The sequence below is a fragment of the Thioclava sp. L04-15 genome (genome assembly GCF_002020275.1).
Lineage (GTDB): Bacteria > Pseudomonadota > Alphaproteobacteria > Rhodobacterales > Rhodobacteraceae > Thioclava > Thioclava marina.
In genome coordinates this window covers 113297-224622 of record NZ_MPZW01000004.1, presented here as the reverse complement: position 1 = coordinate 224622, position 111326 = coordinate 113297, and the positions used below count along the sequence as shown (strand labels likewise).

Sequence of the window (111326 nt, the reverse complement as noted above, 5' to 3'; positions counted from 1 at the left end):
CAACATCGCCCAAAATTCCCAACAACGTCAGTGTCCTCGCGTCGGTCAGCCTGTAGATTATCGCCTTTCCGTCGCGCCGACTGGTGACAAGGCCAGCGCGCCGCAATTGCTGCAAATGCTGCGAACAATTCGCGACAGTGAGCCCGGTTTTTTCCGCAAGCGCCTCTACCCTGCGCTCGCTCTGGGCGAGCTGTTCAAGAAGCATAAGGCGTGCGGGGGCCGACAAGGCCCGCGCGACAAGGGCGTATTCTTCGAGAAGGGCCATCTTCGGGCTAATTGACATGGGCTGCCTCGGAATATTACATCATTCAATCGAATAATTGAATGATAGCGAATCCAGCCCGCGCCACAAGAGCAAAGCCGAACGCATGACCGAAACGATCCTCTCTGCCGAGCCGACGATCCGACTTGCCGCTTTCTTGGGCGTGTTGGCGGCGATGGCGTTGTGGGAGGTCGCGGCCCCCCGGCGGCGCAGAGAGATACCGCGCTTGATCCGTTGGACGAACAATATTGCCATGGTCTTTATAGATACGGTGATCCTGCGCCTGGCATTCCCGATCCTCGCAGTCGGATTGGCCGTCATGGCCGAGGACCGTGGCTGGGGGCTGTTCAACAATCTGGAGTGGCCGACTTGGGCGGCCATCCTTGTTTCGATGCTGGTGCTCGATTTGGCGATCTACCTTCAGCATGTCATGTTCCACGCGGTTCCCGGACTTTGGCGCCTGCATAGGATGCACCATGCCGATCTCGACTTCGACGCAACGACGGGCCTGCGGTTCCATCCGCTGGAAATCCTGATCTCGATGGGGATCAAGCTGGCGGTGGTCGCGGCGCTCGGGCCGCCTGCGGTCGCGGTGCTGCTGTTCGAGGTGATCCTGAATGCGACCGCGCTTTTCAACCACGCTAATGTCGATCTGCCGCGCCCGGTTGATAGAGTGCTGCGCCTAATCGTGGTCACCCCGGACATGCATCGCGTCCACCATTCCGTCGATCCGCGTGAGACCAATTCGAACTACGGCTTCAACCTGCCCTGGTGGGATCGGCTCTTAGGCACCTATGTCGCGCAACCGGCAAAGGGGCATCAGGACATGGAGATCGGGATAGAACAGTTCCGCACGCGTCGTGATCTTTGGATCGATAGAATGCTGGTCCAGCCCCTGCGTGGCCCGGCTTCGGGCCATGCTCTCGACCCACGCATCGCGGTGGAGGAAGAGGAATGACTTACACCCTCGGCACCCCCGAGAATCCGCGCCCCTTTCCTGAACAGGTCTTGCAGGTGCTCTTTTTCGGCTGTCCGGAGGCCCGTTTATCCCTGGAAACGCACTCCGCTTAAATCCCGCCTCCGATCAGAAAGATACAGATGCTTGAAATCATAACGCGACGCCTTGGCTTTGCGACGATCCTTCTGGGCCTTGTGTCCCTTGCGCTTCTTGCTTTGTCCGTCTGGGGGTATCGTGCGGGCGGATGGCCTTGGCCCCAAGCCTATAACATCGCCGGTTGGGGTGTCTGGGCGGCGTTAGTGGGGGTCGTCGCAGCGCTCGTGACCTTGGCGGGGGCTATCCGCAAGAGCCGCGGTGCCAGCATTGCGCTGATTGGTCTTATCCTGTCATTGCCCGTTGTAGGCCTCGGAGCGGCTTTCGAAATCGCCGCTTGGACGACACCGCCGATAAACGACATCTCGACCGATACCGAAGACCCGCCGGTCTACTGGTTCACCGCGACCCCAACGGACTACCCGGCGCAGAATGCCGAGCCACAACGCTCCGCCTATCCTGACGTGCGCCCGCTGGACCTTCCGATCCCGGTCGAGGATGCATTCTCAGAGGCGTTGACCCTTGTCGAAACGCGTGGCTGGGAGGTGCTCTCGGCCGATCCTGCGGAAAACCAGATCGAAGCCATCGCCCGAAGCCGCGTCTTCGGCTTCGAGGACGAGGTGGCAGTTCGGGTCACCGACATCGAGACAGGCAGCCGCATCGACATGCGATCACGCTCGCGCCTTGGGCAGATCGACCGCGGCGCCAATGCCCGACGCATCGAGGCGTTCCTTACGGAACTGCAAGCACAAGTCACCGAATAAGATCGAAAACCAAGGAACACCCAGATGAAACTGTCTCACGTTCTTGGCGCGGCCACTGTCGCGCTTTGCCTTCATTCCACCCCCATTTTGGCGCAGGACGCGGCCATCGAGGCGATGCAGGAATACATGATGTTTTCGGAGTATGAGGCCGGCATCATACTGCCGCAACAGATCGACCAGGCCGTCTTTGAAACGGCGCTTTTCGTCGACACACGCGACGCAGAGCAGTTCGACGCTGCCACGATTCCCGGTTCCATCAATATCGAATGGCGCGAAGTGCTGGACCGGATTGACGAGATTCCCAAGGATCGAATGACAGTCCTTTTCTGCAACACCGGCAGCCTGTCCGCCCAAGCGGCATTTGCCCTGCGGGTTGCAGGTCGAACGAACGTCGTAGTTCTGCAAACCGGTTTCGCCGGTTGGGAAAAAGACGCGGTCTACAAGCCTTGATCTAAACCGTTCGTGATGGCTCCGGGCCATGGCGTTGGCCCGAACTGACCGTCGATCGAACTACTTTGAGAGAAGTCTCCGAAGCGGTGGGGTCAACAGTATTGTCGGCTCTGCACAGTCGGGCTAACAGCCGTTCGTTATCCTTCCTTGTTCAGTCATTTATCGATGGCGCAGCGAATGACCGGTTTCCGCCCATTCCGCCATTTCACTGCAGCGGCGGACGGTTCTCGCGGGCAACGAGACCGTCGATCAACTTGATCACCGCGCGCAGGTCCCACCCTGGTTGAGCACCTGCAAGCATGTCTGCCAGCGCGTCGACAGTATCAGCTGGTAATCCACGCGCTGCCGCTTCCCGTAGCGCGAAATATGCGAGATGCGCGCCCGAGAGCTGCGGGATGCATATTACGCGACACCGGCTCAGTAGCGGCGCAGGCACAGTGCGGCGATTGTTCGACGTCAGAACCCACGTGATCCAGCGCATATCGAACCGCACCCGGTAATAGGGGCAGTTCCAGGTCCGGGCACTGAGGGGTTCGAGCAGCGGCAAAAGGGCATTGCTCAGCGCAAAGCTGAAGCCTCGATCTGAACGCACATCGCCGACCTTACAGGATGGAGGACCCGTCGGCGTCATGAACATCACTCGCTGCCGTTCGAGTTTGTTTTTCGCACGAGCGATTTCGTATTTCGCTCGCCTCGATCAGCGCAGTTGGCTTGAGTTGCTAGGCGCGCGGCACGCCGAAGGTGCCGTTAGCATCGGAAACTTGCGGTGCGACATCGAACGTGCTTTGCCTCGGAAGTGCGGTCTCCTTGGGGCGCTCTGCTCGCAACGGGGCAAAATGGTTGGGTTTGCGCACTTTTGAGGCTGTCGTTTGGAGTTGAATTCTAGAAAACTGACGGAAATCGAACGTGAAAATGTGCATTGGTGGAGCCTGGAGAGGCGATTGCCCGTCGAAGGCGTCGAACGGTATTTTTGCTCCGGCAAAGATCGGCGTGAACGCTTCATCAAAGTTCGCTGGCCCGACGGTCCAAATTGCGTCAAATGCGGCTCGGACGACCTGGGCATGGTCGAAACGCGGGCGGTCTTTCAGTGCAAAGTATGTCGACATCAGTTCTCGCCCACAGCTGGCAGCATCTTGCATCGGTCCAGGGTCGATCTCGCAATTTGGTTTCGTGCGGCGGAAATGATCATTCGCGAAGGGGATGCGGGATTTTCTGAATATTCGCGGCGATTTCGCGTCCCATCGCAAACACTCGCGGACCGTCTGGATATCGAATATGTGGCCGCGCATCGATTGCGGAAAATTCTCCTCGCCGACATGGGGCGAGGTGGCGCGGGGCTCATGAGTGAAGTCATTTGCATCGTCCCATCAGAAATTCCGGCCGGTATTGTTCCCGGCTCCCTGGCGCACTTTGACTGGCTCTTTTCTGAGCGTTCTCCACCCTCGACCGATGAGGATATCCTCAGGACGCTAATGGGATGACCTTAGCGTCAAATCGATAGCCATCTTAAACGGCCATCACTCGAGCATCGCCGCGTTTGATGAGTTAACAATACAGAGTCTCCACAGGTTTCCTCTGCGCTGGCCTATTCACACGCGGCCGGACGAGATAAAGTCAGAGGACAAGTTCGAAACCTCCGGAAATGACAAGACGGACGGCAGGGCGTGGCGCGTGAGGCGTCATGCTCAACGAGAAGGCATGTCTGAACCGGATCAGGGTAGGAGAGTGATCTGTGCGAAAAAAATTCCTCTAACATGCTGAAAAATATAGATATTGACTCATTTTTGGCTTTGTGGAATCTCGCGGCCCGGGATCGGGAAGCAGAGGGGGCGCCGGTGTTCGAGGGCGGTCAAGCACGAGGTAAGAAAAAGAAAACGCGCGCTACATGCGTAACGCGCGGTGAGAGTTGGGACGAAGATCGCCCGTATTTCACTTGCATCGATAGAGCCCCCAAAGGGGTCATGCAAGACGCGATCTTCCCCAGACGACGGAAGTGACGGCAGATGCCGAGCCGACAAGGAGATCCGATGATGAACTACGTCATCGATCATGACGAATGGAACCACTCGCCGCGAAAACTGCCGCGGGCGAGTAAAATTGAATTGCCCCCAATCCATGGTGTGTTGTCGTTTGAAGGGGCACGCAGTCCGTCTTCGCGCAGTGCCGCGTCTCAGAAAGTGTTTCTAACTTATCGAACTGAAGCAGACAACTGGAAGCCGCGGATCGGCATCTGTGAAAGTGCAGCCGAGGCGGCTGTCGCCATTGAGTTGCTCTTATCCCCAAATGTTTTTGACCTGAAGTTTCAGCCGGCGCAGGTCAGATTTTTCGATGAAGAAGACGGAAAACATCATAAGTATACGCACGATCTGCTCGTGGAATTTTGCACTGGTGAACGACGCCTCATCTTCGTGCGCAATGCAGCCAGCTTGAAGAAGCCGCGGACTCAGCGCCAGATTCAGTTGATTGCGCAGGCTTCTCGGAGGGAGCGGCTCGCCCACGATATGGTGGTTGCGAATGCCACTGACTACACGCGCCAGCGTCGCGATAACCTGTTTCGTATGTTCCTCTACGTTTCAGACCCGGACCCGGAGGCAGACGAGATTGTTCTCGCTGCCGCGAGGCGACTTAAGACCCTATGGCACATGCAAGACATCTTCCCGCATGTCGGCATCCACCAGAGCCGCGCCTTCGCCGCTTGCTACCGGCTGGTTGCCCGAAAACAACTTTGGGCAGATCTGGATCATGTTCTCTGGGAGTGGTCGCGGATCGAGGTAGCGGCATGACTTTGGTGCCACGCTATGAACTGCCGATCGGGTCCGAGGTGACACTTTTCCAGCGGAAGCTTGTGGTCTTGGGGCAAAGCGATAAGGGCTATGAGTTTTCGGATCCAGAAACCGGAGTGCCTTACTCGATTCCTTTTCAAAAGTTTGTCGACTACCTCAAGCTACCTGGGACGCGATTCCATGGCGGGATTACCCCTGGCGCGAATTTAGTGAGTGAACGGCTTGGCGGCTATAAAACGTCGAAAGCGCTCTCCAAGGAGCAGCAAGAAATCGCGAAATTCAACACTTCGATTTGCAAAGCGATCGATCTGCTGATTGCGGCGCGCCGAGAAGAAAACGGAAATCCAAAGTTGAAAATAACGGCTCGGTTTCTGGATCAGGGGTCAAACCGAAAGTTTCTTCGTGAGATTGTCACCACGCTTTTTGGTCAAACGGTATATCTGAAGCTCGAACACGGCGGCCGGAGTGCGCGATGGATCCTGTATAAAGGTCGAACCCTCCTCAAATATTATCGTGTCTACGAAGCGCTCCCGTCGGATGTGAGCCCTCTCGATGCACTCGTCACATTAGATCACTTGAAAGGAAATCGGACGCCGAGGCTCTGCTACGAACTTGAACGCTTAATGTTCAACGCTTGGAATGAGTTCGGGTTAGACAAGAAAGGTTATTCCATTGCGAATGTGAGGCAGCATCTCGAGGGTTTGGTCGGCGCGGCAAATGCGGAGCGGATGCGCAATCGAATTCCCGCGCTGATAATGCCGTCAAATTCTAGCCTCAAGGCATTTCGTGATCGGCTGATTTCGCCGACAGAGCTCGCAGTGGCTGTGAAGGGAGAGCGCGAAGCGCGAAATCTTAGAGGGCGTGGAAGCACCGATATTCGCGCGTTGTTAGTCGGCGAATATGTTGAAATGGACGAGTGCAAGGCTTCCCTCGTGATTTCGGCCAAGATGAAGGGCATTTGGTATCAACTATCAAACGAGCAGAAAGAAACACTTAAAAAAATCGATGAGGAGATACGCACGCGACTGACAATCCTCGTGATGATCGATGTGGCATCGCGTATGCCCCTGGCGTGGGTAATCAGCGATCAGCCGAAGGCGCAGGCGACGCTCGAACTCCTGCGAATGGCAACCCGCGACAAGTTCCGCGAACAACGGAAATATGGTTGCTCCGGCGAGCCGGCGCGGGCGACGGGTCTTGGACATGTCAAAAATGACAACGGGCCTGGGCTTAGAAACAGTCAGACCATTGCTGCGCTCATGGGTTGCGCATCCATGAATACCATCGCGCGCGCATACGCATCCACCGACAAGCCTTATATTGAGAGGATGTTTGGGACGGTGGAGTCAGTTCTGCTGAAACTGATCATGGGATACACCGGCCGGAAACCAGGTGAACTTCCGGGCTACGACGCGAAAGCAGATGGTGTGCTGAATGTCGAAGAACTTTACGCAATCCTGACGCGCTTTTTTATCGACGAATATCCTTCGCTTCCGCATTTCGGTGTCGGAATGGGTGGGCGGCGGCCCGCCGATGTATATCGGGAAATCAATGATCTGCGAGGGCAAGTGCGACCGATGGATTCGAACTGGCGACGAATCCACCTCGGATGGGAAGAAAGCGTCACCCCCACGGACGAGGGCGTGCGTGTATTTGGCGGTATTTTCTTCAATTCTGACGAGCTTCAAAAGCAACGGGATGAACTCAGGATTACCGGAAAGGTCAAAGTGTTCGTCGATCCTGATGACATGAATCTCGCGACCGTTGTTCTGCCCAAATCCCAAGAGATCCTGGAGGTGCAGCTTCAGATCACGGCGTTTGCCGATATGACATTGCCGGAGATCCTCGATTTGATGGCGGTGTGGAGGAAGGAAGACCCAGTCTCCAAACAGATCCACGAAGACCGTCTGGTCGAGACCCGCCGCCAAAGACGCGACATGCTCGCAGCGATCAGTGCGGACCGGAAGATACTACGGAGTTACAGCACTATTGAAGAGTGTCGGAAGATGGCTCGCGCGGTTTTCGCTGGCGCGAGGGTCGCGCCCGTGAAGCAGCTTTCGAACACGGTCGAACCCGGGCGTCTTGCAGATCTCGATCATTGCGAACGGATCGTTCTCGCCGATGACGGGGGCTTGCTCGATGCCGAGTCGATTGCGCGGCAAGAGGGCATTGGGCGTGAGGAATTGGTCGCAAGTTCAAATTCAGGCGAAGAAACGCCTGAATTGTCGCCTCGGAAGGCAACGAAAAAAGAATCGAGGGGTGCCAGAGCCTCGGAGAAAAGCCACGGCGTTCTCGGGCGCCCTGAGAAAGTGAAAGGGCTTAAATAATGTCTTTTGTAGATATGGAGGCAGTTGCTGCGATCGCGCCGCTGAAGGAAGCCAGTTACCCATTCGCGCGTGCGGAACAGCTGCATCAAGCATTGCGCTGGTGCATCACTGATTACTACGCAAAGGCCTCTTTAGGAAAGGATTTTGAGGCGCGCGGTTTGATGGTTACTGGCCAATCGAGGCTGGGCAAGACCCATGAAATCAAGAAAATGCTGACGTCATTCCACGCAGAAAATATCGTGATGCCGAGCGGGCAGCCAGCTCGGATTATCACGATCCTGCTTTCTCGCAGGATGACCTGGAAAGACCTCGGGCTCGCGGTTCTGGAGGCTCTGGACTACCCGCTAAATGGCCGACGTAGCCAAAACTACATTTGGGCGAGAGTGATCGATGAGGCAAAAAGACTCGGCGTGATCGGCATCTATTTCGATGAGTGTCAGCACGTCTTCAGCAAGGACAACCATAAAACGAACCGCAACTTTCTCGACAGCTTCAAGACCCTGATGAAAGACGCGCGATGGCCGATAATGCTCATTCTGTCAGGCGTGCCTGAACTCGCGGGCTATGTGCGGTCTGAGGAGCAGCTCGCAAGATTGCTCCGGCCGGTCGAGTTCGACGAGATACGGCTGCCCCGTGACCTGGAGGAAATGAATAATCTCGCTTACAGCTTCGCTGACAAAGCAGAGCTCTGCTTTGATGAGCTGTCGACCAAGGACTTCTTGAAGAGGTTGAGCTTTGCATGCGCGAACCGCTGGGGGCTGGTCATCGAACTAATGATTGAGGCGTTTGCGCTGTGCAGGTGTGCTGGTGAAACGAACTGCACGATCGATCATTTCTCTCAATCGTTTTCGCGGATGTATGGACTGCCGGTGGGGTTGTCGCCGTTTGATGTCGACGACTATGAAGTCGCGTTCGATCCGATCGTTCTACTGAAACAGCTCGAAGACGAAGACTGACAAGCTTATACAGTCCTGCCTTCTCAAGGTCCGCATTTTGCGGGCCTTTTTCTTTTCCAAGCCAGTCGTGAGAAAGCTGCATGCTTATGCCGTCGGACAGTATGCTTATGCTCATCTTGCGAATCGGAACTGTCGTAGTCTATTGAATTCAAAGCGGTTTTTTGGTCCTGTTTGGCGGTGGTTGGTGTGAGGCGTGCAAGGTTATGCTTCATTGGCAACAGGCGCGAGCAGGCATATCCGCCCGCGCCCGCCGTGTTCAGGCCCGAGCCGTAACCTGCTCGGCGATGATGCAGAGCAGCTCAAACATCACCGTCGCGCCGAGATAGGCCGTGCCCCCCGCGGAGTCGAAGGGCGGAGAGACCTCGACGAGATCGGCCCCGACGACCTTCACCCCCTTCAGTTCGCGCACCACCTGCAAGGCCTGATAGGAGTTCGGCCCGCCGATCTCGGGCGTGCCGGTTCCCGGCGCGAAAGCGGGGTCGATGAAGTCGATGTCATAGGAGATATAGGTCTCGCCCTGCCCGACGATCTCACGCGCCTCCGCCATCACGTCTTCGACGCCGCGAGCGTGGAATTCCTCGATCGGGATCACGCGGATGCCGACAGAGCGGGCGAAATCACGATCCTCCTGATCGTAGGTCGAGCCGCGAATGCCGATTTGGCAGACCCGCTTGGGATCGAGCAGGCCTTCCTCGACCGCGCGGCGGAAGGGCGTGCCATGGGTGTACATCATCCCGTTGAAGTAGGAATGGAAGAGGTCGGTATGGCTGTCGAAATGGATCATGCCCACCGGCGCATTTTCCGCCACCGCGCGCAGAACCGGCAGTGAGGTCAGGTGATCTCCGCCTGCCGTCAGCGGCACGATTCCGGCCTCGAGAACGCGCGTGTAAAACCGCGTGATCCGGCCCATCGCATCCTGAATATCGGCGGGATTGGGCGAGACATCCCCGAGATCTGCGCAGTTCGCCAACTCGAAGGGGCGCACGCGGGTCGCTCCGTTCTCGGCGCGCAACATCGAGGACATGTCACGAAGCTGGCGCGGCCCGTGACGCGGGCCGGGACGGTTCGTGGTGCCGCTATCCCACGGCACGCCGATCAGGCCGACCTGCACCTCGGAGAGGCGCGCGTCGTCGAGCCCGACATGGGGCAGGCGCATGAAGGTCGGGATACCGGCGTAACGCGGCATCTCCATTGCGGAAACGGGGAGGAAGAAGGGATCGTTCATCGTGGGTCCTCAGGTCATCGCGCTGCCGCCATTCACGCCGAAGACCTGCCCGGTGATGAACCCGGCGCCGGGTCCGGCGAGAAAGACCGCCATCGCAGCTATTTCCTCGGGCGTTCCAAAGCGTCCGAGTGGGGTGTCGAGATCCTTGGCCAAGGCCTCGGGGCTCATGTTCTCGGGGCTCGTCATGTCGGTCACGGTCGAGCCCGGTGCGATCGCGTTCACGAGGATCGCGGGCGCAAGCTCGCGCGCGAGCGAGCGGGTCAGGCTGACCACGCCCCCCTTGGAGGCGGCGTAGGCCGAGAGCCCCTCGCGGCCCAGATACGCCAGATCCGAGGCGATGGTGATGATCCGCCCGGCCTTGGTCTTGGCCGCGCTCATCCGGCGCGCCGCCTCGCGCGTGGTCAGGAAACTGCCGCGCAGGTTCACCGCGATCACCCGGTCAAACTGCTCGACCGGCATCTCGGTGATCGGGGCTTCGCGCAAGATACCCGCATTGGCCACGACGATATCGGGGGAACCAAGGCGTTCCTCCACCGCATCGAAAAACGCGACCACATCGGCCTCGACAGACACATCGGCCGTGAAGGCAAAGGCAGGTCCGAGGGCTGAAAGCTCGGCCTCGGCGCGGCCCGCACGCGGATCGCCCGGATGGCAGATCGCCACGCGCGCGCCCTCGGCCGCGAGCGCCTTGGCGATCGCAAAACCGATGCCGCGCGTGCCCCCGGTGACGAGAGCGGTCTTTCCCGAGAGCGTCATTGCAGGATCTCTCCGCGGTCGATGGAAATGGCTTGCCCGGTGATATTGGCCGCCGCGTCCGAAGCAAGGAAGAGATAAAGCCCCGCGACGTCCTTGGGCTCCATCAGTCCGCCGATGGATTGCGCCGCCATCACTTCGCCCAGAAGCTCGAACTCGGGTCGGCCGGTCGATCGCGACATCGCAGCAAGCGAGGCCATCGCCGCATCGGTTTTCACCCAGCCCGGGCAGACCGCGTTCACCGTGATCTCGCGCGGGCCAAGCTCGCGCGCCCAGGTGCGCGCCAGCCCGATCATCGCGTGTTTCGAGGCGGCATAGGCGGAAAACTCCGGCACCGAGGTCTTGCCCCAGATCGAGGAGGTCAGGATCACCCGCCCCCTGTCGCGGATGCGTGAGACCAGAGCGCGCGTCACGTTCTGCGTGCCGGTGACATTGACCGAGATTACCCGCTCGAAAGTCTCGTCGGTCGCGGGTGTGGGACCGTTGAGCGGCGTCGGGCGTTCCATCCCGGCATTGTTCACCAGCACGTCGAGGCTCTCGATACCCAAGAGCGCATCGGCCAGCGCGGCTCGATCGGAGATGTCGCACAGGATCGGGGTCGCGCCGAGCGCGCTGGCCGCCGCGAAGACCTCTTCACTCTCGGCCAGGATCGTCAGATCGGCCCCAGCTTTCGCGAAGCCTTCTGCGATGCCGTAGCCAATGCCTCGGCTCGCCCCGGTGACCAGCACGCGCGTGCCGCTGTAATCGAAAGAGGCGCGCATCAGCCGAGCTCGTAGAATTCGTGTTTCACGGCGGCCGAGATGTCGCGCAGATATTGCGCGGCGATCAGCGCGCCTTTCTCGGGGCTGGCGCCCTTGGCCGAGATCAGCGAGCCCTCTTTCGCGACCCATTCGCGACGCGGCGGCCAGGTGTCGTAGCAGGGCGCATCGGCGGGTGCGTTGTCGGGCACCTTGTCGAAGAGCACCAGATCGGGGCGGTAATGCATCATCAGCGAGGTCTCGAGCACGGCGGCATGTTCCAGCTCGATCCCCGGATAGCCGTCGGGGAAAACCTGCCCGAGCGTCTCTTCGGTCAGGAACTCCCAGTGTTGGAGACACATCACCCGCACGCCCTTGTCACCGACCTCGCGCATCGCGAGGTCGATCCCCTCGTTGAGGAACCAGAGGTTCTCGTAATTGCCGTCGAGTACGCAGATCCGGCGTGCGCCATGGCGCACGAGTTCGCGGATGATATCGCGGATGATGCTGCTCAGCGTCTGCCCGTCGAGCCCGGTCGAGCCGGGAAAGAACGGCCCGCCCGCCGAGCGCGTCATCGACTTGTAGCCATAGGTGACGGGCGCCGCGACCACGCCGCCCACCGCCTCGGCCACATCCTTCGCGATCGCGGAGGGCACGAGATAGTCGAGCCCCATCGGCAAATGCGGCCCGTGCTGCTCGAGCGCGCCAGTGGGAATGAAGACGACCGGGTTCGATTTCAACGCCTCGGCATATTCGGGCCAGGTCATTTCCGGCATCACATGGGTGCGCATCGTCTTGCTCATTCGTGTTGTCCTTCTTCGCGCATCAGGCGCATGATCTTGCGTTCCAGCTCGGCATAGCCGGGCGTCTGAACCAGCTCTTCCTTGGAGCGGATACGGCCACCGGATTTGAAGGCGGGAACGATCTCTTCCTTCACCCGGCCGGGATGGGCGGAGAGAAAGACGATCTTGTCGGCAAGGAAGATCGCCTCCTCGATGTCATGGGTGACGATGATCATGCCGGTCTGGGCCTGTTCGGCCACGTCGATCATCAGTTCCTGCATCTGCCAGCGGGTCTCGGCATCGAGAGCGCCGAAGGGCTCGTCCATCAGCAGAAGTTCGGGCCCGTTGGCGAGCGTACGCGCAATGGCAACGCGCTGGCGCATTCCGCCCGAGAGCTGGGAGGGATAGGCGTCGAGGAATTTCGACAGGCCCACGAGACGGATGAAATGCTCCGCCCGCTCGCGCCGTTCGGCGGCGGGCACGCCGTTGATCTTCATGCCGAACTCGACATTGCGGCGCACCGAAAGCCAGTCGAAGGAGGTATAGGCCTGAAAGACCATCCCGCGGTCGCGCCCGGGGCCGGTGACCGGCGTCTCTCCCAGGGTGATCGCGCCACCCGTCGGCGTCTCAAGCCCCGCGATCATCCGCAGCACCGTCGATTTGCCGCAGCCCGAGGGACCGAGCAGGACCACGATCGAATTGCGCTCGACCTCGAAGGAGACCTTGTCGACGGCGGTCAGTTCCCGCCCCTTCGCAAGCGCGAAGGTCTTGGAGACCTCATCGAGATGAAGAACAGCCGAGCTCATCAGCGTTTCTCCTGAAGATAGGGGAAGAGCCAGCGATGCGCGGCCTTGAAGAGCAGGTCGAACAGAAGACCCAGCGCCCCGATGACGATGATCCCCGAGAGGATCTCGTCTGTCTTCAGGAAGCGCCGCGCACGCATCATCATCGCACCGATACCGGTGGTCGAGGCGACGATCTCGGCAATCACGAGATAGGTCCAGGTCATCGCCAGCATCTGTCGCATTGCGGTGACGATCTCGGGCAGGACGGCGGGCAGCACCACGTCAAGCACCGTCACCTTGCGGTTCGCGCCCAGCGTCAGCGCGGTCTCGATCAGCTCTTTGCGCACGGTCTTCGTGTGATCCATCACCAGCGTGATCAGGAAGAACACCACCCCGAGGAACAGGAGCGCCAGTTTCGGCGCCTCGCCCGTGCCGAACCACATCAAGAGGATCGGGATGAAAGAGGGCGCGGGCAGGTAGCGCCAGGCCGAGACGAAGGGCGCGAAGATCGCCTCGATGGCGGGAAAGGTTCCCATCATCACGCCCAGCGGGACCGAGAGCGCGCTCGCCATCGCGAAGGCCAGCACCACGCGCCAGACCGAGATTCCGATATCGCCGATGAAGCCGCGATCGACGAAGAGGTTCCAGGTGGTCTCGAAGACCTGCACCGGCGAGGGCACGAGCAGCGGGTTCACCATGCCGCTCTCCGAGGCGATCAGCCAGATGCCGAAGAACAGCACCCAGATGGCGATGGCCGAGAGCACGGCCTGTCGGCGCGAAACGGGGCGCCGAACTTCGAGAAAACGCGGTTTACGCGGGCTGGGGTGACGCATGTCAGAGCCTGTCTTGATCAGATACGGACGCCGCCCTTGGTGGGGATGGGCGGCGTCCGCAGGGGTTTACTCGTTCGGACCGAAGGACTGGCGGTAGCCAGAGGCCACGAGGTCCCCCATCAGCGAGCAGTCGATGGCCGAGGTCACGTCGACCTTGTTGGTCATCAACCCGAGCTTGATCCACCAGTCATTGGTGAGTGCGGCCGCCTCCGGCATGAAGCCGTTCTTCAGGCCAAGCGGCATGTCACCCTCGAGCACGCCACAGGCTTTCGCGGATTCGTCGAAGTCGAACATGTAGATGCCGCCCTCGAAGCTCTTGCCGTTGGTACCGATGACATACCCGATATCCTCGGCCGGCCATTGCAGGAAATCGGCCAGCATCTGGTTGGTTTCCTCGACATGGTCGTGCCAGTAGCCCAGACCCTCCCAGCGCGCCTTGAGCACTGCAAGCGCCGCATCGCGGTCCCTCGCGATGAAGTTCTTGTTCATGTAGAGCGCATCCATGAAGATCCCGGTTTGCAGGACCTCGGGCTTGGACGTGTCGGTGACGCTTTTCGCGCCCGGGCTCGCCTCGAGAACTTTCGAGATCCAGGGCTCGTACATGTAGGCCGCCGAAAGATCGCCCGAGAGCATCGGTCCCACTGCCTCATCGGCATTGAGGTTGACCCATTCGACATCACCCGGCGCGATCCCTTCCCCGTCGAGCCAGACACCCATCAGAAGCTGGCCGATATAGGCCTGCGGGGCGGCGACCTTCTTGCCATTGAGATCGGCAGCGGTCACATCGGGGGCAAGAATCACGTGATCCACCCCGTAAGAGGGGTTGAGCAGCGCGACATTGACGACGTCGGTCCCGCGATCGGCCACCAGCGGCGTATAATCCGCGGTGCAACCGTAGACATCGACCTGCCCCGCCGCGAGAGCCGCATGGCCGCCGAGCGGGTCTTCGAAGATCGTGATGTTCAAGTCGTAATCGGGGATGAGGTCTTTCTGTTTGGCAACCTCAAGCATCGCGTAGCCCGGCCAAGAGACGCAGACGCCGACATTGACGGTTTCTTTTGCGAAGGCGGCGGTGGTGCTCAATGCTGCGGCGAGCGTCGCGGCCGGAAGGAGGAGCGGAAGAGTACGCATGATTCGATCCTCTGTGCGTGATGGCTTCTGTCACAATCTTTGTCTCGAAAAAGTTTTTAGGCAATAAAAAATTTTTCTGGCTTAATCTTTCTTGTCCCTTCAAGCTGGACGCGTTAGTCAAGGCTGAATTCAAGGAGGCTCCCTCGTGTCCGGGTTGAGAGAAAAGCAGAAGGCAGATCGCCGCCGCCGAATCCTCGAAGCGGCGCGCAAGCTCTTTGCCAAGGCCGGTCCCGACGCGACCACGATCGAGGCGATCGCCGACGCGGCCGGGGTCTCGGGCGTGACCGTGCACAATTACTACGGAACGAAATCCGGCGTGTTGCTGGCCCTTGTGGCCGAGAGCGACCGGGAGCTCCTGGAAAAGATGGCGCGTGAATTGCCCGGGCAAAGCGACGATGTGATCGACCTCGCACGCCGCTTCGCCGCGATCATCCGCGACCACGCGATCACCTTCCTCGACAAGGAGATCTGGCGGCAGGTCTTCGCCGCCTCCATCGCCGAGGCGAATTCGCGCTTCGGCAAATCCTATCACTCGCTCGACCATCAACTCGCGCTGGTACTGGTGCGCGAGATCGAGGTGCTTCAGGCGCGGGGCGCGGTCTCTCCGGACGTTTCGGCCTATGATCTCGGCAAGGCGATCTTCAGCCTTCAGAACATGCGTTTCGTGAATTTCATCTCTTTCGACGAGATGACAGATGTCGAAAGCGATGCGGCCTTTCTGCGTGACTTGCGCTCGATCTTCGGCGCCCTGCCCCCTGACCGGCGCTGACCACGCGCCATCGGCCGAAACGATCCCGCCAGTTCAAAGTTCGGGCGTCATCTCGCCGCAGAGTGCGCGACCGAGACGCGCCTGTTGAGCGTGCCGATCAGGACTGAAGGACAGCGCGTGGTTAAGCTTGGCGAAGGCGGCCTCGACGGTCATGTCGCGCCCGTCGATCACGCCGTGATCGCGCAGGACCGCGCCAGCTGCATAGGTTCCAAGCGCGATCCCACCCTCAGGACACTGGCTGACCGCGATCACCGGAATGGCGCGCGCTTGCGCGGTGGCGAGCGCCTGACGCAATCCAGCGGTATCTGGTGCGGTGCCCGAGCCGTAGCAGCGCAACACGAGCCCGTCGCAGACCTGCGCGGCATGCTCGAAAAGGCTCTCTTCCATTCCCGGCGCCACGGCGAGAACGGCAATCCGCGCCGGAGCGATCGCGTGACGCCGGAGCGCAGCGCCCGGCTGGCGGGGCGGGATCTCCGAAGGGTCGGCATTGAAAGCATCGAAAGCACGCGAATGGCTCTTGCGGACCCGCGCGCCATGCAGAAGGCGGCCTGCGAATTGCACCCAGACGCCGGGCTCGGCCGAGCGTGCAGCGTCGAGCGCATCAAGCAGGTTGCGTCCGCCATCCGAGCCCTCGACCGTCAGCGGCAACATCGCCCCCGTCACGATCACAGGCTTGCCCAAGCCCTCAAGCGCGAAGCACAGCGCGCCTGCGGTGTAGGCCAGAGTATCGGTGCCATGCGTCACGACGAACCCGTCGAAAGCGTCGTAATGGGTGGCGATCTCGCGGGCGATCCGGTCCCAGTCGGCAGGTGTTGCGTTCGCGCTGTCGATAAGCGGTGCGAAGGCGCGGATCTCCACGCCTTCGGACGCATCCGCGTGATCTGCGAGGAACCCCTCGATCACGCCGGACGCGGGCGCAAAGCCTTCAGGCGTGGCGATCATGCCGATCGTACCGCCGGTATGGATCAGCAGGATCGCCACCGTGCTCAGGCGCGCGAGAGCACGCTCGAGGGGCGCGCCTTGGCCAGAGCCGAGGTCAGCGCACCGGCGACCGCTGCCTTGATCAGGTCACCGGGGATGAAGACGAGCATCAGCGAGGTGCTCTCGGTCAGGCTCTTGCCAAGCGCGAGCGACAGACCCACGATCCCCATCGCATAGGACAGCACGATCCCGCCGAGGATCGAGGCCACGAAGACCGACACGGCGAGCGGCGGCTGGCGCCATTTCTCGACGATGAACCCGATGAGCCAGGCCGCGACCGGCCAGCTGAAGAGGAACCCGCCCGTCGGGCCGAAGAAGACGCCCAGACCGCCCCGGCCACCGGCCAGAAGCGGCAGGCCCACGGCCACGAGCAGAAGGAACAGCAGAACCGCCAACGCCCCGCGCTTCGAGCCCAGCACCGCGCCGGCCAGCATGATCCCGAGGCTCTGCGCCGTGATCGGCACGCCAAAGCCCAGCGTGATCTTGGGGATCAGCCCCAGAACGGCGATCAGCGCCGCAAAAAGCGCGATCAGCGCGACATTCTTTTCCATCTAATTCTCCCTTTCAGATGTGAGCCCTCCCCGGGCCCGAAGCGCATCGCCGACATGGTCGGCGTCGTCAAGCGCAAGAAGCGTGAAGGGCAGCACCAGCCGCCAGCTCGGCCGCCGTGTTGCCCGCGCACGCCAGCTCTCGGTCAGCCGCGTGCCCTTTCCCATGAGCACCGGCACCATCCGGATCACCAGCGCGATCGCGATCTCCAGCACCTGCGTCGGCATCCCGAGTTTGCGCAGCGGCGTGCTCAGCCAGCTTACCACCGCGATCATGTCGCTCAGCCGCGTCGTCATCGACACCAGATTGGCCAGCGCCACCGCCGAGATCATCCGCATCACGATCATCAGCCCGTCGGCGATCTCTCCGATCACCACCTGCCAGATGCCGACGATCACGATGAAGGGCCAGAGCACCTTGAGCGCGCGCAGCCCCGAGCGCAGAAACGCCCGCCCCGGTGCGGCATAGGCGGCGAGGATCGTCAGAAGGATCGCCAGATGCGCGTAGGGGCGGGTGATGTAGAACAGCCCCAGCGTGCTCGCGCAGAGCCCCGCGAGCTTCAGGCCTGCGGGCCATTCATGCGCGCGGGTCTTAACCGGAGAGGTCAGCGATATCATCGGCCTCTCCCTGTCGCGTCATCTCTTCGATATAGGCAGGCAGGACCTCGCCCACGGCGCCGTGCATCCGCAAGCGCCCCTGATCGAGCCAGAGGACCTCGTCATAGGTCTCGACCTCGCGCGGATCATGGGTGATCTGGATCAGCGTGCCGCGATAGAGCCCCAGATAACGCGCGAGCTGCGCCTTGGTCGGAATGTCGAGACCCGAGAAGGGTTCGTCGAGGATCAAAAGTCTCGGCGCCATCGCGCTCACCGCCATCAGGCACAGAAGCTGCTTCTGGCCCTGGCTGAGCGTCGTCACATAAGCATCGCGCCAGCCCTCTTTGTCGAAGCGTGTCAGCGTCTCGTGCGCCTGCGCTTCTGCGGCGCGCTTCGAGGCCCCTTGCTGGCGCAGCCCGAAGGCGATCTCCTCGAGAACGGTCGGGAAGATGATCTGGTGATCGGGGTTCTGGAACAGGATGCCCACTTCGCGCAGCGCCGCCTTGCGGTCGGTGGCAAGGTCGTAACCGTTGATCCGCAAACTCCCCTGCGTCGGTGCGATCAGCCCCGCGAGCAGCCGCGCCAGCGTCGATTTTCCCGAACCGTTGCGCCCGACGATCCCGATCCGGCGCGCCCGCGTCTCGACGGAAATATCTTGCAAAACCACGCGCCCTTCGAGCTCGTGGCCCAGAGCATCAAGCCGGAGATGACTCGCGGCGGGGATCGGATCAGTTCCGGACATGCGCGCGTGCTTACACGCAGCCGCGCGCGCTTTCCAGATGGCATTGGTCGTAGAGAAAGAACCTATGGCAGCCAGCCCCGGAACGAACACGCGCGAGGCATCCCTGCCCCGCGCGCTTTCCCCTCAACTGAGCGATGCTCAGCGCGGTTCGCTGCGCAGTCCCTTGAAGATCGCCCAGCACATCACCAGGAGGACGAGCGTGAAGGGCAGCCCGGTCGAGATGACCATTGCCTGCAAAGCGCTCAGCCCGCCGCCGACAAGCAGCACGATCGCGACCGCGCCCTCGAACGTCGCCCAGAACACACGCTGCGGCACCGGTGCATCGACCTTGCCGCCCGCGGTGATCGTGTCGATCACGAGCGAGCCCGAGTCCGACGAGGTCACAAAGAACACGATGACCAGAACGATCGCGATAACCGAGGTGATCGAGCTCAGCGGCAGCCCTTCGAGCATCGCGAACAGCGACAGCGGCGGGTTGTAGCTGTCGATCACGTTCGCCTTCACCAGCGAGCCTGCCGGATCCGAGATCACCTGATCGATCGCCACGCCGCCGAATACGGCCATCCAGAGCACGCAGACCAGCGAGGGGATCAGCAGCACGCAGATTATGAACTCGCGCACGGTGCGGCCACGCGAGACGCGGGCGATGAACATTCCGACGAAGGGCGACCAGGAGATCCACCACGCCCAGTAGAACGCGGTCCAGCCGTCGCGATAGGCGTCATCCGTGCGTCCGACCGGGTTCGAAAGGGGTATGAAGTCCTTCGCATAGGCCAGAAGTCCTTTTCCGAAATCGGTGAAGATCGCCAGTGTCGGTCCGGCGAGGAGCACGAAGACCAGAAGCAGCGCAGCAATCCCCATGTTGATCTCCGACAGCAGCTTCACCCCGCCATCGAGACCCCGCAGAACCGAGAACAGCGCGATACCGGTGATGATCGTGATCAGGACGATCTGCACCGTGGTATTGATCGGCACGCCGAAGACGTGGTTCAGACCCGCATTGGCCTGCTGCGCGCCGAAGCCGAGCGAGGTCGCCAGACCGAAGAGCGTGGCAAACACCGCGAGGATGTCGATCACGTGGCCGGTCCAGCCCCAGATCTTCTCGCCGAAGATCGGGTAGAACGCCGAGCGGATCGTCAACGGCAGCCCCTTGTTATAGGAGAAGAGCGCGAGTGCCAGCGCCACCACCGCATAGATCGCCCAGGGGTGCAGACCCCAGTGGTAGATCGTGGCCGCGAGGCCCATCTCCTTGGCCCGCTCGACATTGGCCGGGATCAGGTTGCCATCGGCGTCAAAGGGCGAAGGCGTGCCCAACGGCTGAGAGATCGCCATGTGGTAGACCGGCTCGAGCACACCGAAGAACATCAGGCCAATGCCCATGCCGGCGGCGAAGAGCATCGCGAACCAGCCGATATAAGTGTAATCGGGCTCGGCATCCGTGCCGCCCAGGCGGACCGCGCCGTAGGGGCTCACGATCAGCGCGAGGCAGAAGATCACGAAGATGTCCGCGGCGCTCAGGAAAAACCAGTCGAAGGTCGAGGTCAGCCAGGGGCGCATCGCCCCGAAGACCGCGCTCGCCTGCTCGGGCAGGGCCAGCGCGTAGAAGACGAAGGCCACGATGGTCAGTGCGGAGACCAGAAAGACCGGGTTGTGAACGTCGAAACCGAAGGGACCGAGCTGCCTCTCCAGATTGTCCTGACCGATTTCGTAATCGGTGTCGATGATTTGGGTTTCCCCCTCCGGGGCAGGTATTCCCTGAATGTCCTCAGGTTCGGCCATATGCCGTCCTCCTGTCCTTGTGTTTTGATTCTTGGTGCGCGTTCAGCCGCGCACGAGAAAGACCGAAGCCTGCGCATGGGCCGCGAGATGACCACCATGCGACGCCCAGACATAATCCGCGACATTGGGCAGATGCGTCGCCATCACGACGAGATCCGTTCCCAAGGTCTTGCTTGCTTCGAGCAAGTGCTTGTCGAGGTCGATCGCAGGGTCGTGCGCAACGATCATATGCGCGGCGGTTCGATAGCCCTTTTCTGCGGCCTTGGAGGACGCGAATTCCTTCAGACGCGCCTCGTATTCCTTCGGATTGTGCCCGAGCGCATTCGGCTCCGGGCTGGTGACGCCCACGAAGATCACGTCGGCATCATGCGTGGTTGCGAGTTCCGCTACGATGCTCAGCGCCTTGCCCATCTTTTCGACATGACGCAGATCCACCGGAACCATGATTTTATTGAACATTTTAATCCCTCACGTTTCCGTAGCTCCCGGCGAGAGCATGCGGGGAACCTATCCGACCAACGGGTGCCCTGGGGTCGGGTTCCAAAAAACGTGAATAAAATCATATGAAATGACACAGGAACCGGGCGCGAGCGTATCGCTCCCGAGCAGTTTGCAGCCGCCGTTCCGAAAAGCTTCGCGGGCGCTTCGCGACACGGAATAGCAAAACGCCCCGGCCTTGCGGTCGGGGCGCTTCGTTTTTCACCAGAACCGTTTGGCTCAGGCTTTTTCTTCGATGATCGCCACGAGGTGCGGGATCTTCGCGACCATGCCACGCACGGCCGGGGTGTCTTCCAGCTCGCGGGTGCGGTTCATCTTGTTCAGACCCAGACCTTTCAGCGTCTCACGCTGGATGGCGGGGCGACGGATCGGCGAACCGATCTGCTTGACGACGATGGTAGCCATTGATCGCTCTCCTTACGCTTCCGAAGCTTCGGCGGTCGCCTCAGCCTCGGGCTTCTTCAGGATGTCGGCCACTTTCTTGCCACGGCGCGCTGCCACCTGACGGGGGCTCGCTTCCTTGGTCAGACCGTTCAGCGTGGCGCGGATCATGTTGTAGGGGTTCTGCGAGCCCAGCGACTTCGACACGACGTCCTTGACGCCGAGCATTTCGAAGACAGCACGCATCGGACCACCTGCGATGATACCGGTACCTTCCGGGGCGGTGCGCATCACAACACGACCGGCGCCGTGACGGCCCTCGATGTCGTGGTGCAGGGTGCGGCCGTCACGCAGCGGCACGCGAACCATCTGGCGCTTCGCCTGTTCGGTCGCCTTGCGGATCGCTTCCGGAACTTCCTTGGCCTTGCCCTTGCCGAAGCCGACACGGCCGCGCTGGTCGCCGACGACCACGAGGGCTGCGAAGCCGAAGCGCTTACCACCCTTCACGGTTTTCGACACACGGTTGATCGCAACAAGGCGATCGGCGAATTCCGGGGTTTCTTCGCGCTCTTCGCGGCGGCCCCGACGGTTGTCACGTTCTGCCATAAGGCATTCCTTCTCGTGATGGCGTGGTAACACGCCGTTTCATCCAATCCAAGTGAGCGCCCCATCGCGGGGACGCTCCCGGATCATCGGGGTGGCGTTGCCGCCACCCTCCGGTTCTTAGAACTTCAGACCGCCTTCGCGGGCTGCATCGGCAAGCGCCTTGATCTTCCCGTGGAACAGGAAGCCGCCGCGATCGAAGTAGCAGGTTTCGACACCGGCTTTCTTCGCACGCTCGGCGATCGCAGCACCTACTTTCGCCGCCGCTTCGACGTTGTTCTTGCCGACGACGCCGAGATCTTTCTCGAGCGACGAGGCCGAAGCCAGCGTCACGCCGTTGACGTCGTCGATCAGCTGAACGCTGATGTTCTTCGACGAGCGGTGAACCGAAAGACGGGCGCGACCAGCGGCCATCTTGCGAAGTTTGTTCCGGACGCGCAGGCGGCGCTTGAGGAACAGATCCCGTTTGCTGTTTGCCATTTTCGCGTTCCTTACTTCTTCTTACCTTCTTTGCGGAAGATATACTCGCCCTTGTAGCGGATGCCCTTGCCCTTGTAGGGCTCCGGCGCACGCCACTCGCGGATGTTGGCCGCAACCTGGCCCACCTGCTGCTGGTCGATACCTTCCACAACGATCTCGGTCTGCTTCGGAGCCGTCACGGTCACGCCGTTCGGGACTTCGAAGTTCACCTCGTGCGAGTAGCCGAGCGACAGCTTCAGGACGTTGCCCTGCATCTGGGCGCGGTAACCGACACCCTGGATCTCGAGCTCTTTCTTGAAGCCCTCGGTCACGCCGGTGACGAGGTTGGCGACCTGCGAGCGCACCATGCCCCATTGCTGGCGGGCGCGCTTCGACTGGCCACGCGGGGTGACCTTGACGGCGTTGTCTTCGACCGCGAGGGTCACGTCGTCGGTGGCGGTGAAGGTGCGGGTGCCTTTCGGCCCCTTCACCTCGATGGTCTGGCCCGACAGAGACGCCGAAACGCCGCTGGGAAGCTCGACCGGTTTCTTACCAATACGAGACATTGAGCCCTCCTTAGAACACGGTGCAGAGCACTTCACCGCCAACATTGGCAGTGCGCGCGCTTGCATCCGACATCACGCCCTTCGAGGTCGAGACGATGGAAACGCCCAGGCCCTGACGGACCGACGGCACGTCCTTGGCAGCCATGTACACACGACGGCCGGGGGTCGAAACGCGCTTGAGTTCGCGGATGACCGGGGTGCCTTCGTAGTACTTGAGGCTGATTTCGAGCTCCGGATGACCTTTCGAGTCAGCGGTTTTCTCGTAGCCACGGATGTAGCCCTCGTCCTTGAGCACGTCGAGCACCCAGGCGCGCAGCTTCGAAGCCGGCGTACGGACGGTGGATTTGCCACGCATTTGAGCGTTGCGGATGCGGGTCAGCATATCGCCGAGAGGATCGTTCACAGACATGTCGCCCTCCTTACCAGCTCGACTTCACCATGCCGGGGATCTGGCCATAGGAGGCCAGGTCGCGCAGCATGATCCGCGAGAGTTTGAGCTTACGGTAGTAAGCATGGGGACGACCGGTGAGCTGGCAACGATTGTGCAGCCGGGTCGCCGACGAGTTGCGGGGCAGTTCCGCGAGTTTCAGAGACGCCTTGAAGCGGTCTTCCATCGGGCGGTCCTGATCCGCGATGATTTCCTTGAGCGCGGCCCGTTTCGCAGCGTACTTGTTCACAAGACGCTGGCGCTTAACTTCGCGCGCAACCATGGATTTCTTAGCCATTGATTGAGTTCCTCCGCGATCAGGCGTTGAAAGGCATGTTGAAAGCTTTCAACAGCGCCTTCGCTTCGGCATCCACGTCAGACGTGGTCACCATGATGATGTCCATGCCGAGAACCTCGTCGACCTTGTCGAAGTCGATTTCCGGGAACACGATGTGTTCCTTGAGGCCCATGGCGAAGTTGCCGCGGCCGTCGAAGGACGGTTTCACGCCGCGGAAGTCACGGACGCGCGGCATGGCGACGTTAATCAGACGGTCGAGGAATTCGTACATCCGGTCGCCGCGCAGGGTGACTTTGCAGCCCAGCGGCATTTCTTCACGGACGCGGAAGCCTGCGATCGACTTCTTCGCCTTGGTCATCACAGCCTTCTGACCGGCGATGAGCGAGAGCTCCTCGGCAGCCTGCTTGACCTTCTTGGTGTCCTTGACGGCTTCACCAACGCCCATGTTGAGAACGATCTTCTCAAGGCGCGGGATCTGCATGTCGTTCTTGTAGCCGAACTCTTCTTTCAGCGCCGCACGGATCTGGTCCTTGTAGAGCGCTTTCAGACGCGGAGTGTAGGTCGCTTGATCGAGCATCAGATCGCCTCCCCGGTGGTCTTGGCGAAACGCACCTTCTTGCCGTCTTCCTCACGGAAGCCGACGCGGGTGGCTTTGCCGTTGGCATCCATCAGAGCCAGGTTCGACAGGTCGATCGGCATCGCCTTCGGCTGACGGCCACCCTGGGTGGCCTGGGTCTGACGCTGGTGACGGATCGCGACGTTCACGCCATCCACGACAGCCTTGCCGGCTTTCGGGTCAACCGAGGTGATCTCACCTTGCTTGCCCTTGTCCTTGCCGGCGAGCACGACGACCTTGTCGCCTTTACGGAGTTTAGCAGCCATCACAGCACCTCCGGAGCAAGCGAGATGATCTTCATGAAGTTCTTGGCGCGCAGCTCGCGCACGACCGGCCCGAAGATACGGGTGCCGACCGGCTCGCCCGCGTTGTTCAGGATGACGGCGGCGTTGCGGTCGAAACGGATGGCGGTGCCATCTTCACGACGAACTTCCTTGGCGGTGCGCACGACGACGGCCTTGCGGACGTCACCTTTCTTCACGCGGCCGCGCGGGATCGCTTCCTTGACCGACACCACAATGATGTCGCCCACGGATGCGTAACGGCGGTGCGAGCCGCCGAGGACCTTGATGCACTGAACTCGGCGAGCGCCGGAGTTGTCAGCGACATCCAGATTGGTCTGCATCTGGATCATGGGGTTACTCCCGACCTTTGGGGACGCCTATGCAGTGAGGGCCCCAGGGTTTCGAATACTGGCGATATGGCCCCGGCTTACGCCGAAACCACGACCCGCCAGCGCTTGGTCTTCGAGATCGGCGCGCATTCTTCGATGCGAACAATGTCACCGGTCTTGAACTGGTTTTCCGCGTCATGGGCGCGGTATTTCTTCGATTTCCGGATCGTCTTCTTGAGAACCGGATGCGTGAAGCGGCGCTCGACCGAAACGGTGATGGTCTGGTCGTTCTTGTCCGACGTCACGGTGCCTTGCAGGATGCGTTTGGGCATAGGAAGCTCTCCTTACTTCGCGGCTTCAGCGGCTTTGGCGTTCAGCACGGTCTTGATCCGCGCAACGTCACGACGAACGGTGCGCATGCGCGCGGTGTTCTCGAGCTGGCCGGTGGCTTGCTGAAAGCGGAGGTTGAAGGCTTCTTTTTTCAGCGCGACGAGCTGATCACGCAGCTCATCAGGCGTCTTCGCCTTGAGTTCTTGGGCGTTCATCCCGGGTCCTTTCTTGGCATCAGAGGGCCCCTCGCGGGTGACCCTGTATCTGATGGGTTATGTCGGTCCTGAATTCAGGAACTCGGGGCCAATATCAGAGAGAATCGGATATGGCAAGGATTGTTTGGCCTTTGCCCTCCGATCGGGTAGGAGAAGGCAACTTCCCCCCTCTCGGAGCGCCCAGCCATGTCGCAAATCGAAAGCCTCTTCGCAACCCGCCTCTACCGCGCGAAACTCGCGGAACTCGGCCCCAAGGTCGACACCGACGAGCTGGAGGCCTCGTGCTACGCGATCGCCGAGGATGATGAGGCGGGCCAGGAATGGTGCGAGGAGAACGGTTATCCGGGCTATACGTCCTACGCCTCGCTCACCGACCTGCCCTGGCGCTTCCCGATCTTCGACGACATCGTGAAATCGCTAGACAAGCACGTCGCGGCCTTTGCCGAGGATCTGCAATTCGAGCTTGGCGGCGGCAAGCTGGTGCTGGAGGATCTGTGGATCAACATCCTGCCCGAGGGCGGCACGCATGGCTCGCATATCCACCCCCATTCGGTGATCTCTGGCACGACCTATGTCGCGATGCCCGACGGCGCCTCGGCACTGAAACTCGAAGATCCGCGGCTGGCGATGATGATGGCCGCACCGACGCGGGTGAAAACCGCACGGCGAGAATTGCAGCCCTTCATCTACGTCGCCCCCGAGCCCGGCGAGGTGCTTCTCTGGGAAAGCTGGCTGCGCCACGAAGTGCCGATGAACATGTCGGAATACGACCGGATCTCGGTGAGCTTCAATTACAAATGGGTGGAGTGAGGCGATCCGATTGGAGACCTCTTCAAACCAAAAGCCCCGCCGATCCGGCGGGGCTTTTCATTGGTCGGTCGCAGCCCTCAGCGCTTGCGGTGGGCCTGCATTTCATGTGCCTCGTCGAACTTGCGCGACAAGTGGTTCGACCATGCCATCGCGCCAAGGCCGAGCGCGAGCGCAATGAACGGCACGATATATCCGTAGATCGCCATGTCTCAGACCTCCTTCTTCAGGTTACCCAATATATAGTGCGAAATGCCGTGCAATGCGAGTCCGATGATCCCCCAGACCATGAGTTGCACCGGGTCATGGCGGTTTTGTTCGACCACCGGCTTGAGGATCGCAAACCCCACCAGCGCCAGCCCGATCGCGTTCACCGAGGTGGCCATGACCTTCTGGCGTTCGTTGTAGATCGCCAGATCGTCGCTCGTCCAATGATCCATTAAACCTCCCGTGCCTCGAAATCGCCGGTCCAGTATAGCAAAAGCCCCGCCGGATGGGCGGGGCTTTCGTTTCTCTCGCGGTCAGACCGGGATTACCAGTCCTGACGCTCGACGATGCGGCAGGCAACGGGGAGCTTCGCGGCGCCGAGGCGCAGGGCCTCACGCGCGACGACTTCGTTGACGCCGTCGATTTCGAACATCACGCGGCCGGGCTTGACCTTGGCGGCCCAACGGTCGACCGAACCCTTACCTTTACCCATACGGACTTCGGTGGGTTTCGCGGTGATCGGGGTATCCGGGAAGATCCGGATCCAGACACGGCCCTGACGCTTCATGTGGCGGGTGATCGCACGACGCGCGGCTTCGATCTGACGGGCGGTGACGCGCTCGGGCGCCACTGCCTTGAGGCCGAAGTGACCGAAGTTCAGGTCAAAGCCACCTTTGGCTTCGCCGTGGATCCGGCCTTTGTGCATCTTGCGGAACTTCGTCCGTTTCGGTTGCAGCATGACTATCTACTCCCTCAGCGATCGCGACGCGGGCCGCGCGGAGCCGGGCCCTCTTGGGCTTCGGCGTGCTTGCGGTCGCGAGCTTGCGGATCATGTTCCATGATCTCGCCTTTGAAGATCCACACCTTGATGCCGATGATCCCGTAGGGGGTCATGGCTTCGGAGAGTGCGTAATCGATGTCGGCACGCAGGGTGTGCAGCGGCACGCGGCCTTCGCGATACCACTCGGTGCGCGCGATCTCGGCACCGCCCAGACGGCCGGCGACGTTGACGCGGATACCAAGAGCACCCATGCGCATCGCGTTCTGCACGGCGCGCTTCATGGCGCGGCGGAACGAGACACGGCGCTCGAGCTGCTGAGCGATCGACTCGGCGACGAGCTGCGCGTCGAGTTCCGGCTTGCGGACTTCGACGATGTTCAGGTGCAGCTCGCTGTCGGTGAAGTTCGCCAGCTTCTTGCGCAGCGCTTCGATGTCAGCGCCTTTCTTGCCGATGATGACGCCCGGACGCGCAGCGTGAATGGTCACGCGGCACTTCTTGTGCGGACGCTCGATGATGACGCGGCTGACGCCGGCCTGCTTGGCTTCCTCGTGGATGAACTCGCGGATCTTGAGATCCTCGAGCAGGAGGTTGCCGTAGTCCTTGCTGTCGGCGTACCAGCGGCTGTCCCAGGTGCGGTTGACCTGGAGGCGCATGCCAATCGGATTGACCTTCTGACCCATTACGCTTGCTCCTCGATCTGGCGCACCTTGATGGTGAGTTCCGAAAACGGCTTCATGATCTTGCCGAAGCGGCCACGTGCCCGCGGACGGCCACGCTTCATCACCAGGTTCTTGCCAACCCAGGCTTCGGCCACGACGAGCTCATCCACGTCCAGGCCGTGGTTGTTCTCAGCGTTGGCGATCGCCGACTGGAGGCATTTCTTCACGTCGACAGCGATACGCTTCTTCGAGAAGGTGAGATCGGCCAGAGCCTTGTCGACCTTCTTGCCACGGATCATCGCAGCGACGAGGTTCAGTTTCTGCGGCGAGGTGCGAAGCATGCGGGTTTTCGCCATTGCTTCGTTGTCCGCCACGCGGCGCGGATTCTTTTCCTTACCCATGACGATTACTTCCTCTTGGCTTTCTTGTCGGCCGCATGCCCGTAATACGTACGGGTCGGCGAGTATTCACCGAATTTCTGACCGATCATTTCCTCGGTAACGTTCACCGGGATGTGCTTCTGGCCGTTGTAGACCCCGAAGGTGAGGCCCACGAATTGCGGCAGGATGGTGGAACGACGCGACCAGATCTTGATCACTTCGCCTTTGCCCGACTCGCGCGCCTTTTCCGCTTTCTTCAGCAGATAGGCGTCAACGAAAGGGCCTTTCCAAACAGAACGAGACATATCTTAGCGACCCTTCTTCTTCGCGTGACGCGAACGCAGGATGTACTGGTCCGTCTTCTTGTTCGAGCGGGTGCGCTTGCCCTTGGTGGGCTTGCCCCACGGCGTCACCGGGTGACGGCCACCCGAGGTGCGGCCTTCACCACCACCATGCGGGTGGTCGATCGGGTTCATCGCGACACCGCGAACGGTCGGACGCACGCCCATGTGGCGCTTGCGGCCGGCTTTACCGAGGTTCTGGTTCGAGTGGTCAGCGTTCGACACGGCACCGATGGTGGCCATGCATTCCTGACGCACGAGGCGCAGTTCGCCCGAGCTCAGACGCAGCTGTGCGTAGCCGCCGTCACGGCCGACGAACTGGGCGTAGGTGCCCGCGGCGCGTGCGATCTGGCCGCCCTTGCCGGGCTTCAGCTCGACGTTGTGGACGATGGTACCGATCGGCATGCCCGAGAAGGGCATCGCGTTGCCCGGCTTCACGTCCTGCTTGGCGCCCGCGATCACGGTGTCGCCGACAGCGAGACGCTGCGGAGCGAGGATGTAGGCGAGCTCGCCATCTTGATACTTGATCAGCGCGATGAAGGCGGTGCGGTTCGGATCGTATTCGATCCGCTCGACGGTCGCCGGAACATCGAACTTGCGACGCTTGAAGTCGACGATGCGGTAGAGACGCTTGGCGCCACCACCCTTGTGCCACATCGTGATCCGCCCGGTATTGTTCCGGCCACCCGTCTTGGTCAGACCCTCAGTGAGGGCTTTGACCGGACGGCCTTTCCAAAGCTCCGAACGGTCGATCAGAACCAGCCCACGCTGGCCCGGCGTCGTCGGTTTATACGACTTGAGTGCCATGCTTTCTGTCTTCCGTTAGCTTGCGGCGAGTTGCCTCGCCTGTCTGTGTGTATAGGGCCCCGAAGGTCCCCGAATTCAAAAATCACGGGCCCCGGAACGAATCCGAGGCCTCGAGACTGGCGCGATGTAGCAGGGATGCGGGGGTGAGTCTATAGGCTTGGGCCTGAATTCGCGCATGATGCGCCGCCGCAACTGGAATTCGCGGCATGAAGACGCCACAGTGGCTGCTAGGCAGACAACAACAACAGGAGCCCCCATGCGTCGAGCGATCTTCAGTCCGCTGGCCACCGCCCTCGCGACGGCCACCCTTCTCACCACCCCTGCCCTCGCCGATGCCTGGCGCGGCACCTATCTGGTCGCCGGGGTGAAGGGCGAGGACATGCTGAAAATGCGCGAGGGCCCCGGCACCGGCTACAAGGTGATCGTGGGGCTTCCCAACGGCACGGTGGTCCGTGTCCAGAGCTGCGAACGGATCGGCAATACCCGCTGGTGCAATATCCGGCTCGACCGCGCGCCGGGGCTCAAGGGCTACATCTCCGAGAGCTACCTTCGGGAGAAGTGAGGGCCCGGCCCTACCTGCGCCAACCATCAAACGAAAAGGCCCCCGCGAACGCGAGGGCCTTTCCAATTTCACGATCCGGAACGGATCAGAGGCCGGTCGACACGTCGATCGTGTTGCCTTCTTCCAGCGTCACGTAGGCTTTTTTCACGTCCGAACGCTTGCCCGGAATGCCCCGGAAGCGCTTGGTCTTGCCTTTGGTGATGGTGGTGTTGACCGCCTTCACCTTGACGCCGAAGAGCGTCTCCACGGCTTCCTTGATCTGCGGCTTCGAGGCGGTTTTCGCCACTTCGAAGACCACGGCGCCGTTCTCCGAGGCCATGGTGGCTTTCTCGGTGATGATCGGCTTGACGATCACGTCGTAATGTTCGGGTTTCGCGCTCATTTCAGACGAGCCTCCAGAGCTTCGACACCCGCCTTCGTGAGCACGAGCGTGTCACGCTTGAGGATGTCATAGACATTGGCGCCCATCGAGGGCAGCACGTCGATGCCTTCGATGTTGCGCGCGGCTTTGGCGAAGTTCTCGTTCACCTCGGCACCGTCGATCACCAGGACCTTCTTCCAGCCCAGCTCCTTCGCGGCTTTCGCAAGCAGCTTGGTCTTGGCTTCGGCCATCACGGCATCGTCCAGCACCACCAGCTTGCCGCTGGCCGCTTTCGACGACAGCGCGTGCTTCAGACCCAGAGCCCGGAACTTCTTGGGCAGGTCATGAGCGTGGCTGCGCGGGGTCGGGCCCTTGTAGACACCACCCTTGCGGAAGATCGGAGCCTTGCGGGAGCCGTGGCGTGCGCCACCGGTGCCCTTCTGGCGGTAGATCTTCTTGGTCGAGTAGCTGACTTCCGACTTGGTCAAGACCGAGTGGGTGCCAGCTTGCGCTTTCGCACGCTGCCAGCGCACGACGCGGTGCAGGATGTCCGCACGCGGCTCGAGCCCGAAGATCTCGTCGGAGAGGTCGATCGAACCGGCCTTGCCGGCGTCGAGTTTGATCACGTCGAGTTTCATCACTTGTCTCCTTCGGGCGCGTCACCCGCGTCGTCAGCCTTGTCGGCCTCGATCGAGGCTTCGGCTTCCTTCAGCGCGGCGGCTTCCTGAGCAGCTTGCTCTTCGGCGAGACGCTTGGCTTCGGCCTCGGCCTCGGCAGCAGCGGCGGCGGCAGCTTCTTCAGCGGCTTTCGCAGCGGCTTCGGCAGCCGATTTCAGCGCGGCCGGGTAGATCACGTTCTCCGAGAGCGGCTTCTTCACGGCGTCTTTCACCGTGACCCAGCCACCCTTGGCGCCCGGGACCGAACCCTTGACCATGATCAGGCCACGATCGGCGTCGGTCTTGACCACTTGCAGGTTCTGGGTCGTGACGCGGACGGCACCGAGGTGACCGGCCATCTTCTTGCCCTTGAACACGCGGCCCGGATCCTGACACTGACCGGTCGAACCGTGCGAGCGGTGCGAGATCGACACGCCGTGCGAGGCGCGCAGACCACCGAAGTTGTGACGCTTCATCGCACCCGCGAAACCCTTACCGATCGAGGTGCCCGCGATATCCACGAACTGACCTTCGAAGTAATGGTTGGCGGTGATCTCCTCGCCCACGTCGATGAGGTTTTCCTCGGCGACGCGGAATTCGGCGACCTTGCGCTTGGGCGCCACGTTCGCTTTCGCGAAGTGACCGCGCATCGCAGCCGTGGTGCGCTTGGCCTTGGCTTCGCCGGCGCCGAGCTGAACGGCCGTGTAGCCGTCCTTGTCGGCGGTGCGCTGAGCCACCACCTGAAGTTTGTCGAGTTGGAGAACGGTCACAGGAACCTGCTTGCCGTCCTCGAGGAAGAGCCGGGTCATGCCCAGCTTCTTGGCGATAACACCAGTCCGCAGCATGTTGCTCTCCTTAAACCTTGATCTCGACGTCAACGCCCGCAGCGAGGTCGAGCTTCATCAGCGCGTCCACGGTCTGGGGGGTCGGGTCGACGATGTCGAGAAGACGCTTGTGCGTACGGATTTCCCACTGGTCGCGCGACTTCTTGTCGATGTGCGGACCACGCAGAACCGTGAATTTCTCGATCTTGTTCGGAAGCGGGATGGGCCCGCGAACCTGGGCACCGGTGCGTTTCGCGGTGTTGACGATTTCCTGGGTGCTGGCGTCCAGCACGCGGTAATCGAACGCCTTGAGCCGGATGCGGATATTTTGGCCGGTCATATGTCATGCCTCTCGCATGGCGTGAAGGTTGAGAGGCAGACGGCACCGAATGTGGCGCCTGCGTCGAACCTGTAATCTTGGCAGATCAGGCGCGTCCTCTATGGGGGTTCCCTGAGTCTGTCAAGAGCGAATGGCGCGCCTTTCGGCGCACCATCCAAATTCTTGTCCATTGTCGTTTTTCAGAGCCGGAAAATCGGCCCCGAGAGCGTCAGATCACTCGAGGATTTTCGAGACGACGCCGGCGCCGACGGTGCGGCCGCCTTCACGGATGGCGAAGCGCAGGCCGTCTTCCATCGCGATCGGGGCGATCAGCTCGACGGTGAACTTCAGGTTGTCGCCCGGCATAACCATCTCGGTGCCTTCCGGCAGCGTCACGGTCCCGGTCACGTCCGTCGTGCGGAAGTAGAACTGCGGACGGTAGTTCGCGAAGAACGGCGTGTGACGGCCACCTTCCTCTTTCGTGAGGATGTAGGCTTCCGCTTCGAACTTCGTGTGCGGCGTCACCGAACCCGGCTTGCACAGAACCTGACCACGCTCAACGCCATCACGGTCGATGCCGCGCAGCAGCGCGCCGATGTTGTCGCCAGCTTCACCACGGTCGAGCAGCTTGCGGAACATCTCGACGCCCGTGCAGGTCGTCTTCTTGGTGTCGCGGATACCCACGATTTCCAGTTCGTCGCCGACGTTGATCACGCCACGCTCGACGCGGCCGGTCACAACCGTACCACGGCCCGAGATCGAGAACACGTCTTCGATCGGCATCAGGAACGGCTGGTCAACCGCACGCTCCGGCGTCGGGATGTAGGCGTCGACCGCTTCCATCAGCGCACGGATCGAGTTCTCGCCGATCTCCGGGTCGCGGCCTTCGAGAGCGGCCAGGGCCGAGCCCTTCACGATCGGAATATCGTCGCCGGGGTAGTCGTAGGACGACAGCAGTTCGCGGATTTCCATCTCGACGAGCTCGAGAAGCTCCTCGTCGTCGACCTGATCAACCTTGTTCATGTAAACGACCATCGCCGGGATGCCCACCTGACGGCCGAGCAGGATGTGCTCGCGCGTCTGCGGCATCGGGCCGTCGGCCGCGTTCACCACCAGGATCGCGCCGTCCATCTGCGCCGCACCCGTGATCATGTTCTTCACGTAGTCGGCGTGGCCGGGGCAGTCGACGTGCGCGTAGTGACGGTTCTCCGTCTCGTACTCAACGTGCGCCGTCGAGATCGTGATCCCGCGCGCTTTCTCTTCCGGTGCGCCGTCGATCTGGTCATACGCCTTGAAGTCACCAAAGTACTTGGTGATCGCAGCCGTCAGAGTGGTCTTGCCGTGGTCAACGTGGCCAATCGTGCCGATGTTGACGTGCGGCTTGTTACGTTCAAACTTTTCCTTTGCCATGATGGCCTCCTGTCATTTCGTGACGTTGGAGAGGCGCCGGGTCGCCCCGGCGCGCATCCCTTACGCGTATTTCTTCTGGATCTCGTCCGAGATGTTCTGCGGCACGGCTTCGTAGTGATCGAAGATCATGGTGAAGACCGCACGGCCCGAGGACATCGAACGCAGGTTGTTGATGTAGCCGAACATGTTCGCGAGCGGCACGAAGGCGTTCACGACCACCGCGTTGCCGCGGGTGTCCTGGCCCTGCACCTGGCCGCGACGCGAGGTCAGGTCGCCGATGATGCCGCCGGTATATTCTTCCGGGGTCACCACTTCGACCTTCATCATCGGCTCGAGCAGCTTCGCGCCGGCCTTGCGCAGACCTTCACGCATCGCCGCACGGGTCGCGATTTCGAACGCCAGAACCGAGGAGTCGACGTCGTGGAATGCACCGTCAATCAGCGCGACCTTGAAGTCGATAACCGGGAAGCCGGCGAGCGGACCGGAGTCCATGACCGACTTGATGCCCTTTTCGACACCCGGGATGTATTCCTTCGGAACCGCACCACCGACGATGCGCGACTCGAAGGAGTAGCCTTCGCCCGGCTCGGTCGGGGTGATCTCGAGTTTCACGCGCGCGAACTGGCCGGTACCACCGGTCTGTTTCTTGTGCGTGTAGTCGATTTCGGCCGGCTGCGAGATGGTCTCGCGGTAGGCCACCTGCGGCGCACCGATGTTCGCCTCGACCTTGAACTCGCGCTTCATGCGGTCGACGAGGATGTCGAGGTGAAGTTCGCCCATGCCCTTCATGATGGTCTGGCCCGACTCGAGGTCGGTCTCGACGCGGAAGGACGGGTCTTCGGCAGCCAGGCGCTGAAGGGCGAGGCCCATCTTTTCCTGGTCGGCTTTCGACTTCGGCTCAACGGCGATCTCGATGACCGGATCGGGGAAGGTCATGGTTTCGAGCACGACCGGCGCGTTGACGGCGCAGAGCGTGTCGCCCGTGGTGGTTTCCTTCAGACCGGCCAGCGCGATGATGTCGCCGGCGTAAGCCGATTCGATCTCTTCGCGGTTGTTCGAGTGCATCATCATCATACGGCCGAGGCGCTCTTTCTTGCCCTTGGTCGAGTTGAGGATCGAGTCACCCTTGTTGATCACGCCCGAGTAGATACGGGTGAAGGTCAGCGAGCCGACGAAGGGGTCGTTCATGATCTTGAACGCGAGGCCCGAGAAGGGCTCTTCGTCCGAAGCATGACGCGCGATGTTGCGCTCTTCGCTCTCGTCGTCCGGCGAGAAGCCCATGTAGGGCGGCACGTCGAGCGGCGAGGGCAGGAAGTCGACCACGGCGTTGAGCAGCGGCTGGACGCCCTTGTTCTTGAAGGCCGAGCCGCCGAGAACCGGCACGAAGGACATCGACAGGCAGCCCTTGCGGATCAGCTTGCGCAGCGTCGGGACATCCGGCTCTTCCCCTTCGAGGTAGGCCATCATCGCGTCGTCGTCCATTTCGACGGCGTGCTCGATCATGTGCGCACGCCATTCGTCGGCGGTCGCCTTCAGATCGTCACGGATCGGCTGACGCACCCAGGCAGCGCCCAGGTCTTCGCCTTTCCAGACCCACTCTTCCATGGTGATCAGGTCGACGATCCCCTCGAGCTGGTCCTCGGCGCCGATCGGGAAGTTGACCGGAACCGGGATCGCACCGGTGCGATCCTTGACCATCTTCACGCAGTTGAAGAAGTCAGCGCCGATCTTGTCCATCTTGTTGACGAAGACGAGACGCGGAACCTTGTAACGGTCGGCCTGACGCCACACCGTTTCGGTCTGCGGCTCCACACCGGCGTTACCGTCGAGCAGCGCAACAGCACCGTCGAGAACCGCCAGCGAACGCTCGACTTCGATGGTGAAGTCAACGTGGCCGGGGGTGTCGATGATGTTGTAGCGGAACTTGGTGTCGTCGGTGCCTTCAGCCGTCGGATCTTCCTGCCACTGCCAGAAGGTCGTGGTCGCAGCCGAGGTGATGGTGATCCCGCGTTCCTGCTCCTGCTCCATCCAGTCCATGGTCGCGGCGCCGTCGTGGACTTCGCCGATCTTGTGGGACTTGCCGGTGTAGTAGAGGATCCGCTCCGTCGTGGTGGTCTTGCCCGCATCGATGTGGGCCATGATCCCGAAGTTGCGGTAACGCTCGAGGGGATAATCGCGTGCCATAATGGCGTCCTTCCGTTATTACCAGCGGTAGTGGCTGAACGCTTTGTTCGCGTCGGCCATCTTGTGGGTGTCTTCGCGCTTCTTGACCGCGGAACCACGCGAGTTCACCGCATCCAGAAGCTCGCCGGCGAGGCGCTCTTCCATGGTGTTCTCGTTGCGGGACTTGGCGGCCGCGATCAGCCAACGGATGGCCAGCGCTTCGCGACGGGTCGGGCGAACCTCGACCGGAACCTGGTAGGTGGCACCACCGACGCGGCGCGAACGCACTTCGACCGAAGGCTTCACGTTGTCGAGGGCTTCGTGGAACACCTCGATGGGCTCACGCTTGAGCTTGCCCTCAACGCGGTTGAGCGCGTTGTAGACGATTTTCTCGGCGGCGGACTTCTTGCCGTCGATCATCAGGTTGTTCATGAATTTGGTCAGCACGCGATCGCCATACTTGGCGTCGGGCAGAACTTCGCGCTTCTCAGCGGCGTGACGACGAGACATCTGGAGATCTCCTTACTTCGGACGCTTCGCGCCGTATTTCGAACGGCGTTGACGACGGTCTTTGACACCTTGGGTATCCAGCACACCGCGCAGGATGTGGTAACGGACACCCGGAAGGTCTTTCACACGACCGCCGCGGATGAGAACAACCGAGTGCTCTTGCAGGTTGTGCTTCTCGCCCGGGATGTAGGAGATGACCTCGAAGCCATTCGTCAGGCGCACCTTGGCGACCTTACGCATAGCGGAGTTCGGTTTCTTCGGCGTCGTGGTGTAGACGCGCGTGCAAACGCCACGCTTCTGCGGGCATTCTTGGAGGTGCTGCGACTTAGAGCGCTTCACCTTGGGCTGCCGCGGTTTGCGGATCAGCTGTTGGATCGTCGGCATTCGGTTCCCCGTTCTGCTGTCAATACTCGCCCCGTTTCCGGAGGCGCCACTTCTCGACACGTTCCCGCGCGGATTCGCGAAAACGCCAAATCGCATTCCTCCCCGGCCCGAGGACCGCGGTGAATGCGTTGAATTCCAGAGGATCGGGGCGAAAACCCGGATCTTGACCACTAGAAATCGGCTACCCTCAGGACATACTGCGCCCGTCAGGTAGCGCGGCGTATAGGGGGAGTCGGTTAGGTTGTCAACTCTTGCGCCGGAGCCCTGCGCGGATCGCGGGCACCCAGCCCGCAAAGAGCAGCCCCCAGAGAAGCCACGCCACCGAAAGCGACACGAGCCCCGCGAAATAGGTGTCCGACAGGAAGTGCCGGCCCGTCCCGATCCGCTGAAGCACGATGAAGAGCGCCACAAAAACCCCGATGGCGCGGAGGTAGACCACCCCCCAGTGCGGCAAGGACTTGCGCCACAACTCCGCGCCAAGCCAGATCAGGATCGCCAGCGCCACCGCCGCTGAGACCTCGCCTGACACGAAAGAGCAGTTTTTCGCGCATTGATCAGTGAAGGTGCCCGCGAGGGTAAAATGATGCTCGCCGCCGAAGAGGTCGACATTGGCAGGCCGTGCCCGTCCCGAATTGGCCTTGAGGATGCCGTTCACGATCAGGATCGGCCCGAGGGAATACAGGAGCGCCACAAAGCCCCAGATCCGAGCGGGGATTGCGAACACCTTGCGATGACGCAGCCCTGCGAGCGGCCAGGCAATGAGCGAGATCAGGAAAAGGACGATCGAGACATCCCAGATTCGCTGGCGGAACCATTCCCAGAGCGGGTTGGTGATGACCGTGAAGCCCTCGCCCGCGCGGTAGAACAGGCCTGCGACTCCGGTGTCGAGCCCCGGGATCGCGCGAAACAGCACGAACCCCAGAACCCAGGCCGCGAGCAATGCCCAGCCGGTACGGATCATGTCAATCTTCGGCTCGGACACAGCGCGCCTCCACTCGATAGGCTTGATAGCCTTTGCCAGCCCAGGTGCCGCTTGCATCCAGGACCCCGACAGGCGCGACCGGACCCGCACCGCAATCGGGCGCATGGTCGGAAACCACCAGAAGCTCGCCCGTGTAATGCTCCGGCAGCGGCCACATCTGTTCGTAATAGCTCTCGGCACGTCCGCGCGGCGCGGGGGCGTAGACCACAATTCCGGCATCGCGACCGGTATAGTAGAGGTCAGCGAGGATTGCCCGGTTGTCCGCGTAGACCGGCACGCCCGTCTGCTTGGCCAACGCGAGGATCGAGCGGCTCAAATCTCCCTGCCCCAGCCAGCGCTTGAGAAGCGGCGCGCCATCGCGCTCGGGCCATGGCGCCAGCACCGTCAGAACCGGGATCGCCAGCGCGATCACGACATTCACCGCCAGCGCGATCCAGCGCCACGCGCCGCGCAGCACCATCGCCGCCAGAACCGTCCCTGCGAAATAGGCCGCCACGGCCCAGTTCGCATAGGCCCGATCCAAGAGCGCCTCGAGCGTCACGGCGACCAGCGGTGGCAGCGAAAGCATCGCGAGCCCACGCTTGGCCGGGTCGCGCCAGCTGGCATAACCGATCAACAGCGCTGCCATCGTCACCGGACCGAAGACCGCGAACTGGCTACCGAAGAACTCCGCCATCGAGCTGAAATTCAGCGCCGCTCCGGTGCGCACCCAGCCCACATTGTCCATCGTATGCGAGACCGTAGTGAGCCCGTTGTTGAGGTTCCAGATCACGTTCGGCGCGATCACCGCCCCGAAAGCCAGCGCCGCGATCACCACATTTCGCCAGCCGACCCGCCATGCGGACGAAACCAGCGCGGCGAGGGCGAGGCCCGGGATCAGGTAGATCGCGGCATATTTGGCCGTGAAGGCCAGACCGGCGCAGATCCCCGCCGCCAGAGCATCGACAGCACCCCGCCCCTGCCCTGCGCGATGGAGAAACAACAGCGCCAGCGCGTAGAAGGGCGCCATCACCGTATCGGTCGAGATCAGCACCGAGCCGAGCGCGACGAAAGGCAGCGTCACGTAGAGCGCCGCCGTCCAGACCGCCACGGACCGACCCGCGATCCGTGCCGCGAGCGCACCGAGCGCCAGCGCCGTGATCCCGTGCAGCACCGCGCCGGGCATACGCACCCAGAACGGCGCATCCGACCCTGCAAGATCGGTGACCGCGCGGATCAACCAACCGATCAGAGGCGGCTTGGAGTAATAGCCGAAATCGAGATGCTGGCCCCAAAGCCAGTATTGCGCCTCGTCGACGAAAAGATCGGTGCGGTTGAACGCCAACAGCCCCAGCCGCAAGACCGTGACGGCCGCGACGACGATCAGGGCCGGGCCGAACCAGCCGCCCCGATCCGCGCCGAGATCAGGCTTCGCGGCGACGCTTGGCATAGATCAGCCAGAGATTGCGCGAATAGATGAACACGCCCAGCGACTGGCCGAGAATGAAGACCGGGTCCTTGCGATAGACCGCGTAGCTGAACAGCATCAGCCCACCCGCGAGCGAGAAATACCAAAACGCCAGCGGCACGACGGAATCTCGCTGCCGCTCGGAGGCGATCCATTGCACGATGAAGCGCCCGGTGAACATCAGCTGCGCGAGCAGACCGAAGATGACCCACCAAAGCTCGGTAATGCTGTCCACATGCAGCATGTTCATCAGCCATTGCATCGGCTCACTCCTCGCGTGCGATCTCGCTGGCGCGCGCCTTCTTGCGCCGCTTCAGGAGCCAGGCGACGCCCATCAGGTCGACGATGCCGACCAGACCGCGTTGCAGGTTGTTGTAATTCGACCGTCCGCCCCCGCGCGAGCGGTGCGTCACGTCGACATGGGCAACCTGCCAGCCATCGCGCGAAAACAGCGCGGGCAGGTAGCGGTGCATGTGATCGAAATAGGGAAGCGCGAGGAAAGCCTCGCGCCGGAAAGCCTTGAGCCCGCACCCTGTGTCGCGCGTGCCGTCCTTCAGGATCGCGGAGCGGATCTTGTTGGCGAATTTCGAGGCGAGTTTCTTCGAAAGCGTATCCTGCCGCCCGACCCGCTGTCCGGCGACAAGCCCCACCGCGTCGGACCCCGCCGCGCGCAGCGGCGCCATCAGCGCAGGCAGTTCCGAGGGCGGGTTCTGCCCGTCACCATCGAGCGTGCAGATGATCTGCCCTTTTGCCGCCAATACGCCAGAATGCACGCCCGCACTCTGGCCTGCGGAGTTCGGGTGATGCAGCAGACGCAGGTTGGGATGGCTCTTCATCCGCTCGCGCACGATTGCCCCCATCCCGTCATCCGAGCCGTCATCGACCACGATCACCTCGTAGTCGCAGACCGGCGCGCAAGCGGCGTCGATCTCGTCGAGCAGCGACGCGATATTGGGCGCCTCGTTCTTGGCGGGGATGACAATGGAAATTTCAGGCATGAAAGGCCGAACTCTTGGCTGGGCGCGAAGGCGGGTTCCTCTTAGCCGCGCCGCCCCGGCTTGTAAACGAGTCTTGCGGCACGGACCGATCCGCGCCGCAGGCGATCAGCCGAATTTCGCGAAGAGCATCGCGTAGCTCGGCTTGAGTTTCGTACGTGCGACCATCGCGCGGGCGACATCTCCCGAGATCGCGGCGTCGTAGAAAAACGCGACCGAAACCGCGAATCCATCGACGAGCTTCTGATACCCTTCGGCAGTTTCGGCCTCCGGGGCAGGATGTTTCACGATCTGAGCGGCGAGATAGCTCAGAAGAGAGGCATCGGCGATCAACTCGCGCCCGCCTTCCTCGCCCAGATTGACGTAATCCGTGGTCAACACGCGCTCCATCTGGGCGTGATAGGCGTTCATCCGGTCTGAAAAGCCGACGATACCGTTGCGCACATGCAGGTCGCCGATTGCCTCACGTACGCCTTCGAGCGTCTCATGCGCTTCGGGAAGCTGGTTCGCCTCGACCTCTTCACTGGCCTTCGCCGCAAGCTCGGTCACCGTCTCGAACGTCGCACCAAGCACCGGATCGTCGGCATATTGCGGCGGCGGGTCGGCCGACCAATTTTGCGTGATCTTCGCCCATTCCGTGGAGAAACGCTCCAGCGCGGCTGCGGTCTCGGGGCCCTTACCCTGGTTCGACAGGAACAAGGCCGAACGATAGGTGCCGTAGGCTGCGCGCAACTGCGCCTCGCTGTCCTGAAACGGACCGGCCCAGAGCGTTCCCGCACCGAGCGCCGTCATACCGAGTGCCAGAATCGTCGCCTTCAACATCGCAATCGTCCCTCTTGCCGTCATCGCGTCGCGGGCAAGGTGCGCGGCTTTGCCCGCCAAGACAAGCAAAACCCCCGCGCGGACGGACCGCGCGGGGGTGATTTTCACTCGATCAAACCTCGGTTTGAGGATCAATCGCGGCTTTCGGGCGTCTCGACCGGGCCGAAATCAGCATCGTTCTCGGCCATGTCCATCGGTGCGGCGAGCGCTGCGGCGGCTTCCGCCTCCGCCTGACGCTGCACGATGACCTTGTGGTCGCGCTCCGCCGCGATCTTGCGAACGCGGGTGGTCGCGCCACCGGTGCCCGCCGGGATCAGGCGGCCGACGATGACGTTCTCCTTGAGGCCCACGAGCTTGTCGCGCTTGCCCTGCACCGAGGCTTCGGTGAGAACGCGGGTCGTCTCCTGGAAGGAGGCCGCCGAGATGAACGAACGGGTCTGCAGAGAGGCCTTGGTGATGCCGAGCAGAACGGGTTCGCCGTTCGCCGGACGACCACCGCGGGCCGCGACCTTCTCGTTCTCCTCGTCGAACTCGACCTTGTCGACATGTTCGCCCTTCAGCAACGTCGTATCGCCCGAGTCGAGGATCTCGATCTTTTGCAGCATCTGGCGAACGATCACCTCGATGTGCTTGTCGTTGATCTTCACGCCCTGCAGTCGATACACGTCCTGTACCTCATTGATGAGGTAGTCGGCCAGAGCCTCGATCCCCATGATGCGAAGGATGTCGTGCGGCGCCGGGTTGCCGTCCATGATGTAGTCACCCTTCTGCACGAAGTCGCCTTCCTGCACCGGGATGTGCTTGCCTTTCGGCACCATGTATTCGACCGGCTCCAGACCTTCGTCGCGCGGTTCGATCGCGATGCGACGCTTGTTCTTGTAGTCCTTGCCGAAGCGCACATAGCCATCGATTTCGGCGATGATCGCGTGATCCTTCGGACGGCGTGCCTCGAAGAGTTCGGCCACACGCGGCAGACCACCGGTGATGTCCTTCGTCTTCGCGCCTTCGCGCGGAATACGTGCAACCACGTCGCCCGCTTTCACGTCCTGACCGTCTTCGACCGAGAGGATCGCGTCCACCGACATCGGATAGGTCACCGGGTTGCCCGCATCGTTGCGGACCGGCTCGCCATCCTCACCCAGCACCAGGATCTCCGGCTTGAGGTCGTTGCCCTTGGGCGCCGCGCGCCAGTCGGACACGATCTTCTGCGTCATGCCGGTCGCGTCATCGGTATCCTCGCGGACCGAGATGCCCGAGATGAGGTCGACGAAGCGGACCTTACCGGGTTTCTCGGCGATGATCGGCAGGGTGTAGGGGTCCCATTCGATCAGCTTGTCGCCACGCTTCACATCCGCGCCGTCGGTCACGAAGACCTTGGTGCCGTAGCCGATCTTGTGGCTCGCAAGCTCTTCGCCATGCTCGTTGATGATGGCGATCTGCATGTTGCGGCCCATCACGATCTGCTCGCCCGCCTCATTGGTGATGAGGTTGGGGTTGCGGAACTCGATCTTGCCCTCCTGGCTGGCCTCGAGGAACGACTGCGAGCCGCCCTGCGCAACACCGCCCAAGTGGAAGGTCCGCATCGTGAGCTGCGTGCCCGGTTCGCCGATCGACTGCGCCGCGATGATACCCACCGCTTCGCCGATATTGACCAGCGTACCGCGTGCGAGGTCGCGACCGTAGCAGAGCGCGCAAACGCCCTCTTCGGCCTCGCAGGTCAGCGCCGAGCGGATACGGACGGATTGCACGCCCGCCTGCTCGATCGCGTCGGCCTTGCGCTCGTCGATCAGCTCGCCCTTGCGCACGATCACCTCGTCGGTGCCCGGCACCGGCACGTCATCAGCCGCGACGCGGCCGAGGATACGCTCGGAGATCGGGGCCACGACTTCACCGTCATTGACCGCAGCCGAAGCCGTGATCGCGTTCTCGGTGCCGCAATCATGCGTACGCACGATGCAGTCCTGCGCCACGTCGACGAGACGACGGGTCAGGTAACCCGAGTTCGCCGTCTTCAGAGCGGTATCCGACAGACCCTTACGGGCGCCGTGGGTCGAGTTGAAGTATTCAAGAACGGTCAGACCTTCCTTGAAGTTCGAGATGATCGGCGTTTCGATGATCTCGCCGTTCGGCTTGGCCATGAGGCCGCGCATCCCGCCGAGCTGTTTCATCTGCGTCACCGAGCCACGAGCGCCCGAGTGGGCCATCATGTAGACCGAGTTCGGTTCCTGTTCGGCCCCGGCCTCGTCGTATTTCGGCGCCGAGATGGTGTTCATCATCGCCTCGGTGACCTTGTCGTTACACTTCGACCAGGCATCGACGACCTTGTTGTACTTCTCACCCTGGGTGATCAGACCGTCCATGTATTGCTGTTCGAAGTCCTTCACGAGGTCGCGGACGCCTTCGACGATGTCCCACTTGTTGTCCGGGATCACCATGTCGTCCTTGCCGAAGGAGATGCCGGCCTTGAACGCTTCGCGGAAGCCCATGCCCATGATCTGGTCACAGAAGATGACCGACTCCTTCTGACCGCAATAGCGGTAGACGGTGTCGATGACGTTCTGCACGTCTTTCTTCCGCAGCAGGCGGTTGACCAGCTCGAAGGGCGCCTTCGCGTTGAGCGGCAGCAGCGAGCCCAGACGGACGCGGCCCGGGGTGGTCTCAAAGCGCTCGAACACCTCGTTGCCGGTTTCGTCGATCTGCTTGACGCGGCAGGTGATCTTGGCGTGCAGATGCACCTCGCCCGCATTGAGCGCATGCTCCACTTCCTCGACCGAGGCGAAGTGCATGCCTTCGCCCTTCATGCCCTGACGCTCCATGGTCACGTAGTAGAGACCAAGGATCATATCCTGCGAAGGAACGATGATCGGCGCGCCGTTGGCGGGCGAGAGGACGTTGTTCGTCGACATCATCAGCACGCGCGCTTCCAGCTGGGCTTCCAGCGAGAGCGGCACGTGGACGGCCATCTGGTCACCGTCGAAGTCGGCGTTGAACGCCGAGCAGACGAGCGGGTGCAGCTGGATCGCCTTGCCTTCGATCAGCATCGGCTCGAACGCCTGAATGCCCAGACGGTGCAGCGTCGGCGCGCGGTTCAGCAGAACCGGGTGCTCGCGGATGACCTCGTCGAGGATATCCCAGACTTCCGGACGCTCTTTTTCGACCAGCTTCTTCGCCTGCTTCACGGTGCTCGACAGGCCCTTGGCCTCGAGGCGCGAGTAGATGAAGGGCTTGAACAGTTCGAGTGCCATCTTCTTGGGCAGACCGCACTGGTGCAGCTTGAGTTCCGGGCCCGTCACGATGACCGAACGACCCGAGAAGTCCACGCGCTTACCCAGAAGGTTCTGACGGAAGCGACCCTGCTTACCCTTGAGCATGTCCGACAGCGACTTCAGCGGGCGCTTGTTGGTGCCCGTGATGACGCGGCCGCGACGGCCGTTGTCGAACAGCGCATCGACCGATTCCTGAAGCATCCGCTTTTCGTTACGCACGATGATGTCGGGCGCACGCAGTTCGATCAGACGCTTGAGACGGTTGTTCCGGTTGATCACGCGACGATAGAGGTCGTTGAGATCCGAGGTCGCGAAACGGCCACCATCGAGCGGGACGAGCGGACGCAGTTCCGGCGGGATCACCGGAAGCACGGTCAGCACCATCCACTCGGGGCGGTTGCCCGACTCGAGGAAGGATTCCACGATTTTCAGACGCTTGATGATCTTCTTCGGCTTCAGCTCGCCCGTGGCTTCCTTGAGCTCCTCGCGGAGCTGCTCGGCGGTCGCCTCGAGGTCGATCGCGGCCAGCATCTCACGGATCGCTTCCGCACCGATATTCGCCGTGAATGCGTCAGCGCCATAGGCGTCCTGCGCGTCGAGATACTCTTCTTCCGAGAGCAGCTGGCCGTAGCTCAGGTCGGTCAGACCCGGCTCGATCACCACGTAGTTCTCGAAATAGAGGATGCGCTCGAGATCGCGCAGCGTCATGTCCAGCATCAGGCCGATGCGCGAGGGCAGCGACTTGAGGAACCAGATATGCGCGACGGGCGAGGCCAGTTCGATATGGCCCATACGCTCGCGGCGGACTTTCTGGAGGGTGACTTCGACGCCGCACTTCTCGCAGACAACGCCGCGATACTTCATGCGCTTGTACTTGCCGCACAGGCATTCGTAATCCTTGATCGGGCCAAAGATACGCGCGCAGAACAGGCCGTCACGCTCGGGCTTGAACGTGCGGTAGTTGATGGTTTCCGGCTTCTTGATCTCGCCGTAGGACCAGCTCAGGATCCGCTCCGGCGAGGCCAGCGAGATCTTGATCTCGTCAAACGCCTTCGGCTGCGCGAGCGGGTTGAACGGGTTTTGGGTCAGTTCCTGGTTCATCTGTAAATCCTTGAATGAGGGCGGAAGGGATCAGAGGAGGGCCAAAGCCCTCACTCCTCTTCCTCCGCGTCCAGGAGTTCCATGTTGAGGCCGAGGCCCCGGACCTCTTTGACGAGAACGTTGAACGATTCCGGCACGCCGGCTTCGAAATTGTCCTCGCCCTTGACGATCGACTCGTAGACCTTCGTCCGGCCGGCCACGTCGTCCGACTTCACCGTCAGCATCTCCTGCAGGGTGTAGGCGGCGCCGTAGGCTTCCAGAGCCCAGACTTCCATCTCCCCGAGACGCTGACCACCGAACTGCGCCTTACCACCCAGCGGCTGCTGCGTGACGAGCGAGTACGGACCGGTCGAACGGGCGTGCATCTTGTCATCGACGAGGTGGTGAAGCTTGAGGAAGTACTTCACACCCACCGTGACCTTGCGCGCGAACTGCTCGCCGGTGCGGCCGTCGAACACGGTCGACTGACCGGATTGGTCGAAGCCCGCACGCTTGAGCGCGTCGTTGATGTCGGCTTCTTTCGCACCGTCGAAGACCGGGGTCGCGATCGGAACACCGGTGCGGACAGCTTCGGCGCTTTCGATGAAGGCCTCGTCATCCATACCGGCGAGGACCTCGTCATAGGTCTCTTCGCCATAGCCGATCTTCATCGCTTCGCGAACCGGAGTCATGTCGCCGTTGCGGCGATAGGCGCGGATCGCCTCGTCGATCTGGTTGCCCAGACCGCGCGACGCCCAACCCATGTGGGTCTCGAGGATCTGACCGACGTTCATGCGCGAAGGCACGCCCAGCGGGTTCAGCACGAGATCGACAGGGGTGCCATCGGCGAGGAACGGCATGTCTTCCATCGGAACGACTTTCGACACGACGCCCTTGTTCCCGTGACGACCGGCCATCTTGTCGCCTGCCTGAAGCTTGCGCTTCACGGCCACGAAGACCTTGACCATCTTCATCACGCCCGGAGGCAGGTCGTCGCCCTGGCGGACCTTCTCGACCTTGTCCTCGAAGCGCAGGTCCAGCGCGCGTTTCTGCGCCTCGAACTGGTCGTTGAGCGCTTCGACTTCCTTCGCATCGCCCTCGTCTTCGAGCGCGAGCTGCCACCACTGGCCCTTCGACAGGGTGCCCAGCAGTTCGTCGTCGATGGTCGAACCGGCCTTGATGCCTTTCGGCCCCTTCACGGCGGTCTTGCCCATGATCAGGGTCTTGAGACGCGCGTAGATGTTGCGCTCGAGGATCGCGAGCTCGTCGTCCCGGTCACGGGCCAGACGTTCGACTTCCTCACGCTCGATCTGCAGCGCGCGCTCGTCCTTGTCGACGCCGTGACGGTTGAAGACGCGGACTTCCACGATCGTACCATAGGCACCCGGCGGCAGACGCAGCGAGGTGTCGCGCACGTCGGACGCTTTCTCACCGAAGATGGCGCGGAGGAGTTTCTCTTCCGGCGTCATCGGGCTTTCGCCCTTCGGGGTGATCTTGCCCACGAGGATATCGCCCGGCCCCACTTCGGCGCCGATATAGACAATGCCCGCTTCGTCGAGGTTGCGCAGGGCTTCCTCGCCAACGTTCGGGATGTCGCGGGTGATCTCTTCCGGGCCGAGCTTGGTGTCACGCGCCGCCACTTCGTATTCGTCGATGTGGATCGAGGTGAACACGTCGTCGCGGTGGATCCGCTCGGAGATCAGGATCGAGTCTTCGTAGTTGTAGCCGTTCCAGGGCATGAAGGCGACGACCACGTTGCGGCCGATCGCCAGTTCGCCCTGATCGGTCGACGGACCGTCAGCGACAACCTGACCCTTCACCACCTTGTCGCCCACTTTCACGACAGGACGCTGGTTGATGGTCGAGGACTGGTTCGAACGCTTGAACTTGCGCAGACGGTAGATGTCCACGCCCGGATCGCCCGCTTCGAGATCGTCGGTCACGCGAATAACGATACGCTGCGCATCGACCTGGTCGATGATGCCGCCACGGTTCGCGGTGATCGCAGCCCCGGAGTCGCGCGCCACGGTCGCTTCCATGCCGGTCCCGACATAGGGCGCTTCCGAACGCAGCAGCGGCACGGCCTGACGTTGCATGTTCGCACCCATCAGAGCGCGGTTCGCGTCGTCGTTTTCGAGGAACGGGATGAGCGCCGCACCGACCGAGACCAGCTGTTTCGGCGACACGTCGATCAGGTCCACCATTTCCGGCGGGTTGAGCGCGTATTCGCCCGACTGGCGGGTCGAAACGAGGTCGTTGATGAACTTGCCGTTCTCGTCGAGGGTCGCGTTCGCCTGCGCCACGGTGTGACGCATTTCCTCGGTCGCGGACATGTAGACCACCTCGTCGGTGACCTTGCCATCCTCGACCTTGCGATACGGGGTCTCGATGAAGCCATACTTGTTCACGCGGGCGAAGGTGGCCAGCGAGTTGATCAGACCGATGTTCTGACCTTCCGGCGTTTCGATCGGGCACATCCGGCCGTAGTGGGTCGGGTGAACGTCGCGAACCTCGAAGCCCGCGCGCTCGCGGGTCAGACCGCCCGGCCCGAGCGCCGAAAGACGACGCTTGTGCGTGACTTCCGAGAGCGGGTTGGTCTGGTCCATGAACTGCGACAGCTGCGAGGAGCCGAAGAATTCACGCACCGCGGCCGCGGCCGGCTTCGCGTTGATCAGATCCTGCGGCATGACCGTGTCGATCTCGACCGAGGACATGCGCTCCTTGATCGCGCGCTCCATGCGCAGCAGGCCGACGCGATACTGGTTCTCCATCAGTTCGCCGACCGAACGCACACGGCGGTTGCCGAGGTGGTCGATGTCGTCGATCTCGCCCTTGCCGTCGCGCAGTTCCACCAGGCCCTTGATGCAGGCGATGATGTCTTCGCGGCGCAGCGTGCGCTGGGTGTCCGGCGCATCGAGGTCGAGACGCATGTTCATCTTCACGCGACCGACGGCCGAGAGGTCGTAGCGCTCGCTGTCGAAGAACAGGCTGTCGAAGAGCGACGAGGCGGCTTCGACGGTCGGCGGCTCACCCGGACGCATGACGCGGTAGATGTCCATGAGCGCGGTGTCGCGGTTCATGTTCTTGTCCGCGGCCATGGTGTTGCGGATGTAGGGGCCGACATTGACGTTATCGATGTCGAGCACCGGGATCTCGGTGATGCCGTTATCGAGCAGCGTCTTGATCGACCCGCCGACGAGCTCGCCATCCTTGTCGTAATCCGCCGTCAACTCGTCACCCGCTTCGATGTAGATGAAGCCGGTGTCCTCGTTGATGATGTCCTTGGCGCAGAAGCGGCCCAGGATGTGGTCGAACGGCACGAGCAGCTCGGGAACCGAGTTGTCGTCACGCCATTTCTTGACCATGCGCGGGGTCGCCTTGTCGCCCGCCTTGAGGATCACCTCGCCCGAAGCCGCATCGACGAGGTCGAAGGTCGGACGGGTGCCGCGAACGCGGTCGGGGAAGAACTTGGTGACCCAGCCCGAACGGCCCTTGGCGGTGTAGGAGACGGTCTCGTAATAGGCATCCATGATGCCTTCCTGATCGAGGCCGAGCGCATAGAGAAGCGTCGTCACCGGCAGTTTGCGGCGACGGTCGATGCGTGCGAACACCAGATCCTTGGCGTCGAATTCGAAGTCGAGCCACGACCCGCGATAGGGGATGATCCGGCAGGCGAACAGCAGCTTGCCCGAGCTGTGCGTCTTGCCGCGGTCATGGTCGAAGAACACGCCGGGCGAACGGTGCATCTGGCTCACGATGACCCGCTCGGTCCCGTTCACGATGAACGTACCGTTCTTCGTCATCAGGGGCATGTCGCCCATGAAGACATCCTGTTCCTTGATGTCCTTGACCGAGCGCGCGCCGGTTTCCTCGTCCACATCGAACACGATGAGACGCAGGGTGACCTTCAGCGGCGCCGAATAGGTCATGTCGCGCGCCTGGCACTCCTCGACATCGTATTTCGGCTTCTCGAGCTCGTATTTCACGAACTCCAGGATGGCGTTGTCATTGAAATCCTTGATCGGGAAGACCGACTGGAAAACGCCCTGGAGACCCTCGCCATCGGTGGGCTTGTCCGCCTCGCCGGAGCGCAGGAACAGATCGTAGGAGGATTTCTGAACCTCGATGAGGTTCGGCATTTCAAGGACTTCACGGATTTTGCCGTAATAGCGGCGGATGCGTTTTTGACCAACGTAAGCTTGAGCCATGCTCTGCGTGACCTTTCGTCTCTTCGCGACTGGCGCAATGTCGGGGCCCATTGCGCGCCGCAAGGCGAATGAAGGGGGGCGGTTCCATACCTGCCTTCCGTCCCACCGAAAGGCTCCCGAACCGCGAACGCCGCCTTGGAGAGGGCTTCAGGGCGGCAAAGCCCTCTCCGAGACAGGTTCGGCTGGGCCCGGGGATTGCCCGGACCCAGCCCATTTTTCAGATCGGATGCAGGCGCATCCGGCTCGATTACTTGAGCTCGACTTTCGCGCCGGCTTCTTCGAGCTTTTTCTTGATCTCTTCGGCTTCCGCTTTCGCAGCGCCTTCCTTGACCTTGCCGCCAGCCTCAACGAGGTCTTTGGCTTCTTTCAGGCCCAGGCCGGTGATGCCACGGACTTCCTTGATCACGTTGATCTTGTTGGCGCCAGCTTCCACCAGAACGACGTCGAATTCGTCTTTCTCTTCGACAGCTTCAGCAGCACCAGCAGCCGGGCCAGCCATCATGACGGCGCCACCGGCGGCCGGCTCGATGCCGTATTCGTCTTTCAGGATGGTTTTCAGTTCCTGGGCTTCCAGAAGGGTCAGGCCCACGATTTCTTCGGCGAGTTTTTTCAGATCAGCCATTTTACAGTTCCTAGATTTGGGTTTTCCAACGTCGCGGTTTCAAGCCGCTACGGGACAAGTCGATTGCTTACGCAGCCTTTTCCTCGATGGTGGAAAGGATGCTCGCGATGTTCGAAGCAGGCGCGCCAACGGCACCGGCGATGTTCGAAGCGGGTGCACCGATGGCCGAAACGATCTGAGCGATGAGCTCTTCACGCGACGGCATATCGGCGACGGCTTTGACACCGGCGACGTCGAGGGCCGAGTCTCCCATTGCGCCGCCGAGGATTTCGAGTTTCTCGTTATCCTTGGCGTACTTGACGACCACTTTCGCCGCGGCGACAGGGTCCTCAGAATAGGAAAGCACGGTCATGCCCGTCAGGTATTCAGCGATGCTTGCGCAGGGCTGACCTTCAAGGGCGATCTTGGCGAGCTTGTTCTTGGCAACACGAACCGAACCACCCGCTTCACGCATGCGTGCGCGGAGGTCCTGCATGTCAGCAACCGTCATGCCCTCGTAGTGAGCAACCACCACGACGCCAGAGCTTGCGAAGATCTGGCCGAGTTCCTCGACCACTTTCTCTTTTTGGGCTCTATCCACAGTTACACTCCAAGTATGGGGGTTTCCCCCCGGCTCTCATTGTCCCGGTTTCCCGGGGTCGGGTCCGAAGGGCCCGAGGCCAGATCGCCCGAGATCGGCCCGAAGGCCCAAACCAGGATTGGTCTCGATCCCCATCTCAGGAAGGAAATTAAGCCGTCACCTTGCGGGATCGGGCACCCTCCGTCTCGGACAGGTCAGGGCGGAAGCGTCAGGCCGCCGCCCTGCCATCCACCGAGGTCTCCCCCGGAGGAATTCTCTTAGTTGCCGGTCGCCGACGTGAGGTCGAGCGACACGCCCGGGCCCATGGTCGAGCTCAGCGACACCTTCTTGAGGTAGGTGCCCTTCGCGCCCGTGGGCTTGGCTTTCGACACGGCGTCCACGAACGCGCGGACGTTCTGGGCGAGCTGCTCCTCGGTGAAGGAGACCTTGCCGATGCCGCCATGAATGACGCCGGCCTTCTCGACCTTGAACTGGACCTCGCCGCCCTTCGCCGCTTCGACAGCCGCTTTCACGTCCATCGTCACGGTGCCGACCTTCGGGTTCGGCATCAGGTTGCGCGGGCCCAGGACTTTACCCAGACGGCCGACGAGCGGCATCATGTCGGGGGTCGCGATGCAGCGATCGAATTCGATCGTGCCGCCCTGGATGGTTTCCATCAGGTCCTCGGCGCCGACGATATCGGCCCCGGCTTCCTTGGCTTCATCCGCTTTCGCGCCACGGGCGAAGACAGCCACGCGGACGGTCTTGCCGGTGCCGTTCGGCAGAGCGACGACGCCACGAACCATCTGGTCGGCGTGACGCGGGTCAACACCGAGGTTCATCGCGATTTCGAGCGTCTCGTCGAATTTCGCATTCGCGTTCGCCTTGATCAGCGACACGGCGTCCTCGACCGAGATCAGGTCCTTGCCGGCGAAGGCTTCGCGGGCGGCTTTGGTGCGTTTACCGAGATTTGCCATGACTTAGCCTTTCACCTCGATGCCGATCGACTTCGCGGAGCCGAGGATGATGTTCATCGCGCCTTCGATATCGTTGGCGTTCAGGTCTTTCATCTTCGCTTCGGCGATCTGACGAACCTGAGCGGCGGTCACGGTGCCGGCGACTTCACGACCCGGCTTCTCCGAACCCTTCGGACGGTTGCGCTTGCCGACGGGCTTGAGGCCCGCGGCCTGCTTCAGGAAGAAGCTGGCGGTCGGCTGCTTGATCTCGAAGGTGAAGGACTTGTCAGCGTAATAGGTGATGATCGTCGGGATCTTCGCCTGCTTGTCCATCTCCTGCGTCTTGGCGTTGAACGCCTTGCAGAATTCCATGATGTTGATCCCGCGCTGACCCAGCGCCGGACCGACCGGCGGGGACGGGTTCGCGCCGCCTGCCGGGATTTGCAGCTTGAGCTGCCCGATAACTTTCTTGGCCATGTGGCCCTCTCCTTATCACTGTCACACCCGGAGGATGCGAAGTTTAGTGGTTCGGTCCGGGACACCTTGTCTCAGCAAGGGCCCTCGCCTCCCACGGCTCACACTCAGGCGGTTTTCTGCACCTGCGTGTATTCCAGCTCGACCGGCGTCGGCCGGCCAAAGATCGAGACGGTGACCTTCAGGCGGCTCGCCGCCTCGTCCACTTCCTCGACCATGCCCGAGAAGCCCTCGAAGGGCCCGTCGGTCACATTCACGTTCTCGCCGACCTCGAAGGTGATGAGGCTGCGCGGCGCGGCCTGCTCACCCGATTCGTCGACGCGGCTCAGGATGCGGTTCACTTCCGCATCCGACATCGGCATCGGCTTGCCCTGCGGCCCGAGGAAACCGGTCACCCGGTTCGTCGAGTTGATCAGGTGATAACCCTTGTCGGTCATCTCCATCCGCACGAGCACGTAGCCCGGCATGAAGCGACGCTCGGAGGTCACCTTCTTGCCACGACGCACCTCGATCACCTCTTCGGTCGGCACGAGGACTTCTTCGATCTGGTCTTCCAGACCCTTGTCGATCACGGCCTGACGGATGCTCTCGGCCACTTTCTTCTCGAAGTTCGAGAGAACGCTCACCGAATACCAACGTTTCGCCATGCCGATTCTTTGCCTCTTACCACCGATGCCAAGGCACCGAAAATTCCTGTTATATCACGGGGTTGGCCCGCCATCCCCAGAACAAAAAACAGCGTGCACCACGCGAATCGATGCACGCCGGTTCTGGAAAGTTCCGCCCCTTTACCGCCGAAGGCCTTTGAATTCAAGACCGTTAGGCCGCAGCGCGGTCACTTCTTCGCCGCAACTGCGAGAGGCGCAATCGCCGCGTGCCCGTTCGGGGATCAGCTGCCGATCACCTGGGTCACGCCAAGACGGATGATCCAGTCGACGAGCGAGAAGAAGATCGCCGTCAGGGCCGCCATCGCGAGCACCATGCCGGTCGTCAGCAGAACCTCGCGCCGGTTCGGCCAGGTCACCTTGCCCGCTTCCGAGCGCACCTGCTGGAGAAACTGGAGGGGGTTTGCCATTCTCGTCATCCCTTATGCGCGCCGCATGTCGCGCCGCCTCATCTGCCCGAAGCGCCCCGAGAGGCGCAATTGCCGCCAGATACGCGCTCCCCTCCCGGATTTCAAGGCTGATGCCGCCACTGGCCGCGCGCGCAGTGATCTGCGTGATGCGCATGGCGGCCCTGCAGACGGAAAATTGCACCTGCTTCGTGCAAAAGGAGATCACAAGAAGATGGCGCCCTCCGCGCCAGTCATGGAGCAACCCGATGCCGACCGTTCTCAACCGCTATGCCACGCCGTTCATCACCGGCCTCTTCCTCATCTCGTTGATTTCCGGGGTGGCGCTGTTCTTCCACTGGGGCTCGTCGTGGTTCCGTGGCATGCATGAATGGCTCTCGCTGGTCCTGATCGCGCCCTTTGTTCTTCACATCTGGAAGAACTGGCGCGCGATGATGAATTACTTCAAGCGTGCGCCGATGTTCCTGGCGCTCGCCATTTCGTTGGTCGCAGCGCTCGCCTTCGCGATTCCCGCCGCAATGCAACCGAGTGGCGCGGTGCGTGGCGGTCCGCCGCAATTCGCGATCGCTCAGGCGATGTTCGATGCGCCGCTCGGCACCGTCGCCCCGGTCTTCGGGCTCACCGAGCAGGAGGCACTTGCCAAACTTGGCGCGACCACGATCGGCCAGAGCCTGACCCAGATCGCGGAGGCACAGGGCAGCTCTGCGGCTTCGCTGGCGCAGGAGCTTCTGAAACCTGCGGAGTAACCAACGCCAAAACCGTTGCCGCACGGGCGGGGGCGCTCTAAAAAGGAATGCAACCCATGATTGCATTTCGAGCTTCTGTTGCCCCCGAAAACCTCCTTGCTTCACACACGCGCCGCCACACCAGCCCTCCGGCTCTGGCGACGCTTGAGTGGACTGCGCGGCGCGATCGACCGCATCGAGGGGGCAACCGTCACCGGCTGGGCGGCGCAGCGAGGCGCGTCGCCCCCTCTCACAGTCGAACTACATTGCGCAGACGGACGCCTCGCGACACTGCGCGCGGCTGCATATCGGGCTGATCTCGAAGGGGCAGGCATCGGCACGGGGCGGCACGGGTTTTCGATCACCTTGCCGCCTCAGCTGATCGAAGCCGCCCATGCGGGAGGCTGGATCGCTCTTCGCCAAGCGCAGGCAGGCCCGGAAGTCGCGCGGCTCGAACTCGGCACCGAAGCGCATGCATCGGGAAAAGGCTCACCGCTTGCCCGCCATCTCTTCGGTCCACTCCTGCGTCTCGGCGATCCCCTCGCGCACGACGCGCGCCCCGATCTTTCCCGCCATCGCGCGTTTTTCAGCAACCGCGCCGCCGCAGGCCCCGAAGCTCTTCCGGCCCCTCTCTTCGCTTATCTCGATTTTGTCCGCCATCGCGACGCTCGTCCGGAAACATTCCCCCCCGAACACGATGCCGAGCAGATCGGCGAACTCCTGCGCTGGTATCTCGACGAGTACGGCGCGCGGCGTACCGGCCTTCAGACCCCGCTCTCGCGCGCGACGATCGACTGGCTCAACACGGAGGAGAACGGGATCACCCGCGCCATGGGGCTGCTTGACCCGCACGCCCCCGACCGAGAACGCGCGATCGCCCATTGGGCGACCGAACTCGCCCCCGGCCTCGACCTGGCGGATTGCCTGATTTCCGAGGCGCATTGCGCCCACCTCTGCGAACCGCTCACATCCGACCCTTTCGCGCTCAACCGTTTCACGCGCCACCTGCACACCACGATCCCGGCGCTCGGAGCCCTCGACCCGACGCAGAGCGAAGATCGGCGCACCCTGACACTTGCGGTGATGGCGCTTGCGCTCGAACAGCCTGCCTTCCTCTGGTTCGTGCCGCGCACCGATCTCGACACGCTCCTCGACAGCGGCGCTTTCTCGAATTTCGCAACCGACTTGTGTCCCGGCACGTCGGCCTCTCGGTCCCGCTATGGCGCGACCCTGCGCGCAACCGGGTTCGATCTCGACACGCGCAGCTTCCTGCGCAGCCCCGAGGGTCACCGGATCGAGGCCGCCCGCCTCCCTGTGTCCTCAGATGAGCCCGTCGATATCCAGATTCTCGGCCCCTTTCACAAGGCCGCAGGGCTCGGCCAGTCGACCCGGCTCTCGCAAGCGATCCTCGGCCACACCCCCTACAGCCTTCACGCAGTCGATATCGCCCGCGACAACCCCACACCGAGCCGCCCGCGGATCGAGACCGGAGCCGCGCGCCCCGCGCGCATCAACCTGCTGCATCTCAACGCCGAAGCGGTCCCCGCCGCGCCCGCCTACGAGCCCGACACTTTCTCGGGCGCCTACACGATCGCCTATGTCTACTGGGAGCTCGACAGCCCCGCCCTCTGTCACCATCTCGCGCTCGATCTGGTGGATGAGATATGGGTCTCGTCCGAGTACTGCGCCGAGATCTATCGGGGCGCGACCACCAAGCCGGTCACCAATGTCGGCATGTGTTTCGAAGAGCCCCCCGCGATCGAGCGCGCCGAAGCCCGCCGCGCGCTGCACGCCCGCCTCGAACTGCCCGCCTCTGCCTTTACCCTGCTCACAAGCTTCGACAGCTTCTCCTTCCTCCAGCGCAAGAACCCCCTCGGGACGCTGCGCGCCTTCGGCGCGGCCTTCCCCGACGACCCCGAAGCCCGGCTGATCCTCAAGAGCCAGAACCGCGCGAAGGTGCGCGACCCGGCACAAGCCGCGCTCTGGGCGGAAATCGACCGCGAGATCGCCGCCGATCCGCGAGTTCTGCTGCTTGATGAAACGATGGATTATTCCGAGGTCCTGTGCCTGATCGCGGGGGCGGATGGCTATCTCTCTCTGCACCGCTCGGAGGGTTGGGGTTTCGGGATGCTCGAGGCGATGGCGCTCGGCACGCCGGTCCTATGCACCGGATATTCCGGCAATCTCGAGTTTTGCGACCCTCAGACCGCATGGCTCGTTCCGGCCGATCTCGTCGAAGTCGGCCCGCAGGATTACATCTTCGCCCGCCCCGGCCAGCACTGGGGCGAGCCCGACCTTGCCGTCGCAATCGAGCAACTGCGCGCTTTCCGATCTGACCCTGAGCTTCGAAGGAAAAAAGCGGCGCAGGCCCAGATCAGGGTGCGCCGCGATTTCTCGGCCTCCGCCATAGCACGCCGCTACGAGGCGCGCCTACGCGAGATCTTTGCCGAACTCGACGCGCGTTGATCAGACCCAGCGCCCGATCGCCGTGACAGAGACAGTACAGCTGTCGCCCGCAGCGAAACTCGCACCGTTCGCCGCATAGAGCACCCCCCAGGCCCCGGCCGCGCTGCCACCCTCGAAACCGGCAAAGGACACCGCGCCCGCCCCGATAGCGCTGCCCGCCGCGAGACTGTCCGCATCGAGCGCGATGCTCAACGCGGGTGTCGCCACGAAGGCTTGCGGGAACGACCAATAGACCTTGAGCGCCCAGTTCGCGTCATAGGCAAGGCCAAGGCTCTGCGTGCAGATCTGCGTGCCATCGGCGAAACGCACATATTCGCCCGAGGCATTCGTGCCCCGCTCGATCACCGCGCCGCCCGTTTGCGAAACCGTCCCCACGATCGCCGAACCGCTCAGCGCGCCCTCGATCACAGCACCTTGCGCCATTACCGCGCGCCCCGTCGCGGCCTCTACGCGCAGCCCCTCGAACCAGCTCGCGCCATCCGCGCTCGTCTTGATCGCGAAATCGTCACCGCCCGCGATTCCCATCTCGGCGCGACCCGACCAGTTCGACTGGAACAGCAGACTCGCCGTCTCGCCCACCGCTGCCTTGTTCACCTTCAGCTGATGGCCCGCGCCCGCATGGCTCAGCAGTGTCGCATCGGCCGAAACCGCCAGCCTGTTCGTCGCATCATAGCCGGTCGCGATCCCCACACCGTCGAGATTGGTCAGCTCGGGCAGCGGCAGCATGTCCCACGCCCCGCCCGCAAGCACCAGTTCCACCCCCTCGTCGAGCACAAATGCCCGCCAGCCGTCGCGCGGCTCAAGGAATTGCCAGGCCTGCGCCGACCACAGCGCGAGCTTGCCGGCCTGCCCCGCCCAAGCTCCCGTCACGCCAACCGGCAAAAGGTAGCGCGCGCCTTCGGCCGGTGCGAGCGGCGGCTCGGCCTGACTGCGTGAGAGCACCGCGAGCTGCACCAGCGCATCGAGAATTTGCAGCGCTTCATTGTGGGTGACGTGTTTTTGCGCCTGGCTGCCGAGCATATAGGGCAGCGCGAGATTGGCCGAGAGATCAAACATCGAGAACTTCCTGCGCTGAGACGTTACGGGGCAGGACGATAGGCGGACAGGGTTAACAGATTTCGAGCGCGGCGCGCGCTGCCTTGCCCCCGTCTCCACCAACCCCTAGGTTCGGTGCGATCACAGGTTCAGGACTTTCCCGATGGCTCCCAAATTTGGCACCAGTGGCTTGCGCGGTCTCGTGACCGAGCTGACTGCGGATCTCGTCACCGATTACACCCGCGCCTTTCTCGAAGCCTGCCCGACCGGCGGCGCGGTGCATGTGGGCTGGGATCTGCGCCCCTCCTCGCCTGCGATCGCCGAGATGGTGATTGCCGCGATCCGAGCGGCCGGGATCGAGGCGATCCGCGAAGGCGCCCTGCCCACCCCCGCGCTGGCACTGTCCTCGATGGGTACGGGGCACGCCGCGATCATGGTCACCGGAAGTCATATTCCCGCCGACCGCAACGGGCTGAAATTCTACGTTCCCGGGGGCGAAATCACCAAGGAAGACGAACGCGAAATCCTGATGCGTATCGGCCAGGACTGGGAGATTGCGCGCCAACCCGGCGCGCTGACCGAGGGTGCGCAGAGTGCTGCAAATTACATCGCGCGCTATGTCTCAGGTTTCGGGACCGATGCGCTCGCCGGGATGCGCATCGGCATCTACGAGCACAGCTCGGTCGCGCGCGACATCCTGATCGCCGCCATCCAGCAGCTGGGTGCGCAGCCCGTGCCGCTCGCGCGGTCAGACATCTTTATCCCCGTCGATACCGAAGCCGTCGACCCCGCAACCCGCACCCGGCTCGCAACCTGGTGCGCCGAGCACGCACTCGATGCCCTGATTTCCACCGATGGCGATGCCGACCGGCCGATGGTCACCGACGAGACGGGAACGATCGTGCCCGGCGACGTCCTCGGTGCGCTCACCGCGCAGGCGCTCGGCGCGAAGATCCTCTGCACCCCGGTTTCGTCCAACACGATGATCGATGCCATGCCCGAATTCGCGCGGATCGAGCGCACGAAGATCGGCTCTCCCTTCGTCATCGCTGCGATGGAAGCTGCGCTCGACGCAGACCCTCACGCCAGGGTCGTCGGCTTCGAACCCAATGGCGGCTTCCTTCTCGGCTTCACGGCGCAAGGCCCCACTGGCCCGATCCCACCGCTCGCGACCCGCGATTGCCTCCTGCCGATCCTCGCGCCCCTTGTTACGGCGGCCCGCGACGGGGTCCGCCTTTCCGAACTCGTCTCGCGCCTTCCCGCGCGTTTCACCGCCGCCGACCGGCTCGCCGAGATCCCGACCGACCGCTCCGCCGCGCTGATAGATGCGCTCGCCGCCGATCCGGCCGAACGCGCGCGTTTCTTCGACACGCTGGGGCCCACGGAGACGATCGACCGCACCGACGGCCTGCGCCTGCAATTCACCTCGGGCGAGATCGTTCACCTGCGCCCCTCGGGCAATGCCCCGGAGTGCCGCTGCTACGCCGAAGCCGATAGCCCCGCGCGTGCCCGCGCCCTTGTCGAACACCACCTCGCGAAGCTGCGTGACAGTCTGGGCTGAGATCACACATCGACCATCCCGTCGCCGATCCCGCTCAGATCGACATCGACGAATTCGATCGTCACGCCGAGATCACTGAACAGCAGGTCGTCGCCCTGCTCGCTCATATGCGTGCGCACGTCGGCAGCCGAAGTGTAATTGAACCCCTCGAAACTCAGCTTGTCCCAAGGCTCGAGGTCGAGGACTACATGGTGACCGTCCTCGCCCGCGCGGAAGACGAACTGATCGGCCATGATCCCGCCTTGCAGCAAGTTGTAGCCCGCGCCCCCATCGAGGACGTCCTCGAAGTCGAAGGAGCGGAACCAGTCGATCTGCGCCTGCGCACTCTGGGTGATCATTTCGGGGCTCTGTGCGAAAGAAGCCACGACCCGCTCGCGCGTATAAACGCCGCTGTCGAGTTGATCGAGCCACCAGGTCAACCCGCCGCTGTCGGGCGCACGGCCCAGAACGTTTTGATAGAGAAGCGAGATGAACCCCTCATCGTCCAGATTGCCATAGGTACCCAGGAATTCCGGTGAATTGACGAAACCCGAGACCATCTCGAGGAAGTCCATCCCTTCGGCCCGCATCTCGCTCCAATAGACCATGCCGCCCAGGTTCGGCTCACGCCCAAGCGTCGCCTGATAAAGCCGAAACACATCATCGGTGAAATCCGTCTGCGTGCTCACTCGCGACAGGCCCAATGTGTCAATCGCGGTGGCGTCACGAAATTCAGCGCTCTCCGAGAAGCCGACCACGACCTCCTCGCGGCTTTTCGTTCCCGCCTCGAGCTGATCGAGCCACCAGGACAAACCGCCGTTGTCGGGGGGGCGGTCCAGCACGTTCTGATAAAGCAGCGTCAGAAATTCGGTGTCGTTGGTATCCTGATAGAGCGTCTGGAACTCTGCCGAGTTGATGAAACCGTCGGCCACCTGTTGCAGGCTCAACGCGCCCGAGCCCAGAATATCGGTCCAATAGGCGAGCCCATTCGCGTCCGGCGCGCGGTCGAGCGTGGCTTGATAGACCCGGTAGATCTGTGCCGCGAACGGGTCATAGCTGCGGTCGATGCGCCCACCGTTGAGCAGGTCGTCGCCGCCCAGACCTTGCAGGATATCGGGCCCGTCATTGCCCACCAGCGTATCGTTGCCGCCGCGCCCATCGATGAAATCGGCTTGCTGCGTGCCTTCGGTATGAATGTTGCCGATCTCGGGCGGGGTGATCGTGCTGTGCCACATGTCGCGCAGATCGCCGATCGTGAAATCGTCTGCACTCAGACTGCTGCCATCGGCGGACTGCACGAAGACCCGCTCATCCCCGATGCTGATTTCTGCCCCTGTGGCGGTCGATGTGATGTCGAGCGCATCCTTGCTGTAGAACCACGCCATGCCGGAGAGGTCGAGCCGGTCCGTCCCCGGCTCATAATCCATGATCCAGTCAGTCTGCCCGTCGGCATCGAGTACGAAAATATCCGCGCCCGCCCCGCCCCAAAGCGAATCCGCGCCCGCCCCATCTTGAAGGATATCCGCCCCCTCTCCGCCGGTGATCCGGTCATTACCCGAGCCACCCGAGATCAGATCATTCGCAGAGGTTCCCACCGCCTGCCCGCCACCATCCGCCATTCGCAGCGCCAGTCCGGCCGGACCCAACTCGACCCGGAGCTGGGTAATCCCGGTACCCTGATCGCTCAGCGCCGGCGGCACATCCCCCACCACGAAGATATCGAGCCCGGTCGCATCCGCGATCATTTCGGCTGCGCGCGGATCGGCCAGCGCGGTGTCGAGCCCGTCCGCAATCGTACCGATCTGCACCAGCCGCCCGCTCGGCAAGAGCGTCATCAGGCTCACCCCGTCATCGGCTCCGCCGGCGAGTACGTAGCTATGTGCCCCCATCTCGACCGAGTCGAGCGTCGTCACCCCCTGGAAACGGGTCGACAGGTCGTCATTGACCTGATCGGCGACACTCATCGACCCGCCCGGCCCGATTTCGACGACCGAGATCGAACTGGTTCCCGCCGCGCCGAGCAGCGCGAAAGCCTGTCCTCCCACCGTCACCGTTTCAATGGAGTTGGGCGTGTTGATATAAAGCCCGTCGCGCATGTCGATCCGCCCGGCTGGCGACAGCTGCCCGTCCGCGCCCAGAGCGAGACTCGTGAGACTGTTGTCATCGACCGAGGCCGCAAGCAGGAAATGCTCCCCGTTGATCTCGACCGCGCCGAGCGCATGCACGTCATTGCTCTGCCAGAGCGCGCCGGAATTTCCCTGCGCGATTTCCGAGATCTGCCCGCCCGAGCCGATCTCCCACACATGCAGCCCCGGACCTTGACTGAGAGCGCCTACGAGAAATTGCCGCCCCTCGAGCATGAGCGCCTCGATCGACAGGACCGGGCCGGGCGCGACATCTCCCGGCAGGGTGAAGACATCGCTGATCTTGCCGGTCGCTGGCTGCGGGCTCACCGCGCGAAACGCGCCCGAAGACGCCCCGGTGATCAGCAGCGCCGGGCTTCCATCAATGCTGATCTCGGTCAGCGCGCCCGCCGCATCCAGCCCCTCGGTCTCGAACAGATAGGCCGTATCCTTCAGGCTTAGCCCGCGTTCGGGCAGAAGCTGCTGGATGCCGCCGCCGGCGTTGGAAATCGTGTAGAGCTTGAGCCCGTCGGCCTCCTGCACCAGAAGCAGATCGGAAATCGACGCCATGAACCCGTCGGGCCCGTCGATCTTCGTCGCAATCGGCGTGATCTCCACCATGATCCTCTCAGCTCTCCCCGAAAGAGATTTCATCGTCATTTGGTGAAATTCTCTCTGAGCGGATTAAGGAAAGCCTTGCTGAAACCCGGCGGAAATGTGGAAAAACCTTCGCTTTCTATTCAAACCCGACGCAGATAGAACTCGATCAGGCCGAGGCGGTCTGCGTCAGATTGCGTTCGTGACAGGCGATCGCCGCCTCGACATCGTCGAAAAGCTCCAATCGCCCATTTTCGAGCACGGCCGCCGCGTCGCACAGCTCGCGCACCTGGCCCATCGAATGGCTCACCATGATCGCTCCTGCATGGGCCATCCGCGCGCGGAACAGTTCTGCGCTGCGTTCGCGAAACGCACCGTCGCCCACCGCTGTGATCTCATCCACGAGATAGGTGTCGAAGGCGATTCCCATCGAGACCGCGAAAGCCAACCGCGATCGCATCCCCGCCGAATAGGTGCGCAGCGGCATCCGGAGATGGCCGCCGAGGCCCGCGAAGCCCTCGACAAACGCAACCAGCTCGTCGGTATCGACGCCGTAGACCCGCCCGATGAAGCGACAATTCTGTGCGCCCGTCAGATCGTGGTGAAACGAGCCTGCGAAGCCCACCGGGAAAGAGACCGAGCCGCGTGTGATCACCCGGCCGCGATCCGGATTGAGCGTGCCCGCGATCATCTGCAAAAGGGTCGATTTCCCGGCACCATTTCGCCCAAGCAGGGCGACCACGCGGCGGCTGGGGAAACGCGCGCACAGATCGCGCGCGACGATCTTGGTTCCCCCATTGATCCGGTAGGATTTACTCAGATTGTGCAAGCGGATCATCGGCCGTCCTCAGCGCCGGTCGCGAACCGAATAGCCCGCGAGCGTACCGATCGCCCAGAGCAGAAACAGCGTCCCCGCGACCATCACGAACAGTACGAGGCGCCTTGGATATTCCGCGCTCTCGGCCAATGTCGGCTCCATATAAGCCGCGAGATACCGGCTCTTGCGCCGTGCTTCGGCCGCTGCCGCATCGTAATTTGCCAGCGTCGCGGCATAGGCACGCTCGGCAAAGTCGCGCTCCGCCATCAACCGCTCGAACTCACCAACGATATCGGCATAGGCCTGATCACCCTGATCGCCCTGCCCGATGCCGAGCTTTTCACGCTCCGCCCGGATCCGCTCCTCGATCACCGCCAGCCGCCGCTCGGCGTGCTTGAGCCGAGGATCGGAGGCGTTGCGCACCGTGTCGCGCAGCAGGTCGATATCGATCATCACCTGTGCCTGCTGCTCCTCGAGCGTACCAAGCACCCCGGCCTGGCTTTGCAGGTCCATTTCCGGCGAAATCAGTTGGTGGGTGTTGCGAAAGCCGGTCAGCTTCATTCTCGCGGCGCTCAATCGCGCCTCGGCGCGCTCCAGCTCGCCGCGCGCATGGGCAATCGCATCCTCGCGCGCGATCGCACTCAGCTGGTTGATCATGTCCGAGCTGCGCGCCAGAAGCGCCTGCGAGATGCGCTGCGCATCCGTCGGATCGAAGGCGCGCACCTCGATGTCGAGAAGCCCCGCCCCGGCACCATGACTGACCCGCACCATCCGGCCCCAATACTCGGCCAGATCCTCGAGTGCGGCATCGGGGGCGAGACCGAAGACGTAATCACCCCGCGCCCGCGACCAGATCGCGCGCAGGTCAAGCGCGGCATCGAGCTCGGCTACAAGGGTCGAGCTCTGGATGAAGGCATAAAGAATGTCGGTATCGCTCGAACTGCTGCCCGATAGGCTCGATAACCCGCCCAGAAGATCGACCGTTGGCCCCGCCTCCTCGCGCTGCACGGTGAATCCCAGCCGCGAGACGAATTGATCCGCAGCCCGCCCCCAGAGATAGGCTGCGGCGCCCAGTGCCGGGGCCAGCACGAACAGTAGGAAACTGAGTGCGACCACCGTATGACGCAACCGCCAACCTCCGTGCCGCGCTGGATCCGGCAGCGCCTTGACGCCGGGAGCGGAGGGTTCGATCCGACGGGCCGGAACGGGAGGAGACTCGACCGGCGCCACATCCGTGCGGCTCCCGTGCAGAGATTGCACCTTTGCCGTCTCCGCAATCTCGCCATTCTTAGCGTTTTCTTTAGCCAGAGCTCTCAAGATCGCCTCCATATCCGGTCACCCGCCGAACCCTCTGAGGCCATCTAACGGGAGCGGACTTGCATTTTGGTTAAGGAAGCTCAGAGCATGTCATTCAACGCGCCCCCCGCCCAAGCGCCCCGCGCACGCTCCCTGCCGGGGCTGCGCGCGATCTGGGCGCTGATCCTTCGCGAGATGTCTTCGAGCTACGGGCGCTCTCCGGGCGGCTATCTGTGGGCTTTCCTCGAGCCCCTTGGCGGCATTGCGCTTCTGACGCTGGTCTTCTCGTTCACCTTCCACGCGCCACCCCTGGGCTCGAGCTTCGCGCTCTTCTACGCGACGGGCCTCCTGCCCTTCATGCTCTTTTCCGACGTGCAGGCGAAGATCGCCCATGCACTGATCTATTCGCGCGCGCTTCTGGCCTATCCGGCGGTGAGCTTCCTCGACGCGCTGATCGCGCGCTTCCTCCTCAACACGCTGACGAAATTGCTCGTCTCCTACGCCGTGCTTGCAGGATGCCTGCTCCTGCTCGACACCGGCGCTCGTCCTGATCTCGCGCGCATCCTCGAGGCCTACGGGCTGGGCGCGCTGCTCGCACTCGGGGTTGGCGTGCTCAACTGCTATCTCTTCATCCGCTTCCCTGTCTGGGCGCATGGCTGGTCGATCCTGATGCGGCCGATGTTCATCGTATCTGGCGTCTTTTTCCTGATCGACCACCTGCCGGAGCCCGTTGCACGCCTGCTCTGGTTCAACCCGCTCGTGCATGTGATCGGGCGGCTGCGCGAAGGGATCTACGGCGGCTACCGGCCCGACTATCTCTCGCCATCCTATGTTGCAGGCGTCTCGCTGATCTGCCTCGCGCTCGGTCTCGCACTCCTGCGCAAAAGCTATCGCGATCTGCTTGCCCGCTAGGCTGCCATGTCCTCGACCCGGGCGATCCGCGCGTCGAGACGTTGCATCCCTCCCCAGGCCCAGCGCTGCCGGGCACGCCGGTCGAGCGCGATCAAGCGCTGCAACAAACCGGTCGCGACCGCATCCCAGTCCGACAACGGCGCCGCGAGGCGGGGCCGGTCAGGAATTCCCGGCGGGGGGAGCCCATTTGCAAGGCTCGCCCGAGCGCATCCCGCGACGAGAGCCTCGATCAGTTGCGCGAGCTCTGCGCGGTCATCGAGAGGCGTGGGGCCTGTTTCGATTTCGGGAAGATAGGGACAGTCTTCTTGCCAAAGCGGATCACAAAGCAGCTGCCGCGCCACCCCTTCGGGCAGAAAACGCTCAAGCACACCGCGATTTTCGCTCGTGAGTGTTGCGATCCGAGGCAGGTGATGGGGCGCGATCGCCCAGGCACGGCGCGCGGGGCGCGGACACCAACGCTGGATGATGAACTCAAGCGCCGCATCGTGACCCGTACGGCGAAACTGCCGATTGCGGAGCAAAAAACCGACCAGCGCGGGCGATGCAGCCCCGTGGCGCGGCCCCTCCAGCGCGAGATCACTCGCGATCCGCGCCTTGAAATCCTGCAGCACATTGCCGGTCGCCAGATCCAGCGTGACATTCGGGATTTCCGACCAGCGTCGCAAGTTCATGCCGAAACTGTAGGACAGCTGTCGATGGCGCAGCCAATCGTCGAAACACGGGCGCGTCCACACTCCCCATTGCCAGAATGCGGCATTGAGCCAAGGCAAGGGCGGGCGCAAATAGGTAATGACCTGAACCGGTGGAAATCCCATGGCGCCGAGTGCTTGCGCGAAGCGTTCGGGATGGCGGATCCAGCCCTCGCTCGACATGATCGGCAGGTAGCCATCGCGACGACCTTGCGCAATTTCCAAGCCGATCGCATTGAACAGGGCCGAGCCGGACACCTGCCTGCCGAGATCGGGCCAGGATTGGTAGCCATAGGGCGACCAGGCGGCGAGCTGGCGCAGCATCGAACCGTGCAACCGCATCACGCGGCCCCTGATTTCCAGCATGGCGCTGTAGCGCAACGAGCGCCCCTGTGTCCCGGTCAGATCCGGTCGCGCGCTCAGAACCGTCTGCAGCGCCGAACTGCCGCATTTCGGCGCACCGATATGCAAGACCGCAGCTCTGTCCCCGAAAGCACTCATGCCGCATACCGCATATGTCTGGTCCGCGCGACGAGCGGTGAAATATCGATCGCCCCCGGCACGTCGGGCAACGGCAAGACGACACCCTGCGCCCCGGCGGCTCGCACCGCCTCGGCCTGGGCACCAAGGTCGAAACAGGCAACCGGCAGACCTGTCGCAAGCGCCTCGCGCGTGGTGTAGGAAAATGTCTCGGGCCAGATTGACGGGATCAGCCAGGCGGAAATGCCGTAGCGCGCAACCAGACGCGGCAGATCCGAGAGCCGGTACGCACCATGCACGACCGAGGGTGGCGCGAGCCGATATCCGGGATCGAGCGCGCCGATCACCACGAGGCGAATGCCCTGGCGCGCGAGTTCCGTGCTCAGCGCCGCGACTTCGGCTGCACCTTTATGCGCCCCGATATTGCCGAGAACACCGATCACCACGGACCCCTCATGGCCCGAAACCGGGCAATTGCGAAGAGCCGCAAGACGCAGATCCATCTCGTGCGGGCGCAGGACGATCTTGTCGCGCGCCGCCGGAAAAACCTGCATGACCACCGCGCGCGCGGCATGGGAGAAAACCGTCACCTGATCTGCGGCTGCAATCGCGCGTCCCCAGGCTGACTGCCATTCCGCAAGCCCACTCTTACCGCGATGCGCGCAATCTCGGGCAAGCGCATCGCCCGCCACGGGCACTCCGTGATAGCGACCATCGGCGCAAAGCAACGTGTAGGAAGGGCTGATCGGAAAATAGTCATGCATCTCGATCTCGAGCCTCTGCCCGGCGGACAACTCCCTCAGAACGTCCGGCAGCGATAGCGGATCGGGATCGCCTACCCCGCAGGCGTAAATCACCTCTCGCCGCTCGATGTTGGCAAGCAGCTGGATCATTGCCTCGGTATCATCGCTATATCCCCGCATCACCCCTTCGGCTCCGTGAAGCTCGATCCGCCAGCGATGCCGCAACCCCACGCGCAGGACGACCGCCCGCCGCCCCGCTGCGATCTCTGCGGCAAGCCGCCCGTCGAGGTATTGCTCCACCCCGCCGCCCTGAGAGTGGGCGAGCCAGATGCGCAACGGCGACGTCTGGCAGCCCCCGGCATGGGCCAACGCCACCGCGAACCGCGCCGCGCGCAGCGGATCGTCTGCGAGGAAGCGTCGAACCGCCCCCTCGTAACGCGGATAGCGGCGACAGATCTCAAGGTGATTGCGAGACAAGAGCCGCGTCTTCTCGGCCGTGCCGAAGGATGCACCGCCTTGATGTTCCACAAAAAGCGTCGCGATCCCGAGATGCCGCCCACCCAGAGCCGCGACGCGCTGGCACCAATCGGTTTCCTCCCCGTAGCCGCGCCCGAACGCCGGATCGAACCGGGGCAATCGAGCCAGAAACCCAGGCGCCATCGCCATGCAGAACCCGATCCCCGTGGGCAGCTCTGCCGTCGCGAATTCCGGAGCAAGCCGCCGCGCCTGCGCGTCGATCCGGTCCACAGCCCCCGCGGGCAGGTCATTGCGCTGCCCCATCGCCGGGACGGAGAGGATCTCGGCGTCATTCGACATCGGTGTCACGCTCGCGACATCTTGCGCGGCCAGCGGCGCGACCAGCCGCGAGGCCCAGCCCGAAGGCACGAAGACATCCGAATTGAGCAGGATCACCGGGCGGGAGGGCGCATGGGTCCGCACCCAGTCGAAGCCGAGATTGACGCTTGCCACGAAGCCAAGATTGCGCACGTTTTCAAGAAGAGTGACGCGCGTGCGCGCCTCCGCCCAGTCGCGCAGAAAAGGACGCACGCGCGGATCGCTCGATCCGTCCTCGATCAGGAGCAGATGCCAGTCGAGATCGGTATGGGCTTCGACCCGTCGCAACGATTCGGCCAATAGATCGAAGGCGTTGAAGATGGGCATGACGATCACCACCGGCCCCCGCGCTCGCGCCCTTTCAGCGATCACATCCGCCAGAAGCCCCGAAGGCATCTCTCCCGCAGCGGCAGGTACAGCCAAGCCCAGCGCCTCTTTCACGCGCTGACGCGAGCACAGATCCCCATGCTGTTTCCAACGCCAGATTGCAGGCATGTGCCGCAAGAGAATCCACAGGAAACGCACCATCAACATCACGCGGGCCCACGCCATGCGCTGACGCGAAAGCCCCGGCAAGGCGATCTCCTCCACCCCGGCCTCAGTTTGCACGATGAGCGCCGCAGAGCCCGGTTCATAAGGCAGATCGAAGAGGAAATGACCCTTGTCCGGGCCGGGTTCGGCTTGCGGCCGTGCCCAGCTGGTCGCGGCGCCCAGCCGCAAACCGATGCGCAGAGCAGCGATCCAGCCCTCCAGAAGCAGTCGGTTCTGCCACAGTTCGACCCGCGCGATCCGGCCGGGCAACGCCCCCGGATCAGGTGCACGCATATCAATCCGCAGATTCGCCTCGGCGAACCGGTCAAAAATGCGAAGGGTTCTGCCCAGCAAGACGCACTCCGTAACACATAAGCGCGCGGCCCGTAGCGGGGCGCGCCTGAACAGTTACGCGAAGAAGCGTTAATTTACGGGAAACGGCTGGCAGGGGCGGAGGGGCTCGAACCCCCGACCCTCGGTTTTGGAGACCGATGCTCTACCAACTGAGCTACACCCCTAGGCCGTGGCGTGGGTGCTAAGCCAGCGCGCAGGCGAAATCAAGAGCGATTTCGCGATTTTCAAAGAGATTACGCCTCGCCTCCGCTCTGCCGCCCGATCGCGGACGAAAAGACCTCGGAACGCGCCGCGCGCGCCTCTCATTCGTGGCCCAAGGCAAGGCGCTCCCAGCGCCTCAAGCGACACGAAAAAATCCGGCGCATCCATTGCAGCGCGACCTAGTCTCTTGCGTATTTCTTGAGCAGGCGCATGAGCCCCATCACCACCAGTTGCCCCACCACGATCAGCACACAGGTAATCACCAGATAGGTGAAGGCAGAGGCGGAGGTCAGCCCCGGCATGCCCCCGAGATTGACCCCGAACAACCCGGTGAGGAAGCCCAGCGGCAGGAAGATCGCCGAGACCACCGAAAGCACGAAGGTATTTCGGTTGACCCGGTCGGAAAGCTGGCTTGACAGTTCCTCGCGCAAGACCTGCGCCTGATCGCGCAGCTCGTCCATATCTTCCGCGATCCGCGTCATCTTCAGGGTCTCTTCCTCGATCTCGCGCTGGGTCACCTCGTCGATCACCGGGCTTTCCGCCTGCGAGACCCGCAAGAGCGCGTCGCGCTGCGGCAAGATATATCTCCGCGCCGCGATCACCTTCAGCCGCAGTTCGAGCACGTCCTGACGCATGTGATCGGCCTGACCGGAATAAACCTGATCCTCCAGCGTCTCGGCCTGTTCGTCGAGTTCGCGCTGGAAATTCCCGATGCTCGAAACGATGTCCTCGGTCAGCCGCACGAGGAAGGTGCCCGGATCGCTCGGCCCGCCCCCGTCATGCAGGGTCTGGTTCATCCGTTCGATCGCCCGCACCCGCTTGCGCGAGATCGTCAGGATCCGCTCTCTGTCGAGATACATGCGCAGCGAGACCATGTCCTCGGGGTCTTCGCCCTCGTTGAAGTTGATCGCGCGCAGGATCACGAGGATGCCCTCGCCGACCACGCTCATCCGCGGCCGCGTATCCACGTCGAGCAGTGCCTCGACCGCCTGCGGGTCGAGATAATCGAGCTCCTCGCGGATCCAGCGCTGCGCCTGCGGGTGGGTGCCGTCGAGATGCGCCCATGCCAGCCGTTCGTCGCGCAGCGCCGCCACGATATCCGAGGGGCCTTCAGGATCGGGCGCACCGGTCAGGACGTGGGAAAAGAGAATCGGGCTTTGGGTCATCGGATCTCGCGAGGCGTCGGGCTTTGCAAGACCCTAGCGCATGGCGGGCGCGGAACAAGCCCGTGCGTCAAGGCTCGGCCTTTGCGAGCGCCTCCACATCCCCGCCTCAAGCGCGGGAAGCGCCGCGCGGATCGCCTCGATCGGCCAGTCCCACCATGCGAGCGCCAGAAGCGCCTCGATCACCTCGGGCGGGAAACGCCGCCGCACCACCCGCCCGGGATTGCCCGCGACGATCGCAAAGGGCGGCACATCCGTCGCGACAACAGCCCCCGCGGCCACGATCGACCCGGCCCCGATCGTCACACCGGGCATCACCATCGCGTTGAACCCCAGCCAGACATCCGGGCCGACCACGGTGTCTCCGATTGCGGCATTCTCCTCGAGATATTTCCCGGCCGTCTCCATATCGAAGATACGAAACGGATAGGTGGTGAGCCCGCCGATCGGGTGATTGGCCGAAGCGGTGATGAAGCGCACCCCATGCGCGATCTGCGCGAAAGCCCCGATCACCAGCCGCTCGGGGCAACCGGGATAAAGATAAGGCGCCAGCTCTGCCGCCGCATCCGTCACCGGGGCAAGCGGACTGTAATAGGCATAGGGCCCGACCTCGATATTCGGGTGATCGATCACCGCCTGAAGAAACACGGTCGGTTCATGGGGCGTGCCGTCGGGCAGAAGAACGGGATGGCGGGTATCGGGCGCAGGAAAGCGCCGCGGCAGCGGATGGGCGGACATGCAGAGACCTCTCTCGATCAGGGTTTCAGGGAAACGGGATCAGGAAAGGGTCTTGTCCATCGAAGTCTCCATCGCTGTGGCCCCCGTATACCGCAAAGACGGGACTGCCGCCAGATTGTCACGTGCTGCCGTCAGGCCGAACCGGTCGCGGCATATCCCTCTCACGCACGAGAAAAGCTCCGGATCGTGATGCCTTGCCCACCTGCGAACCCTTCGGGTCGCTCCATATTCGGGTCTGCCGCTGCGAACCTGAAAAAATCGCCGTCCAATTCGTAGATGGCGGGTATCGTCTGTCCGGCATCGTCACCGATCGCGTCCATCCAGTCGATACATTTCGGATAGCGGGCCTCATCGAGCCTGAAGCTACCCTCTAGGAGCGTCGCCCCTTCGGGAAGCGCTACATGAAAGGTGCAACCCGACACCTTCATCACCGCGCCCTGCGCTCCATGCGTATCGGGGCGGTCCGCCTCGCCGTCTTCCTCGAAAGACCGTTGAACCCAACGCCCTTGCAGCCGGTCCAAATCAGTTTCCACGAGCTCCTCCCGAACCATAGGCGGCAAATTGGTGAAACGCGCAAAAGAGTGCAAACCAAAAGCAAAAGGGCCGCCCAACCGGGCGGCCCTTCGCAACTCGACAGGATCAGAAGATCACTCGAGGATTTTCGAGACGACGCCGGCGCCGACGGTGCGGCCGCCTTCACGGATGGCGAAGCGCAGGCCGTCTTCCATCGCGATCGGGGCGATCAGCTCGACGGTGAACTTCAGGTTGTCGCCCGGCATAACCATCTCGGTGCCTTCCGGCAGCGTCACGGTCCCGGTCACGTCCGTCGTGCGGAAGTAGAACTGCGGACGGTAGTTCGCGAAGAACGGCGTGTGACGGCCACCTTCCTCTTTCGTGAGGATGTAGGCTTCCGCTTCGAACTTCGTGTGCGGCGTCACCGAACCCGGCTTGCACAGAACCTGACCACGCTCAACGCCATCACGGTCGATGCCGCGCAGCAGCGCGCCGATGTTGTCGCCAGCTTCACCACGGTCGAGCAGCTTGCGGAACATCTCGACGCCCGTGCAGGTCGTCTTCTTGGTGTCGCGGATACCCACGATTTCCAGTTCGTCGCCGACGTTGATCACGCCACGCTCGACGCGGCCGGTCACAACCGTACCACGGCCCGAGATCGAGAACACGTCTTCGATCGGCATCAGGAACGGCTGGTCAACCGCACGCTCCGGCGTCGGGATGTAGGCGTCGACCGCTTCCATCAGCGCACGGATCGAGTTCTCGGCGATCTCCGGGTCGCGGCCTTCGAGAGCGGCCAGGGCCGAGCCCTTAACGATCGGAATATCGTCGCCGGGGTAGTCGTAGGACGACAGCAGTTCGCGGATTTCCATCTCGACGAGCTCGAGAAGCTCCTCGTCGTCGACCTGATCAACCTTGTTCATGTAAACGACCATCGCCGGGATGCCCACCTGACGGCCGAGCAGGATGTGCTCGCGCGTCTGCGGCATCGGGCCGTCGGCCGCGTTCACCACCAGGATCGCGCCGTCCATCTGCGCCGCACCCGTGATCATGTTCTTCACGTAGTCGGCGTGGCCGGGGCAGTCGACGTGCGCGTAGTGACGGTTCTCCGTCTCGTACTCAACGTGCGCCGTCGAGATCGTGATCCCGCGCGCTTTCTCTTCCGGTGCGCCGTCGATCTGGTCATACGCCTTGAAGTCACCAAAGTACTTGGTGATCGCAGCCGTCAGAGTGGTCTTGCCGTGGTCAACGTGGCCAATCGTGCCGATGTTGACGTGCGGCTTGTTACGTTCAAACTTTTCCTTTGCCATCTCGCAGGGCGCCTCTGGTTAGGGGGCCGCTTTGGCGCGGGCCCGAGTCAATATCGCGCGCTACCTATTGCGCCGGCGGGGAAAAATCAAGCCCGGATTGCACGGTTTCGCCCCCCTGCGAACGGTTTCATATTGGCCGTGCGACGGCCCGTGCTACCTTTCGCGGATGCAACGTTCCGCCATCGCCCCGCCCCGGGCCCTGCCTGCCCGCGCGCCGCTCGCCGAGAAACCCCTCGGGATCCTGCCCAGCCTGCGGGCCGCGCGGCGCAATCTGCTTGAAATCATTCCGGAAGTGGCCACTTACGCACCGATCATCTCGGGCAATACAGGGGCGCGCTGGCACATGGTGATGGATCCCGACAGCCTGCGCCACGTGCTCAAGACCCGCGTCGAGGATTATCCGAAGTCGGTGGTGACCAAGCTGATCCTCGGCCCCGCCGTGGGCGAAGGCCTCTTCGTCGCCGAAGGTGCGGAATGGCGCTGGCAGCGCCGGGCCGCAGCACCGGTCTTCGCCGCGCGCAACATGGAAGCCCTCGCCCCGGTGATGCAGGCCGCCGCCGAAGCCTCTGCGCGCCGTATCGCCACCGCCGCCGGAACCGGCCGCGCGATCGACCTGCATCAGGAGATGGTCGCCGCGACCTTCGAGGTGATTTCCGACGTGACCTTCTCGGGCGACGAAGGCTTCGACCGCGCAGCGATTCATGCCGCGATCGACGCCTATATCGCGCAGACCGCGCGCGTCTCGCTACTTGATTTCTTCGCCCTGCCCGGCTGGGTGCCGCGCCCGCATCGTCTCGCCTCGGCCCATGTGTTGCGCGATCTCAAACGTCACGCGGATACCGCGATCACCGCGCGGCACAAGGCGGGCGCGAAAACCGTTCCGGATCTGCTCGACCTGCTCGACGGCGCGCAGGATCCCGAAACGGGCCGCGAGATGAGCCCGGCCGAGCTGCGCGACAACCTTCTGACCTTCATCGTGGCCGGCCACGAGACGACGGCGCTGACGTTGGCCTGGGCGCTCTATCTGTGCGCTTTCGATCCGCAGGTGCAGGAGGCTGCGCGCGCCGAGGCGCAATCCCGGCTCGGCGCGCGCCCCGCCGGTGTCGAGGACTTGCCGCATCTTCCGCGGATTGCGCAGATCGTGAACGAAAGCCTTCGCCTCTACCCGCCTGCCGGGTTCCTCTCGCGCACCGCGCGCCGGCCCGACCGCCTCTTGGGGCGCGAAATCCGCAAGGGCGACACGGTGATGCTGCCGATCTACGCGCTGCACCGCCACCACGCTCTGTGGGAGGACCCCGACGCCTTCCGCCCCGAACGCTTCGCCAATCCGTCCCATGACCGTTTCGCCTTCCTGCCCTTCGGCGCGGGCCCCCGCATCTGCATCGGCGCGGGCTTCGCGCTGCAAGAAGCGCAGATCATCCTCGCGACGCTCCTCGCCCGGTTCCGCTTCACCGCCGTTCCGGGGCGCGAGCCGGTGCCCGAGATGATCCTGACGACCCGCCCGAGGGGTGGCATCTGGCTGACGGCGGAACGCGCCTGATCCGGGGCCAAGGGGGCAACCCCTCGGCTTCGCCTCCGCGGCAGATATGAACCGGGAGGAAGAAAACTCATCTCTTCCTCTTGGCGAAAATATCCCGGGGGTGAATTGCCCGGCAGGGCAAGAGGGGGCAGCGCCCCCTTTGTGGCTCACCCGGGGCAGCCCGGGCGAAACCTCAGGTGAAGGTGTTGCCGCGCGGGAAGCCGCGCGGGGCCATGCGACCGGCCGAGGCGCGCTTGCCGATCCATTCGGCAAGGTCGAGCTCGGTGCGGGTGCGGCCCGCCGGATCCTTCCAGCTCAACCCGTCCGCCAGCAGGAAGGTGGTGGCGTCAGACAGCCCGCCATCCTTGTATTTCTGCAACCTCACGCCCTTGCCGCGTGCCATCTCGGGCAGCTCGTCGAGCGGGAAGACCAGCAGTTTCCGGTTCTGGCCGACACAGGCGACCGTATCGCCCGCGATCTTCGCGCAGACGGTGGTCCTGGCCCCGCCCTTCATGTTGAGCACCTGCTTGCCCGAGCGGGTCTGCGCCACCAGCTCCTCGCCGGGGCAGACGAATCCGTCGCCATCCGACGACGCCAGCAGGTATTTCTCGCCCGCTTTCGGCACCAGAAGATGGGTGACCTCCGCCTCGTTGGGCATGTCGACCATCAGCCGCAGCGGCTCGCCCATGCCGCGCCCGCCAGGCAGGTTCGCTCCCAGCACCGTGAAGGCGCGCCCGTTCGAGCCCATCGCGACGATCCGGTCGGTGGTCTCGGCATGCATGGCGAACATCGGACCGTCGCCATCCTTGAACTTCACCTCGGCATCAAGCGGGTTGTGGCCCTTCATCGCGCGGATCCAGCCCATCTTCGACAGGATCACGGTGATCGGCTCGCGCTCGATCATCGCCTCGATCGGCACTTCCTCGACCTCGCCGGCCTCGGCGAAACCGGTGCGTCGCGCGCCGCCCGGCGCATCCTTGCCGAATTTCTTCGCGATGTCCTTCAGCTCCGAGCCGATCTTCTTCCACTGCAGCTTCTCGGAGCCCAGCAGATCCTCGAGCCCGGCCCGCTCCTCGATCAGCGCATCGCGCTCGCGCTTGAGCTCCATCTCCTCAAGCTTGCGCAAGCTGCGCAGGCGCATGTTGAGGATCGCCTCGGCCTGAACTTCCGACAGCTCGAACTCGGCCATCAGCATCGCTTTCGGCTCGTCCTCGTAGCGGATGATCTCGATCACCCGGTCGAGGTTGAGGAAGGCGATGATGTAACCTTCGAGCACTTCGAGACGCGCGTCGATCTTGTCCATCCGGTGCTGCGAGCGGCGCACCAGCACCTCGCGGCGGTGATCGAGGAAGGCGCGCAGCACTTCCCCCAGCGAACAGACCTTCGGCACGCGCCCGTCGATCAGCACGTTCATGTTGAGCGAGAAGCGGATCTCCAGATCGGAGTTCTTGAACAGCATCCCCATCAGCATCTCGGGCTCGACCGTGCGGGTCTTGGGCTCGAGCACGATGCGGATATCGTCGGCGCTCTCGTCGCGCACATCGGCCAGCGCGGGCACCTTGCGGGTCTGGATGACCTCGGCGAGACGCTCGATCAGCTTCGATTTCTGCACCTGATAGGGGATCTCGGTGACCACGATCTGCCATTGGCCGCGACCGAGATCTTCTTTCTCCCAGCGCGCGCGCAGCCGGAACGCACCGCGCCCGGTGCGGTAGGCCTCGAGGATATTCTCCTTCGGCTCGACGATCACGCCACCGGTGGGGAAATCGGGTCCGGGGATAAGCTCGACAAGTTCCTCTTCGGTGATCGAGGGTTTCGCGATCATCGCGAGACTCGCCTGCACGAGTTCGTCAAGGTTATGCGGCGGGATGTTCGTGGCCATCCCCACCGCGATACCGCTTGCGCCATTGGCCAGCAGATTCGGGAAGGCGGCGGGCAGAACGATGGGCTCTTCGAGCGTGCCGTCATAGTTCGGGCGGTAATCGACCGCGTTCTCGGCCAACCCCTCGAGCAGCGCCTCCGACGGGAAGGCCAGACGCGCCTCGGTGTATCGGCTCGCCGCCGGGTTGTCCCCGTCGATATTGCCGAAGTTGCCCTGCCCGTCGACCAGCGGGTAGCGCATCGCGAAATCCTGCGCGAGACGCGCCATCGCGTCATAGATCGCGGCATCGCCATGCGGGTGATAGTTGCCCATCACGTCGCCCGAGATCTTCGCCGATTTCCGGAAGCCACCGGTCGGCGACAGCTTCAGTTCGCGCATCGCGAAAAGGATGCGCCGGTGCACCGGTTTCAATCCGTCGCGCGCATCGGGCAGCGCCCGGTGCATGATCGTCGAGAGCGCATAGGTCAGGTAGCGCTCGCCGATCGCACGGCTCAACGGTTCGGTGGTCGTGGAGAGGGGGTTTTCGTCGTCACTGCTCATGGATTTTTTCTAAAGCCGCGCCCGGTCACGGTCCAGCGGGAAACGCTTTCGGGGGAAAAACTCGGGAACTTTTCCCCTGTTGGAGGAATTCCCCCAGCGTAAGGAAGAACAAGAGATGATAAACTAAATGTGATCCGAGTCCTTTGCGATCACGGGGGAGCGAAAAGATGGGGAAACTTTTGATTACGACCCTCGCGGGCATCTACGCAGTGATGGCGATCGGCGGACGGGACCTGCCGACAGACCAGACGCAGATGGCTCAGGCCGCGCCCGCTCCACAGGAGCAGGCTGCACCGGAGGAGGTCGCGCAAGCCGCGACCGACCCGCTCTACGATCCGACGAAGATCACCGCCCCGTCCGCCAACGCGGCGATGGTCGAGAAGGCAGCCCTGATCACCCGCGTTACGCCGGTGGCGCGGATGCCCGGTCCGGCGTTGCAACCCTCGCCCGAATATCGCAGCCGCGAGAAAGCCCCCGAGGTCAAGGGCGGCACGCTCTGGGAGGTCACCGCCAATTCGCTCAACGTGCGTTCGGGCCCCTCGACCGGCGACAGCGCGATCGACCGCGTCCTGCGCGGTGAACAGGTGCTCGTCGTGGCCGAAAGGGATGGCTGGGCACATGTTAAGATCGAAGGCGACGGGATCGACGGCTGGGTCGCGAAACGCTACCTGAGCCCGGCGAACTGATCCGCGCTCGACGACTGAACGGATTGATCAGGCGGGCCCGTGAAACGGCCCGCTTTTTTGCCTTTCGCGCAACGCTCCGCGCGGGCGATCTTGCCGTGACACTTGCAAACCTTGCCTTTTCATCGCCCCCTCCATATCCCGCCAAAAGGCAGGGACGCTCCGATGCGCGGCACGGCAAGCGACGACAGACAGGAAGAGGCGGGCAAGAATGGCAAAGACGATCCTGATCACCGGATGCTCCTCGGGCATCGGCTATGACGCGGCGCACGGGCTCAAGGCCGCGGGCTGGAAGGTCTTCGCGACCTGCCGCCGCGAAGAGGATTGCGAGCGCCTGCGCGCCGAGGGGCTGACCTCCTTCCAGCTCGACGTCGCCGATCCCGAGAGCATCGACGCGGGCTTCAACGAAGCCCTAGCGCGCGGACATGGACGTCTCGACGCGCTCTACAACAACGCGGCCTTCGCCTGCCCCGGAGCGGCGGAAGACATTCCCCCCGGCGCGTTGCGCGAGATCTTCGAGACCAATCTCTTCGGCCTGCACGACCTGACCGCCCGCGCGATCAAGGTGATGCGCGCGCAGGGCGACAACGGCGAGGGGCGCATTCTTCAGTGCTCCTCAGTTCTGGGGATGGTCGGCTATCAGTGGCGCGGCGCATATGTCGCGACGAAATTCGCGCTCGAAGGGCTGACCGATGTGCTGCGCCTCGAGATGCGCGACACCGGGATCAAGCTGGTGCTGATCGAGCCCGGACCGATCACCTCGAAATTCCGCAAGAACGCGATCCCGCATTTCGAGAAATGGGTGGACTGGAAGAACTCCGCCCGGCGCGCGCAATATGAAGAGCAACTCCTCGACCAGCTCTACCACCGCGAAGGCCCCGCCAAGTTCGAGCTTCCCGCCTCGGCCGTCACTCAGGTCATCCTGCGCGCGCTCGAAGCCCCCCGCCCGAAGGCGCGCTACATGATCACCACCCCGACGAAGGTGATGGGCGTGGCGCGCCGGATCCTGCCCGACAGGATGCTGGATTGGGTGCTCGCGAACGGGTGAAAAAGCTTTCGCAATTCCGCTCGCTCCGGCTATGTCTTGGTACGAGAGGGAGAGGAAATGCATGCGCAACGACCCGTTGTTCTATGTCGTGGCCGCTGCGAGTTTTGCGGTACTGGTCATTTTGATGATTGGCATCGCCGGGTTCGGACGTGGCGGTGATTTCAACAAGAAACACGCGAACAAGCTGATGCGGCTGCGCATCGCCGCACAGGCAGTCGCGATCGCGCTGATCCTGTTGTTCGTTTATCTGAGAAGAGGTGGCTGATGGTCGTTCTCAATCGCATCTATACGCGCACCGGCGATGCCGGGGAGACGGCGCTGTCGAACGGAACCCGCGTGGCGAAGCATTCCGCCCGCGTGACCGCCTATGGCACGGTCGATGAGCTCAACGCGACGCTCGGCATTGCGCGGCTGCATGCGGGCGAGGTGCTGCAAAAGCAGCTCTCGGTGATCCAGAACGACCTCTTCGATCTGGGCGGCGATCTGGCACGGCCTGACATGGAGCACGATCACGAAGCGGGCTATCCGGTGCTGCGCATGGTCGAGAGTCAGGTGACCCGGCTCGAAACAGAGATCGACGCGATGAACACCAAGCTCGAGCCGCTGCGCAGTTTCATCCTGCCCGGCGGCACGCCTCTGTCCGCGCATCTGCACATGTGTCGCACCGTCGCGCGTCGCGCCGAACGCGAGGCGGTGGCGCTGGCCGCGATCGAAGGCGTGAACGAATGGGCGGTGAAATATCTCAACCGCCTGTCGGACTGGTTCTTCGTCGCCGCCCGGATCGCCAATGACGATGGCAAGGACGACGTGCTCTGGGTGCCGGGAGGCAGCCGGTAAAGCCTCTTTGGGGCGGGGCGACCAGCCCCGGGCCGCGCCCGACCCTCCCCCAGGGAGGGCGCATTGGTGATGAGATCGCGGGTCCGACCGACCTGCGGGCTTTTGAGATAAAGCGCAGGCCACGAGCGTTGCGACGCGCCCACCCGAGGGTCAGGCGCGTCCCTCATCGCTCACTTCACCGCCAGCCCGTCCTTGTCGAAGAACACCAGCCGGTCGGCCTCGAAGGCCAGCCCCGCCACATCGCCGGGACGCAAATGCGTATCTCCCGCCACCCGCACGTTCACCGGCCCCAGCGGCCCGCAATCGAACAGGATGAACGTATCCGCGCCGAGGAATTCGACCACATCGACGCGCCCGTCGCATTGCCCCTCGCCCTCTGCCACGAGCGAAATATGCTCGGGCCGGATACCAAGCTGAGTAGCCGCGCCAGACGCACAGGCCCCGCCGCGCCCGCCTTCAAGGCTGTAGCTTCCGCTCGCCGCCGAACAGGGCATCACGTTCATCTTCGGCGAGCCGATGAACTGCGCCACGAACAGGTTCGCCGGGTTCTCGTAAAGCTCGCGCGGGGTGCCCACCTGCGCGATACGCCCGTATTCCAGCACCACGATCCGATCCGCCAGCGTCATCGCCTCGACCTGATCGTGGGTCACGTAGATCATCGTGCGCTTGAGATTGCGGTGCAGCCGCGCGATCTCCAGCCGCATCTCGACCCGCAAGGCCGCATCGAGGTTCGACAGCGGCTCGTCGAACAGGAACGCCGTCGGGTCGCGCACGATCGAACGTCCGATCGCGACCCGCTGACGCTGCCCACCCGAAAGGTCCTTGGGCCGCCGGTCAAGATAGGGTTCGAGCTTCAGGATATCGGCCGCCGCATCGACCTTGGCGCGCCACTCGGCCTCCTTCACCCCCGCCATCTTCAGCGAGAAACCCATATTCTCGGCCACCGACATATGCGGGTAGAGCGCGTAAGACTGGAACACCATCGTCAGCCCCCGCTTGGAGGGCGGCTGATCGGTGACGTCCTTGCCGTCGATCAGGATCTTGCCGCGCGAGGTATCCTCGAGCCCGCCGATCATCCGCAAAAGCGTGGATTTCCCGCAGCCCGAGGGGCCGACGAAGACGACGAATTCCCCATCCGCGATCTCGAGGTCGATCCCCTTGATGACCTGAACCTCGCCGAACCATTTCTCGACACCCGAGAGTGTAATCGCCCCCATCTCAGCCCTCCTTCCCGGCCCAGGCAAGCCAGACCGCCGCCGTCCAGGTAAACGCCTTGCCGCCCGCGGCCTCGCCGGTCATCGGGTCGAAATATTCGACGAAGCCGTAATTCGCGATGACCTCCTGCGTCCGCTTGCGGACCTCCTCGCCCAGCGCGATCCCGGCCTCGGCGGCGCCCTCGCCGATCATCATGTTCATCATCGCCCAGGTCGGCCCGCGCCAGTAGCGTTTGGCATCGAAGCGCGGATCGAAGGGCGCGAGCGAAGGCACCCCATAGGGAGCGGCATCGAGGACGCGCTGAAGGTGGCGATCCATTTCGGGTGCCGAGACTCCGCCGAACCAGCACAGGAAGGAAGCGTTGGTCAGGGCGTTTGCCCAGATCCCGTTATTGCAATTGTAGCTGTCGAAGAAGCCCATGCCGGGGTTCCAGAGCGCCTTCGCCCCCTCTTCCAGCCCGGCGATCTGGTCCTCCAGACCCTCGGTATCCAGCCCGAGGTGATCGCCCGCGACCAGAAGCTCGCGCAGCCCCCGCAGCAGAATGAAATGCATCGTCGGATCGGCGACGCGGAACGGGTTGCCTTCCGCCATGGCCGCATCGTCCCAGCCCAGCCGCTTGCCGCGCTGCACCAGCCAGATATAGCGGTCGTAATCGTATTTCGTGGGCCGCATCGAGGCATCGACATGCTGGGTGTCGCGGCGCTCGTAATAACCCACGCCCTGCGGGTCCACGCCCTCCATCGCGTTGTCCCAATCCACCGCGTTGTCGCGCCCGGACTCCCAGGGATGGATGACGAAGATCGCCCCCTTCTCGTCGCGCCGCCAGCGCAGGAACCAGTCGGCCCAGGCCCGCATCTTCGGATAGAGCGCGCGGAACCGCTCGGCCCCGAAATCGGGGTCCTGTCGCAGCAGGCGCGGCGCGAAGCTCAGCGCGACGGGCGGCTGGGTGATCCCCGAGGACGCGATCGGCCCGTTGCATCCCCAGACATCGGGCCCCGGGAAATAGCCCGGATCGGGCTTGTGAAACAGGATATGCGGAACCATGCCGCTCTCCCATTGCCCGGTGAAGAGCGTCTCGATTTCCTGCCACGCCCGGTTCAGATCGAACCGCGCGAAGCCAAGCGCGGCAAAGGCGCTGTCCCAGTTCCACTGGTAGGGATAAAGCCCCGCCGTCGGCACGGTATAGCCGCCGCGGTCATTGGCGATCAGGATCGCCTTCGCGGCCTCGTCGCGCTCGGAAAACACCGCCTCGGGCGGCAAGGTATCGGTCATCATCGTCTTATCCTTTCACCGCGCCGGCCGTCAGGCCGCGGGTCATGAAACGTTCCAGCCCGAGGAAGATCGCCATGATCGGCACCGTCGCGATCACGGCCCCCGCCATCAGATGCTGGCGCGGGATCTCGGAGGAGTTGAGCGAGGCAATCCCCCGCGTAAGGGTGAATTTGCTTGGATCGTCGAGCAGCATGAACGCCAGCAGGAACTCGTTCCAGGCGATCATGAAGACGTAAAGGCCAACCGAGGCCAGCGCGGGCAGCGCCAGCGGCAGGGTGATCTTCCAGATCACCTTCAGCCGCGAGAGCCCGTCCATCAGCCCGGCCTCCTCGACCTCGACGGGCAAGCCCCGGAAGTAGCCCTGCAGCATGTAAAGCGCCACGGGAATGGTCGTGACCGGGTAGATCAGCACGATCCCGAGGATCGAGTTGCGCAGCCCCACCATCGAATAGGCGATGTAGATCGGCAGCGCCAAGACGATCATCGGCACCATGTAGATCAGCAAAATCCCGCGCGAGAACACCTTCTGCCCCCGGAACCGCAGCCGCGCCACCGCATAGGCCCCCGGCACGGAAAACAGCAGCGTCAGAGCCACGGTCAGCACCGAGACATAGAAGCTCGTCCACATGTAGCGGCCGAAATTGAACCTCTCGAACAGCTCGTAATAGCTGTCGAAGAGATGCCATCCCTTGCTGAGATCGATGGTGAAATCGAGCGGATTCAGCATCAGCTCCTGCTGCGATTTCATCGAGGTCATCACCATCACGTAGAAGGGAATGATGACGATCGCGGTGAAGAACAGGTAGCCAAAGCCGGTCAGGAAGCGGATCACCGCCTCCTCGAACTCGTGCCGGTTGGCGACCCCGAAGGGCAGCCCCTTCAGGATCGTGCCCAGCGGGATCGCCACGATGCCAGCCAGCACGATGGTCAGCGCGACCCGGCTCGGCATCGCAAAGCCGTCCCCGAATTGCAGCGCACCAAGACCCGTGCCCATCAAGGCCAGTGCCACGACCACCGCGACCCCATCGGTCAGCCAGCGATTGCCGCGCCAGACGCTGACCAGCCCGGTGATCGCGCCAAGGACCAGAGCCCCCCAAAGCGCGGGCCGCGCCGCCTCGCCGCTCGCGAACGAGACCGCGACGCCCAAAGTCACCGCCATCACCAGCGCCCAGAGCGCCCCGATGATCGGCCCGGTCAGATAGCCTTTGTGCAGGAGTTTCATAGCCCTTCCTCCCGGCTGATCATGCGGAAGAAGAAGGCCGAGAAGATCAGCAGGCAGCCGAACACGACCACCGCGACCGCCGCCCCCGCACCGATATTCGACACGGCGAAGGCCTGCTCATAGACGTTCACGGTCAGCGTGCGCGTGCCCGCATTGCCGCCCGTCAGCAGGAAGATGTCGTCGAACTTGTTGAAGGTCCAGATGAAGCGCAGCAGGAACAGGACCGAGAGGATCCCCAGCAGCTGCGGCAGGCTCAGATACCAGAACTTCTGGAACGGAGAGGCCCCGTCCATATCGGCCGCCTCATACATATCCGTGTCGATGCTCTGCATCCGCGCAAGGATGAACAGGAAGGACAGCGGGAAATACCGCCAGACCTCGAACAGCGTCACCATGATCAGCGCCAGAGGCTTCTGACCGAAGAAATTGATCGCACCCTGGCTCACGCCCATCTGCACCAGCAGCGCATTGGCCGAACCCGAGAACGGATCGAAGAGCGTGATCCAGGTGAAGGCCACGGCGATCACCGGGGCCACGTAAGGGAACAGATAGAGGCCCCGCAGGATGCCCTGCCCCTTGAAGCTCTTGTTCAAGAGCATCGCCGCGAACAGCCCCACGACCAGCGCGCCAAGCGTGCCGAAAACCGTGTAGAAGACCGTCACGCCGAAGACCGACCAGAACTCGCCGCTGTCGAAGAGCTTGCGGAAATTCTCCAGCGTGAAGGTGGAATTGGTCAGCACGTTATCGGCGGCGCCACGCACGACAGGCGCACCGTCGCGCACCGCCTGCTCGGCGGCTTTCGGGTCGCCCGCGATCTGCGCGTCGATACGGAATCGTTCGTTGTAACCCGGCGCGAGCGTGCCGAAATCGCAGGTCATGGTCTGACCGCTCAACGCACAGCCCTGCGGCAGTTCGCCGGTCAGCGTCACGCCCTCGGGCAGAGTATCGGTAAAGCCCGCGCCATAGAGTTCTGCCGTGCGCGAGGGGTTCGTCACCCGATATTCCAGTTGCGGCACGTCGCCCCGGTCGCGCAAGGAGACGCGCAGGCGGGTCTCGGCGGGGCGAAGGTCGCCCAGTTTCACCGGCTTCACCGAGATCCAGAAGATCGCAAGAAGCGGGATGATCACCACCAGTGCGACGATCGTGATCGTGGGTAAAAGCAGGCCCCAGGCCAGACGCGCCTCGCGTCGGGCGAGCGCGCCGCGCCCCTTGGGCGGCGAAATCTCGGTCATGACATCCTCCCTGGATCGCCCCCTTGTCCGGCGGGGCGGGGTCGGACAGGGCGCGCGCGCCCTGCCCTGTCACTCAAGCGCGATCAGTTGATCTTCGACAGCTCGTCATTCATCTTCGCGACCGCATCCTCGGCCGAGATGTTGCCGTCGAGATAGTCGCGCACGACGCGGTTGATCGACTGGGTGTTGAGCATCTTCGAGGCCAGCGCCAGCTGACCGTCGCTCACGCCCCAGCGCTGCGCGGTGTCGAGGCCCTTGGTGATCTCGTCGATCACGGCCGGATCGTAGAGATCCTTCAGCGGCGCCTTGCGATCCACGCCGACCGGAAGGGTCGCCCATTCGGTGGTGAACTTGGCCGGGTCCGCATCGGTGCCGCGACGGGTCGGGAACTTGCCCTCCGGCGCGATCGAAAGCGTCTGCCCGTAGCCTTCGTTCATCGAGTAATCCACGAACTGCTCGGCCGCGTTCATGTCGGCATCGGTGGTGATCCCGAAATAGCGCATGTCGGCCCAGCTCGCCCCGTCGGGATTGTCCGGCCCGGCGATCTTGGTCACGACGCCGGTATCCTGCGCGAGCGCCTTCGAGGTGGGATCTCCGTCGATCATCGGCGGCGCGGAATCGCGCAGGCCCGCCAGTTCGTCGAGGATGAAGGGCGACCACATGATCATCGCCGCCTTGCCTGCGAAATACAGTTCGCGCGACTGCTTCCAGTAATTGTCGCCCGGAGGCGAGGCCTCGGCCAGCGTCTTGTAGAATTTCAGCGCGTCGACCGTCTTCTTCTCGTCGAGCGGCTTGAACCCGTCAGGCCCCACCGGCGAGACGCCATTGGCCAGGAAGATCTGTTCGAGCACCTGGCTCATGTAATTGTCGTCGACCTTCGTGGCCGCGACGAAGCCATACATGTTCGGCGGATCGTTGAGCTTCTTCACCGCCGCTTCCATCGCGGCGAAGGTGGTCGGCGGCGCGAGGCCTTCCTTCTCGAAGATGTCCTTGCGGTACAGGATCATCTGCGTCCAGCCATCGACCGGAACGGCGGCATAATCGCCGTCGGTCTCGACCATGTTCAGCGCGCCGGGCGCGAAGGTCTTGGGATCGAGCTTGTCCACGACGTCGGTCGCGGCCCCGCTGTCGAGAATGCCCGCTTCGGTCCAGGGCAGCACGTTTTGCAGCGGCGTGTAGATCACGTCGGGCAGATCGCCGGCGGCGAAGGCGGCGGTGGCGCGGGTGTTGAGGTCGCTCTCGGTGACCGGGATCACCTCCACGTCGATGCCGGTCTTCGCCTTGAAGTCATCGGCCATCTTCTGCTGCTTGGCCAGACGTTCGGGCTGTTCCTCGGTGGTCCAGAACTTGATCGTCTCAGCCTTCACCGCGACCGCGCCGAGCATCAGCGCGGCGGCGGCGGTGCCCAGCAGGGGTGCCAGGCCGGTTCCACGGATAAGTTTCACTTATTTTCCTCCCGATTGGATAAGTTTGGCTTATGGGTTTGCGGGTGGCGGCCCGTCCGAGCCGCCGGGTTCGAGGCGCGCCTGGACCAGCTCTTGCAAACTGGCCGGGTCCGCGCCCCGCAATTGCGCGATGAGCAAAGCGGCGAGTCTTTCGCCCGCATGCCGACTGTCCACCGCGAAACTCGTGAGCGGCGGGTCGACCATCCGCCCCTCGGGAATGCCGTCATAGGAGATCACCGACAGCTCGCGCCCGATCCGCAGCCCGCGTTCGCGCGCCACGTCATAGGCGCCGAGCGCGGTGGCGTCGGTCGCGTAGAGGATGGCGGTCGGCGGATCGGGCAGATCGAGCAGATCACGCGCAGCCCGCGCCCCGCCCGCACGATCGCTGACCTCCATGATCTCGAGCGTGGGATCGAAGCCGATCCCGGCCTCGGCCAGTCCCGCCTGATAGCCCTCACGCCGCAGCACCGCGAAGTTATAGGCCGACGGCGGACCGACGAAACCGATCCGCTTGTGTCCCAACCCGACAAGACGCGCGACGGCGGCGCGCATCGCCGCGGCCCCGTCCACGTCATACCAGCTCAGATCCGGATCGGGCTTGCCGTGACCGACGCGGCCGAACAGCACGAAGGGCACATGCTTGGCGCGCAGGAACGCGACACGAGGATCCTCGACCATGGTGCGCGGCAAAATGAAGCCGTCGACCTTGTGCTCTTGCAGGAGTCGGGTGACGGTCGCCTCCATCTCCTCGCGCGAATTGGATGAGGCGACGGTCAGCGTCCAGCCTTCCAGCGTCGCCTCCTGCGTGATGCCACCGAGGAAATCCGCGAGGAACGGGCCGTAGCGGTCGGGCGCGTCGAGTTCGAGCACGAGACCCAGCGCGCGCACCCGCCCCGTGCGCACGGCCTGCGCGTAGGGCATCGGCGCATAGCCCATCTGCGCCGCCATCTCGGCCACGCGGCGGCGTGTCTCGGGTGCGATATCGGCATAATCGTTGAGCGCACGCGAAACCGTGCTCTTGGTCAGCCCAAGCGCCTCGGCAAGATCGGAGATGCGCACCCTGCGGGCGGCGCCCCTGCCTTGCGAAACCGTGTCGCGAATCTCCTCCATGTCGGAAAGCTACGCGACCGAAACCGGTTTCGTAAAGCCGAAACTGGTTTCGGTGCGACAATTCCCCTCACCATCGCTTGTGCTGCAGCGCCGCAAAAAACACTCCAAAGGGGCGAAAAATGGTGGGACGTATGTCTTTCGACACTAGGTAAAATCCGGCATCTTCGTCATAGAGGTGTCCGCGAGTGTCTTTTGTGGAACGAGTGCTGCCCGATGAACGTCGACCTTCCCGAGGGGGAGAGCCCGCAGCTCTCCAAAGTCGCGGATCCGCAGCGGCTCAACGCCCTGCGACAGACGGGCCTGCTGGAGGCGGCGCCGGTTGCCGCGTTCCAGCGTGCGACGCGACTTGCGACGAAACTGATCGGCGCACCGGTCTCACTGGTCTCGCTCGTCGATGAAAACCGCCAGATCCTTGCCGGGCAGAGCGGCTTGAGCGCCCCCGGCGACGTGCCGCTCCTCGAGACGCCGCTGAGCCATTCCTTCTGCCGCTACGTGGTCGAGCGTGACCGCTCGCTGATCGTGCCCGACGCCCGCAAGGACCCGGAGTTGCGCGACAATGGCGCGGTCGAGGATCTGGGCGTGATCTCCTATCTCGGCGTGCCGCTGCGCACGACCGAGGGACATGTGTTGGGCTCGTTCTGCGTGCTCGGCCATGACCCGCGCGACTGGACCGAGGAGGAGCACGAGCTCGTCGCCGATATCGCAGCCGGAGTGGAGGCGGAAATCCGTCTGCGCCGCCAACACGTCATCTCGCGCCGCGAACAGGAGGTGTTCCGCGCCATTCTCGACCAGATGCCGGTGAGCGTGGCGCTGGCCGAGGTGGGCACGGGCCGCCTGGTCGATGTCAATTCCAGCGCGCGGGCGGTGATGGGCACGCAAAAGCCGAACAGCCCCTTCGCGCCGAAGCTGGAGATCTATGCCAGCGACGGGCGTCGCTACGAGACGCAGGACCTGCCGCTCAGCCGCGCCGCCGTGTCGGGAGAGGTCATCACGGCCGAAGAAATCCGCATCGAACGCAGCGACGCCGCGCCGCGTGACCTCGTCGTTTCCGCACGCCGCATCGACAGCGATCCGCCGCTTGCGGTCTCGACCGCGCTTGACGTGACCGAACTCAACACCGCGCGTCGCGAGGCGGCCGAAAGCGACAAGCGGCTCGCGCATTTCCACGAGGTGACGCGCGACGGCATCGTCGAACTCGACCGCGAGGATCGCGTGCGCTTTGCCAATTCCGTGCTGCGCAAACGTTTCCGCGACACGGTGAGCGAAACGGCGGCGAGCGGCCTTATCGGTTCGGTGCTGTGGGAGAGCGCGCCGCATCTGCGCGGCTCGGCCTTCGAGGCGGCGCTTGAGCGCGCGCGCGCGACGAGTGAGCCGCAAAGCACCGACCAGATGGGGCTCGATGAGCGGGTGCTCGAGGCCCGGATCTATCCCGATGGCGAGACGATGGTCGTCTATCTGCGCGACGTGACCGACGAGCGGATGATGGCGCAGGCGCGCGACACGCTTACCCGGGAACTCAATCACCGCGTCAAGAACGCCTTCGCGATGATGTCAGGCCTGATCGGGATGACCGCGCGCCATGCCGCGAGCCCCGAGGCGATGGCCGCAGGTCTGCGATCCCGGATCACGGCGCTGGCGCGCGCGCATGAGCTGATCAGCCCGACCGCCACGATCGAGCGCGACTTCCGCGGCGCGGCGGATCTCGGCGCATTGATCGCGGTGGTGCTCTCGCCCTTCGTGGAGGCGACCGACAGTCGGCTCGACATCGGCGGGCCCGAGATCGTGCTGAACCATTCGGGCGCCACCAATCTCTCGCTGATTCTGCACGAGCTGGCGACGAATGCGGTGAAGTACGGCGCGCTCTCGCATGACGCGGGGCGGCTTGCGGTCAGCTGGTCGCTGACCCCCGAAGGCCAGCTGGAACTGCGCTGGGAAGAGAGCGGCCATCCGGGCGTTCTCTCACAACCCGGGCATAACGGCTTTGGCTCACGCCTGATCGATCTGACGGTGAACGGACAATTGCGTGGCTCCTATGGAACCGAATGGGCCCCGGAAGGGTTTAGATCCTGCATGACCGTGCCAATGGATCTGATAAAAGGGTGAGGTAAGCCCATGTACATGAGCAGCACGCGGCTGGAAGGCCGCCATGTTCTCGTTGTCGAGGACGAAATCTTCATCGCTTATGACATCGCTTACTCGATCGAGGAAGCGGGTGGAGTGGTGGAAGGACCAGTCGCCTCTCTCAGCCGCGCGCGCGTGTTGCTGGCGGATTCGGATTGCGCGATCGATGGCGCGATTCTCGACATGAACCTTCTCGACGGGCGGGCGGAGAGCCTTGTTCTCGAGCTGCACGAGCGCGACATCCCGCTGGTGGTGAATACCGCCGAGCCGTTGCCGCTCTCGTTCCAGTCGCAATTGCCCGACGTGCCGGTCTTTTCCAAACCGACGATGCCGGAAACGCTCACCGCCGCACTGCACGAGCAGATGACGCGCTGAGTGCGCCGGCGACAGCCCCGGACCTTCACCGATCGCTCGCGCAAGCGTGACCGGGTGCGACATTTCGGGCAGTCGCCGGAGCGGCGGGCGCCTCCCCATAGTTCCCGTCACCTTATGCGCCAAAGGGAGGTGACGCATGACCCGATCCCAGAACGATCCCCGTCCAGCGGGCGCGGCTACCCCGTTTCATACCGTGAACGGAATGCTTGCCGCGATCGGCCTCGTCGTATTCGGCTATGAGTTCGACAGCGGCAAAGGCCCCCGCCCCGAAACGCCACAAGTGGCCGATGCAGCCGATCTCGCGAGCGGTCCCGACCCCGAGAGCGGCAGCGCAGATGCGATGCCCGATCATCTCACGATCCGTGTCTCTGGTGACGAGATGAGCCTGCGCGGCCATATCGCGCCGGGCGATGCGGGGCGTGTCGCGCTCGAGATCGCGGCGCGGCGGCGCGCGGGCAGTCCGGTCGCGCGGGTCACGCTCGACAGTACGGGCGGCTCGCTGCATGACGCGATCCTGATCGGGCGGGTGCTGCGCAGCGCCGGCGTCACGACCGAGGTGCGCGACAACGACATCTGCTTTTCCGCCTGCCCCTATCTGTTCGCCGGTGGCGCGCAGCGGATCGCGCAGGCGAAGGCACGGCTTGGGGTGCATCAAAGCACGGATGCCGAACTCGATCGGGACCGGCAAAACCCGCGCAAGGCGCTGTCGGATCTGCAATCGAGCGAGGCGCGGGTGATCTCCTATCTCGACGAGATGGGCGTGGGTCCGGGCATGTTGCAGCCCGCGCTCGCGACCCCGCCCGACCGGATCCATGTGCTCAGCGCGGAGGAACTCTCGCGCTATCACCTGACCACGGGGCAGACCAGGGGCTGAGCGGCTCAGACCGGCAGGCGATGGGAGGCGATGATCGACCAGATCTCGGCGTTGATCGCCTGCATTTCGGCCAATGCGGTCTCCATCTCGGCCAGCGTCGCACCATCGAGCACGCTTTCCTCTCCGATCCGCAGGCTGGATTTGCGATCGGCGATGCGCATCTGGATCGCGCGCACCGGGCCGCCGCCCGCGTCGAAGGCGTAGAGACAATGGTTGAAATGGTTGCGCAGCCCCGACACCTTCTTCATCCGCGCAGCGACGGCGAGGATGCGCGCCCGCGCGGTTTCAGGCAGCGGGCAAGCTTCACGCTTGGCGAGACGCTCCACGAGATCGAGGCGCGCCCGCGTCGTATTGAGCGTCAGGTGAATGATCACCGCCGCGTCCTTGTCCGTTCCCGCAAGCCCCGCGATCAGGTGGATCAGCAGGCTTTCGGTATTGGTCCAGGCATAATTGATCCGGCCCACCTGCATGAGGAAAGCGTCGAACTCGGGCGGCGGCGCGCCGCCCAAGTGCGCTTCACGCCCCGCCACGGCGGTGATACCAGATCGCTGCTTCGGTCCGGTTCGACACGCCGAGCTTGCCGATGATGCGATGGATATGCAGCTTCACCGTATGCTCGGACAGGCTGAGCTGACCGGCGATGATCTTGTTGGGCTGACCCGAGGCGAGCATACCCAGAACCTCTGCCTCGCGCGGGGTGAGCCCCGAGCGCGCGGCGACCTCGTCAGGATCCATCGTGCCACGGCGCTCGGCGCCCGGCGGCTCTGCCGGACGACAGCGCAGGAGCGCGGGCGGAATGTAGTGCCCGCCCGAGACGATCATGCGCAGGCTGAGAAGCCAGGTCGTCAGGTTGAGGTTCATCGGCAGCAGGCTGATCTGCCGCGCAAGGATCCGCGCGCCGAAGCGATCCATCAGCGTCTCGCCGAAGCGGTCATCCTCGAAGGCGATGATCAGCTTGACCCGGTCGAGCAGCGGCGCGCGCTCCTCGGCCAGTTCCAGCAGCGCCTCGGCATGGGCCTCGTCGGCGACGAGCGTGCACAGCGCCCCCACACCTTCGAAGTGTCCATCCGCCCCCAGCTCGCGCCGGAAGCTCTCGATATCGCCGATACGCAGGCTATGCGCAGGCGAGATCTCGGCCTCGACGGTACGCAGAACTGTATCGGAAAAGATTTGCGATGCGCCGAGAAAACAGATCGCGGCGTCGTCACGTCGACAGGACATGCTCACGCGCGCCCCCTCGGCATCGGTTTTGGATAATGCATTCATGGCGGCCCCCATTCCGACCAGGAATTCCCTCGTTATTTACGGCAGTCCCCACATTTGACCTGCCGATATAGACCCTAACATGGATCGTTTTCCCGGGCGTCATCCATTCGGATTACGCTACGGTAAGGAATCCCGCAGAGACCCATGGAAAGCGTGAAATCGGGGCGAATCGAAGGGAGAGTCGCGATTCGCCGCAATGCTGCATGGGCAGGGATAGCGGTCACGACATTTCACACCACCAGATCTGGAACGGGCCCGGTGCAAAATGCTGCAGGTGCAGCATAGGCGCGCGGCGTGGAGCGCCATCGCCGCACGGTCCGCCGCTGTGGAAAAAACCGCGCCGCTTCAAGTGCCTACAGGTTGGGTGAGGTGATTAGACCCATTTGCTAGCTAGGTCCGACTGGCGGTCGGGCGCAGGATGTTGGTGTCGCAGCTGGGGGCTGTGACGCGCCTTCTCTCGACGAAGCCCGACACGGGTAATCCAGTTTCGAATCAGTGAGATTCGGAGCCCGGGTTCGCTGTGCCGCGCGGTTTGGGAGCGGGTGCAAACCGGGGGCTCGCCCCCCAAGCGCAACGGTTCGACCTACCCGTTTGAAACAGAGTGACGGGCTCGAACCAGACAACTGGGAGAGTAATCATGACCAGCAGACGTCAAACCACCATGGGAATGGATCATCACGACGACCACGATCATCACGACGATGATCACGGCACGCCGCCGACGGCGCCCGATCCGATCGAGACCCAAAGCCAGCAGCAACAGCAGCAGCAACAGCAGCAGGTGAAGAACGACAGCGAAAGCTCGTCTTCGGCCGATGCTGATGCCGGTGCGATCGCGGGCGCTGGCGCCATGGCCGGGGCCGGTGCCTATTCCGAAGGCAGCGACAACAAGAACATGGCCCACAACGACACCGACGTGAAGAACGGCTCGTTTTCGGGCTCGAGCGCGGACAATGAGGTGAACATCTCGATCGACTTCCCCGATGACGGGATTTTCGGCGAGGACAATGACTTCGCCGATTTCGATCTGCACAACTCCTCGGTCGGCGACATGGTCATGGCCAACGGGAATATGAATTATTCCTACGAGTATGACCCGGGCAACGACCTGAAGCTCGACGACATCCTCAATGATGCGCTCGGTGGCGAGGGCAACGATGTCGGGATGGTCAATGCGCTGTCGAACAACCTCGTCGACAACGACACCCTCAACAACCCCACGGTGAGCAACGCTGGCGCCGGGTTCCAGCAGAGCGGCTCGATCACGGGCGGCACTGCCTCGGCTGAAGAGGGCATCTCGGCAAGCGGCGCTGATGGCGGCGAAGGGGCCGATGATGTCGATGCCGCAGGCGGCGGTGCCTTCTCGGGCGGCGGCATCTCGCTGGCCGGTGGCGGCATCTCGATCGCGGCGAGCGAGACCGAGGGCGAAGGCGGCGACGGGGCCGCGGGTCTTGGTCTGGGCGTCGGTCTCGGGCTCGGCCTGTCGGGCGCGGGTGCCGAAGACGGTGATGCTGAAGCCGAAACCGAAGGCGGTGGCGGCGGCGGTGGCTGGGGCTACTCGATGAAGCCGATGGGCCCGCCCTCGATGGATGATGGCGGCGGAAGCTCCATGGCGCATGACGGTGGCGCGGTCGCAAGCTCGCAAGGGCTCGGCCTCGGGCTCGGCATGGGCAAGGGCGTCGGCGGCGATGGCGGCGACGGGTCGGCCTGGTCCTCGACCGGGTCGAGCGCCTCGGGCGGCGGCGCCTGGTCCACGGGCGGCGCCTCGACCGGCGGCGCGGGCGGCTCCGTGAGCGCCATTGGCGGCGCGGGCGGCAACCTCGGCCAGTGGGGCTCGGGCAATGGCGATGACGGCATCGTCACCGGCCAGTCCTATGCCGATGCGAGCGCGGCGATCGACACCACCGCCTTCAACCAGTCGATCGTGATGGGCGCCAACATCCTCGGCAATGCCGTGGATACGACCATCGTCGGCGGGTCGATGTCCTCGACCTATATCGGCGACGACGACATGACGTCGTGACCTGACACTGGCGGCGCGCCTCTCGCGGGGCGCGCCGTCACCTTTTTTGCCCCCAGGTCCGGTCTCGCTCCGCATCCCGACCCGGCAGGCGCCAGACCGCACGCGGTCGCATCATCGGCGGAGCGAGAGACAACCCGGGCGCAGTACCGGGATCCGGGCAACCAGGGGGGTGGCTATGCTCGATCGCCAGACGGAAATCATCGCGCATTTCATCGGGGCCTTTAACCAGACCACCGAGAAGCTCGCAGCCCGACAGGATTACGACGCCTTCCGCGCGGCGCGACTGAGCGAGCCCGACGAGGGCAATTTGCTGAATGTCGAAATCCAGGTGTCCTCGGATTATTCACTGGAAGACTACGGGCCGGGGCTGGCCTTCGATGCTCCCCCGCCCCTGCCGACCGAAGCGCCCTGGCTGCCGGTCGCGCAGATGCCCGAGCGGATCCTGCCCGATCTGGGGCCGTTGCCACCGCCGGGCTATGAGCAATCGCCCGAGATCGACCCGCCGGTGATGACGCTGCCGCCGAATTTCTACATGCTGCTCGATCCGCCCGGTTCGGTGGTCCAGATCACGGTGCAGATCAACACGCTGGTCGATCAGGACGTGTTGGTGAACCGGCCCTTCGAGATGCCGGTCGAACTGCTGGGCGCCTACGGGCCCGAGGCGAGCGCGGCAAAGCTGACGCTTCTGGCCGAGGCGGGTGATGCGCTGAGTGTGGCGACCCCCGAGCTTGGAACGAGTGCGGCGGCTCATGCCGGGATGCTGATCGAGGCGATGGATGCGCTTGATCCGCAGGCGTTCGGGGACGGGGTCGACGTGGCGCTGTTTCGCGCGAGCCCTATCCAGCCGGTGCCGGAGCCCGCATCCGGCGAAGACGCAGAGGCGCCGGAGACAGATCCGGCCCCACCCCTTCTCGGACCCGGTTTCGACGGCAGCCCGGTGATCAACGGCGTACTGGCCGAGTCCATCCCTGAGACGCTCAAGGAACGGCTCGAGGCGCGCGATGCCGAAGGCGAGACGGAAGACGAAACCGAAAACGCGGGCGACATCCCCGGTATCGTGGATGTCGAGGACGAGGCCGCAGGCACGGTCTCGGGCCAGAATGCGGAGCCTGTGCAGCTCGAATTCACACAGAGCCTCGAGACCGGCGACAACCTGGCCCTGAACCAGTATCAGGCGGCGCATGAATGGCTCGACGCCCCGGTGATCGCGGTCGCGGGCAGCGCGCTGTCGCTCAGCCTGATCTCGCAGGTCAACGTGATGCGCGATATGGATTTCGCGAACTCCTCGTCGGCGTCCTTCACAGCCACAGGCGCCCTTTCCTCCGATCCCGCCTCGCAGATGGTGAATGCGGCGAGCTTCACGCAGGAGGCCAATCCCGCGCAGTTTCTCGATCTCGATATTGCGGGCGGAGCGAAGATGGTGGGGCTCGTGCACATCGAGGGCGATGTGACGGTCGACAATCACATAACGCAGGTCAACGCGATATCGGATGGCGATCTGGTGAGCTACGAGTTTGGCCCCTATCAGACCGAGATCACGATGGGCGGCAACTCTGCCGTCAACCTCGAGACGCTGATCGAATATGGCATGAAATTCGACGTGATCCTGATCGGCGGCGATCTGATCGAGATCGCGCAGATCGAACAGATCAACGTGCTGCTCGACGACGATCTGATCCTCAGCGATCCGTCGATGGGGGACACGGCGGGCGGCGGCGCGCTGGTGCAAAGCCATGACAACCTGCTGTGGAACGAAGCTTCGCTGACCAAGATCGGGATCGATGCGCAGATGGAGATGAGCGCGCGCTTTCAGGCCACGCTCGACAAGCTCGCCGGTCTCGCCGAGGGCGAGAGCGGGGCGACCCCGAGCGGGGCGGCCTTCGACGCGGTCAAGGAACTGTTCGACGATCCGCTTCTGGCCGGGCTGGACGCGTTGCGGGTGCTCTGGATCGAGGGCGACCTGATCATTCGCGACACGCTCACCCAGATCAACCTGATCGACGATGCCGATCTCGTGTCGGCGGGCGGCGGCGGGCCGGAGGGGATCGGGGTCGAGACCGGCGACAATATCCTGGGCAATGTCGCGGGGCTGACGGTGGCCGGTGTCGACAGCACGATCATGGCGAGCGACGGGGTCTATTCCGACGCGGTGATCTGGCAGGCGGGGATGCTGGACGAGGGGCCGCCCGGTCTGGGGATCGGCAACGGGCTGGAAAACGGGCTCGGCCATGGCAACGGCAACGGGGCGCTGGCCTCCGAGGCGGTGGTCTTTCTCGCCGACGGCATGATCGAGGCGCAACCGAATTACGACGACGAGGATTTCCAGACGGGTCCGGGGGCCCATGGCGTAGCCCATGGGGCGGGTACGTCGCTGGATGCATTACACGGCGTTCTGGCCTGATCAGGCCGGGCGCATCCGAAACGGGGGAATGACGGATGCAGGACGAGAGGGCGGGGGCAACCCCGAAGGAAAGCGCGCGCGCAGAGCGTGTGACGCAGTTAGAGGATAGGCAAGCGGAGCCCGCCAGCGCGCAGGGCGAGATTGCAACCGAGACCCGGGAGGGGGCGGCGCAATCCGTTACCTCGGCCCGGACGGAGGGTGGTGCGGACACTTTCCAGGAGGCACGTGTCCCCGCGCAAAAAGCCTCTGGCTCCCCACCCGCACCGCCCTCCACTCCACACTTCCACAAACGGCTGGGACCGGCCGATTACACCCGCACGCTGGGCGAGATGAAACGCAGGCTGCGGGCGAACCTCGCCTTCGTGGTGCTGATGACCTGCGCGACGAATATCCTTGTGCTCGCGGTCCCGATCTACCTGTTCCAGATCTCGGACCGGGTCTTCACCTCGCGCTCCACCGATACGCTGGTGATGCTGACGATCGTGATCGGCGGGGCGATCGTGGTGCAGACGCTTCTCGATGCGGTGCGACGCCTGGTGCTGATGCGCTCGGCGGTGGATGTGGCCGCGCGGCTGGGCGCGCCGGTCCTGTCGGCGGCGGCGCAGGCCTCGCTGCATTCCAACGGCCGCGAATATCAGGTGCTGGGCGATCTGGGCGCGCTGCGCAGCTTTCTGGTCTCCGGGACGCTGCTGTCCTTTCTCGACGTGCCGTTCGCACCGATCTTCGTGCTCGCGGTCTTCCTGATCCATCCGCATCTGGGCACCATCGTGGTGGTCACGGCACTGCTGCTGATGGTCTTTGCCTGGATCAACCAGCGCATCACCTCGGACGGGTTCCGGCGCGCCAATATCGCGCAGACCAAGGCGAACCTTCACCTCGAGTCGATGTCGCGCAACAGCCAGATCATCAACGCGATGGCGATGATCCCCGAGGCGGTGGCGATCTGGGGGCGCGACACCGCAGCCTCGCTGCGCGCGCAGACCGAGGCGCAGGATCGCAACGTCGTCACCGCCTCGGCCTCGCGGATGTTCCGGCTCTTCACCCAGATCGGGATGCTCGGCTGGGGCGCCTATCTCGCACTCGACGGGCAGCTGACGGGCGGCATGGTAATCGCGGCCTCGATCGTCGCGGGCCGCGCGCTGGCACCGATCGAAGGGGCGATCGAGGGCTGGAATTCGTTTCTGCTCGCGCGTGGAGCCTATGACCGGGTGGGCCACCTGCTTGCCGGCGCGAAAAGTCGCAACGACAAGCTGCGCCTGCCGAAAGTGGAAGGGCGGCTGGACGTCGAGCGTCTCCTTTATGTGCCCCAAGGTACGAAACATGTGGTGCTCAATGCGCTGACCTTCTCGCTGGCCCCCGGTGATCAGCTCGCGATCATCGGCAATTCCGGGGCGGGCAAGACGACGCTGGGCAAGATGCTGGTGGGCTCGATCCTGCCGACCTCCGGCGCGGTGCGGCTCGACCTGATGGATATTCGCAACTGGGATCCGCGCCAGTTCGGCGAGTGCATCGGCTACCTGCCGCAGGACGTGCAGCTGTTTCCCGGCACGATCAAGCAGAACATCGCCCGGATGCGCGAGGATGCGAGCGATGCCGCAATTCACCGCGCGGCCGCCCTGGCCGATGTGCATGAGATGATCGCGGGGCTGCCGCAGGGCTACGAGACTGTGGTCGCCGCCGATGGCTCGCCGCTGTCTGGCGGACAGAAACAGCGGATCGGCCTGGCGCGCGCCTTCTTTGGCGATCCGAAATTCGTGGTGCTCGACGAGCCGAATTCCAACCTCGACACGGCGGGAGACGCCGCGCTGGTGCGCGCGCTGGGGCATGCGAAAGCGAGCGGGATCACGGTGGTCGTGGTCACGCAAAAACCATCTCTGCTGAGTGCCGTGGACAAGATCATGCTGCTCGCCGACGGCAATATCGCGATGTTCGGCTGGCGCGACCAGATGCTCGCCGAACTGGAGCGGCGCAAGCGCTCGCAGGCGGGACAGGTACAACAGCGGCCCGGTGCCGCGCCCTTGCAAGGAGCCCCGGCATGAGCATGCAGTTGACCAATGACGGCGCGCCCGAGTGGTTTGCCGAAGTGCCGCGCTCGATCCGCGGGCTGGTGCTGACGGGTCTCGCGATCTTCGCGCTGGCCTTCGGAGGGTTCGGCGTCTGGGCCTTCACCGCGCCGCTGGCCGCCGCCGTAATGGCGCCGGGTTCCTTCGTGGCGACGGGCCGCAACAAGATGATCCAGCACCTCGAGGGCGGGATCATCAAGGAAATCCACGTCTCCGAGGGCGATTTCGTCACCGCGGGTCAGCCGCTGATGCGTCTGGACGAGACCTCGGCGCTGGCCAATGAGCGCGCTCTGTTCCTGCGCCGTGCGCGGCTTGAGGCGATGGAGGCGCGGATCCTGGCCGAGTATGACGGCTGGCGCGCGCTGGTCTTTCCCGACTGGCTGAGCGAGGCGCGCCGTGATCCCGAAATCGCCGCGATGATGGACTCGCAACAGCTGTCCTTCGACGTGACGAAAGCGCGGGTGCAAAGCGAGCTCGACCTGCTTTCGCGCAACATCTCGGCGATGGAGAGCCGCGCCGATGGTTACCGTGCCCAGCTGACCGCGACGAAGGCGCAACATGCGCTGCTGAGCGAGGATCACGAGAGCAAGGCCCAGCTTTTCGAAAGCGGGCTGATCCGGCGCACCGAACTCAATGCGCTGCGCCGTGCGCTCGCGGATGCCGAGGGACAGATCGGGCGGCTTCACGCAGAGGTCGCCGAGAGCGAGGAGATGCGCGCGAAATACGAGGCGCAGAAGACCCAGACGATCGAGACCCATCGTCAGGCCGCGCTCGATGAACTGGAAAGCGTGCAGGCCGAACTCGATTCCGTGCGCGAACAGGAGCGCAAGGCGAACTCCGTCCTCAAGCGCGTGGTGATCGACAGCCCCGTTTCGGGCACGGTGGTGCGGCTGAACTATTCGGGCGTCGGCGGCGTGGTCGAGGCAGGCAAGGTGATTGCCGAGATCCTGCCCTCGGAAGCCCCGCTGATCATCGAGACGATGATCGCACGCACCGATATCGACGCGGTGAAAGTGGGTCAGGCGGCCTCGGTGCGGCTTTCGGCGCTCAACCAGCGCACCACGCCGATCCTGACCGGCGAGGTCTATTACATCTCGGCCGATGCCATCGTGGAGCGCTCGGGCGATCAGCCGCGCGAGGTCTATCTCGCCCGGATCCGCCTTCCCGCCTCCGAGCTGCGGCGCGTTCCGGGCTTCGCACCGATGCCCGGGATGCCGGTCGAGGTGATGATCCAGACGGCCTCGCGCAGCTTCGCGCAATACATTGCGAAACCGGTGGTCGACTCGATGAATCGGGCCTTCCGGGAGCATTGAGACTGGGCGTCACGCGAAGTTCTCGAATTTTTTCGCCGGAAACCCGCATTCCGGCGAAAAAACTCATGACCCTCCATAATTCTTATATTTCAGATGGATAGGGCGAAATTTAAACCGCCTCTAAATTCCTGACAAAAATAATCGATCACAAAGGCGTAAAAATACCAGAGTTCATTTGTCAGAGATCAAATTCATGGCTATCTGCGGTGTGTAGAGATCGGGTGAACAGAGTCGTTCCCGCCACCGGAGTTGATGATCATGAAGGCAAGCGCTGAAAAGATCGAAACCTGCAAATGCGCCTACCCGCTTGGCCAGTGCCGACGCGGGTTCAAGGGAACTCTGGTCTCGGTCTGCCCGCTCGCCGGCGAGAACGGTTACGACGCGGACGAGCTGGAACTGCGCCTTCTCGAGCTTGGCTTCATCGAGGGCGCTTCGGTGCACGTGCTGCATGAAGGCCCGTTCGGGCGCGACCCGATCGCGGTTCGCGTCAATGACACCACGGTCGCCCTGCGCCGTAGTGAAGCGATGGCCATCCTCGCGGAATGAGCTCGGCCCCCGCCATAAACCCGCCCCAAGCCAGCCAGCCCGATCCAGACGCCCAGCCCATCGAGGTTGCGCTGGTCGGTGCGCCCAACTGCGGCAAGACGGCGCTGTTCAACGCGATGACCGGCGCGACCGCGAAGGTCGGGAACTATTCCGGCGTGACCGTCGAGCGCAAGGTGGGCATCGCGACCACGCCCGAGGGGCGCAAGTTCTCGGTCATCGACCTGCCCGGCACACATAGCCTGCGCGCCCGCTCCCCGGACGAGGAAGTCACGCGCGATGTGCTTCTGGGTCAGCGCAAGGGCGAGCGCGTGCCCGACATGATCCTCGCGGTGGGCGATGCGACCAACCTGCGCGGCGCCTTGCGTCTGGTCTCCGAACTCAAGAAGGTCGGCCTTCCGATCGTGATGATCCTCAACATGATCGACATTGCGCGCCATCGCGGGCTCCAGATCGACCATGAGGCGCTGAGCGCGGAACTCGGCATTCCCGTCATCCCCGCGACGGCGGTGCGCAAGGGCGGGCTCGACCTGCTGTGGCAGACCGTCGACCCGCTGCTCAAGGCCGGACTGGCCGAGCCGCAACCCAGCAGCTGGGAGGTTCCCAGCACGCATGACATGCGCGTCGCGATGCGCGAGGCCGAGCGGCTGGTGAACGCGCATGTGATCCGCCCGCCCGAGCCCGATACGGTCTCGGCCAAGATCGACCGGGTGGTGCTCAATCCCTTTGCCGGGCCGGTGATCCTGCTCGCGATCCTCTTCGTGATGTTCCAGGCCGTGTTTTCCTGGGCCGCGCCCTTCATGGACGCGATCGACGCGGGCTTTACCTGGCTGGGCGGGATCGTGACCGCCGTGGTTCCCGAGGGGCTGGTGCAGAGCTTCCTTGCCGACGGGATCATCGCCGGGATCGGCTCGGTGATCATCTTCCTGCCGCAGATCCTGTTCACCTTCCTCTTCATCCTGCTGCTGGAAGATTTCGGCTACATGGCACGCGCAGCCTTCCTGATGGATCGGATCATGGGGCGTGCGGGACTGAACGGGCGGGCCTTCATTCCGCTGCTGTCCAGCTTTGCCTGCGCAATCCCCGGCATCATGGCGGCGCGCGTGATCGACAACAAGCACGACCGGCTGACGACGATCCTCGTGGCGCCCTTGATGACCTGCTCGGCGCGCATTCCGGTCTATACGCTCATCATCGCGGCCTTCATCCCGAACCGCACGGTGCTGGGCGGTCTGAGCCTGCAGGGGCTGGTGATGTTCGGGCTTTATGCGGCGGGCGTATTCTCGGTGCTCGCGGTGGCTTTCGTGGCGCGCTACGTATTCGCCCGCGAAGAGCGCCACGCGCCGCTGATGCTGGACCTGCCCGATTACAAGATGCCGATCCTGCGCAATATCGCGCTTGGCCTTTACCAGCGCGCGCGGATCTTCCTGCGCCGCGCAGGCACGGTGATCTTCTGGGCGACGGTGGTGATCTGGGTGCTCTCGACCTTCCCGCTACCGCCCGAAGGCGCCACGGAACCGGCAATCAACTATTCCTTCGCCGCGATGATCGGCAAATTCATCGCCCCCGTTCTGGCGCCGCTTGGCTTCAACTGGCAGATCGCGGTGGCACTGGTGCCCGGCATGGCGGCGCGCGAGGTGATGGTCGCGGGTCTGGCCACCGTCTATGCGGTCGGCGGCGAAAGCGGCCTGGTGCATCTGCTGGCCGACCAGTGGAGCCTTGCGACCGCGCTGGCCGTCCTCGCCTGGTTCATCTTCGCGCCGCAATGCATCTCGACGCTGGCAGTGATCCGGCGCGAGGCGGGGTCGGCGAAATGGATGTGGGTCGCGGTGGGGTACATGTTCGCGCTGGCCTATATCGCGGCCTTCCTGACCTACCGGATCGCGGTGGCGCTCGGCGCGGGCTGATCGACTGCGACGATTTGCGCTTTGGACTGCAACAAATCTGGCGCAGAGGTGAGATGTGGTGAGCTTCCCCCCACCTTGAGATTCGCGTCCGCTTCGCGATGATGCCCGAAGACAGTCACGACAAAGAGAGCCCCGGATGATCAGCCGCCGCCTCGCAGCCCTCGCGGGCCTCCTCGCCCTTCTCGCTCCGCAAATGGCTGCGGCCCATATCACCCAGACCGGCTCGGGCGGGTTCACCGCCGGGTTCGAGCATCCACTCTCGGGCTATGACCATTTCCTCGCGATGTTCTCGGTTGGCCTATGGGGCGCGCAGATGGGTGGACGGCGCGTCTGGTCGCTGCCCGTGACCTTTCCGATGATCATGGTCGTGGGCGGCGTCATCGGCATTCTCGGCCTGCCTCTGCCCGGGATCGAGATCGGCATCGCACTCTCGATCATCGTGCTCGGCCTCGCGATCGCGGCGGCCTGGAAACCCGCCGAATGGGTATCGCTGGCGATCATCGCGGTCTTCGCGCTCTATCACGGCTATGCGCATGGGGCCGAATTGCCGATGGCCGCCGACCCGGCCGATTTCGCCATCGGCTTCGTGCTCGCGACCGGCATGATCCACGTGATCGGCGTGGGCGTCGGGCTGGTGCTGGAGCCGATCCGGCACGGGCAGTTCTCGAAGCTGCTGGGCGTGCTCATCGCCGTGGTGGGACTGGGTTTCCTTGCGCTCGCTCTGGGCTATCTGCAATCGCAACTCGGTTTCCTGCAAGGCGGGCTGTACCTCTTTGGCAAGTGAGCTTTCACATCGCGAGACCACCACGCACGGCTGGCTGCGTCATCTGTGGGTGCTGGCGGGGCTGACGGCGCTGATCGTGCTGGCGCTGATCCCGCCCGCCCAACGCGGCGAAACCGGCGCCTGGCTGATCCGCGACGCGCTCGCGGTCGAGCGGCTCTTCCCGATCTTCGGCTTCGGCATCGCGCTTGCGCTGGTGCCGGTGCGGCGCGCGCAGATCGCGGCGCTTTTGTGGGTGATGGGCATGGGGCTGGGGCTCGCCTTCCGGATCGAGCTGATGGCCGCGCTCCAGCAGATCCCCGGCGCGATCACGCATCACTTCCTGACCCTGCCGATCACCGCGATCACGGTGGGCGCGACACTGGCGCTCGGGCGTGGGCCGCGCCCGGTGCTGATCGTGCCGGCGGGACTGATCCTCGGGATCTTCTACGCGCTCTCGGTGAAGCTGTCGGACCCGAGCTTTGGCGGCAGGCCGTGGATCTTCCTTGCGGGCATGGGGCTTGCGATCTGGCTGATGGGTGCGATCGTACTGATCCTGCGCAGCTGGCAGGCGAGCTGGTTCGAGATCGCGGGCCGGATCATCGGTAGCTGGCTCGTGGCGATCGGCCTTCTCTACGGGGGCGTCGCGCTGATGGGCAACAAGCTCAAACCCAAGACCGCAACCCCGGCCAATGCCGCATCCGAGAACGCCCCCGCTGCGCAAAACGCCGTGCCCGGGGCCGATGAATTCCCCAGTTTCGGCGCCCCGCCCCCGGCCGCCCCGCCCGGCCAGAAAAAACCGGATTTCCAGCCATGATCCGCCCAGTCCTGTTCGCCGCCCTTCTCGCGGCCACGCCGCTCACCTCGAACGCTCACCCCGAGGACGAGATCCTGATCCGCATGCTCGTCGGCATGGACAAGGGCCAGATCACCCATATCGGCGAGAGCTGGACCTTCGACCCCACCGTATCCGACTGGCTGATCCAGAGCTTCGACGCCGATGGCGACGGACAGTTCTCGGGCGATGAACTCGGCGCTTTGCAGGAAGCTGCACGGCAGAACTCGGAGGGGTCCTATTTCTACACCCGGATCTGGAAAGGGACCGAGCAACTGCCCGATCCGCAGATCTACGGCTTTCAGGCGACGGTGAAGAACGGCTCGGTGACGATGGCTTTCGCGCTGGCGCTCGCCGCGCCGGAAGACCCCAACGCCCTGAGAATCGAGATGTATGACCCGGAAAATCTCACCGGTCTCGTGCCGGTGAAGGAGAACCCGGTGGTGATCCGTGGCCTGAAGGATGGCGAGACCTGCGTGCCTGCGGTCGCGGTGAACAAGCCCGATATCCATGGCGGGCCCGATGCGATCCCGATCGCGCTGACGATGGCCTGCAACGGCTGAACCGGCTTCAGTTCGCCGCCACCCGCGCGCGCCAGAGCGTGAAGAGGCCCGCGCTTACCACCACCGCCGCACCGATCACCACATTCATCTCGAGCGCCTCGTGAAAAACGAGCACCCCCAGCGCCGAGGCGAAGACCAGTTGCAGATAGGCGAAAGGTTGGATCGCCGAGGCCTCGGCCACCTCATAGGCCTTGATCAGCAGGAAATGCCCGGTCGCGGCTGTAAAGCACAAGATCCCCATCCAGCCCCAGTCCGAGAGGATCATGTTCTCCCAGTGCCAGATGCCGACCGCAGTCACCACGACCGCCCCCACGACGCCAGTATAGAAGAACGAAACCGAAGCCGGATCGACACGCCCGACATAGCGCGTCATCAGTGAATAGAGCGCGAACAGGAGCGCCGCCGCCAGCGGGATCAGCGCGTAGGGAGAGAACACTCCAAAACCCGGTTGAAGGATGATCAGCACCCCGATGAACCCGACCGCGATCGCGAGCACCCGCCGCCAGCCCACCTTCTCACCCAGAACGGGCCCCGACAGCGCCGCGACCAGCAGCGGATAGCAGGCAAAGACCGCGTGGGAATGCACGAGGCCCAGATAAACGAAGGCCTGCACCATCACGATCACCTCGGTGATCAGGACGATGGACCGGATCAACTGAACCCAGGGCAGGCCCGAGCGCGTCGCCCGTTTGATCCCGCCGGGGCTGCGCGCGGCGATTATCAGCACGAAGCCCGCGAAGAACCAGAACCGCACCATCAGCGCCATGTAGACGTTGTAAGTCTCTGCCAGATGGCGCGAGATCCCGTCCTGCATCGCGAAGATGAAGGTCACCGCGACCATCAGAAGGATGCCCTTGCGGTTCGACTGCTCAACCATGTTTCACCCCGCGCGACATGTGCCTCTTGCGCCCGAAACCGGGCAAACGGCTGACCTCGAACCCGGCCTCTTCCAGCGCCCGGCGCACGAAGCCCGCCGCCGTATAGGTCGCGAATGTGCCATCCGGCGCGGTATGGGCACCGATCTGAGCCATCAGCTCCTCACCCCAAAGCTCGGGGTTCTTAGCGGGTGAAAACCCGTCGAGGAACCACGCATCGACCTTCGCCTCCCATGCGGGCAGCTGCTCGCGCGCGTCGCCTTCGAGGATTTCGACGGCGACCGGGCCAAGTTGAAACTGACGCTGCCCGGCGGCCCAAGCGTCTAGATAAGGCCCCGCCACCGGAGCAACCTCGGGAAAGGCCTCCAGCGCGCGGGCGATTTCCTCGACCTCCATCGGATAGGCCTCGAAGGAGGTGAAGCGGATCGGGCACTCCTCCGGACAAGCCAGCCGCAAAGCCAGCAGGTTCAGCCCCGTGCCAAATCCCAGTTCGGCCACCCGAAATCCCGGACGCAGCCGCGCGGGCAGATCATTGCCCGCGAGAAAGACATGGCGCGTCTCGGCCAAGCCTCCGGCGAGGCTGAAATAGGGATCGTCGAAACGGCGCGAGACCGGCACGAGGCCGTCGCGCCAATCGAGATCGGCTTTGCTCTGGTCAGGGGCGGTCATCGGGGATAGTCCAAGCTCACCGACCCAGCCTTGAAGCAGGAAGCGCGAAATGACAAGCGGCAGACCCGACTTAACGGTGCGCGGCGGCGGCATCTTCGGCCTCGCCATCGCGTTTGAAGCCTCGAAGCGCGGCGCAAAGGTCCGGCTGATCGAGCGGACCTGCATCGGCGCTGGCAGTTCGGGCGGCCATGTCGGCGCGCTCGCCCCGCATGTCCCCGAGAACTGGAACCCGAAGAAACAGTTCCAGCTCGAAAGCCTGATGATGGCGGAAGCGTTCTGGGCCGAGGTGCAGCGCATCGGCGGAAAAGATCCGGGCTATGCGCGACTCGGTCGGATCCAGCCGCTGGCCGATGACGTTCAGGTCGCGCGGGCGAATGAACGTGCCGCAGGCGCCGCCGAACTCTGGAAAGGCTTCGCCACCTGGCGCCTCACCGAGGCCGCCGAATTCGCCCCCTTCGTGCCGCCCTCCCCCACCGGCCTCGTGATCCACGACACACTCTCGGCCCGCGCCAATCCCCGCGCGGCCGGGGCGGCACTCGTCGCGGCCCTAGAGACGATGGGCGCCGAGATCATCATCGGTGAGGCCGAGGAGATCGGCCCCGTGATCCACGCGACCGGCGCGCCGGGTTTGGCAGAACTGAACGTCGCTTTCGGCAAGACCGTCGGCACCGGCGTGAAAGGGCAATCGGCCCTTTTCCAATATGCCGCGGGCGCGGCCCCTCAACTCTATGCCGAGAGCCTGCACATCATCCCCCATGCCGACGGCACCGTCGCGATCGGCTCAACCTCGGAGCGGGACTTCGACGCCCCCGACACGACCGACGCCCAACTCGACACGCTGATCGAGAAAGCCCGCGCGTTGTGCCCGCCGCTCGCCGAGGCCCCGGTGATCGACCGCTGGGCCGGCGTGCGCCCGCGCGCCAAATCCCGCGCGCCGATGCTGGGCGGCTGGCCGGAGCGTCCCGGCCATTTCATCGCCAATGGCGGGTTCAAGATCGGCTTTGGGATGGCGCCGAAAGCGGCGCAGGTGATGACGGATTTGGTGCTCGACGAGCATGACGCGATCCCCGAGGGGTTTCGTGTGACGGATAACCTGTGAAAGGGGGCGCTGCCCCCCCTGGCCTGCGGCCATTCACCCCTGGGATATTTCGACCAAGAGGAAGTTAAACGCTCTTTAACCAGAATCGCGTGAATCTGGAGTCGCGGAACAGGCGGGGACGCCGATGGCCGCCCAAGGGGAAGCGCCCGGCCAGCCACCCGAAGACGGTTCGGGCCGGGCGTTTTTTCTTCCTTTTTGTCGAAATATCCCGGGGGGCGCGCGTCAGCGTGCGGGGACAGCGCCCCCTCCGACGAGGCCTGCCCGCGCGACCTCCCGATCCGTGATCCCGAAGCGCGGCGCGAATTTCTCGCGTGCGGCAATCAGGCGTGGATCGTCGGGGCGCAGGCCGAGGGTGCGGATGAACTCGACTCGGCTTTGGGTTTTCAGCTCATCGCGCGAGATCGCGGTGCCCATGAGACGGTCGATCACCTCGCCGCCTGCGGTGACGTGGAACCATTTCGAGAAGTCGCGGAAATGGTGCTGGTTGTGCAAGGTCGAGACATGGCGCTCGATCGCGGTTTTCTTCACCGTGACATGTGCGGTGGTGTGGAACCACTCATAGGCGAGGAAGGTCGCTGCGCCGCCAAGCGGGACGATTGCGACGGCGATGTCGAACGCGTGAGGCATCCCGAGCAGCGACAGGATCCCCCAGAGAAGCGCGGTATTGCCGACCAGCACCGGCACGATCACCGAGAGCGGCGCGAAGAGAAGCGGCCAGCAGGTCGGGAATTCATGATGGCCGTAATGCACCCGGTAGAGCCAGTTGAAGGCCCATTGCCGTTTCGGGGGCGCCATGTGGAAGATGTAGCGGTGCAGCCCGTATTCATTGAGCATCTGCGCCGGAATACCCAGGAGCGCCACGGCCCAGAGCCAGGCGGGCCCTTGCGCGATCCACCACGCCGCCGCCGCGACGACCACGATCATCACCCAGATCGACAGATGGGACAGCATCAGCCGCAGCCGCATCACGAAACCTCCCCGAAATCTCCTCCGGGGTCAGCGTGACACGGCGCGGGCCATGCTCAAAGCGTTTCGCGACGTCAGTCGGCCTTGTCCGCGGCTTCGGTCTCGCGCTCGACCGCCAGTTCGCCCTCCGAGGTGTCGGCATCGGCGGTGTGCACCGCCCAGTCGCCCTCGCCCGCGGGTTTGGGCAGTTTCTCGGCTGGCCAGTCGCGGAAGATATTCGCCTTCGAGATGAAATGCGCGGTGATCGGCGCGGTGAGGAAGATGAACACCGTCACCATCAACTCGTGCAGCGTCAGGTGGCCCTGCTTTACCGCGAACCAGACCATCGAGGCGATCAGGATCGAGCCCACGCCCAGCGTCGCGGCCTTGGTGGGCGCGTGCAGGCGCGTCATCGGGTCGGGCAGTTTCACCAGGCCGAAGCTGCCGACGAGACCGAAGACGCCGCCGATCACGAGCAGCGCGGAAATCACGATATCCCAGAACATCTCCATCACGCCCTCACTCGATAATGTCGCCGCGCAGGATGAATTTCGCGAAGGCCACCGTCGCCACGAAACCGGTCATCGCGTAGAGGATCGAGGCCTCGAAGAAGAGCGCGGTGCCCTCCCAGATCCCGAAGAGCACGATCATCGCGATCGCGTTCACCGCCATCGTGTCGAGCGCCAGAACCCGATCCGTCACCCCGGGCGCTTTCACGACCCGGTAGAGATTGAACAGAAGCGCCAGCGAATAGCAGGCGATGGCGAAGATCAGGGCATAGGTGATCATTCGAAAATCTCCTTCAGGCGGGCCTCGTAGCGGGTCTTGATCTCGTCGCGCACAGCATCGGCGTCCGGCGCGTGCAGGCAGTGGACCAGCAGCGAATGGCCGTCGGCGGCCAGCTCCGCCGTGAGCGTGCCGGGCGTCATGGTGATCGTACCGGCGAGCACCGTGATCGCCTCGGGTTCGACGATGTCGAGCGGCACCGAGACCCAGGCCGGGTGCAGCTTGGAATTGGGCATGAAGAGCACGATCTTCGCCACGGTGATATTGGCGACGATGATGTCCCAGAACACCACGAGGATATATTCGAGGATCTTCACCGGATTGCCGATGCGCGGCCGCGCGGGCCAGTAAGGCGCGGTCAGCCACGGGATCGCGAGCCCCACGAGGATCGCGAAGACCAGCGAGTTGATCGTGTAGGCATTCGCCAGGAGCAGCCAGACGATCGTCAGCGTCAGCGTCAGATAGGGGTGCGGCAGGATCTTGCGGATCATCTTGGTCCCTCCCCTCAATGCGCCGCGGCCGGGGCGTCATGCCCGGCCTCGGTCTGGGTGTCGGTTGCGTGGCCATCCGTTGCGGCGCCGTCCGTCGCGTGACCGTCTTCGCTGCGCATTTCCTCGATCACCTCCATATGGCCGTGATCCTGGGCGCCGATCCGGGCGGCCTCTTGCGCGCGCGCCTCAGCCCCAGCCAGAACCGCATCGGTATATTGCGCGGGCGTGAAGAGCTGGGCGGCGGTGCCTTGCAGCCAGTTGCTTGCAGGGCCGGCCAGAACCGTCAGCGCGACCGAACCCGCCAGCAGGATGCCGGTGGCGGTGAAGGCCAGCGCCGGAGAGCTTGCATCTTTCGAGGGTTGCGGGCGTTCGTCCTCTTCGGCCTCGACCGCATAGGAGCGCCAGAACACCTGGCTGCCCGCGCGCCCGAAGCCGACGATGGCGATGAGCGAGGTGATCAGCACAGCCGCCCAAAGCCCCCATTGTCCGCGCGTGGCGTCGAGGATCATCAACTTGCCGAGGAAGCCCGACAGCGGCGGCATCCCCGCCATCGCGATCGCGCCCGCGAAGAACAGCGCCGCGATCAGCCCGTGCTGGGCGATCTTCGGCGCATCGCTCAGCGACAGCCCCCAGCGGCCCCGGCGCTCGCGCACCAGATCGGCGATCAGGAACAGCGCGGCGGCGACCAGCGTGGAATGGACCATGTAGTAGAGCCCCGCCGAGGTCGCGCCCTGGGTGAATTGCGAGAAGGCCAGCATCATCGTGCCGACCGAGCCGATCACCGAATAGGCGACCACCCGCCCCAGCGACCGCGCGCCGAGAATACCGACCATGCCGATCACCAGCGTCACCATCGCCGCGGGCAGCAGGATGTCATGGGCGAGCGTCCCGGTCGTGCCGGAGATCGGGAAGATCAGCGTGTAGACCCGCACGATCGCATAGACGCCGACCTTGGTCATGATCGCGAACAGCGCCGCCACCGGACCGGGCGCGTTGGTATAGGTCGCGGGGAGCCAGAACTGGAACGGCACCAGCGCGGCTTTCACCGCGAAGACCAGCATCAGGAGCGCCGCGCCCACCTTGATCAGCGCGGTCTCATCGGCCGGCATCTGCGCCACTTTCACCGCCAGATCGGCCATGTTGAGCGTGCCCGCCACCGAGTAGATCGTGCCGAGCGCGAACAGGAACAGCGTCGAGCCCGCGAGGTTGTAGACCACATATTGCACGCCGGACTTCAGCCGCGCGCGCCCGCCTCCGTGGATCATCAGACCATAGGAGGCGATCAGCAGCACCTCGAAGAAGACGAAGAGGTTGAAGGCGTCGCCGGTGAGGAAGGCGCCGTTGATCCCCATCATCTGGAACTGCATCAGCGAGTGGAAGTGCCAGCCGCGCTTGTCCCAGCCAGAGCCGATCGCATAGAGCACGATCACGAGGCCGAGGATCGAGGTCAGCAGCAGCATCAGCGCCGAGAGCCGGTCGAGAACGAGAACGATCCCGTAGGGCGGCTCCCAATCGCCGAGGCGGTAGACTTCGGGCGGATGGGTCGAGGCCGACACCATCAGCACGATCGCCAGCACCAGGAGCGCCGACATGCCAAGGATCGAGGCCACGCGCTGCGTGACCAGATCGTAGCGCATCCACAGCACGATCAGCGGCGCGAGCATTGCCGGGATGACGACCGGCGCGATGATCCAGTGGTCCATCATTGGCCGTCCTCCTCGGTCTCGAGGTCGATCCGGTCATTGCCCGCTTCGATGAAGGCGCCGAGCGCCAGCATCACCACCACAGCGGTCATCCCGAAGGAGATCACGATCGCGGTCAGCACCAGCGCCTGCGGGATCGGGTCGGTATAGGAAGTCACGCCGTCGCGCAGGATCGGCGGCTGGTTGATCACCAGACGACCCGTGGCGAACAGGAAGACGTTGACCGCGTAGGACAAGAGCGACATGCCCACGACCACGGGGAAGCTGCGCAAACGCAGGATCATGTAGATACCGGCGGCGGTGAGCACGCCGATGGCGGAAGCGACAAGCAGTTCCATCAGTGATCGCCTCCGTGGTCTTTCTTGTTCTCGTGGATGGTGTCACGTTCGGCCTGGGTCGCCTCTTGTGCGGCGCGGGCGGTCTTCCACCAGCGGCGGGGCACCTTGGCCTCGGGCGGGTATGGCCCGGCCGCGAGTGGCGCAAGCACCCGTGCCTCGGGTTTCTCGGCCACGATATGCGCGCCGTCCTCGCCCCCCTGCTCGCCCATAGCCGCGCGCCGCGCGAGGCGGCTCAGACCGCCAAGCGCCAGCATGACCGAGCCGACGACGCCAAGGAACACGCCGAGGTCGAAGCCTGCGGCGGTTGCCAGTTCGAACTTCTCGAGGCCCGGCAGTTTCACATAGCCGAAATCGGAGGTCAGGAAGGGCATGTCGTTGAAGAACGCCCCCGCCCCGGTCACGCCTGCGACCAGCACGCCCGCCGCGATCAGCACGTGGTAATAGACCTTCTGGCGCGCCTGGGTCCAGGCGAAGCCCGAGGCCATGTATTGCGTCACCAGTGCGATCGCCACGACCAGGCCGGCGATGAAACCGCCGCCCGGCTGGTTATGCCCGCGCAGGAAGATATAGAGCCCGACCACCAGTGCGATTGGCATCATCACGCGGGTCACGATCAGCAGCATCAGCGGGTGCTTGTCGCCGCCGCGCGCCACATCGGGCCGCCAGGCGATCAGCTTGCGCGAGGACGCGCCCTGCAGCAGCGCCTCGGTCAGCGCGAAGATCACAAGGGCCGCGATGCCAAGCACCGTGACCTCGCCGTAGGTATCGTAGCCCCGGAAGTCGACGAGGATCACGTTCACCACGTTGTCGCCGCCCGCGAGGTTATAGCTGTTGTCGAGCATGTAGCCCGACATCGTCGGGAAGGCGAAATCGCGCGTCATCAGCGCATAGATCAGCCCGGTCACCGCCACGCCCGCGACAATGGCGAGCCCCGCGTCGAAGCCGAGCTTCATCCGGCTCGATTCTGTCTTCGTGACCTTGGGCAGGAAGTTGAGCGCCAAGAGCATCAGGACAGCCGTGACCACCTCGACCGAGATCTGCGTCAGCGCGAGGTCCGGCGCCGAAAGGAAGATGAAAGAGATCGAGACGATGAGCCCGACGATCCCGATCATCACCAGCGCGAGGATGCGGTTGTGATGGAAGGCCACGATCGACAGGGTCGCCGTGAGCAGCAGGATCCAGGCCGCGATCGCTGCGCCATTGACCGGGGTGAGGTCGCGCGTCGGCGCCCCGATCGTGCCGGTCGAGAAGGCGTAAAGCCCCGCCGCGACCGAGGCCACGGTGAACAGCATCAGGTAGCGCGCCATCGAGCCGGTATGCAGACCCTGCGTGATGAGAACCGCCAGAGCGTGCGCCTTGTCGATGATCCAGTCGAAGATCGCCTTCGCC

The 111326-nt window shown here is 63.5% G+C and carries 114 protein-coding genes and 1 tRNA gene (2 of these 115 running past the window's edge); 32 read left to right on the top strand and 83 right to left on the bottom strand.

Annotated features, from left to right (window positions below; genetic code table 11):
* Positions 1-265 carry the beginning of a metalloregulator ArsR/SmtB family transcription factor gene (locus BMI90_RS11265; RefSeq protein ID WP_246831536.1) on the bottom strand. Its footprint begins 380 nt before the window's first position, so only the first 265 of its 645 coding nucleotides appear in the window; the start codon lies at positions 263-265; the stop codon falls past the left edge of the window.
* Positions 266-368: 103 nt separating this feature from the next.
* On the opposite strand from BMI90_RS11265, the gene BMI90_RS11260 reads away from it, so the two are divergent.
* The 3 genes from BMI90_RS11260 to BMI90_RS11250 all read left to right on the top strand — a co-directional run bounded on the left by BMI90_RS11260 (position 369) and on the right by BMI90_RS11250 (position 2527).
* A complete protein-coding gene (locus BMI90_RS11260) occupies positions 369-1220 on the top strand; it encodes a sterol desaturase family protein (RefSeq protein ID WP_078529413.1) in 852 nt (283 codons plus the stop codon).
* 140 nt (positions 1221-1360) lie between these two features.
* Complete coding sequence (locus BMI90_RS11255; RefSeq protein WP_078529411.1) at positions 1361-2077, top strand: DUF1499 domain-containing protein; 717 nt, start codon at positions 1361-1363, stop codon at positions 2075-2077.
* Positions 2078-2101: 24 nt separating this feature from the next.
* The gene (locus BMI90_RS11250) at positions 2102-2527 is read left to right on the top strand and encodes a rhodanese-like domain-containing protein (RefSeq protein ID WP_078529409.1); all 426 of its coding nucleotides are present in this window, start codon (positions 2102-2104) and stop codon (positions 2525-2527) included.
* A 205-nt stretch (positions 2528-2732) separates the two neighbouring features.
* Here the strand turns inward: BMI90_RS11250 and BMI90_RS18525 are convergent, their stop codons facing one another.
* Complete coding sequence (locus tag BMI90_RS18525) at positions 2733-3164, bottom strand: hypothetical protein (protein WP_146671266.1); 432 nt, start codon at positions 3162-3164, stop codon at positions 2733-2735.
* Positions 3165-3468: 304 nt separating this feature from the next.
* Here BMI90_RS18525 and BMI90_RS11245 point away from each other — a divergent pair, with 304 nt between their 5' ends.
* The 4 genes from BMI90_RS11245 (at position 3469) to BMI90_RS11230 (ending at position 8593) form a co-directional block, all read left to right on the top strand.
* Entirely contained in the window at positions 3469-4008 is a 540-nt protein-coding gene (locus tag BMI90_RS11245) for a transposase (protein WP_168172760.1), read from the top strand.
* A gap of 549 nt (positions 4009-4557) precedes the next feature.
* The gene (locus BMI90_RS11240) at positions 4558-5310 is read left to right on the top strand and encodes a Tn7 transposase TnsA N-terminal domain-containing protein (RefSeq protein ID WP_246831535.1); all 753 of its coding nucleotides are present in this window, start codon (positions 4558-4560) and stop codon (positions 5308-5310) included.
* Positions 5307-7637 (top strand): DDE-type integrase/transposase/recombinase, encoded by a 2331-nt coding sequence (locus tag BMI90_RS11235; RefSeq protein WP_078529403.1) that lies wholly within the window; start codon positions 5307-5309, stop codon positions 7635-7637. Before BMI90_RS11240 ends, BMI90_RS11235 begins: the two co-directional genes overlap by 4 nt.
* Complete coding sequence (locus BMI90_RS11230; protein WP_078529401.1) at positions 7637-8593, top strand: ATP-binding protein; 957 nt, start codon at positions 7637-7639, stop codon at positions 8591-8593. The genes BMI90_RS11235 and BMI90_RS11230 overlap by 1 nt, the downstream gene beginning before the upstream one ends.
* A 256-nt stretch (positions 8594-8849) precedes the next feature.
* Here BMI90_RS11230 and speB read toward each other — a convergent pair whose 3' ends face one another.
* The 7 genes from speB to BMI90_RS11195 form a co-directional block, all read right to left on the bottom strand.
* The gene (gene speB, locus BMI90_RS11225; protein WP_078529399.1) at positions 8850-9818 is read right to left on the bottom strand and encodes an agmatinase; all 969 of its coding nucleotides are present in this window, start codon (positions 9816-9818) and stop codon (positions 8850-8852) included.
* A gap of 9 nt (positions 9819-9827) precedes the next feature.
* A complete protein-coding gene (locus BMI90_RS11220) occupies positions 9828-10574 on the bottom strand; it encodes a 3-oxoacyl-ACP reductase family protein (RefSeq protein WP_078529397.1) in 747 nt (248 codons plus the stop codon).
* Positions 10571-11332 carry an SDR family oxidoreductase gene (locus BMI90_RS11215; protein ID WP_078529395.1) on the bottom strand — a complete coding sequence of 254 codons (762 nt, stop codon included), beginning with the start codon at positions 11330-11332 and terminating at the stop codon, positions 10571-10573. Before BMI90_RS11215 ends, BMI90_RS11220 begins: the two co-directional genes overlap by 4 nt.
* Positions 11332-12111 (bottom strand): creatininase, encoded by a 780-nt coding sequence (locus BMI90_RS11210; protein ID WP_210401941.1) that lies wholly within the window; start codon positions 12109-12111, stop codon positions 11332-11334. The genes BMI90_RS11215 and BMI90_RS11210 overlap by 1 nt, the downstream gene beginning before the upstream one ends.
* On the bottom strand, positions 12108-12896 hold the full coding sequence (locus BMI90_RS11205) for an ABC transporter ATP-binding protein (protein ID WP_078529393.1): 789 nt from the start codon (positions 12894-12896) through the stop codon (positions 12108-12110). The genes BMI90_RS11210 and BMI90_RS11205 overlap by 4 nt, the downstream gene beginning before the upstream one ends.
* Positions 12896-13708, bottom strand: coding sequence for an ABC transporter permease (locus BMI90_RS11200; protein ID WP_078529391.1), 813 nt, complete (start codon positions 13706-13708; stop codon positions 12896-12898). The genes BMI90_RS11205 and BMI90_RS11200 overlap by 1 nt, the downstream gene beginning before the upstream one ends.
* 66 nt (positions 13709-13774) lie before the next feature.
* Positions 13775-14839 (bottom strand): ABC transporter substrate-binding protein, encoded by a 1065-nt coding sequence (locus BMI90_RS11195; RefSeq protein WP_078529389.1) that lies wholly within the window; start codon positions 14837-14839, stop codon positions 13775-13777.
* A 145-nt stretch (positions 14840-14984) separates the two neighbouring features.
* Here BMI90_RS11195 and BMI90_RS11190 point away from each other — a divergent pair, with 145 nt between their 5' ends.
* Positions 14985-15608, top strand: a complete 624-nt coding sequence (locus BMI90_RS11190) for a TetR/AcrR family transcriptional regulator (protein WP_168172759.1) — start codon at positions 14985-14987, stop codon at positions 15606-15608.
* Between the two features lie 33 nt (positions 15609-15641).
* Here the strand turns inward: BMI90_RS11190 and BMI90_RS11185 are convergent, their stop codons facing one another.
* From BMI90_RS11185 to rpmC, 17 genes are all read right to left on the bottom strand, one after another.
* A complete protein-coding gene (locus tag BMI90_RS11185; RefSeq protein WP_078529385.1) occupies positions 15642-16589 on the bottom strand; it encodes an asparaginase in 948 nt (315 codons plus the stop codon).
* Between the two features lie 5 nt (positions 16590-16594).
* A complete protein-coding gene (locus tag BMI90_RS11180; RefSeq protein WP_078529383.1) occupies positions 16595-17140 on the bottom strand; it encodes a biotin transporter BioY in 546 nt (181 codons plus the stop codon).
* Positions 17141-17755 (bottom strand): energy-coupling factor transporter transmembrane protein EcfT, encoded by a 615-nt coding sequence (locus BMI90_RS11175; protein WP_078529381.1) that lies wholly within the window; start codon positions 17753-17755, stop codon positions 17141-17143.
* Positions 17730-18476 carry an ABC transporter ATP-binding protein gene (locus BMI90_RS11170; protein WP_078529379.1) on the bottom strand — a complete coding sequence of 249 codons (747 nt, stop codon included), beginning with the start codon at positions 18474-18476 and terminating at the stop codon, positions 17730-17732. The genes BMI90_RS11175 and BMI90_RS11170 overlap by 26 nt, the downstream gene beginning before the upstream one ends.
* Before the next feature lie 138 nt (positions 18477-18614).
* On the bottom strand, positions 18615-20255 hold the full coding sequence (locus tag BMI90_RS11165) for a BCCT family transporter (protein ID WP_078529368.1): 1641 nt from the start codon (positions 20253-20255) through the stop codon (positions 18615-18617).
* 42 nt (positions 20256-20297) lie between these two features.
* The gene (locus BMI90_RS11160; protein ID WP_078529366.1) at positions 20298-20714 is read right to left on the bottom strand and encodes a universal stress protein; all 417 of its coding nucleotides are present in this window, start codon (positions 20712-20714) and stop codon (positions 20298-20300) included.
* A gap of 258 nt (positions 20715-20972) precedes the next feature.
* Positions 20973-21158, bottom strand: coding sequence for a 50S ribosomal protein L30 (rpmD, locus tag BMI90_RS11155; RefSeq protein ID WP_038073580.1), 186 nt, complete (start codon positions 21156-21158; stop codon positions 20973-20975).
* Positions 21159-21170: 12 nt separating this feature from the next.
* The gene (gene rpsE / locus BMI90_RS11150; protein WP_078529364.1) at positions 21171-21740 is read right to left on the bottom strand and encodes a 30S ribosomal protein S5; all 570 of its coding nucleotides are present in this window, start codon (positions 21738-21740) and stop codon (positions 21171-21173) included.
* A gap of 117 nt (positions 21741-21857) precedes the next feature.
* Complete coding sequence (gene rplR / locus BMI90_RS11145; protein WP_078529362.1) at positions 21858-22217, bottom strand: 50S ribosomal protein L18; 360 nt, start codon at positions 22215-22217, stop codon at positions 21858-21860.
* An 11-nt stretch (positions 22218-22228) separates the two neighbouring features.
* Complete coding sequence (rplF, locus tag BMI90_RS11140; RefSeq protein ID WP_078529360.1) at positions 22229-22762, bottom strand: 50S ribosomal protein L6; 534 nt, start codon at positions 22760-22762, stop codon at positions 22229-22231.
* A 10-nt stretch (positions 22763-22772) separates the two neighbouring features.
* Positions 22773-23171 carry a 30S ribosomal protein S8 gene (gene rpsH, locus BMI90_RS11135; RefSeq protein WP_093470092.1) on the bottom strand — a complete coding sequence of 133 codons (399 nt, stop codon included), beginning with the start codon at positions 23169-23171 and terminating at the stop codon, positions 22773-22775.
* 10 nt (positions 23172-23181) lie between these two features.
* Complete coding sequence (gene rpsN, locus BMI90_RS11130; protein ID WP_078529358.1) at positions 23182-23487, bottom strand: 30S ribosomal protein S14; 306 nt, start codon at positions 23485-23487, stop codon at positions 23182-23184.
* Positions 23488-23506: 19 nt separating this feature from the next.
* The gene (rplE, locus tag BMI90_RS11125) at positions 23507-24064 is read right to left on the bottom strand and encodes a 50S ribosomal protein L5 (protein WP_078529356.1); all 558 of its coding nucleotides are present in this window, start codon (positions 24062-24064) and stop codon (positions 23507-23509) included.
* Positions 24064-24369 carry a 50S ribosomal protein L24 gene (rplX, locus tag BMI90_RS11120; protein WP_078529354.1) on the bottom strand — a complete coding sequence of 102 codons (306 nt, stop codon included), beginning with the start codon at positions 24367-24369 and terminating at the stop codon, positions 24064-24066. The genes rplE and rplX overlap by 1 nt, the downstream gene beginning before the upstream one ends.
* On the bottom strand, positions 24369-24737 hold the full coding sequence (rplN, locus tag BMI90_RS11115) for a 50S ribosomal protein L14 (RefSeq protein WP_038073566.1): 369 nt from the start codon (positions 24735-24737) through the stop codon (positions 24369-24371). The genes rplX and rplN overlap by 1 nt, the downstream gene beginning before the upstream one ends.
* 77 nt (positions 24738-24814) lie before the next feature.
* Positions 24815-25048 (bottom strand): 30S ribosomal protein S17, encoded by a 234-nt coding sequence (gene rpsQ, locus BMI90_RS11110; RefSeq protein WP_078529352.1) that lies wholly within the window; start codon positions 25046-25048, stop codon positions 24815-24817.
* Between the two features lie 12 nt (positions 25049-25060).
* A complete protein-coding gene (rpmC, locus tag BMI90_RS11105; RefSeq protein ID WP_038073562.1) occupies positions 25061-25261 on the bottom strand; it encodes a 50S ribosomal protein L29 in 201 nt (66 codons plus the stop codon).
* Positions 25262-25447: 186 nt separating this feature from the next.
* Here rpmC and BMI90_RS11100 point away from each other — a divergent pair, with 186 nt between their 5' ends.
* On the top strand, positions 25448-26071 hold the full coding sequence (locus BMI90_RS11100; RefSeq protein ID WP_078529350.1) for a 2OG-Fe(II) oxygenase family protein: 624 nt from the start codon (positions 25448-25450) through the stop codon (positions 26069-26071).
* Between the two features lie 77 nt (positions 26072-26148).
* On the opposite strand, the gene BMI90_RS19070 is transcribed toward BMI90_RS11100, so the two are convergent.
* The 7 genes from BMI90_RS19070 to rplB all read right to left on the bottom strand — a co-directional run bounded on the left by BMI90_RS19070 (position 26149) and on the right by rplB (position 29243).
* Positions 26149-26277 carry a hypothetical protein gene (locus tag BMI90_RS19070; protein WP_273069461.1) on the bottom strand — a complete coding sequence of 43 codons (129 nt, stop codon included), beginning with the start codon at positions 26275-26277 and terminating at the stop codon, positions 26149-26151.
* Positions 26278-26280: 3 nt separating this feature from the next.
* Positions 26281-26508, bottom strand: a complete 228-nt coding sequence (locus tag BMI90_RS11095) for a hypothetical protein (RefSeq protein WP_078529348.1) — start codon at positions 26506-26508, stop codon at positions 26281-26283.
* Positions 26509-26600: 92 nt separating this feature from the next.
* Positions 26601-27014 (bottom strand): 50S ribosomal protein L16, encoded by a 414-nt coding sequence (gene rplP, locus BMI90_RS11090; RefSeq protein ID WP_078529346.1) that lies wholly within the window; start codon positions 27012-27014, stop codon positions 26601-26603.
* Between the two features lie 14 nt (positions 27015-27028).
* Positions 27029-27736 (bottom strand): 30S ribosomal protein S3, encoded by a 708-nt coding sequence (rpsC, locus tag BMI90_RS11085; RefSeq protein WP_078529344.1) that lies wholly within the window; start codon positions 27734-27736, stop codon positions 27029-27031.
* Positions 27736-28116, bottom strand: coding sequence for a 50S ribosomal protein L22 (gene rplV / locus BMI90_RS11080; RefSeq protein WP_078529342.1), 381 nt, complete (start codon positions 28114-28116; stop codon positions 27736-27738). Before rplV ends, rpsC begins: the two co-directional genes overlap by 1 nt.
* A 5-nt stretch (positions 28117-28121) precedes the next feature.
* A complete protein-coding gene (rpsS, locus tag BMI90_RS11075; protein WP_078529341.1) occupies positions 28122-28400 on the bottom strand; it encodes a 30S ribosomal protein S19 in 279 nt (92 codons plus the stop codon).
* A gap of 3 nt (positions 28401-28403) precedes the next feature.
* Complete coding sequence (gene rplB, locus BMI90_RS11070; protein ID WP_038073548.1) at positions 28404-29243, bottom strand: 50S ribosomal protein L2; 840 nt, start codon at positions 29241-29243, stop codon at positions 28404-28406.
* A gap of 256 nt (positions 29244-29499) precedes the next feature.
* On the opposite strand from rplB, the gene BMI90_RS11065 reads away from it, so the two are divergent.
* The gene (locus BMI90_RS11065) at positions 29500-29805 is read left to right on the top strand and encodes an SH3 domain-containing protein (RefSeq protein WP_078529339.1); all 306 of its coding nucleotides are present in this window, start codon (positions 29500-29502) and stop codon (positions 29803-29805) included.
* 85 nt (positions 29806-29890) lie between these two features.
* Here BMI90_RS11065 and BMI90_RS11060 read toward each other — a convergent pair whose 3' ends face one another.
* The 21 genes from BMI90_RS11060 to secE form a co-directional block, all read right to left on the bottom strand.
* Positions 29891-30187 (bottom strand): 50S ribosomal protein L23, encoded by a 297-nt coding sequence (locus tag BMI90_RS11060; protein ID WP_038073544.1) that lies wholly within the window; start codon positions 30185-30187, stop codon positions 29891-29893.
* Entirely contained in the window at positions 30184-30804 is a 621-nt protein-coding gene (rplD, locus tag BMI90_RS11055) for a 50S ribosomal protein L4 (RefSeq protein WP_078529337.1), read from the bottom strand. The genes BMI90_RS11060 and rplD overlap by 4 nt, the downstream gene beginning before the upstream one ends.
* Complete coding sequence (gene rplC, locus BMI90_RS11050) at positions 30804-31667, bottom strand: 50S ribosomal protein L3 (RefSeq protein WP_078529335.1); 864 nt, start codon at positions 31665-31667, stop codon at positions 30804-30806. Before rplC ends, rplD begins: the two co-directional genes overlap by 1 nt.
* Before the next feature lie 10 nt (positions 31668-31677).
* Positions 31678-31986, bottom strand: a complete 309-nt coding sequence (gene rpsJ / locus BMI90_RS11045; RefSeq protein ID WP_036639457.1) for a 30S ribosomal protein S10 — start codon at positions 31984-31986, stop codon at positions 31678-31680.
* A 213-nt stretch (positions 31987-32199) separates the two neighbouring features.
* Positions 32200-33375, bottom strand: coding sequence for an elongation factor Tu (gene tuf, locus BMI90_RS11040; protein WP_078529333.1), 1176 nt, complete (start codon positions 33373-33375; stop codon positions 32200-32202).
* A gap of 60 nt (positions 33376-33435) precedes the next feature.
* Positions 33436-35559 carry an elongation factor G gene (gene fusA, locus BMI90_RS11035; RefSeq protein WP_078529331.1) on the bottom strand — a complete coding sequence of 708 codons (2124 nt, stop codon included), beginning with the start codon at positions 35557-35559 and terminating at the stop codon, positions 33436-33438.
* An 18-nt stretch (positions 35560-35577) separates the two neighbouring features.
* A complete protein-coding gene (rpsG, locus tag BMI90_RS11030; protein WP_075773836.1) occupies positions 35578-36048 on the bottom strand; it encodes a 30S ribosomal protein S7 in 471 nt (156 codons plus the stop codon).
* A gap of 12 nt (positions 36049-36060) precedes the next feature.
* Positions 36061-36432, bottom strand: coding sequence for a 30S ribosomal protein S12 (gene rpsL, locus BMI90_RS11025; RefSeq protein ID WP_038074720.1), 372 nt, complete (start codon positions 36430-36432; stop codon positions 36061-36063).
* 244 nt (positions 36433-36676) lie between these two features.
* Entirely contained in the window at positions 36677-37393 is a 717-nt protein-coding gene (locus BMI90_RS11020) for a phosphatase PAP2 family protein (protein WP_168172758.1), read from the bottom strand.
* A gap of 1 nt (position 37394) precedes the next feature.
* The gene (locus BMI90_RS11015; RefSeq protein ID WP_078529327.1) at positions 37395-38843 is read right to left on the bottom strand and encodes a glycosyltransferase family 39 protein; all 1449 of its coding nucleotides are present in this window, start codon (positions 38841-38843) and stop codon (positions 37395-37397) included.
* A complete protein-coding gene (locus tag BMI90_RS11010) occupies positions 38818-39123 on the bottom strand; it encodes a lipid-A-disaccharide synthase N-terminal domain-containing protein (protein WP_093470096.1) in 306 nt (101 codons plus the stop codon). Before BMI90_RS11010 ends, BMI90_RS11015 begins: the two co-directional genes overlap by 26 nt.
* Before the next feature lie 4 nt (positions 39124-39127).
* Positions 39128-39859: a glycosyltransferase family 2 protein gene (locus tag BMI90_RS11005; protein ID WP_078529325.1), complete on the bottom strand. Its 732-nt coding sequence runs from the start codon at positions 39857-39859 to the stop codon at positions 39128-39130.
* Between the two features lie 105 nt (positions 39860-39964).
* The gene (locus tag BMI90_RS11000; protein ID WP_078574700.1) at positions 39965-40678 is read right to left on the bottom strand and encodes a hypothetical protein; all 714 of its coding nucleotides are present in this window, start codon (positions 40676-40678) and stop codon (positions 39965-39967) included.
* A 131-nt stretch (positions 40679-40809) separates the two neighbouring features.
* A complete protein-coding gene (rpoC, locus tag BMI90_RS10995; protein ID WP_078529321.1) occupies positions 40810-45045 on the bottom strand; it encodes a DNA-directed RNA polymerase subunit beta' in 4236 nt (1411 codons plus the stop codon).
* A 50-nt stretch (positions 45046-45095) separates the two neighbouring features.
* Positions 45096-49232 (bottom strand): DNA-directed RNA polymerase subunit beta, encoded by a 4137-nt coding sequence (gene rpoB / locus BMI90_RS10990; RefSeq protein ID WP_078529319.1) that lies wholly within the window; start codon positions 49230-49232, stop codon positions 45096-45098.
* Positions 49233-49479: 247 nt separating this feature from the next.
* On the bottom strand, positions 49480-49854 hold the full coding sequence (gene rplL / locus BMI90_RS10985) for a 50S ribosomal protein L7/L12 (protein ID WP_038074704.1): 375 nt from the start codon (positions 49852-49854) through the stop codon (positions 49480-49482).
* A 67-nt stretch (positions 49855-49921) separates the two neighbouring features.
* Positions 49922-50434, bottom strand: a complete 513-nt coding sequence (gene rplJ, locus BMI90_RS10980; protein WP_078529316.1) for a 50S ribosomal protein L10 — start codon at positions 50432-50434, stop codon at positions 49922-49924.
* 257 nt (positions 50435-50691) lie between these two features.
* Complete coding sequence (gene rplA / locus BMI90_RS10975) at positions 50692-51390, bottom strand: 50S ribosomal protein L1 (protein WP_078529314.1); 699 nt, start codon at positions 51388-51390, stop codon at positions 50692-50694.
* 3 nt (positions 51391-51393) lie between these two features.
* Positions 51394-51846: a 50S ribosomal protein L11 gene (gene rplK, locus BMI90_RS10970; RefSeq protein ID WP_078529312.1), complete on the bottom strand. Its 453-nt coding sequence runs from the start codon at positions 51844-51846 to the stop codon at positions 51394-51396.
* A 104-nt stretch (positions 51847-51950) separates the two neighbouring features.
* A complete protein-coding gene (nusG, locus tag BMI90_RS10965; protein ID WP_078529310.1) occupies positions 51951-52490 on the bottom strand; it encodes a transcription termination/antitermination protein NusG in 540 nt (179 codons plus the stop codon).
* Between the two features lie 242 nt (positions 52491-52732).
* Entirely contained in the window at positions 52733-52918 is a 186-nt protein-coding gene (gene secE / locus BMI90_RS10960) for a preprotein translocase subunit SecE (protein ID WP_038074699.1), read from the bottom strand.
* A 245-nt stretch (positions 52919-53163) separates the two neighbouring features.
* Between secE and BMI90_RS10955 the strand changes: the two genes are divergently transcribed.
* Positions 53164-53661, top strand: coding sequence for a DUF4405 domain-containing protein (locus BMI90_RS10955; RefSeq protein WP_078529609.1), 498 nt, complete (start codon positions 53164-53166; stop codon positions 53659-53661).
* 144 nt (positions 53662-53805) lie between these two features.
* Entirely contained in the window at positions 53806-56106 is a 2301-nt protein-coding gene (locus BMI90_RS10950; protein ID WP_146671264.1) for a glycosyltransferase, read from the top strand.
* On the opposite strand, the gene BMI90_RS10945 is transcribed toward BMI90_RS10950, so the two are convergent.
* A complete protein-coding gene (locus tag BMI90_RS10945; protein ID WP_078529306.1) occupies positions 56107-57162 on the bottom strand; it encodes a DUF2793 domain-containing protein in 1056 nt (351 codons plus the stop codon).
* A 142-nt stretch (positions 57163-57304) separates the two neighbouring features.
* On the opposite strand from BMI90_RS10945, the gene BMI90_RS10940 reads away from it, so the two are divergent.
* Positions 57305-58702 carry a phosphomannomutase gene (locus tag BMI90_RS10940; protein ID WP_078529304.1) on the top strand — a complete coding sequence of 466 codons (1398 nt, stop codon included), beginning with the start codon at positions 57305-57307 and terminating at the stop codon, positions 58700-58702.
* A gap of 2 nt (positions 58703-58704) precedes the next feature.
* Here BMI90_RS10940 and BMI90_RS10935 read toward each other — a convergent pair whose 3' ends face one another.
* The 3 genes from BMI90_RS10935 to BMI90_RS10925 form a co-directional block, all read right to left on the bottom strand.
* Positions 58705-61425, bottom strand: coding sequence for a DUF4214 domain-containing protein (locus BMI90_RS10935; RefSeq protein WP_168172757.1), 2721 nt, complete (start codon positions 61423-61425; stop codon positions 58705-58707).
* 145 nt (positions 61426-61570) lie between these two features.
* Complete coding sequence (locus BMI90_RS10930; protein ID WP_078529301.1) at positions 61571-62239, bottom strand: ABC transporter ATP-binding protein; 669 nt, start codon at positions 62237-62239, stop codon at positions 61571-61573.
* Positions 62240-62248: 9 nt separating this feature from the next.
* The gene (locus tag BMI90_RS10925) at positions 62249-63478 is read right to left on the bottom strand and encodes a hypothetical protein (protein WP_246831534.1); all 1230 of its coding nucleotides are present in this window, start codon (positions 63476-63478) and stop codon (positions 62249-62251) included.
* 144 nt (positions 63479-63622) lie between these two features.
* On the opposite strand from BMI90_RS10925, the gene BMI90_RS10920 reads away from it, so the two are divergent.
* Positions 63623-64426, top strand: a complete 804-nt coding sequence (locus BMI90_RS10920; RefSeq protein WP_078529299.1) for an ABC transporter permease — start codon at positions 63623-63625, stop codon at positions 64424-64426.
* Here the strand turns inward: BMI90_RS10920 and BMI90_RS10915 are convergent.
* The 7 genes from BMI90_RS10915 to tuf (BMI90_RS10885) all read right to left on the bottom strand — a co-directional run bounded on the left by BMI90_RS10915 (position 64423) and on the right by tuf (BMI90_RS10885) (position 71982).
* Positions 64423-65616: a hypothetical protein gene (locus BMI90_RS10915; protein ID WP_146671263.1), complete on the bottom strand. Its 1194-nt coding sequence runs from the start codon at positions 65614-65616 to the stop codon at positions 64423-64425. The two genes, BMI90_RS10920 and BMI90_RS10915, sit on opposite strands and share 4 nt — an antisense overlap.
* Positions 65613-67997 carry a glycosyltransferase gene (locus tag BMI90_RS10910; RefSeq protein WP_146671262.1) on the bottom strand — a complete coding sequence of 795 codons (2385 nt, stop codon included), beginning with the start codon at positions 67995-67997 and terminating at the stop codon, positions 65613-65615. Before BMI90_RS10910 ends, BMI90_RS10915 begins: the two co-directional genes overlap by 4 nt.
* 148 nt (positions 67998-68145) lie before the next feature.
* A tRNA-Trp gene (locus tag BMI90_RS10905) sits at positions 68146-68221 on the bottom strand.
* A 216-nt stretch (positions 68222-68437) separates the two neighbouring features.
* Entirely contained in the window at positions 68438-69424 is a 987-nt protein-coding gene (locus BMI90_RS10900) for a zinc transporter ZntB (RefSeq protein ID WP_078529294.1), read from the bottom strand.
* Between the two features lie 33 nt (positions 69425-69457).
* Positions 69458-70159 (bottom strand): CatB-related O-acetyltransferase, encoded by a 702-nt coding sequence (locus BMI90_RS10895; protein ID WP_078529292.1) that lies wholly within the window; start codon positions 70157-70159, stop codon positions 69458-69460.
* A 161-nt stretch (positions 70160-70320) separates the two neighbouring features.
* On the bottom strand, positions 70321-70680 hold the full coding sequence (locus BMI90_RS10890) for a TIGR03067 domain-containing protein (protein ID WP_210401940.1): 360 nt from the start codon (positions 70678-70680) through the stop codon (positions 70321-70323).
* 126 nt (positions 70681-70806) lie between these two features.
* Positions 70807-71982, bottom strand: a complete 1176-nt coding sequence (gene tuf, locus BMI90_RS10885; RefSeq protein WP_078529289.1) for an elongation factor Tu — start codon at positions 71980-71982, stop codon at positions 70807-70809.
* Positions 71983-72148: 166 nt separating this feature from the next.
* On the opposite strand from tuf (BMI90_RS10885), the gene BMI90_RS10880 reads away from it, so the two are divergent.
* Positions 72149-73522: a cytochrome P450 gene (locus tag BMI90_RS10880; RefSeq protein ID WP_078529287.1), complete on the top strand. Its 1374-nt coding sequence runs from the start codon at positions 72149-72151 to the stop codon at positions 73520-73522.
* Between the two features lie 172 nt (positions 73523-73694).
* Here BMI90_RS10880 and parC read toward each other — a convergent pair whose 3' ends face one another.
* Positions 73695-75923 (bottom strand): DNA topoisomerase IV subunit A, encoded by a 2229-nt coding sequence (parC, locus tag BMI90_RS10875; protein WP_078529285.1) that lies wholly within the window; start codon positions 75921-75923, stop codon positions 73695-73697.
* A 167-nt stretch (positions 75924-76090) separates the two neighbouring features.
* On the opposite strand from parC, the gene BMI90_RS10870 reads away from it, so the two are divergent.
* The 4 genes from BMI90_RS10870 to BMI90_RS10855 all read left to right on the top strand — a co-directional run bounded on the left by BMI90_RS10870 (position 76091) and on the right by BMI90_RS10855 (position 78491).
* A complete protein-coding gene (locus BMI90_RS10870) occupies positions 76091-76609 on the top strand; it encodes an SH3 domain-containing protein (RefSeq protein ID WP_078529283.1) in 519 nt (172 codons plus the stop codon).
* A gap of 208 nt (positions 76610-76817) precedes the next feature.
* On the top strand, positions 76818-77654 hold the full coding sequence (locus BMI90_RS10865; protein ID WP_078529281.1) for an SDR family NAD(P)-dependent oxidoreductase: 837 nt from the start codon (positions 76818-76820) through the stop codon (positions 77652-77654).
* A 61-nt stretch (positions 77655-77715) separates the two neighbouring features.
* Positions 77716-77919, top strand: coding sequence for a twin transmembrane helix small protein (locus BMI90_RS10860; protein WP_078529279.1), 204 nt, complete (start codon positions 77716-77718; stop codon positions 77917-77919).
* Entirely contained in the window at positions 77919-78491 is a 573-nt protein-coding gene (locus tag BMI90_RS10855; protein WP_078529277.1) for a cob(I)yrinic acid a,c-diamide adenosyltransferase, read from the top strand. The genes BMI90_RS10860 and BMI90_RS10855 overlap by 1 nt, the downstream gene beginning before the upstream one ends.
* Positions 78492-78661: 170 nt before the next feature.
* On the opposite strand, the gene ugpC is transcribed toward BMI90_RS10855, so the two are convergent.
* From ugpC to BMI90_RS10825, 6 genes are all read right to left on the bottom strand, one after another.
* Positions 78662-79708 carry a sn-glycerol-3-phosphate ABC transporter ATP-binding protein UgpC gene (gene ugpC, locus BMI90_RS10850; protein ID WP_078529275.1) on the bottom strand — a complete coding sequence of 349 codons (1047 nt, stop codon included), beginning with the start codon at positions 79706-79708 and terminating at the stop codon, positions 78662-78664.
* A gap of 1 nt (position 79709) precedes the next feature.
* Complete coding sequence (locus tag BMI90_RS10845; RefSeq protein ID WP_078529605.1) at positions 79710-80978, bottom strand: hypothetical protein; 1269 nt, start codon at positions 80976-80978, stop codon at positions 79710-79712.
* 7 nt (positions 80979-80985) lie between these two features.
* Positions 80986-82200, bottom strand: coding sequence for a carbohydrate ABC transporter permease (locus tag BMI90_RS10840; RefSeq protein ID WP_078529273.1), 1215 nt, complete (start codon positions 82198-82200; stop codon positions 80986-80988).
* Positions 82197-83432 carry a sugar ABC transporter permease gene (locus BMI90_RS10835; protein WP_078529271.1) on the bottom strand — a complete coding sequence of 412 codons (1236 nt, stop codon included), beginning with the start codon at positions 83430-83432 and terminating at the stop codon, positions 82197-82199. The genes BMI90_RS10840 and BMI90_RS10835 overlap by 4 nt, the downstream gene beginning before the upstream one ends.
* 83 nt (positions 83433-83515) lie before the next feature.
* On the bottom strand, positions 83516-84817 hold the full coding sequence (locus BMI90_RS10830; RefSeq protein WP_078529603.1) for an extracellular solute-binding protein: 1302 nt from the start codon (positions 84815-84817) through the stop codon (positions 83516-83518).
* 90 nt (positions 84818-84907) lie between these two features.
* The gene (locus BMI90_RS10825; protein ID WP_078529269.1) at positions 84908-85987 is read right to left on the bottom strand and encodes a LacI family DNA-binding transcriptional regulator; all 1080 of its coding nucleotides are present in this window, start codon (positions 85985-85987) and stop codon (positions 84908-84910) included.
* A 213-nt stretch (positions 85988-86200) separates the two neighbouring features.
* Between BMI90_RS10825 and BMI90_RS10820 the strand changes: the two genes are divergently transcribed.
* The 3 genes from BMI90_RS10820 to BMI90_RS10810 all read left to right on the top strand — a co-directional run bounded on the left by BMI90_RS10820 (position 86201) and on the right by BMI90_RS10810 (position 89357).
* Positions 86201-88090, top strand: coding sequence for an HWE histidine kinase domain-containing protein (locus BMI90_RS10820; RefSeq protein WP_078529267.1), 1890 nt, complete (start codon positions 86201-86203; stop codon positions 88088-88090).
* Between the two features lie 9 nt (positions 88091-88099).
* Positions 88100-88483: a hypothetical protein gene (locus BMI90_RS10815; RefSeq protein WP_078529265.1), complete on the top strand. Its 384-nt coding sequence runs from the start codon at positions 88100-88102 to the stop codon at positions 88481-88483.
* 136 nt (positions 88484-88619) lie between these two features.
* Positions 88620-89357, top strand: coding sequence for a hypothetical protein (locus BMI90_RS10810; RefSeq protein ID WP_146671261.1), 738 nt, complete (start codon positions 88620-88622; stop codon positions 89355-89357).
* 5 nt (positions 89358-89362) lie between these two features.
* Here BMI90_RS10810 and BMI90_RS10805 read toward each other — a convergent pair whose 3' ends face one another.
* Together BMI90_RS10805 and BMI90_RS10800 are read right to left on the bottom strand one after the other, a co-directional pair.
* Positions 89363-89866, bottom strand: coding sequence for a hypothetical protein (locus BMI90_RS10805; protein WP_246831533.1), 504 nt, complete (start codon positions 89864-89866; stop codon positions 89363-89365).
* 7 nt (positions 89867-89873) lie between these two features.
* Complete coding sequence (locus BMI90_RS10800; protein WP_210401947.1) at positions 89874-90578, bottom strand: response regulator transcription factor; 705 nt, start codon at positions 90576-90578, stop codon at positions 89874-89876.
* 682 nt (positions 90579-91260) lie between these two features.
* On the opposite strand from BMI90_RS10800, the gene BMI90_RS10795 reads away from it, so the two are divergent.
* The 9 genes from BMI90_RS10795 to BMI90_RS10755 all read left to right on the top strand — a co-directional run bounded on the left by BMI90_RS10795 (position 91261) and on the right by BMI90_RS10755 (position 103031).
* Positions 91261-92646 (top strand): hypothetical protein, encoded by a 1386-nt coding sequence (locus BMI90_RS10795; RefSeq protein ID WP_146671259.1) that lies wholly within the window; start codon positions 91261-91263, stop codon positions 92644-92646.
* 175 nt (positions 92647-92821) lie between these two features.
* Positions 92822-95047, top strand: a complete 2226-nt coding sequence (locus tag BMI90_RS10790; protein ID WP_078529258.1) for a hypothetical protein — start codon at positions 92822-92824, stop codon at positions 95045-95047.
* Positions 95048-95376: 329 nt separating this feature from the next.
* Complete coding sequence (locus BMI90_RS10785) at positions 95377-97086, top strand: type I secretion system permease/ATPase (RefSeq protein ID WP_245795038.1); 1710 nt, start codon at positions 95377-95379, stop codon at positions 97084-97086.
* On the top strand, positions 97083-98423 hold the full coding sequence (locus BMI90_RS10780) for an HlyD family type I secretion periplasmic adaptor subunit (protein ID WP_078529254.1): 1341 nt from the start codon (positions 97083-97085) through the stop codon (positions 98421-98423). Before BMI90_RS10785 ends, BMI90_RS10780 begins: the two co-directional genes overlap by 4 nt.
* Before the next feature lie 258 nt (positions 98424-98681).
* The gene (locus tag BMI90_RS10775; RefSeq protein ID WP_078529599.1) at positions 98682-98969 is read left to right on the top strand and encodes a FeoA family protein; all 288 of its coding nucleotides are present in this window, start codon (positions 98682-98684) and stop codon (positions 98967-98969) included.
* Positions 98966-100873 carry a ferrous iron transporter B gene (locus tag BMI90_RS10770; protein WP_078529252.1) on the top strand — a complete coding sequence of 636 codons (1908 nt, stop codon included), beginning with the start codon at positions 98966-98968 and terminating at the stop codon, positions 100871-100873. The genes BMI90_RS10775 and BMI90_RS10770 overlap by 4 nt, the downstream gene beginning before the upstream one ends.
* Positions 100874-101009: 136 nt before the next feature.
* Positions 101010-101657 (top strand): HupE/UreJ family protein, encoded by a 648-nt coding sequence (locus BMI90_RS10765; RefSeq protein ID WP_078529251.1) that lies wholly within the window; start codon positions 101010-101012, stop codon positions 101655-101657.
* On the top strand, positions 101647-102450 hold the full coding sequence (locus BMI90_RS10760; RefSeq protein WP_078529249.1) for a hypothetical protein: 804 nt from the start codon (positions 101647-101649) through the stop codon (positions 102448-102450). The genes BMI90_RS10765 and BMI90_RS10760 overlap by 11 nt, the downstream gene beginning before the upstream one ends.
* Complete coding sequence (locus BMI90_RS10755; RefSeq protein ID WP_078529248.1) at positions 102447-103031, top strand: DUF1007 family protein; 585 nt, start codon at positions 102447-102449, stop codon at positions 103029-103031. The genes BMI90_RS10760 and BMI90_RS10755 overlap by 4 nt, the downstream gene beginning before the upstream one ends.
* Positions 103032-103038: 7 nt before the next feature.
* Here BMI90_RS10755 and BMI90_RS10750 read toward each other — a convergent pair whose 3' ends face one another.
* Both BMI90_RS10750 and mnmD read right to left on the bottom strand, forming a co-directional pair.
* Positions 103039-103908, bottom strand: a complete 870-nt coding sequence (locus BMI90_RS10750; RefSeq protein ID WP_078529246.1) for a DMT family transporter — start codon at positions 103906-103908, stop codon at positions 103039-103041.
* A complete protein-coding gene (mnmD, locus tag BMI90_RS10745; protein ID WP_078529244.1) occupies positions 103901-104575 on the bottom strand; it encodes a tRNA (5-methylaminomethyl-2-thiouridine)(34)-methyltransferase MnmD in 675 nt (224 codons plus the stop codon). Before mnmD ends, BMI90_RS10750 begins: the two co-directional genes overlap by 8 nt.
* A gap of 49 nt (positions 104576-104624) precedes the next feature.
* Here mnmD and BMI90_RS10740 point away from each other — a divergent pair, with 49 nt between their 5' ends.
* Positions 104625-105674: an FAD-dependent oxidoreductase gene (locus BMI90_RS10740; RefSeq protein ID WP_078529242.1), complete on the top strand. Its 1050-nt coding sequence runs from the start codon at positions 104625-104627 to the stop codon at positions 105672-105674.
* Between the two features lie 222 nt (positions 105675-105896).
* Here the strand turns inward: BMI90_RS10740 and BMI90_RS10735 are convergent, their stop codons facing one another.
* The 7 genes from BMI90_RS10735 to BMI90_RS10705 form a co-directional block, all read right to left on the bottom strand.
* Positions 105897-106640, bottom strand: a complete 744-nt coding sequence (locus BMI90_RS10735; protein WP_078529240.1) for a sterol desaturase family protein — start codon at positions 106638-106640, stop codon at positions 105897-105899.
* Positions 106641-106714: 74 nt separating this feature from the next.
* On the bottom strand, positions 106715-107131 hold the full coding sequence (locus BMI90_RS10730) for a Na+/H+ antiporter subunit G (RefSeq protein WP_078529239.1): 417 nt from the start codon (positions 107129-107131) through the stop codon (positions 106715-106717).
* Between the two features lie 7 nt (positions 107132-107138).
* Positions 107139-107408, bottom strand: a complete 270-nt coding sequence (locus BMI90_RS10725) for a K+/H+ antiporter subunit F (RefSeq protein ID WP_038074819.1) — start codon at positions 107406-107408, stop codon at positions 107139-107141.
* Positions 107405-107896: a Na+/H+ antiporter subunit E gene (locus BMI90_RS10720; RefSeq protein WP_078529237.1), complete on the bottom strand. Its 492-nt coding sequence runs from the start codon at positions 107894-107896 to the stop codon at positions 107405-107407. The genes BMI90_RS10725 and BMI90_RS10720 overlap by 4 nt, the downstream gene beginning before the upstream one ends.
* Before the next feature lie 14 nt (positions 107897-107910).
* Entirely contained in the window at positions 107911-109599 is a 1689-nt protein-coding gene (locus tag BMI90_RS10715; RefSeq protein WP_078529597.1) for a monovalent cation/H+ antiporter subunit D, read from the bottom strand.
* Positions 109599-109937, bottom strand: a complete 339-nt coding sequence (locus tag BMI90_RS10710; protein ID WP_078529235.1) for a Na+/H+ antiporter subunit C — start codon at positions 109935-109937, stop codon at positions 109599-109601. Before BMI90_RS10710 ends, BMI90_RS10715 begins: the two co-directional genes overlap by 1 nt.
* A protein-coding gene (locus BMI90_RS10705; protein WP_078529233.1) for a monovalent cation/H+ antiporter subunit A crosses the window boundary here: on the bottom strand, positions 109937-111326 show its end. It continues 1607 nt past the right edge of the window; the window shows 1390 of its 2997 coding nt (coding positions 1608-2997); its start codon lies off the right edge, out of view; the stop codon is at positions 109937-109939. The genes BMI90_RS10710 and BMI90_RS10705 overlap by 1 nt, the downstream gene beginning before the upstream one ends.

Excerpts from the sequence above, each read along its gene's own strand:
- BMI90_RS11180 (WP_078529383.1), bottom strand. The coding sequence starts at position 17,140 with ATGGAAAAGAATGTCGCGCTGATCGCGCTTTTTGCGGCGCTGATCGCC.
- BMI90_RS10775 (WP_078529599.1), top strand. The coding sequence starts at position 98,682 with ATGAAGGCAAGCGCTGAAAAGATCGAAACCTGCAAATGCGCCTACCCG.
- tuf (WP_078529333.1), bottom strand. The coding sequence starts at position 33,375 with ATGGCAAAGGAAAAGTTTGAACGTAACAAGCCGCACGTCAACATCGGC.
- BMI90_RS11160 (WP_078529366.1), bottom strand. The coding sequence starts at position 20,714 with ATGTTCAATAAAATCATGGTTCCGGTGGATCTGCGTCATGTCGAAAAG.
- BMI90_RS10955 (WP_078529609.1), top strand. The coding sequence starts at position 53,164 with ATGCCGACCGTTCTCAACCGCTATGCCACGCCGTTCATCACCGGCCTC.
- BMI90_RS11060 (WP_038073544.1), bottom strand. The coding sequence starts at position 30,187 with ATGAGCGCGAAACCCGAACATTACGACGTGATCGTCAAGCCGATCATC.
- rplX (WP_078529354.1), bottom strand. The coding sequence starts at position 24,369 with ATGGCTGCTAAACTCCGTAAAGGCGACAAGGTCGTCGTGCTCGCCGGC.
- BMI90_RS10750 (WP_078529246.1), bottom strand. The coding sequence starts at position 103,908 with ATGGTTGAGCAGTCGAACCGCAAGGGCATCCTTCTGATGGTCGCGGTG.
- rpoC (WP_078529321.1), bottom strand. The coding sequence starts at position 45,045 with ATGAACCAGGAACTGACCCAAAACCCGTTCAACCCGCTCGCGCAGCCG.
- rpoB (WP_078529319.1), bottom strand. The coding sequence starts at position 49,232 with ATGGCTCAAGCTTACGTTGGTCAAAAACGCATCCGCCGCTATTACGGC.
- rpsN (WP_078529358.1), bottom strand. The coding sequence starts at position 23,487 with ATGGCTAAGAAATCCATGGTTGCGCGCGAAGTTAAGCGCCAGCGTCTT.
- BMI90_RS10790 (WP_078529258.1), top strand. The coding sequence starts at position 92,822 with ATGCTCGATCGCCAGACGGAAATCATCGCGCATTTCATCGGGGCCTTT.
- BMI90_RS10825 (WP_078529269.1), bottom strand. The coding sequence starts at position 85,987 with ATGGAGGAGATTCGCGACACGGTTTCGCAAGGCAGGGGCGCCGCCCGC.
- BMI90_RS10895 (WP_078529292.1), bottom strand. The coding sequence starts at position 70,159 with ATGTCCGCCCATCCGCTGCCGCGGCGCTTTCCTGCGCCCGATACCCGC.
- parC (WP_078529285.1), bottom strand. The coding sequence starts at position 75,923 with ATGAGCAGTGACGACGAAAACCCCCTCTCCACGACCACCGAACCGTTG.
- BMI90_RS11095 (WP_078529348.1), bottom strand. The coding sequence starts at position 26,508 with ATGGATCATTGGACGAGCGACGATCTGGCGATCTACAACGAACGCCAG.
- BMI90_RS11220 (WP_078529397.1), bottom strand. The coding sequence starts at position 10,574 with ATGACGCTCTCGGGAAAGACCGCTCTCGTCACCGGGGGCACGCGCGGC.
- BMI90_RS10855 (WP_078529277.1), top strand. The coding sequence starts at position 77,919 with ATGGTCGTTCTCAATCGCATCTATACGCGCACCGGCGATGCCGGGGAG.
- BMI90_RS10915 (WP_146671263.1), bottom strand. The coding sequence starts at position 65,616 with ATGAGTGCTTTCGGGGACAGAGCTGCGGTCTTGCATATCGGTGCGCCG.
- BMI90_RS10840 (WP_078529273.1), bottom strand. The coding sequence starts at position 82,200 with ATGAAACTCCTGCACAAAGGCTATCTGACCGGGCCGATCATCGGGGCG.
- rpsQ (WP_078529352.1), bottom strand. The coding sequence starts at position 25,048 with ATGCCCAAACGCATCCTGCAAGGCACCGTGACGTCGGACAAGAACGAC.
- BMI90_RS11010 (WP_093470096.1), bottom strand. The coding sequence starts at position 39,123 with ATGCAATGGCTGATGAACATGCTGCATGTGGACAGCATTACCGAGCTT.
- rplB (WP_038073548.1), bottom strand. The coding sequence starts at position 29,243 with ATGGCACTCAAGTCGTATAAACCGACGACGCCGGGCCAGCGTGGGCTG.
- rplR (WP_078529362.1), bottom strand. The coding sequence starts at position 22,217 with ATGGCAAACAGCAAACGGGATCTGTTCCTCAAGCGCCGCCTGCGCGTC.
- BMI90_RS10740 (WP_078529242.1), top strand. The coding sequence starts at position 104,625 with ATGACAAGCGGCAGACCCGACTTAACGGTGCGCGGCGGCGGCATCTTC.
- BMI90_RS11065 (WP_078529339.1), top strand. The coding sequence starts at position 29,500 with ATGCGTCGAGCGATCTTCAGTCCGCTGGCCACCGCCCTCGCGACGGCC.
- BMI90_RS10755 (WP_078529248.1), top strand. The coding sequence starts at position 102,447 with ATGATCCGCCCAGTCCTGTTCGCCGCCCTTCTCGCGGCCACGCCGCTC.
- BMI90_RS11005 (WP_078529325.1), bottom strand. The coding sequence starts at position 39,859 with ATGCCTGAAATTTCCATTGTCATCCCCGCCAAGAACGAGGCGCCCAAT.
- BMI90_RS11000 (WP_078574700.1), bottom strand. The coding sequence starts at position 40,678 with ATGTTGAAGGCGACGATTCTGGCACTCGGTATGACGGCGCTCGGTGCG.
- rpsC (WP_078529344.1), bottom strand. The coding sequence starts at position 27,736 with ATGGGTCAGAAGGTCAATCCGATTGGCATGCGCCTCCAGGTCAACCGC.
- BMI90_RS11200 (WP_078529391.1), bottom strand. The coding sequence starts at position 13,708 with ATGCGTCACCCCAGCCCGCGTAAACCGCGTTTTCTCGAAGTTCGGCGC.
- BMI90_RS11240 (WP_246831535.1), top strand. The coding sequence starts at position 4,558 with ATGAACTACGTCATCGATCATGACGAATGGAACCACTCGCCGCGAAAA.
- BMI90_RS10830 (WP_078529603.1), bottom strand. The coding sequence starts at position 84,817 with ATGCTCGGCGCGGTCGCGGTGAAGGCTGAGACGATCAAGTTCTGGACC.
- BMI90_RS10810 (WP_146671261.1), top strand. The coding sequence starts at position 88,620 with ATGACCCGATCCCAGAACGATCCCCGTCCAGCGGGCGCGGCTACCCCG.
- BMI90_RS11175 (WP_078529381.1), bottom strand. The coding sequence starts at position 17,755 with ATGATATCGCTGACCTCTCCGGTTAAGACCCGCGCGCATGAATGGCCC.
- BMI90_RS10780 (WP_078529254.1), top strand. The coding sequence starts at position 97,083 with ATGAGCATGCAGTTGACCAATGACGGCGCGCCCGAGTGGTTTGCCGAA.
- BMI90_RS10735 (WP_078529240.1), bottom strand. The coding sequence starts at position 106,640 with ATGCGGCTGCGGCTGATGCTGTCCCATCTGTCGATCTGGGTGATGATC.
- rpsS (WP_078529341.1), bottom strand. The coding sequence starts at position 28,400 with ATGTCTCGTTCTGTTTGGAAAGGCCCTTTCGTTGACGCCTATCTGCTG.
- BMI90_RS10865 (WP_078529281.1), top strand. The coding sequence starts at position 76,818 with ATGGCAAAGACGATCCTGATCACCGGATGCTCCTCGGGCATCGGCTAT.
- rplV (WP_078529342.1), bottom strand. The coding sequence starts at position 28,116 with ATGGGTAAGGAAAAGAATCCGCGCCGCGTGGCGGACAACGAAGCAATG.
- BMI90_RS11015 (WP_078529327.1), bottom strand. The coding sequence starts at position 38,843 with ATGCCAAGCGTCGCCGCGAAGCCTGATCTCGGCGCGGATCGGGGCGGC.
- rpmC (WP_038073562.1), bottom strand. The coding sequence starts at position 25,261 with ATGAACGCCCAAGAACTCAAGGCGAAGACGCCTGATGAGCTGCGTGAT.
- rplA (WP_078529314.1), bottom strand. The coding sequence starts at position 51,390 with ATGGCAAATCTCGGTAAACGCACCAAAGCCGCCCGCGAAGCCTTCGCC.
- BMI90_RS10820 (WP_078529267.1), top strand. The coding sequence starts at position 86,201 with ATGAACGTCGACCTTCCCGAGGGGGAGAGCCCGCAGCTCTCCAAAGTC.
- rpsJ (WP_036639457.1), bottom strand. The coding sequence starts at position 31,986 with ATGACCGGCCAAAATATCCGCATCCGGCTCAAGGCGTTCGATTACCGC.
- rplD (WP_078529337.1), bottom strand. The coding sequence starts at position 30,804 with ATGAAACTCGACGTGATCAAACTCGACGCCGGCAAGGCCGGTTCGATC.
- rplN (WP_038073566.1), bottom strand. The coding sequence starts at position 24,737 with ATGATCCAGATGCAGACCAATCTGGATGTCGCTGACAACTCCGGCGCT.
- BMI90_RS10930 (WP_078529301.1), bottom strand. The coding sequence starts at position 62,239 with ATGATCCGCTTGCACAATCTGAGTAAATCCTACCGGATCAATGGGGGA.
- BMI90_RS10770 (WP_078529252.1), top strand. The coding sequence starts at position 98,966 with ATGAGCTCGGCCCCCGCCATAAACCCGCCCCAAGCCAGCCAGCCCGAT.
- BMI90_RS10815 (WP_078529265.1), top strand. The coding sequence starts at position 88,100 with ATGTACATGAGCAGCACGCGGCTGGAAGGCCGCCATGTTCTCGTTGTC.
- rplC (WP_078529335.1), bottom strand. The coding sequence starts at position 31,667 with ATGCTGCGGACTGGTGTTATCGCCAAGAAGCTGGGCATGACCCGGCTC.
- rplE (WP_078529356.1), bottom strand. The coding sequence starts at position 24,064 with ATGCTCGATCAAGCGACCTACACTCCGCGTCTGAAAGCGCTCTACAAG.
- BMI90_RS11215 (WP_078529395.1), bottom strand. The coding sequence starts at position 11,332 with ATGCGCGCCTCTTTCGATTACAGCGGCACGCGCGTGCTGGTCACCGGG.
- nusG (WP_078529310.1), bottom strand. The coding sequence starts at position 52,490 with ATGGCGAAACGTTGGTATTCGGTGAGCGTTCTCTCGAACTTCGAGAAG.
- rpsG (WP_075773836.1), bottom strand. The coding sequence starts at position 36,048 with ATGTCTCGTCGTCACGCCGCTGAGAAGCGCGAAGTTCTGCCCGACGCC.
- BMI90_RS10910 (WP_146671262.1), bottom strand. The coding sequence starts at position 67,997 with ATGCGTGCACCTGATCCGGGGGCGTTGCCCGGCCGGATCGCGCGGGTC.
- BMI90_RS10935 (WP_168172757.1), bottom strand. The coding sequence starts at position 61,425 with ATGGTGGAGATCACGCCGATTGCGACGAAGATCGACGGGCCCGACGGG.
- mnmD (WP_078529244.1), bottom strand. The coding sequence starts at position 104,575 with ATGACCGCCCCTGACCAGAGCAAAGCCGATCTCGATTGGCGCGACGGC.
- secE (WP_038074699.1), bottom strand. The coding sequence starts at position 52,918 with ATGGCAAACCCCCTCCAGTTTCTCCAGCAGGTGCGCTCGGAAGCGGGC.
- rplP (WP_078529346.1), bottom strand. The coding sequence starts at position 27,014 with ATGCTGCAACCGAAACGGACGAAGTTCCGCAAGATGCACAAAGGCCGG.
- BMI90_RS10720 (WP_078529237.1), bottom strand. The coding sequence starts at position 107,896 with ATGATCCGCAAGATCCTGCCGCACCCCTATCTGACGCTGACGCTGACG.
- speB (WP_078529399.1), bottom strand. The coding sequence starts at position 9,818 with ATGAACGATCCCTTCTTCCTCCCCGTTTCCGCAATGGAGATGCCGCGT.
- rpmD (WP_038073580.1), bottom strand. The coding sequence starts at position 21,158 with ATGGCTACCATCGTCGTCAAGCAGATCGGTTCGCCGATCCGTCGCCCC.
- BMI90_RS10765 (WP_078529251.1), top strand. The coding sequence starts at position 101,010 with ATGATCAGCCGCCGCCTCGCAGCCCTCGCGGGCCTCCTCGCCCTTCTC.
- BMI90_RS10845 (WP_078529605.1), bottom strand. The coding sequence starts at position 80,978 with ATGACCGATACCTTGCCGCCCGAGGCGGTGTTTTCCGAGCGCGACGAG.
- BMI90_RS11205 (WP_078529393.1), bottom strand. The coding sequence starts at position 12,896 with ATGAGCTCGGCTGTTCTTCATCTCGATGAGGTCTCCAAGACCTTCGCG.
- BMI90_RS11230 (WP_078529401.1), top strand. The coding sequence starts at position 7,637 with ATGTCTTTTGTAGATATGGAGGCAGTTGCTGCGATCGCGCCGCTGAAG.
- ugpC (WP_078529275.1), bottom strand. The coding sequence starts at position 79,708 with ATGGGGGCGATTACACTCTCGGGTGTCGAGAAATGGTTCGGCGAGGTT.
- BMI90_RS11195 (WP_078529389.1), bottom strand. The coding sequence starts at position 14,839 with ATGCGTACTCTTCCGCTCCTCCTTCCGGCCGCGACGCTCGCCGCAGCA.
- BMI90_RS10940 (WP_078529304.1), top strand. The coding sequence starts at position 57,305 with ATGGCTCCCAAATTTGGCACCAGTGGCTTGCGCGGTCTCGTGACCGAG.
- BMI90_RS11250 (WP_078529409.1), top strand. The coding sequence starts at position 2,102 with ATGAAACTGTCTCACGTTCTTGGCGCGGCCACTGTCGCGCTTTGCCTT.
- BMI90_RS11165 (WP_078529368.1), bottom strand. The coding sequence starts at position 20,255 with ATGGCCGAACCTGAGGACATTCAGGGAATACCTGCCCCGGAGGGGGAA.
- BMI90_RS11020 (WP_168172758.1), bottom strand. The coding sequence starts at position 37,393 with ATGATCCGTACCGGCTGGGCATTGCTCGCGGCCTGGGTTCTGGGGTTC.
- rplL (WP_038074704.1), bottom strand. The coding sequence starts at position 49,854 with ATGGCTGATCTGAAAAAACTCGCCGAAGAAATCGTGGGCCTGACCCTT.
- BMI90_RS10730 (WP_078529239.1), bottom strand. The coding sequence starts at position 107,131 with ATGGAGATGTTCTGGGATATCGTGATTTCCGCGCTGCTCGTGATCGGC.
- BMI90_RS18525 (WP_146671266.1), bottom strand. The coding sequence starts at position 3,164 with ATGTTCATGACGCCGACGGGTCCTCCATCCTGTAAGGTCGGCGATGTG.
- rpsH (WP_093470092.1), bottom strand. The coding sequence starts at position 23,171 with ATGTCTGTGAACGATCCTCTCGGCGATATGCTGACCCGCATCCGCAAC.
- BMI90_RS19070 (WP_273069461.1), bottom strand. The coding sequence starts at position 26,277 with ATGGCGATCTACGGATATATCGTGCCGTTCATTGCGCTCGCGCTCGGC.
- BMI90_RS10710 (WP_078529235.1), bottom strand. The coding sequence starts at position 109,937 with ATGGAACTGCTTGTCGCTTCCGCCATCGGCGTGCTCACCGCCGCCGGT.
- BMI90_RS11255 (WP_078529411.1), top strand. The coding sequence starts at position 1,361 with ATGCTTGAAATCATAACGCGACGCCTTGGCTTTGCGACGATCCTTCTG.
- rpsL (WP_038074720.1), bottom strand. The coding sequence starts at position 36,432 with ATGCCGACGATCCAACAGCTGATCCGCAAACCGCGGCAGCCCAAGGTG.
- BMI90_RS11260 (WP_078529413.1), top strand. The coding sequence starts at position 369 with ATGACCGAAACGATCCTCTCTGCCGAGCCGACGATCCGACTTGCCGCT.
- BMI90_RS10945 (WP_078529306.1), bottom strand. The coding sequence starts at position 57,162 with ATGTTTGATCTCTCGGCCAATCTCGCGCTGCCCTATATGCTCGGCAGC.
- rplF (WP_078529360.1), bottom strand. The coding sequence starts at position 22,762 with ATGTCTCGTATTGGTAAGAAACCGGTCGAGCTTCCCAGCGGCGTTTCG.
- BMI90_RS10715 (WP_078529597.1), bottom strand. The coding sequence starts at position 109,599 with ATGGACCACTGGATCATCGCGCCGGTCGTCATCCCGGCAATGCTCGCG.
- rpsE (WP_078529364.1), bottom strand. The coding sequence starts at position 21,740 with ATGGCAGAACGTGACAACCGTCGGGGCCGCCGCGAAGAGCGCGAAGAA.
- BMI90_RS10900 (WP_078529294.1), bottom strand. The coding sequence starts at position 69,424 with ATGACCCAAAGCCCGATTCTCTTTTCCCACGTCCTGACCGGTGCGCCC.
- BMI90_RS11235 (WP_078529403.1), top strand. The coding sequence starts at position 5,307 with ATGACTTTGGTGCCACGCTATGAACTGCCGATCGGGTCCGAGGTGACA.
- BMI90_RS10920 (WP_078529299.1), top strand. The coding sequence starts at position 63,623 with ATGTCATTCAACGCGCCCCCCGCCCAAGCGCCCCGCGCACGCTCCCTG.
- BMI90_RS11210 (WP_210401941.1), bottom strand. The coding sequence starts at position 12,111 with ATGAGCAAGACGATGCGCACCCATGTGATGCCGGAAATGACCTGGCCC.
- BMI90_RS10860 (WP_078529279.1), top strand. The coding sequence starts at position 77,716 with ATGCGCAACGACCCGTTGTTCTATGTCGTGGCCGCTGCGAGTTTTGCG.
- BMI90_RS11170 (WP_078529379.1), bottom strand. The coding sequence starts at position 18,476 with ATGTCCGGAACTGATCCGATCCCCGCCGCGAGTCATCTCCGGCTTGAT.
- BMI90_RS10785 (WP_245795038.1), top strand. The coding sequence starts at position 95,377 with ATGAAACGCAGGCTGCGGGCGAACCTCGCCTTCGTGGTGCTGATGACC.
- BMI90_RS10800 (WP_210401947.1), bottom strand. The coding sequence starts at position 90,578 with ATGTCCTGTCGACGTGACGACGCCGCGATCTGTTTTCTCGGCGCATCG.
- BMI90_RS10725 (WP_038074819.1), bottom strand. The coding sequence starts at position 107,408 with ATGATCACCTATGCCCTGATCTTCGCCATCGCCTGCTATTCGCTGGCG.
- fusA (WP_078529331.1), bottom strand. The coding sequence starts at position 35,559 with ATGGCACGCGATTATCCCCTCGAGCGTTACCGCAACTTCGGGATCATG.
- BMI90_RS10795 (WP_146671259.1), top strand. The coding sequence starts at position 91,261 with ATGACCAGCAGACGTCAAACCACCATGGGAATGGATCATCACGACGAC.
- BMI90_RS11100 (WP_078529350.1), top strand. The coding sequence starts at position 25,448 with ATGTCGCAAATCGAAAGCCTCTTCGCAACCCGCCTCTACCGCGCGAAA.
- BMI90_RS10835 (WP_078529271.1), bottom strand. The coding sequence starts at position 83,432 with ATGACCGAGATTTCGCCGCCCAAGGGGCGCGGCGCGCTCGCCCGACGC.
- BMI90_RS10870 (WP_078529283.1), top strand. The coding sequence starts at position 76,091 with ATGGGGAAACTTTTGATTACGACCCTCGCGGGCATCTACGCAGTGATG.
- rplK (WP_078529312.1), bottom strand. The coding sequence starts at position 51,846 with ATGGCCAAGAAAGTTATCGGGCAGCTCAAGCTGCAAATCCCGGCAGGC.
- BMI90_RS10880 (WP_078529287.1), top strand. The coding sequence starts at position 72,149 with ATGCAACGTTCCGCCATCGCCCCGCCCCGGGCCCTGCCTGCCCGCGCG.
- tuf (WP_078529289.1), bottom strand. The coding sequence starts at position 71,982 with ATGGCAAAGGAAAAGTTTGAACGTAACAAGCCGCACGTCAACATCGGC.